The following is an 86,965-nucleotide window of genomic DNA, read 5'->3' as shown; positions in this document are numbered from 1 at the left end:
CAACTTGGATTACCTGAACTTGCTACGCTTACTATATTGATAGTTCCTGTTGCTGTTGGACTTACTACTATCGTAGCTGTTCCTGCTGCGTTTAATGTTATCGTTTGGTTGGTTCCACCATTGATATTGTAAGTTACCGTAGCATTTGGTGTTCCTGTAAAAGTTAATGTCGTTGTTCCGTTTTGACAAATCGTTGTTGGATTGGCCGTTACACTTGCTGTTGGTAAGGGTAAAACTGTGATTGGAATGCTACTCGTTTGTGGATTGATACAACTTGGTGTTCCTGAACTTGCTACACTTACTATATTGATTGTTCCTGTTGCCGTTGGACTTACTGATATTGTGGCTGTTCCTGCTGCGTTTAGTGTTATTGTTTGGTTGGTTCCACCATTGATGTTGTACGTTACTGTTGAATTTGGTGTTCCTGTAAAGGTTAATGTCGTTGTTCCGTTTTCACAAATAGTACTTGGATTGGCCGTTACACTTGCCGTTGGTAAGGGTAAAACTGTGATTGGAATACTACTCGTTTGTGGATTGATACAACTTGGTGTTCCTGAACTGGCTACACTTACTATATTGATTGTTCCTGTTGTGGTTGGACTTACTAATATTGTGGCTGTTCCTGATGCGTTTAGTGTTATCGTTTGGTTAGTTCCACCATTGATGTTGTACGTTACTGTTGCATTTGGTGTTCCTGTAAAGGTTAATGTCGTAGTTCCGTTTTGACAAATCGTTGTTGGATTGGCCGTTACACTTGCCGTTGGTAAGGGTAAAACTGTGATTGGAATACTACTCGTTTGTGGATTGATACAACTTGGTGTTCCTGAACTCGCTACGCTTACTATATTGATTGTTCCTGTTGTGGTTGGACTTACTGATATTGTGGCTGTTCCTGCTGCGTTTAGTGTTATTGTTTGGTTGGTTCCTCCATTGATGTTGTACGTTACTGTTGCATTTGGTGTTCCTGTAAACGTTAAAGTCGTAGTTCCGTTTTGACAAATCGTTGTTGGATTGGCCGTTACACTTGCCGTTGGTAAGGGTAAAACCGTGATTGGAATACTACTCGTTTGTGGATTTATACAACTTGGTGTTCCTGAACTAGCTACACTTACTATATTGATTGTTCCTGTTGCTGTTGGACTTACTGATATTGTGGCTGTTCCTGCTGCGTTTAGTGTTATTGTTTGGTTGGTTCCTCCATTGATGTTGTACGTTACCGTAGCATTTGGTGTTCCAGTAAAGGTTAAAGTCGTGGTTCCGTTTTGACAAATCGTTGTTGGATTGGCCGTTACACTTGCTGTTGGTAAGGGTAAAACTGTGATTGGAATGCTACTCGTTTGTGGATTAATACAACTTGGTGTTCCGGAACTGGCTACACTTACTATATTGATTGTTCCTGTTGCCGTTGGACTTACTACTATCGTAGCTGTTCCTGCTGCGTTTAAGGTTATTGTTTGGTTTGCTCCACCATTGATGTTGTACGTTACTGTTGCATTTGGTGTTCCTGTAAACGTTAAAGTCGTAGTTCCGTTTTGACAAATCGTTGTTGGATTGGCCGTTACACTTGCCGTTGGTAAGGGTAAAACCGTGATTGGAATACTACTCGTTTGTGGATTTATACAACTTGGTGTTCCTGAACTTGCTACACTTACTATACTGATAGTTCCTGTTGCTGTTGGACTTACTACTATCGTAGCTGTTCCTGCTGCGTTTAAGGTTATTGTTTGGTTTGCTTCACCATTGATGTTATACGTTACTGTAGCATTTGGTGTTCCTGTAAACGTTAAAGTCGTAGTTCCGTTTTCACAAATAGTACTTGGATTGGCCGTTACACTTGCCGTTGGTAATGGTAAAATTGTAATCGTTACAGTGGATGTATCTGTTACACACAAAGCTGATGAAACGGTATATGTAAAAATATATGGACTTCCAACTTCGGTCATTGAAGAAACATCTAAAGTACCTTGAAATCCGTTTGTAGTAACAATTGGACCAGACCAAACCCCTGTATTATCAGGTGTTCCTCCAAGCAAATCATATAAATTAAATAAAGGTGTTGTCGTTACTTGATTGGAACAAATACTCCTTGAACCGTCATTTCCTGCATCATTTGGTTCATATATATTTACCAAAACCTCCAATCTATCATCGCTTTCACATGGTGGATCGACCGTTGTTGCATAATAAAATTGACCGTTTACCAATGGCGTTGAAGGATCAAGTGGAATTCCAAAATCGGATGTTAAATACCAATTATTATTTCCAGACGCAACTAAATCTGCAATAGTTGGCGGATTTCCAGAATCATTACAAAATTCTTGAACAGCATCACCTGTTGGCACTGGAACCAATCCAACATTCACAAACACCGATAATCGTGAAGTTTCACAACCTGTATCAGGATTAGTTTGACTTATATAATAAATTGTATTATCGTTTAAAATTGTTGAATTTGAAATTGCAATTCCACCAAAAGGAACAGTGTACCATTTTAAACCAACACCAGTAATCGAAAATTGTGGATTTAGTATTGTTGCTTGAGTTAAACTCGTAACACAAACACCTTGAAAGTTAGCTCCAGTTGGCGCCGAATAAATAGTAACCGTTACACTTTGTCTAACACCACAAGTTCCTGTTGCATCATCAGCAAAGTAATCTTCACCATTAGCTAAAATTGTAGCATTAGAAAGTGCTGTTGTAGAATTCGCAGTTGCATACCATCGAATTCCTCCACCATTATCTGTAGCTTGTAAACTGGCAACAGTAGGCGATTGAACATCACAAAAGGATTGATTAGTATTGATAATCGTTGGACATTGAGCTACAACATGAGTTGAACTTCCTATAAGGAAAGCAAATAGAATGATAATTGAAAAAAAATGCTTTTTTATTGTAAAAATTCTCATGGGCTAAAAGTTAAACAACTCTTCATGATTGAAAACTTTTGCAAAAGCTCATTTAGAAATAATCAAAATGACACTAAATTATAGATTTCACCAAAGTAAAAATTGTCACAACTATATTACACAGAATTTTTCACGCAGAATTTGAGTTATTAAATTGTTATAAACAAAATAATCAACATTATTAACAACTATAAATTCCTCGAAATTGATTTCATTTAATTGATAAATAATTAGTTATAAAAAAAACAGTTTAAAAAAATCAGTTATTAATAATTTAACATACAGTCAAAAAATAAAAAATTGTTAACAAGTTATGACGTAAATCTCTCGCTAACAATTACAATTATTAATAAAATAACTTATAAATTCTGAATTTTACTTTTTGCTTCTTCAAATTCAATCATTACGCTCTTGATTATTTCTTCTACTGATTTTATTTCATGAATTAATCCGGCAATTTGTCCAATCTCTAGTTCACCTTCAACCAAATCTCCTTCAAACATTCCTCTTTTTGCACGTCTTTTTCCAAGTAAAGTTTCCAAATCTTCTTTTGACGGACATTTTGAATATAATTCTTGCACATCATTATAAAATTTATTCTTTATTAATCGAACTGGTGCCAATTCTTTCAATGTTAATTGCGTGTCACCTTCTTTAGTCTCGATAACGGTTTGCTTGAAATTATCATGCGCCGAACTTTCCACAGAAGCTACAAATCGTGAACCCATTTGAACTCCATCAGCACCAAGAACCATAGCTGCCAACATTCCTTTTCCTGTTGCAATTCCTCCCGCAGCTATTAATGGAATTGAAATTTGTTCTTTTACCATTGGAATTAAAGTAAAAGTGGTTGTTTCTTCTCTTCCATTGTGTCCGCCAGCTTCGAAACCTTCTGCAACAACAGCATCAACTCCTGCTTCTTCTGCTTTTGATGCAAACTTTGAACTACTAACCACATGAACAACCGTAATTCCGTGAGATTTTAAATGATCTGTCCAAATTTTTGGATTTCCAGCAGATGTAAACACAATTTTTACTCCTTCATCAATAATAATTTGGATGATTTCCTCAATATTTGGATACAACATTGGAACATTCACACCAAATGGTTTATCAGTAGCTTTTTTGCATTTTTGGATGTGTTCTCTCAAAACATCAGGATACATTGAACCTGCACCAATTAATCCTAAACCACCAGCATTACTTACTGCGCTAGCTAACTTGTAACCACTATTCCAAATCATTCCGCCTTGAATTATTGGATATTTTATATTGAAAAGTTGCGTAATCCTATTCATTAAATCTTAATTATTTTACCTGTTTGAATGGTGTTTTTATGTTCAATTCTATAGAAATAAATTCCATTTTGTAATTCGGATGTGGAAATTGAATTGTTGGTACTATTTATGAAAGTATCTATTACTTTTTGACTTAGCGTATTAAAAAGTTGAAACTTTATTTCCTCAGAATCGGTTGAAAGTAGAATATTTAACTGGTCTTCCATCGGATTTGGATACAACGAAAAATGACTTTGACTATTTTCTCCAATTGAAAGTTGTGCAATATCTAAAGCCAATTGAAAATCTGGAATTCCATAACCAAATTGTGGTGTTGGAGCTGAAAATCTATCTGCCGACTGACGAACAAAATCTACTATTTGCTGATTAGTTGCCCAAGGAATAGCTTGCCAAAAACTAGCAATCATTCCAGCCATTATTGGCGAAGAAAACGAAGTCCCGCTTGATGAATTAGTTACAACTCCTGCTGTATTTGAATAAAATGGATTTTGCCCTTGAGCCATAACATCCGGTTTTATTCTTCCATCAAATGTTGGTCCGATAGAACTAAATGAAGAATAACTTTCATCAAATTTTACAGAACCTATTGTAAATGAATTAGCAGCATCAGCTGGAACAGAAATATTTGGATTTGCACCATTTCCTGAATTTCCTGCACTAGTAACACAAATCATCCCACGACTAAAAGCTATATCAGTTCCTTTTGATATAAATGAAGTGTTTCCATTCATATCATTATAAGTATAACTATAATTCGGATTATCATAAGTGTAATAACCCAAAGACGTGTTAATAACATCAACTCCAAGACTGTCCGCAACCTCAGCAGCTTCTACCCAATAACTTTCTTCAACCGGATTTTCAGTAGCTACATCTTCGGTTATAAATAGGTAATAATTTGCGTTTGGCGCAGTTCCAACCAATTCATTTTCAACAAAACCTGCAATTAATGAAAATACCAAAGTTCCGTGTTGATTTCTTGTATAAAAATCATTATTTCTATCAACAAAATTATATCCACCAAGAATTTGATTGTTATCTCGCAACCTTTGAAACGATGAAGCCGTATTTACATTTGGAAAACCCGAATCCATAACAGCTATAATCTTACCTGTTCCGGTATAATCCTGTTGGTGAAGTAAATGTCCATTAAGCATTTCAATTTGATTCGATGAATTTCCGTAAACAAAATTCTCTTGCGCATCCAATTGTTTATTTACTGCTCTAACTTTTTTGGCATTTGATTTTCTATTGGATTGATTTAAACTTCTATCAGCAAATTGAATAGTGTCAACAAATACTAAATTCGCCAATGCTTCAATAGCGGAAATCGAACCACGAACATGAACTGCGTTAAACCATTTTGATCTAGCTTTTACTTCAATTCCTTCTGAAGCAGTTATTTCATCAACATAGTCTTGATGAATTGGAATATCTTTTATATCTAAATCAATATTTTGATTTGCTCTTCTGTCTAATGCTCTTTGCGAAAGCATTTCTAACGGATTGTCAAAATAGAATTGCGCATTGGGTTTATCAATAAAATAAACCCAAGCATCTTCTTGAGAAAACATGTTTTGTGATAAGAAAATCAGAAGAATTAAAACGATTTTTTTCATAGCTTTCGTTTTTGAAAGCACTAAATTACGAAATTACTCCTGAACCAACTAATTCGTCACCAATATTCCATGCCACAAACTGTCCTTCTGTAATAGCTGATTGCGGTTTTTCAAATGAAACATACAATCCACTTTCAAAATGATGCAATGTTGCTTTTTGCAATTCTTGTCGGTAACGAATTCGCGCCATTACTTCGAGAGTTTCTCCATTTTTGAGCGCTAAATCTTCTCTAATCCAATGAATTTCAGATGGTAAAACTTTTAATGTTTTTTTGAATAATCCAGGATGATTTGCTCCTTGTCCAGTATAAATAATATTCGATTTTACATCAGTTGCAATGATAAAAAGTGCTTCTTTTGTTCCGCCAACATTCAGTCCTTTTCGTTGTCCAATGGTAAAATAATGCGCACCTTGGTGTTTTCCTACTACTTTTCCGTTTTCTGGTAAATAAGAAATTCCATTTGCTTCGAAAGCCAATTTTTCTTCGAGTGAATTAAACAGCGGAACTTCTTGATTATAAATAGTATTGTCAGCATTTATTTCATAAATCAAACCTTCTTTAGGTTGCAATTGCTGTTGTAAAAACTCAGGTAAACGAACTTTTCCAATGAAACACAATCCTTGAGAATCGCGTTTTTCGGCAGTAATTAAATCTAATTTAGAAGCAATTTCACGAACTTGAGGTTTGGTCAATTCACCAATTGGAAACAAGGCTTTAGAAAGTTGTTCTTGCGATAATTGACATAAAAAATACGATTGATCTTTGTTTCCGTCAATTCCGGCTAGCAATTGATATACATCGTTTCCGTCTTTTTCGATTGTTCCTTTTCGGCAATAATGACCTGTTGCGACGAAATCTGCACCAAGACTTAAAGCGATTTTCATGAAAACATCAAATTTTATCTCGCGATTGCACAATACATCAGGATTTGGAGTTCTTCCTTTTTCATATTCGCTGAACATATAGTCCACGATCTTTTCTTTGTATTGCTCGCTTAAATCGACTGTTTGAAATGGAATACCTAATTTTTCGGCAACCAATAAAGCATCGTTACTGTCTTCGAGCCAAGGACATTCGTTAGAAATAGTTACCGAATCATCGTGCCAATTTTTCATAAAAAGACCTATGACTTCATAGCCTTGTTCTTTTAAAAGATAAGCAGCAACACTCGAATCAACACCTCCAGAAAGTCCAACAACAACTCGTTTCATTTTACACCAAAAAAATTAATTTCTTTCCCTTTGACCTACGATCAAAGGAGATGCAAAATTACGCTAATTTTGGGTTTTGTCTAAAGGTTTAACTCTTTTTTGGAATTTCTTGCCTTGTTTGTTCATGTTGACATCTTTCAGTTCTCCATTTTTATCAGCAACTTTCCAAATCCCAACTTTTTTACCATTTTTAAAAATCCCTTCAGAAACTACATTATTTGTTCCGTTTCTAAAAATAGCTTTGCCTTCATATTGCCCATTTTTATAGCTACTTTCTTCAAGAACAACTCCGTTTTCTGCATAACTTTTATATGAACCATTTTTTTCACCATTGACATAAGTAGTTTCTTCTGCAATTACTCCATTTCTATAATATACTTTTCTAACACCTTCTAGCTTACCATTTTTATAGAACTCTAACGTCATTATTTCAGGTGAGTTAAAATGATAGTATTTCCATTCGCCTTCAAATTTCTTATCAACTACCTTTCCTTCGCTTACTTTCATACTTTGCTGATTGTAGAAAATCACATAACACGAATTGTCTTTGGCATTAAACTCTCTTATAGCGATAACAGTTCCAGCTTTGGTATCATCAAAATATTTAAATACTCCAACTTCTTTACCGTGATTAAAAGTTCCTTCATATCTAGGTCTTTGCGATTCTTCGTGAACACCTTTCCAAAGACCATGTTTTTTTCCGTCGGAATCAAGTTTATTATATTCTTGTGAAAATAATGATGATGTCAATAAGAAGAAGACAAAAAAGTATTTCATAGTTTTAAATTTAAGAGTGACAAAAATAGTTCATTAATCATAACGCAAAAAACATGTAATTAGTATTTTAAACAAAATATAAAATTTAGTCTTTTTTTGTTTAAGCAAAATTCAAGCCCTAAAAAATCAAACACCAATAAATTCAAGTATAAAAAACATAAAGCACTGATATACAGTTAAACAAAAATGTTAAATTTTTAATAAATGTTTACTTTGTTTAAGATTAGGTGTTTTTTGTTAAACAAAATTTTATACTTTTGAAAAAACATTAAAACAAAAAAACTATGAAAAATTTAATCAAAAAAATGGCTATTGCGACTATCGCTTTAACAATGTTCTCATGTTCAGATGATGACAACAATTCAACTCCAGTCGACAATACTGTAACTGGCCTTGCATTAAGAACACCTGATTTATCTTTATTGGTTAAAGCCTTAACCAAAGCTGGATTAGCAGATGATTTACAAACAGCAGGACCATTTACTGTATTTGCTCCAACAAACCAAGCCTTCATCGATGCTGGTTATACTGCTGCTGCAATAGATGATTTAACTGATGCTGAAATTCCTGCTCTTAGAGAATTATTACTTAATCATGTTGTGAGTGGAGCAGTACAATCTTCAGGCCTAACCGATGACTCTTATATCAAAACTCTAGGAAAAGGTGCAGCTTCTGCAACAAATACATTAAGTATGTTTGTAGACACAACAGGCGGAGTTACTCTTAACGGTAGTTCAAGCGTAATTACAACCACAAACGGTACAACTTTTAATATCATTGCTTCTAATGGAGTAATTCATTTAGTAGATGAAGTTATTACATTACCAACAATTGTAGATCACGCTTTAGCAAATGATAATTTCACGGATTTAGTAGGTCTTTTATCAGCGCAAGGATTAGTACCAACTCTAGACGGTACTGTTAGTTCACCGTTTACTGTTTTTGCCCCTATAAACAGTGCATTTACACCAGCTGTTGAAGGTGTTTATGGTTCATTAACATCGGATAACAAAACTAATTTATTAAAGTACCATGTAGTTGGCGGCGTTAACGTGCTTTCAAATGCAATTCCAACTGGTCAAATTGGCACTCTATTTACTGGTAATTCATTTTCAATTACTGGAGTTTCAATTGATGATGCTTCCGCTACAAACAAGACAATTATTGTAAAAGATGTACAGTGTTCTAATGGAATAATACATGCAGTTGATGGTGTACTAATACCAGCTTTCAACTAATTAAAAATTGCTATGAAAAGCCTAAAGCGTAACTTGAAAGAGTTGCGCTTTTTTTATTTACCTAATTCAATAGCTCTATTGTTTGCCGCTTTTACTGCGTTTACAATGACATCTTGAAGCATTCCTTTTTCAAAAACTTGTAGAGCACTTTCGGTTGTTCCGCCTTTGGAAGCCACTTTTTTAATCCATTCTTCATTGGATAACGAATAACTATTTTGAATAGCTACTGAACCCATAAACGTTTGATTGACTAGTAGCTCGGCTTCCGATTCGTTGAAACCCAAATCAACAGCCGCTTTTATCATCGATTGCATAAAATAGAAAACATAAGCTGGTCCACTTCCTGAAATGGCTGTAGCAGCATCAATTAGTTTTTCATTTTCTACATAAACCGATTTTCCTGTCGTGTTTATTAAGTTTTGGATGATGAATAATTCTTTTCTATCCACATTTGCCGAAGCTGTAAAGACGGTCATTCCCATTCCGATTTGGGTTGGAATATTAGGCATAGAACGAACAATTTTTGAACAAGCTAATTGCTCTTCTAAACTATTCAAGGTTATTCCAGCCATTACGGAGAATAAAATTTGATTTTGTTTTAAAAATGGTTTTATCGTCTGTGCTAAAGCATCAAAATCTTGAGGTTTAACAGCTAGAATAACAATATCAAAATCACCAATTATTTCATAAAAGCTATTTGAAAAATTAGCTCTTGGAATTTGACTTTCAATAAAAAAATTGGTCTCACTTCGTAATAAAACAAAAATGTCTTCTGGTTTTATAAATCGTGAACTTATAAAACTATTAGCATAGGTTTTCCCCATGTTTCCGTAACCGATAATTAAAACTCTCATAACTATAATGTATAAAAAAACGCTGTTTAAAGATAATATTTTTAAACAGCGTTTTGTATTTAGAAAGTAATTTTATTTCTTTTTATTCAATTTCTTTTGCTCTTCAGCTTGTTCCATCATTTCTCTCATCTTCTTTTGGAATTTGCTTTCGGTTTTTGGTTTGGTTTTATTCTCTTGAATTTGAGCATGAATTTTATCGCTATTGATAAAATATTTTTTGATAACTAACATAATTCCGATGGTAATTAAGTTAGAAATAAAGTTATACAAACTCAATCCAGATCCATAACTGTTGAAAAATATCAACATCATTACAGGCGAAACATAAATCATAATTTTCATGATTTTTGCCATATCTGGCATTCCTTCTTGCGCTGGTTGTGCCATTACTTGATCGCCAGAAGTCATTTTCATATAAAAGAAAATAGCAATGGCAGCAAGAATTGGGAACAAACTAACATGATCACCATATAATGGAATATTGAATGGCAATTTTGCAACTTGGTCAAATGAAGATAAGTCGTCAGCCCAAAGGAAACCTTTTTGTCTTAATTCGATTGCCGAAGGGAAAAACTGAAAGGAAGCATACATAAAAGGCAACTGAATCAACGCAGGAATACAACCAGCCATAGGATTTACACCAGCTTTGTTATACAGCTTCATTGTTTCTTGTTGTTTCTTCATTGGATCTTTTGCGAATTTTTCTCCAAGTTCCATAATTTCAGGTCGCAATACTTTCATTTTTGCTTGTGACAAAAACGATTTGAATGTAATTGGTGACATGGCAATTTTTATAATAATCGTAAAGATTATAATGGCAATTCCTAATCCCATGAATGTACTTAGGAAACCAAATAATGGAATAAAAATTAATTTATTTATCCAACCAAAAACTCCCCAACCTAATGGAACAATGTCTTCGATATTTTTGTCATAAGTATTTAGAATTTTGTAATCCGTTGGACCGATATACCAATTCATTTTATAATCTAACTCACCATTTTTAAAAGCTAATGGCAATGTTGTTTTAAATTGCTTCGTAAAAACCGTATCAATTTTAGCATCGTTAACTAAATCAGTTGAGCTTACTTTTACGTTTTCAATTGGCGTTTGTGACAATAAAATTGAACTGAAAAAGTGTTGTTTGTATGCAATAAAAGTGGCTTTTTCTAACGTTTCATCTTCTTGTTTTCCTAATCCTGCATAGTCAACTTTTCCATCATTTTCATAATACAATTCAGCATAACGGTTTTCATAAGATATGCTTTTCTCGTTGCGATACGTTTTTAAATCCCACTGTAAATCGGCATTTTTCGATGTATTCAAAACTTTGCTCAAACCTTGTGAGCGAACATCAAAATCAAGCATGTAGTCTTTAGCTTTTAGAACATATTTGTATTCTAAAAATTCATTAGGACCAGCTTTTAACTTCATAGAAAGAATTTGATCTTCCCCATTTTTAGTTACGGTTGGCTCAAAGAATAAGTCTTTTGTATTTAGAACTCGATTGTCTTTTGTTTGAAGTTCAAGATTAAAATTAGCGTTATTGTTTTTAATCAACTCAACTAATTGTCCAGAATTTTTTTCGAATTTTTTATAATCTTTTAAAATTGCCTCAGAAATATATCCACCTTTGTTCGCAATAGTCAACTTTACAAGATTATTTTCTATAGTTGTAAAACTCTCTTTTGCCGAAGGTAATGTTGCAGAATAAGCAAAACTTCCCAAAGCACCAGCTAATTTTTGGAGTTTTACTGTATCGCTAACTGTAGTATCTGTAACTGCAGAAAGAACTTCTTTCGTTGCAACTTCTTTTTTCTTATTGGCTTTATCTATTTTCTCTTGCTTTGCTTTTTCTTGTTGCTCTTTTAGTTCTGATTCGCTGTTATTGTACATCATCCATAGGATAATTCCAAAAATTAAAGCAAAACCAATAACTGAATTTAAATCAAATTTCTTTTTTTCCATTAGTATCTATTTGAGCTATAAGCAATAAGCTTTAAGCAACATTATTTTTTATTTTTAACCATTGCGGCCACAAAGCTAACAAAAATTGGATGTGGATTTGCAACTGTACTTTTATATTCTGGATGGTATTGAACTCCGATAAAAAACGGATGATTTTCTAGCTCTATGATTTCTACCAAACCTGTTTCTGGGTTTACTCCAGAGGCTATTAATCCGGCATTTTCTAATTGTTCTCTATACTTATTATTGTATTCATAACGATGACGATGACGCTCTTCAATTTGTGTTTTACCATAAATTTTATTTGCCAAACTTCCGTCTTTTAGATCACATTTCCAAGAGCCAAGACGCATCGTTCCGCCTTTGTCTGTAATATTTTTTTGTTCTTCCATTATAGAAATTACAGGAAACGTTGTCTCTTCATTCATTTCGGTTGAATTGGCATCTTTGAGTTTTACAACATTTCTTGCGTATTCAATTACAGACATTTGCATCCCAAGACAAATTCCAAAAAATGGAATATTATTTTCACGAGCATAACGAACCGTATCAATTTTTCCTTCAATTCCACGACCTCCAAATCCGGGAGCAACTAATATGCCATCAAGATTTTTCAGTTGTTCTTCTGCCGAATTGGCATCTAAATATTCCGAGTGAATAGAAACTACATTGACTTTTGTCTGATTGGCTGCGCCAGCATGAATAAATGCTTCTAGAATAGATTTATATGAATCTTGTAGCTCAACGTATTTTCCAACCAAACCAACATTAACCGTTTGTTTTGGATGCTTTAATCGATGAAGAAAAGTATTCCAATTTTTTAAATCGGGAGCTGCTTTTTTTGGTAAGTTTAGTTTTTTTAATGCTACAATATCCAAACCTTCCTCTAGCATCAAGTTAGGCACTTCATAAATCGTAGAAGCATCAATGGATTGAATTACTGCTTCTCGTTTAACATTACAAAACAACGCCAATTTTTGACGTAAATCATCTGATAATTCATGTTCGGTTCTACAAACTAAAATATCAGCTTTGATTCCACTTTCCATTAATGTTTTTACGGAATGTTGTGTTGGTTTTGTTTTCAATTCGCCTGCCGCCGAAAGATATGGAACCAACGTCAAATGGATAACAATTCCATTATTTTCGCCTAATTCCCATACTAATTGACGAACCGATTCGATATAAGGCAACGATTCGATATCTCCAACCGTTCCACCAATTTCAGTAATTACAATGTCAAAATCGCCAGATTTTCCAAGCAATTGCATTCTTTCCTTAATTTCGTTAGTAATATGAGGAACAACTTGAACAGTCTTTCCAAGAAATTCGCCTCTTCGTTCTTTTTCAATAACCGAAAGATAAACTCTTCCTGTAGTTACGTTATTGGCTTGTGAAGTTGGCACATTTAAAAAACGCTCATAATGACCTAAATCCAAATCGGTTTCTGCACCATCATCGGTTACGAAACATTCGCCGTGTTCATAGGGATTTAAAGTTCCAGGATCAACATTGATGTAAGGATCAAATTTTTGAATGGTTGTCCTGTAACCGCGAGCTTGTAATAATTTTGCTAACGATGCTGCGATAATTCCTTTTCCTAAGGAAGAAGTCACACCACCAGTAACAAAAATGTATTTCGTTTGATTCATTTTGTTGTTTGTTGTAGTTGTGTTGTTGTAAAAATCGGTGCAAAAATAAGAATTTAAAATGGATTTTTAGACGAATAGATTGTTGGATTGTTATAAAAATCAGTAAATCTTTTAATCTGAAAATCTACTAATGTGACTTAGGATATTGCTTTTTAATATTGCGAATAAGATCTTCCAAACCATTTAGTTTAAGTTCATAAACGAGTTTGAGTTGTTCGCCGAGTTGCCCTTTTGGAAGTCGATTGTTGTGCAACCAAACCAAATAATATTCTGGTAAATCGATGAGATATTTGCCTTCATATTTGCCATAAGGCATTTTGGTATGCGCGAGTTTGATGAGTGATTTTTGTTGGTCGTCCATTTTTTTAAAGAGAAAAGAGCAGAGAGAAAAGAAAAAAGATTTCCTGTTACGATTCTCTATATTCTATTTTCTAAATCATTTCCAATTAATAGTAACTTCCTTTTCGATATCTGGATGCAAACTCAACAAAACAGGACAAGTCATTGCTGCTCTTTCAAGAATAGTTTTATTTTTATCTGAAGTAGCGATTGACATGTTTAAAACAACTACAATTTTTGCAATTTTTCTAGGTTCAGCTTGCATGATTTTAGTCACTTCAAGCGTTGAATCTTTTAGTTCTAAATCTAAGTCTCTTGTTTTTATCGCCATTATAGAAACCATACAACTTCCTAATGCTGTGGCAACTAAATCGGTTGGGGAAAATGCTTCTCCTTTTCCGTGATTATCTGTTGGTGCATCAGTTAGAATTTCAGTTCCCGATTGAAGGTGAATACAAGTTGTTCTGAGTTCTCCTTGATACGTTATTTTAGATGTTGCCATTATTTTGCTTCTGTAATTGATAAATCTTCTTCATACTGAAGAATGTAAACGCCTTTATTAGTATAACCCGAGTCTGAATTAGAAATGTAATCAAATTTATTTTCTATTTGTTCTGAAGCCGAACTTTGAATTGTTTCTTCAAATGATTTTTCTTGTGACAATCGCATTAAAGTATCAAAAGTCACATCAAAACCTCTTATGGCGAATTGGTTAGGCAAAACCTTATTTATTTTTTTATACTTCATATCGAATTGAACAGCTTCTGGTGTTTCGTTCGGTTTTGATAGCGAAGGATACATCATCTTTAATTTTGCTAATCGATTTAGTGGAATTTCTTCAAAATCTAATGTTTCATTTTCTTCAATAATGACCATTTGCACTTGATAATTTCGTTGAGCACTAATCATGGCGTTAGTCGCACCTAAAATCATTCCTGTTCGTTCAGATGATAAAATAATGTAATTCATTTTATCTTTATCCAATTTCACAAACAAGCTATCGGAAACCAATGTTCCTTTTTCAGTAAGTCCAACTAATTTCACATCTTTTTGTCTATCAATTAAATATTGCGAAATACTTGCTTTTTTAGAATCTACAATGGCAACAATATTTCCATTTTTAGTCCGCATAAAATCAAATATTGACGATTTTAATTGTTCTGAACTTGGCATTGCTTGATATAAATTTTTATAACTTTTACCAACTTGATTGGACATTGGAGAAATTACAGGCGTATTATAACCCTCTAAAAGCTCAGCCAATTTTTCTACATTACTTTGATAAAATGGACCAATAATTGCATCGGTTTTTTCCAATTTATTTTGCTGGATGATTGTTGCAACGCTTGAAGAATTTTTTGTCTCTTGTGAGTCATGAATTTGGATATCAAAATTCATTCCTAACGTTTTTGCAGAATCAATTGCCATCAATGCTCCAGAATAAAAATCTAAAGTCATGTTTAGAAATTTATCTTTTTTCAATCTTGCTTGAGTAGAATTTACAGTATCACTTTCAATTTTAGAAAGATTAAAGGGCAACAACATTACGAGTTGTTTCTTTTCATTGCTATTGAAATTTTTAGACAAACTAGTTATTTTCGGCAAGCTTTTAACTGACTTATCTTCTGATTTATTTGACATTGGAACACGAAGTATCATTCCTAGTTTTACTCCTTTCTTCAGTTCAGGATTCAAATTAATCAGTTCTTGTTCAGAGATTCCATTATCTTTAGAAATACTATAAATCGTTTCTTGGGAACGAACAACATACTCTTGGAGATATTTTTTTGTAGAAACCGTTTCTTTTATTGGTTCTGATTTTGAAACAATTGGTTTTTCAACTACTGTATTATTTCTTTTACCAGAAATTAGAAGTTTCGCTCCTATTGGCAAACCTGAAACAATTTGAGGATTTAATTTTTCTAATGCTTCAATGGTAATTCCATATTTTTTTGAAATTCCAAACTTAGTTTCTTTTGGTTCTACGGTGTGATAAATTGTATTTTCATCAGAGTTAGTTGGTTTTACAACTTCTTTTGGTTCCGATTTTACAGTAGATTTAGTTATTTCTATTGGTTTGGAAATTGGTTTTTCAACAGGTGGTTTTTCATATGTTTCTTGACTTAAAATGCCTGAAGCAGGAATAACTACATTTTGACCAATTTTCAAACCATCTTTTAACAATTCCACGTTAGCATTTTTGATAACATCAACAGGAACATTGTATTTTCTAGACAAACTAAATAATGTTTCTTTTGGCTGAACCAAATGCGTGGTTTGCTTAGAAACTGCTGGAGTAATTTTTGGAACTCCAGTTGATGAAACAACAGTTGATGGCGGAATTAACAAAACCGTATTCAGTTGTATACCGTTTTGAGAATCCGGATTTAACCTAAAAATATCATACGGTGTTACGTTATATTTTTGAGCTAAAATATTTACTGTATCGCCTTTTTCAACAGTGTGCTTTATATATTTTTCTTGTTTGGCTGCAGTAGTTACTGAAATACTCAACAAAGCAAAAAGCAGTGAAAAAAGAATTTTGTTTTTCATGAACTTACTTTTTAGAATTAACATTCTATTTTAATTTTGAGTTAAATTTAATTCATTTTTTTTGATGAACATAGATAATTGTCTTTTGTTATAAACAATTATGTTAACCAAAAGTAAGAATTTAAACTATAAATTTTAACAAAACTTACTAATTAATTCTTTAACAAAATTCATTCCAAAAACTATTCCCATTCGATGGTTGCAGGTGGTTTTGAGCTAATATCATAAACAACTCTATTAACACCTTTCACTTTATTAATTATTTCGTTTGAGATTTTCATCAAAAAATCATAAGGCAAATGAACCCAATCGGCTGTCATTCCATCAGTTGACTCTACAGCTCTTAATGCTACAACTTTTTCATAAGTTCGTTCATCGCCCATTACTCCTACGCTATTTACAGGTAAAAGAATTGCACCAGCTTGCCAAACTTTATCATATAATCCGTGTGATTTTAATCCTTCGATAAATACAAAATCTACTTCTTGTAGGATTCTAACTTTCTCTGGAGTAATTGCTCCAAGTATTCTTATAGACAATCCTGGACCTGGAAATGGATGTCTGCCTAGAAGTTCTGCGTCAATCCCTAATGTTTTTCCAACACGTCTTACTTCATCTTTGAAAAGCATTCGTAATGGCTCAACAATTTGTAGTTTCATATAATCTGGTAATCCTCCAACGTTGTGATGCGATTTAATCGTTGCGCTTGGTCCTTTTACTGAAATAGACTCAATAACATCAGGATAAATTGTTCCTTGTGCTAACCATTTTACATCTTCGATTTGGTGTGCTTCATCATCAAAAACTTCTATAAAAACACGTCCAATGGCTTTTCGTTTAGCTTCTGGTTCTTCAATACCATCAAGAGCAGAGAGAAAACGTTCAGAAGCATCAACTCCTTTTACATTTAAACCCATTCCCTTGTATTGGTTCAATACATTTTCAAATTCATTTTTGCGTAGTAAACCATTATTAACAAAGATACAATAGAGATTTTTTCCAATTGCTTTGTGCAATAAAACTGCCGCTACAGTGGAGTCTACTCCACCTGAAAGTCCGAGAACCACTTTGTCATCTTTTACTTTTGCACGCAAATCCCTTACGCAATCATCAACAAAAGCGTTGGGTGTAAATGTCTGTTCTACTTTGGCTATTTTTACCAAAAAATTTTCTAAAATTTGTTTTCCATCAACAGAATGATACACTTCGGGATGAAATTGAATGGCATAGGTAGTTTCACCTTCTATTTTATACGCAGCATTTTCTACATCTTTTGTGCTAGCTAGTCGAATTCCGTTGGTTGGTAATTTTTTAATTGTATCACTATGACTCATCCATACTTGGCTGTTCAAAGCGACTTCATCAAGAAAATCTTCATCATCTTTAATATAAGACAAATTAGCTCTTCCATATTCTCTAATGTTAGATGCTGCAACTTCTCCACCAGAAAAATGAGCTAAATATTGCGCGCCATAGCAAACAGCAAGCAATGGAATTTTACCCCTAATTTCAGATAAATCAATTTGCAAGGCATCTTCAGATCTAACCGAATAAGGACTTCCGCCGAGAATAACGGCTTTGTAAGACGACAAATCAGATGGATAGTTGTTAAAAGGGAAAATTTCGCAGAATATATTTAATTCGCGAACGCGACGAGCAATAAGTTGTGTGTATTGCGAGCCGAAATCTAAAATAAGTACGTTGTGTTGCATAGACAAAATAGTATTGATTTTGCAAAAAGTGTTGTTTGTTAGTTAGTTGTTTTTAATTTCAAGAAAATAAAATCATTTCAAAAAATTAAAGTGCAAATGTACAATTAAAAGAGCAAAATATGGCATTAAAACAAGTTATGCTATTGTAATTTCACCTTAAAAAAAGATTACTATACTATGATTTAGAAATATATGGACAATGAAAAAAAGCCAAAAATGATTTTTTTGATCCTCAATTTAAATTGAATAACACATAACTTATTATCATCAACAAAAAATGAATAATTTACATTCTAAAAAACTAGTTTACAATAAAATACCTACTTGTCTGTATAGTACAAGTATAGGCAAACTGAGTTTTTTAACGAACACTTTTATTGGAATGTATAGTTTATATAGCGCTCAATAATTAACGTTGCAGAGAAAAGAATTATAAATTTACATCAGAATTAAAACAATTGATTTTATTTAAAATACTGGTTGAAAAATGACAGTATCATCACTATCTGTTATTTTAAAACCATAAAAGGGTAAACAAATGTTTACCCTTTTTTTATTTATAAATATAAATTTATCTTTCCTTTTTACTACTTCTGTTTAAAAGCTTTTACTCCAGGAAAATAAGCTGTATTTCCTAATTCTTCTTCAATACGAAGTAATTGATTGTATTTTGCCATACGATCTGAACGCGATGCTGAACCAGTTTTTATTTGTCCACAATTCAATGCAACCGCTAAATCAGCAATTGTGTTATCTTCAGTTTCTCCTGAACGGTGTGACATTACAGATGTATAACCAGCATTATGTGCCATATTTACAGCAGCAATTGTTTCAGTCAGTGTTCCAATTTGATTTACTTTTACTAAAATAGAGTTAGCAATTCCTTTTTCAATTCCAGTTGCTAAACGTTGCACATTCGTTACAAACAAATCGTCACCAACTAATTGCGTTTTATTTCCAATTAATTCAGTCAAATATTTCCAACCTTCCCAATCGTCTTCATACATTCCGTCTTCGATAGAAATAATTGGATAATTGGCAGCTAAAGAAGCTAAGTATTCAGCTTGCTCTCTTGATGTTCTAACTTTTCCAGTTGCACCTTCAAATTTTGTGTAATCGTATTTTCCGTCTACATAAAATTCTGAAGCAGCGCAATCTAGAGCAATCATAATTTCGTCTCCAAATTTATAACCTGCGTTTTCAACCGCTTTTTTAATTGTATCTAAAGCATCTTCTGTTCCGCCAGCTAAGTTTGGTGCAAAACCACCTTCATCACCAACCGCTGTAGAAAGATGTCTGTCGTGTAAAACTTTTTTAAGATTATGAAAAATCTCCGTTCCCATTTGCATTGCGTGTGTAAAAGAAGTCGCTTTTACTGGCATAATCATAAACTCTTGAAACGCAATTGGCGCATCAGAATGCGAACCACCATTGATTATGTTCATCATTGGAACAGGCAAAGTATTAGCAGAAACTCCACCAATATAACGATATAAAGGCAATCCTAACTCATTAGCGGCTGCTTTTGCAACAGCTAGCGAAACTCCCAAAATTGCGTTTGCTCCAAGACTTGATTTATTTGGAGTAGCATCCAATTCAATCATTAATTGATCGATATGGTTTTGTTCAAAAACTGAAACTCCTAACAATTCAGGGGCAATTTTAGTATTTACATTTTCAACCGCTTTCAAAACGCCTTTTCCCATAAACGCTTTTCCGCCGTCGCGCAATTCAACTGCTTCGTGTTCGCCTGTTGAAGCTCCAGATGGAACAGCAGCACGACCAAGAACGCCGTTTTCAGTTACAACATCAACTTCTATGGTAGGATTTCCTCTTGAATCCAAAATTTGTCTTGCATGTACTTTGATAATAATGCTCATATTTTACGATATTAGATTTTTATGGTTTGTTTTAAGAATAATTACAAATATATTCTATCTTTTTTTATCAATTTCACAATTTTCGCTAATGTTATTAACGCAAACGTTTTAGTGTTTTTGAGTTTTTATGAAGTGAATGGCTTGGTTAGTTTCAGCAATCCATTTTCCCGCTTTTCGTTTCAATCTGTCATTGCGAGGAACGAGGCAATCTCATCAAAAATTAGAAACGCAATGACAGGATTTCCACTACAATCGGGGCTAAATGATAAACCTTAAACCGTTTGTAAACTTTTGGCTTTTTTGATATTGGTAACAAATTCATCAAAAAGATACGACGAATCGTGTGGTCCAGGACTTGCTTCAGGATGATATTGAACCGAGAAACACGACTTCGATTTCATTCGCATTCCAGCAACGGTATTGTCATTCAAATGATAATGTGTAATTTCTACATCAGCATGGTTTTCAAGTTCTTCTCTGTTTACGGCAAAACCGTGATTTTGAGATGTTATTTCACCTTTTCCACTCAATACATTCATAATTGGATGGTTAATTCCACGATGACCGTTGAACATTTTATAGGTAGAAATTCCATTTGCTAAACCAATAATTTGATGCCCAAGACAAATGCCAAAAACAGGTTTATCAGAATTAATGATTTGCTTTGCCACATTAATCACACCTTCTAAAGGCTCAGGATCGCCTGGACCATTTGACAAGAAATAACCATCTGGATTGAATGATTGCAACTCTTCAAAAGTTGCGTTGTATGGAAAAACTTTTATGTAACAGTCTCTTTTAGCTAGATTTCTTAGAATGTTTCTTTTGATACCTAAATCCAATGCTGAGATTTTATAAGTAGCATTTTCATCACCAAAAAAGTAAGGTTCAGTAACCGAAACTTTTGAAGCTAATTCCAAACCTTTCATATCTGGAACCTTAATCAATAATTCTTTTAATTCGTCGATTGGAGTTCCATCGGTGCAAATAACTGCGTTTTGCGCGCCATTATCGCGAATGTAACTCACTAAAGCTCTTGTATCAACATCAGAAATACAGATTAGATTTTGTTTTTCGAAATAGTCATATAGATTACTTTCTGAATTTGGACGAGAGTGATTGAAACTAAAATTTTTACAAACTAATCCAGAAATCATGATTTTTTCTGATTCTACTTCTTCGGCGTTTACTCCGTAATTTCCGATATGTGGATTGGTGGCAACCATTATTTGTCCAAAATAAGATGGATCGGTAAAGATTTCTTGATAGCCTGTCATTCCAGTATTGAAGCAAACTTCTCCAAAAGTTTTTCCTGAAATTCCAATAGATTTTCCGTAAAAAATGGTTCCGTCAGCTAGTAGTAGTAGTGCTTGTGGTCGTGTTGTGTATTTCATTTGTTGTAGTTATTGTTTTTTAACGGTCAAATGCGGTCGCTTCGCTCGTGTCATTTGTATTTAGTTGTTGTAGTTGCAAATTTAGAGTAATCATATTTAATTATATAGTCGATTTATTAAAGTTTATAAACATTCCATTTGTTTCTTCTTTAGCCCCGATTGTAGTGGAAATCCTTGCCTTTTTAAGGCAAGATTGTAACGGAAAGCGGGAAAATGGCTTGCTGGTATTTCCTAGACTTTCGCTCCAAAAAAAGTCCTCATTATTGGAGAGCTTTTGATTTTTTTTATCTGATTAGGCTGAAATGTCCTTTTTTAATTGTTTGTTTGCCTTGAAGATCGACCAATGTTAATGTGTACCAATAATCTGTAGCTGGTAGCTTTCGGTCATTTTTAACTCCTGACCAGCCAAATTGATTTTGTTGCATATCCATTTTGTGTAAAATTGTTCCATATCGATCAAAAATTAGTATTTCTGCACTTGAATAAAATTTTCTAGACAATCCTTTAATTTTCCAATGGTCGTTAATTCCATCTTCATTTGGGGAGAAAAATTTTGGTATGTTCATCAGATAAACTTCTGTAGTAATAATTTTTTCGCAATTATTGATGTCTTTTACATAAACCGTATGAATTCCCGCTCCAACACCAATAAAATTATATGAATTTCCTGAACCATAATAGTTTGATCCATCTAATGAAAATTCATAAACACTGTTTCCGCTTACAGTTAGAGAAACTTCTCCATCGTTTGCTTTTATATTGACAAACTCAGGTATCGTCACTTTTGTAACGCTAAATGGTTTTGATGCCGAACAAATTAATCCATTTTCTAGTTTAGTTACTGTTATTGAATAATCACCTTGCTGTATAGGTTGATAAAATCTTTGTGTTGAAAGGATATTTCCTCCTTGATTTCCCCATAACCAAGAGGTCATTCCGTTTCCTCCATCAAGAATTATTGGCGGTTGCATACTTGGATCACAGATAGTATAATTGCTATCTATATTCAGGTTAATGTTTGAATTAACAACAGCATTGAAAGGAATAACTCCAAAACAGTTGTTACTTTCATCTTCAATTCTTACCCAAATTATTGTTGTTGGTGATATAAAATATCTTTCTAATGGATTAATTTTTGTTTGAGCGTCAACTAAGTTTGCATAGAATGTTATCGTGAAATCGGCTGGAATTCCTAGCTCATCTCTAATATCTGTTTCTTTAAATCCTATATTGAATTGTCCCTGAGAATTATTTTCAATAGCATCAGAATTTTCACAAACATACATTGTTCGTATCGGTAATGTATTAGCTTGATAATTTTCAATAAAAAAATTGGTTATTGTTACACATCCGTTTGAACTAACAATTTTTACAAAAATTTCTTCAGGATTTGTTTGATTAGTATAGTGAAGATAATCTTGAATTTGATTAGTATCACTGTTGGCATCCGATAAATTATGATAAAACGTATATGTGTAATCTGAATCTATATCATCAGTAAAATCTTTTATATTTTCAAGATTAAAAACCGAAATATTATCACCATCAGTATCACATTGAGAAAGAGTTTGGTTTGGCGGTAAATCAGGTAACGGATAAGCTACAACATCTTTGTACAATGTAACCGCTTGATTATTATCCATAACAATCCTAGCTTTTACTTTATGTTTTCCTGGAGTACTAAAAAGGTGTGTTGGATTAAAATCAGATGATGTAGTTCCATCTCCAAAATCCCAAAGAACTGAAAGAATTACTCTGTAAGCATCTAATTCAAAACTGAAAGCTACATCAACACAATTGTCTTTTGAAGGAATAATTCTACTTCTTAAATAAGATGCAACAAATAAAGGCAATCCTTTAGTTGAGCTAGCGTTTTCAAACTGAATATGAGCTGGACTATAATTACATTCTGACCCTTTCATTTCTGGGTTATTAATTACTCCTATATGACTTGTTGGACTGACCATATCACCTTGAGCTACATATATTTTACCATTTCTAGCCAATTGAATTGAACCTGGGTTTGATATAGGAATTAGAAAATAATCAACAGGTTCCATTCCTCCCAATTCTCTATAAGCAAACTGTACAATATAATTTCCCCCAGTATAATAAAAAATCTTAGAGTCTTGAGAAAACTCAATACCGTAGGGATTTAAAAACACTCCAAAGGCTGGAATTGTCGGTAAAATATAATAAAGCTGAAAATTAATGGAGTCATTATCATACTCATAAAAATAAACTTTTTGATTAACACTATCAGCAAAAGCCAGGAAACTAGCATCAGGTGCAATTTTCATAGCACCAAGTTTTCCTAAACTTTCATTTATTACTCTCTTTACAGGTGTTAGATCTACACCACTTACTGTAACATTAAAAATCCTATATATAAATTCTCCTTCTTGAATAATGTATCCAAAAACTGGATCAGGTTTTGTTATACAAACTACTCGAATAGCATTACTCTCTGAGTGATGAATTGCGGCAATTCTAGAAGTAGATGCAACTTCTGCAATTCTAATATCCTTATTTTCGGTTAAGAAACCCAAAGGATTTTGTGTATTAAACTTAACTTCTGAATAATAAATTCCTGATAAAAAATAAATGGGACTTATCTGTACGTTTTCTCTTGTGTAAAAAATATAATATGTTGAATTATCATTAGGTTTTGGAACGATAATTGCCGATTGGATGCCATCAATTTCACCTGACAAACCTTCACCATTTGTCATTATTTGATGATTTTTGTTCCACACCGTTTGACCATTAGTGTAAAACATTAAGTTACCATCATCATCAGAAATACTTGAACAACCAGCAGGTGTAACCATGCTACTATCTTCTAAAACTTCAACTTCACCATTTCCAAAATCTATTCCACCATTTTTACCAAAATACCAATGATCAGTTTCATTTTGAGAGAAGCTGAGAAAAGATATAAAAAATATAATCATAAATAGATTATATCTTGAACGATAAATAAAAAAATTGATGAGCATGATAATTCATTTAATATAAAAATCATTCTAAATTTAAATTTATAAGCTAAAAATAGAATTATAAAGCAATTTATAAAATAAATACGAGAGAAAAAGGAGATTAAATTAATTTAACAACTTTAATAAGAATTAGTATAAACGTATATTGTAAATCAATAATACCATATCAAAACCATAATAAGTTAAAAAAACAATTAGTAAGTATAAAAAAAGGATAAACAAAAATTTGTTTATCCTTTATATTTATGATTGTGAATTCATTATTCCGCTTTATCAGTAGTTTCTTCAGGAGAAGTTTCTGGTGCTTCTGGTGCTGTAGTTGCATCGGCAACTGGTGCAGCAGTAGTTTCCTTTTTAGCTTTTCCACCACGACGGCTTTTGGCTTTTTTCTCTTCTTTTTTACCACCATTGTAAAGTTCGTTGAAATCAACTAGCTCAATCATTGCCATATCAGCGTTATCTCCAAGACGGTTTCCTAACTTGATGATACGAGTATAACCACCTGGACGATCGCCTACTTTTGCTGCTACTTCTCTGAATAATTCAGTTACTGCATATTTGTTACGTAGGTAAGCAAAAACAATACGACGGTTGTGTGTAGTGTCTTCTTTTGACTTTGTAACTAGCGGCTCAACGAATTGTTTAAGCGCTTTTGCTTTAGCAACAGTTGTATTAATACGTTTGTGCTCGATTAGAGAACAAGCCATATTAGCTAACATAGATTTTCTATGTCCAGTCTGTCTGCTTAAATGATTTACTTTTTTTCCGTGTCTCATGACGTTTTTTTTTAACCTTCATCTTGCTTCAATCCGCTATCGGAGCGCAAAATATGAAGTAATTTATTCTTTATCTAATTTGTATTTTCCTAAATCCATTCCGAATGTTAAGTTCTTATTGGCTACTAATTCGTCTAACTCTGTTAGCGATTTTTTACCAAAATTACGGAATTTCATAAGGTCATTTTTGTTGAAAGATACAAGATCTCCAAGTGTATCAACTTCGGCTGCTTTCAAACAGTTTAAAGCTCTTACTGATAAGTCCATGTCAACAAGTTTTGTTTTTAACAACTGACGCATGTGTAATGATTCTTCATCGTATGATTCTGTTTGAGCAATTTCATCAGCTTCTAAAGTAATTCTCTCATCTGAGAATAACATAAAGTGGTGAATTAAAACTTTGGCAGCTTCAGTCAAAGCATCTTTTGGATTGATTGAACCATCAGTTTTAATTTCGAAAACTAATTTTTCATAATCTGTTTTTTGCTCAACACGGAAATTTTCAATAGCATATTTTACGTTTTTTACTGGAGTAAAAATTGAGTCTGTAAATATAGTACCAATTGCTGCGTTTTGTTTTTTGTTTTCCTCAGCTGGAACATAACCACGACCTTTCTCGATAGTTAATTCCATATTCAAGTTAACTTTGCTGTCAAGATTACAAATTACAAGTTCTGGATTCAATACTTGAAAACCAGAGATGAATTTTTGAAAATCACCAGCTGTAATTTGGTCTTTTCCTGAGATTGAGATAGAAACTGTTTCATTATCTACATCTTCTATTTGACGTTTGAAACGTACTTGTTTAAGATTAAGGATAATTTCAGTAACATCTTCAACAACTCCTGAAATAGTAGAAAACTCATGCTCAACACCTTCGATACGAACCGAAGTGATAGCATAACCTTCTAACGCAGAAAGTAAAACTCTTCTAAGTGCATTACCAACGGTCAATCCGTATCCTGGTTCTAAAGGTCTGAATTCAAACTTACCTTCAAAATCGGTTGAATCGATCATGATAACTTTATCGGGCTTCTGAAAATTAAATATTGCCATAATTTAGACTGATGTCAATTATTATTTGTTGTACAACTCTACGATTAATTGTTCTTTAATGTTTTCTGGAATTTGAAGTCTTTGAGGAACAGAAACAAAAGTACCTTCTTTAGTATCGTTGTTCCAAGTGATCCACTCATAAACATGAGAAGAGTTAGCTAATGAACGTTCGATAGCTTCAACAGATTTAGATTTTTCACGAACAGCAACTTTGTCACCTGGTTTTAGGTGGTAAGATGGAATATTAACCAATTCTCCATTCACAGTGATGTGACGGTGAGAAACGATTTGTCTTGCAGCTCTTCTTGAAGGTGCAATTCCCATTCTATAAACAACGTTATCTAATCTAGCTTCACATAATTGTAAAAGGATTTCACCTGTTACTCCTTTAGAAGCTGCTGCTTTTTCAAAAAGGTTTCTGAATTGTTTTTCTAAAATACCGTAAGAGTATTTAGCTTTTTGCTTTTCCATCAATTGGACAGCGTATTCAGATTTTTTACCTCTTTTTTTTGCCATCCCGTGTTGTCCAGGAGGATAATTTCTTTTTTCGAAGGCTTTGTCTTCTCCGAATATTGCTTCGCCAAATTTACGAGCAATTCTTGTACTTGGACCAGTATATCTTGCCATTTTAAATTGTTTTAAGATAGAGATTATGAATTCAGGTCGAATCCTTCGATAATCATTGTTCTATCTTGATTATACTATAATTATACTCTACGTCTTTTAGGAGGACGACATCCATTGTGTGGCATTGGAGTAACGTCAATAATTTCAGTTACTTCAATTCCTGAGTTATGTATAGATCTGATAGCAGACTCACGTCCATTACCTGGTCCTTTTACATAAACTTTTACTTTTTTAAGTCCAGCTTCTAAAGCAACTTTTCCACAATCTTCTGCCGCCATTTGAGCTGCGTATGGAGTGTTCTTTTTAGAACCTCTAAAGCCCATTTTCCCAGCTGAAGACCAAGAGATAACTTCACCTTTTTTGTTTGTTAACGAAATGATGATGTTATTAAAGGTTGCATTAATATGTGCTTCACCCGTTGATTCTACGATAACTTTACGTTTTTTTGCAGTCGTTTTAGCCATACTATTTATTATTTAGTTGCTTTTTTCTTGTTAGCAACAGTTTTTCTTTTACCTTTTCTTGTTCTAGAGTTGTTCTTAGTTCTTTGTCCTCTTAATGGAAGACCTGATCTATGACGAATTCCTCTGTAACATCCAATGTCCATTAAACGTTTGATGTGTAGTGAAACTTCTGAACGAAGTTCACCTTCAATTTTGAAATAAGAAACTGCATCACGAATTCCTCCGATTTCGTCGTCATTCCAATCTTGAACTTTTTTATCTTGGCTTACTTGAGCTTTTTCTAAAATCTCAATTGCTCTACTTTTACCAATTCCGAAGATATAGGTTAAAGCGATAACTCCTCTTTTGTTTTTTGGGATATCTACCCCTGCTATTCTTGCCATAACTATCCTTGTCTTTGTTTAAATCTAGGATTCTTTTTGTTGATTACGTATAATCTGCCTTTTCTGCGTACAATAATACACTCGGCACTTCTTTTTTTTACTGATGCTCTTACTTTCATTGTAATACTTTTAATATCTATAAGTAATTCTTGCTTTTGACAAATCGTAAGGGCTCATTTCTAGTTTCACTTTGTCACCAGGTAACAATTTAATATAATGCATACGCATTTTACCAGAAATATGAGCAATTACAATATGTCCGTTTTCTAATTCTACACGGAACATTGCATTTGACAATGCTTCGATTATTGATCCGTCTTGTTCTATTGCTGATTGTTTTGCCATAAAAAATTAAGCTACTGCTTTTCTATTTTTACCACTCTTCATCAATCCGTCATAGTGTTTATTCAGTAAATAAGTATTTATTTGTTGAATAGTATCGATAGCAACACCAACCATAATGATTAGTGAAGTTCCACCGTAAAACATAGCCCATGATTGTTGAACATCAAGACTAACAACAATAGCTGGGAACACAGCAATTAGAGCAAGAAATAATGCGCCAGGGAATGTTATTAAAGACATGATTTTATCAAGAAAATCTCCTGTTTCAACACCTGGTTTAACACCTGGAATGAAACCGCCACTTCTTTTTAAATCATCAGCCATTTTATTTGTAGGTACTGTAATTGCAGTGTAAAAATACGTGAAAATCAATATCAATAATGCAAAAACAAAATTATACCAAAAACCAAACATATTACTAAATTCACCTGCAATAGATTGAGAAGTTTCAGAATTTGAAAGTCCAGCTAAAGCAGCAGGAATAAACATGATTGCTTGAGCAAAAATGATTGGCATCACTCCTGATGCATTTAATTTTAATGGAATCCATTGTCTGTTTCCACCCATAGCATCTTGTTCAAAATCACCAGCTGTTGTACGACGAGCATATTGAACTGGTATTTTTCTAACTGCCATTACTAAAAGTACACATGCAATAATCACTAATAACCATACGATAACTTCAAATACTAATAGCATTGGACCACCGTTATTATTGGTAACTTTAGAAGTGAATTCTTGTAATAATGCTTGTGGTAATCTTGCTAATATACCAACCATAATAAGTAATGAAATACCATTACCAATTCCTTTATCAGTGATTTTTTCTCCTAACCACATGGCAAATATTGTACCTGTAGTAAGTATTAATACTGAAGAGAATAAGAATGAGAAAGAATCAAATCCTAACAAGAAAGCATTACTTGGTAATGTTCTATACAAGTTGTAGATATAACCTGGACCTTGAACCAAAGTAATACCAATAGTCAACCAGCGTGTTATTTGATTTAATTTTTTTCTACCACTTTCACCATCTTTTTGTAGTTTTTGAAGGTATGGTATAGCAATACCCATTAATTGTACAACAATTGAAGCCGAAATATAAGGCATTATTCCTAAAGCAAATACTGATGCTTTTGAAAAAGCTCCACCAGTAAACATATCTAGTATTGAACCAATACCATTTTCTGTTTGACCAGCTAAACTGTTCAATTGCGTTGCATCAATACCTGGTAGAGTTACATGCGCTCCAAATCGGTAAACTAATAATAGAAGTAGTGTCATACCAATTCTATTTCTTAGTTCTTCTATTTTCCAAACATTATTTAATGATTCAAAAAACTTCTTCATTGTTATAATATTATAATGTTACAACTTCTCCACCAGCAGCTTCGATAGCGGCTTTTGCAGTAGCTGTAAATTTGTGAGCAGTTACTTTTAATTTTGCTTTTAGTTCACCTCTTCCTAAAATCTTAACCATTTCGTTTTTAGTTGCTAAACGATTTTCAACAAACACTGAGAAATCTACAGTATCTGTAACTGTTCCGTTATCAACTAATAATTGAAGAGAATCAAGATTAATTCCTTGGTATTCCTTACGATTGACGTTTGTGAAACCAAACTTAGGCACACGTCTTTGAAGTGGCATTTGTCCTCCTTCAAAACCAATTTTTTTAGAATAACCAGAACGAGATTTAGCTCCTTTGTGTCCTCTTGCAGCAGTGCCACCTTTTCCAGAACCTTCTCCTCTACCTAATCTTTTGTTTTGATTATGTGTAGAACCTTCAGCAGGTTGTAAGTTACTTAAATTCATAACTATAATTGTTATTTAACTTCCTCTACGGAAACTAAGTGTTTAACTTTATTTATCATTCCAAGGATAGCTGGATTTGAATCATGCTCCACAACTTGTCCCATTTTACGAAGACCTAAAGCCTCTAATCCTCTTTTTTGTGTAAGAGGACAATTGATTTTGCTTCTTACTTGTTTTACTAATAATTTAGCCATAATTTCCTTGAATTAACCTTTAAATACTTTTTCTAAAGAAATACCTCTTTGTTTTGCAACAGTAACAGCACTTCTCATTTGCAATAAAGCATCAAAAGTTGCTTTTACCACGTTGTGAGGATTTGATGAACCTTGTGATTTTGACAATACATCATGAATACCAACTGATTCAAGAACTGAACGAACAGCTCCACCAGCAATTACTCCAGTACCATGAGATGCAGGCATTAAAAAAACAGCTGCTCCACCAAATTTTCCTTTTTGTTCGTGAGGTACAGATTGTCCACTTAAAGGAATTCTAACTAAGTTTTTCTTTGCATCTTCTACTGCTTTAGCAATAGCTTCTGAAACGTCCTTAGATTTTCCTAAACCATGTCCAACAACACCGTTTTCATCACCAACAACAACAATTGCAGAAAAGCCAAAAGCTCTACCTCCTTTTGTTACTTTGGTAACACGATTAACACTTACCAAACGATCTTTTAACTCAAGACCACTAGGTTTTACTAACTCTACATTTTTGTATCCGTTATACATAATTTCTTAGAATTTAAGTCCAGCCGCTCTTGCGCCTTCCGCTAATGATTTAATACGACCGTGATATAAATAACCTCCTCTATCAAAAGTTACTGTGTCAATTCCGGCTTTTAACGCTTTTTCAGCTGCTAGTTTTCCAACTGCTGCAGCTACTTCAACGTTTGTACCTTTAATATTTACTCCTTTATCTTTAGATGAAGCAGCTAATAAAGTTACTCCATTCACATCATCAATTAGTTGTGCATAGATTTCTTTATTACTTCTGAATACAGATAGTCTTGGTTTAGCAGCAGTACCGCTAACAATCTTTCTGATTCTGAATTTAATTCTTTGTCTTCTTTCAGTTTTTGTTAATGACATAATACTACTTTTTACGCTGATTTACCTGCTTTTCTTCTTAATACTTCACCAACAAACTTAACACCTTTACCTTTGTAAGGTTCTGGCTTACGGAAACCTCTGATTTTAGCAGCGATTTGCCCGATTAATTGTTTGTCGAAAGATGTTAACTTCACGATTGGGTTTTTACCTTTCTCAGAAATTGTTTCAAGTTTTACTTCTGGAGCAACTTCTAAAACTATATTGTGAGAAAAACCCAATGCTAAGTCTAATTTTTGACCTTGGTTTGAAGCTCTGTAACCTACTCCAACCAATTCTAACTCTTTTGTAAAACCTTCAGATACACCCACAATCATATTATTGATTAATGATCTGTATAATCCGTGTTTTGCTCTATGATCTTTACTATCAGATGGTCTTTCTACAACTAGTTGACCTTCTTCAACTTTCACTGTTACATCTGCGTAATCCTGTGTTAGTTGACCTAATTTTCCTTTAACTGTAATTACTGTTTCACTAACTTCAACAGTAACACCAGCAGGAATTGAAATTGGATTTTTACCTATTCTTGACATTGTTTAACTGTTTTTATTAGTATACGTAGCAAATTACTTCTCCACCAACATTTAATTGCTTAGCTTGCTTCCCAGTCATTAAACCTTTTGAAGTTGAAACAATAGCAATTCCTAATCCATTAAGGATTCTAGGCAATTTTGATGCGCCAGCATATTTACGTAAACCTGGTTTACTAATTCTTTGGATATCTTTGATTACAGGCTCTTTAGTATCTTTATCATACTTTAAAGCGATTTTGATAGTGCCTTGAACTGTACTATCTTCAAATTTGTAGCTTAAGATATATCCTTGATCGAATAAAATCTTTGTGATTTCTTTTTTCAAATTAGAAGCCGGGATTTCAACCACTTTGTGGTTTGCCATCACTGCATTTCTAACTCTCGTAAGATAATCTGCAATTGGATCTGTATACATTTGTATAAATTTGCGGTTATGGTTTTCAAGAGGTACTCACCAAATGAACCTTTAACCAATTAAAATTATTTTTTGGTTTGCAAAAGTAATAACTTTTTACGAGATTACCAAGAAGCTTTTTTAACTCCTGGTATTAACCCTTGATTAGCCATTTCACGGAATGTAACACGTGAAATACCGAATTGACGCATATAACCTCTTGGTCTTCCGGTTAATTTGCAACGATTGTGCATACGAACTGGTGAAGCATTTTTTGGTAATTTTTGTAAACCTTCGTAATCTCCAGCTTCTAATAAAGCTTTTCTTTTCTCAGCATACTTTGCTACCGTGTTTGCTCTTTTAACCTCACGGGCTTTCATTGATTCTTTAGCCATGTCTTAATTCTTTTTAAAAGGTAAACCTAATTCCGCTAATAATGATTTTGCTTCTTTATCTGTGTTTGCAGATGTTACGAATGTAATATCTAAACCTGATATTTTGTTTACTTTATCAATATCAATTTCAGGGAAAATGATTTGCTCAGTAACACCAAGGTTATAATTACCTCTTCCGTCAAAACCAGTTGCTTTGATACCGCTAAAGTCTCTAACACGTGGTAAAGATGATGTAATAAGTCTATCTAAAAACTCATACATTCTTTCTCCTCTAAGAGTTACTTTCGCACCAATAGGCATACCTTTTCTCAATTTAAAAGACGCAACGTCTTTTTTAGAGATTGTAGGTACTGCTTTTTGTCCAGTAACTTTTGTTAACTCATCAACTGCATAGTCAACAAGCTTTTTATCAGATACTGCTGCTCCAACTCCACGGCTTAAAACGATTTTTTCCAATTTAGGAACTTGCATTACGTTTTTATAACCGAATTCTTCTTTAAGTGCAGAGATTACTCTGTCCTTATATTCTTGCTTAAGTCTAGGTGTATATGCCATAACTATAATACTTGATTAGATTTTTTTGAAAATCTTACTTTCTTATCTCCTTCTACTTTAGTTCCAACTTTAGTTGCTTTTTTTGACTTTGGATCAAGTAGAGCAATATTTGAAATATGTATTGGAGCTTCTTTCTTAACAATTCCTCCTTGAGGGTTTTTTGCACTTGGTTTTGTATGTTTTGAAACCATGTTTACACCTTCAACGATTGCTTTGTTTTTCTCACGGTCAACACGTAAAACTTTACCTTCTGAACCTTTGTGGTCGCCAGCAATAACTGTTACTGTGTCTCCTGATTTTATTTTTAGCTTTATCATTTTACAAACGAATTAAAGCACCTCAGGTGCTAATGATACAATTTTCATGAATTGTTTTTCACGAAGTTCTCTCGCAACTGGACCAAAAACACGAGTTCCTCTCATTTCTCCTGCAGCGTTCAATAAAACACATGCATTGTCATCGAAACGGATATAAGAACCATCAGCTCTTCTCACTTCTTTTTTGGTACGTACAACAACTGCAGTTGAAACAGCACCTTTTTTTACGTTTCCGTTTGGTGTTGCATCTTTAATTGATACTACAATTTTATCTCCAACAGAGGCATAACGACGTTTCGTTCCTCCTAAAACACGGATAGTCAAAACTTCTTTTGCTCCTGTGTTATCTGCTACTTTTAATCTTGATTCTTGTTGTACCATAATTACTTAGCTCTTTCAATGATTTCAACTAATCTCCAACATTTAGTTTTTGATAAAGGTCTTGTTTCCATGATCTTTACTGTATCACCAATGTTACAGTCGTTTGTTTCGTCGTGTGCATGATACTTTTTAGTTTTCAACACGAACTTACCGTATAATGGGTGTTTTACTCTTCTTTCTTCAGCAACTACAATAGACTTATCCATTTTATTGCTGGTAACAACACCAATTCTCTCTTTTCTTAAATTTCTTTTTTCCATCTTTTCAGCTAGCATACAATTATTGTAACTCTCTTTTAGTTAGCTCGGTTGCTACTCTAGCAACAGCTCTTCTAGCACTTCTAATTTGAAGTGGATTGGCAATTGGAGAAATAGCATGTGTAGATTTTAAATCCATATAAGCTTTTCTCAATTCAGTAAGTTTCACTTGTAACTCAGCTGCAGATAGATTGATAATTTCTGATTGTTTCATAATATTTTTTTGATTATGCTTCGAAATCTCTAGCAACTACAAATTTAGTTTTTACTGGAAGTTTTTGTGCAGCAAGACGCAAAGCTTCTTTCGCAACTGATAGAGGAACTCCACCAACTTCAAACATGATTTTTCCTGGTTTTACAACTGCAGCCCAATATTCGACTGCACCTTTACCTTTACCCATACGTACCTCAAGAGGTTTCTTTGTGATAGGTTTATCTGGAAATACATTAATCCATAATTGCCCTTCTCTCTTCATGTAACGAGTTGCAGCAATACGTGCAGCTTCAATTTGACGTGAAGTTAAAAATACACCATTTTCATGTACAGATTTAATTCCAAACATTCCACTTGAAAGCATGTGTCCTCTTTGAGAAACACCTTTCATTCTACCCTTTTGTACCTTACGGTATTTTGTTCTTTTAGGCTGTAACATTTTTCTTTAATTTAAAAAATTACTTTCTTTTACGTGCATCTGGTTTACCACCTTTGTTGAATGGTTTTCTGTCTCCTCTTGGAGCATCACCACCTTTGCCACCAGAAGCTTGTTTTTTATCCATTCCAACAAGTGGAGATAAATCACGTTTTCCGTAAACTTCACCTTTCATGATCCATACCTTGATACCCATTCTACCATAAGTAGTATGTGCTTCAGCCAAAGCATAATCAATATCGGCTCTGAAAGTTGATAGAGGAATTCTACCTTCTTTGAATTGTTCCGAACGTGCCATTTCCGCTCCGTTCAAACGACCAGAAATCAAAACTTTAATACCTTCTGCATTCATACGCATTGCTGCTGCGATAGCCATTTTAATAGCTCTTCTGTATGAAATGCGGCTTTCGATTTGACGTGCAATACTAGTTCCAACTAAGTAAGCATCTAATTCAGGTCTTTTAATTTCAAAGATGTTGATTTGAACCTCTTTGTCAGTAACTTTCTTAAGTTCTTCTTTCAACTTGTCTACCTCTTGACCACCTTTTCCGATAATAATACCAGGTCTAGCAGTAGTGATAGTAACGGTTACAAGTTTCAAAGTTCTCTCGATGATTACTTTTGATACACTAGCTTTTGATAAACGAGCATGGATATACTTTCTGATTTTATAATCTTCAGCGATTTTATCGCCGTAATCATTTCCACCATACCAGTTTGAATCCCATCCTCTGATGATACCAAGTCTGTTTCCAATTGGATTTGTCTTTTGTCCCATCTTAATTAATTGCTTTGTGTGTTATCTAATTGTCCTAATACGATTGTAACGTGATTAGAACGTTTTCTAATTCTGTGTGCTCTTCCCTGAGGAGCTGGACGAAGTCTTTTTAACATCATTCCACCATCTACAGTAATTGTTTTTACGAATAAGCCTGCTTCAGCAACATTACCATCACTATTTTTCTGCTCCCAATTGTTGATAGCAGATAACAATAGTTTTTCTAATTTTCTTGAAGCTTCTTTTGAGCTAAATCTTAAAATATTTAAAGCTCTTTCCACTTTCTGACCTCTTACCAAGTCCGCTACTAAGCGCATTTTTCTAGGTGAAGTAGGGCAGTTATTCAATTTCGCGAAAGCTATAGACTTATTAGCCTCTTTTCTCGCATCTGCTGTTTCTCTTTTACGAACTCCCATTGCTTCTTATTTTTTACCTTTATTTTTTGCTCCAGCGTGACCTCTAAATGATCTTGTTGGTGAAAACTCTCCTAATTTGTGTCCTACCATGTTCTCAGTTACATAAACCGGAACGAATTGGCGACCATTGTGAACTGCGATAGTTTGTCCAACGAAATCTGGAGTAATCATAGATGCTCTAGACCAAGTCTTAACCACACCTTTATTTCCACCAGCAATATTTTCCTGAACTTTCTTATCTAATTTATAGTGTACAAAAGGTCCTTTTTTTAATGAACGTGCCATGTCTTATTATTTCTTTCTGCGTTCTACAATATACTTGTTACTCGGGTTAACTTTAGAACGAGTTCTATAACCTTTAGCAGGAAGACCTTTTCTAGAACGTGGGTGACCTCCAGAAGAACGTCCTTCACCACCACCCATTGGGTGATCGACAGGGTTCATTGCTACCGGTCTTGTTCTTGGTCTTCTACCTAACCATCTGCTTCTACCTGCTTTACCAGATACAATTAATTGGTGGTCTGAGTTAGATACTGCTCCAATTGTAGCTGAACAAGTCAACAAGATTAATCTTGTTTCTCCTGACGGCATTTTAATTGTTGCGTATTTACCATCTCTTGCCATTAATTGAGCAAAAGTTCCAGCGCTTCTAGCAATAGTAGCTCCTTGTCCTGGGCGTAATTCAATACAAGAAATTACAGTTCCTAAAGGAATTTTACTCAAAGGCAAAGTATTTCCGATTTCAGGAGCTGCACCTTCACCAGATACAACAGTTTGTCCTACTTGTAATCCGTTTTGAGCAACGATATACGTTTTCTCTCCATCAACATACCACAATAATGCGATAAAAGCAGTTCTGTTTGGATCATACTCGATTGATTTCACTATAGCAGGAATTCCTACTTTAGTTCTTTTGAAATCAATGATACGATACCTTTGTTTGTGACCACCGCCTGTATAACGCATGGTCATTTTTCCTTGACTATTTCTACCACCTGAGTTTTTTATCGGTGCGATCAATGAACGCTCCGGCTTATCAGTCGTGATGGCGTCAAAACCATTCACAACTCTAAAACGCTGACCAGGGGTAATAGGTTTTAATTTTCTAACTGACATTTTCTATTAGATATTATTATAAAAATCTATTGTTTCTCCTTCTTTTACTTGTACAACTGCTTTTTTGAAAGCATTTGTTTTACCGCTAATCAAACCACTTTTTGTGTATTTAGTAGTTCTATCAGCTCTATAATTCATCGTGTTAACAGAAACTACAGAAATTCCATAAGCAGCTTCAACAGCTTTCTTAATCTGAACTTTGTTAGCTTTTTTATCAACAACAAAACCAAAACGGTTGAAAACCTCACCTTCTTTAGTGATTTTTTCTGTTATGATAGGCTTAATTATTATACTCATGATCTATTATTTGCTTAAATTTTCTTCAATTCCTTCTAAAGATCCTTCTAAAAGAACTAAATTATTTGCATTTAAAATCTCGTAAGTACTTAATTCTGAGTTAGTTACTACGCTAGATGCTTTTAAATTGCGTGACGACAAATATACATTTTTATTTGATTCACCCAACACAAATAAAGATTTTTTGTTTTCTAAACCTAAAGCTTTCAAAACATTAATAAAATTCTTAGTGTTTGGTGTTTCAAAATTAAAGTCTTCCACAACTACTAAATTTGATTCTTTTGCTTTTATCGAGAAAGCAGATTTTCTTGCTAATCTTTTTACCGTTTTGTTCAATTTGAAAGAATAGCTTCTTGGTCTTGGACCAAAAACAGTTCCTCCACCTTTGAATAATGGACTTTTCTTTGATCCTGCACGAGCAGTACCTGTACCTTTTTGTTTTTTAATCTTACGCGTAGAACCAGCAACTTCAGCTCTTTCTTTTGCTTTGTGCGTTCCTTGTCTTTGATTTGCTAAGTATTGCTTAACATCAAGATAAACTGCATGATTATTTGGTTCAATACCGAATACCGAGTCAGAAAGTTGAACTTTTCTACCAGTATCTTTTCCGTTGATATCTATAACTTTTACTTCCATTACTTCTGAATGATTACGTAAGAGTTTTTGCATCCAGGAATAGCTCCTTTAACAACAAGTAGATTCTTTTCAGCTACTACTTTTAAAACTCTAAGATTTTGTACTTTCACATTATCACCTCCCATTCTTCCTGCCATACGCATTCCTTTGAAAACACGTGATGGATAAGAAGATGCTCCTACAGAACCTGGTGCTCTCAAACGGTTGTGTTGTCCATGTGTAGCTTGACCAACACCACCAAAACCGTGACGTTTAACAACACCTTGAAAACCTTTTCCTTTTGATACACCTTGTACATCAACAAATTCTCCTTCGCTGAATACTTCCACGGTAATATTATCACCTAATTTGTAATTTTCTTCAAACCCTTGGAATTCAACGACTTTCTTTTTTGCAGAAGTTCCCGCTTTTTTAAAGTGACCTAAATCAGCTTTAGTTGCGTGTTTTTCTGTTTTGTCATCGAAACCAAGTTGAAGAGCTGCATACCCGTCAACCTCATTGGTTCTGACTTGGGTAACGACACAAGGTCCAGCCTCGATTACTGTACAAGGAATATTCTTCCCGTTTTCATCGAAAATGCTAGTCATGCCGATTTTTTTTCCAATTAACCCAGACATAATAAACTAATTATTAATTAATAAAATTTTGTTATTCATTCATAAAGAATTAAGTATTAGAACTATTTGAATAGTTCTAATACTTAAAACTTAATTTTTAAAAAGTAATTAAACTTTAATCTCTACTTCAACACCACTTGGTAACTCTAGTTTCATAAGAGCATCAATAGTTTTTGAAGATGAAGAATAAATATCTAATAATCTTTTATAAGAACTTACTTCAAACTGCTCTCTCGCTTTTTTATTAACGTGTGGAGAACGTAATACAGTAAATATTTTTTTGTGAGTTGGCAACGGAATAGGTCCAGTTACAACAGCACCAGTACTTTTTACAGTTTTTACAATCTTTTCAGCAGACTTATCTACCAACATGTGATCGTAAGATTTCAATTTTATTCTAATTTTTTGACTCATATTGATAAAAATTATGCGTTTCCTTTTGCTTTTTTAATAACTGCTTCAGATATATTTGAAGGTGTTTCTGCATAGTGAGAAAATTCCATAGTAGATGTCGCTCTACCAGATGAAAGCGTTCTTAATGTTGTTACATAACCGAACATTTCTGACAATGGAACATCAGCCTTAATAGTTTTAGCACCATTTCTGTCACCCATATCGTTTACTTGACCTCTACGACGGTTAATATCACCAACGATATCTCCCATGTTTTCTTCAGGTGTAATAACTTCCATTTTCATTATAGGCTCAAGAATTATAGCACCAGCCGCTTTTGCAACTTCTCTATAACCCATTCTAGCAGCTAACTCAAAAGAAAGCGCATCTGAATCGACTGGGTGGAAAGATCCGTCCAATAAAGTTACTTTCAAACTATCAACTTGATATCCTGCTAAAGGACCAGTTTTCATAGCTTCACGGAAACCTTTTTCAACAGATGGAATATATTCTTTAGGAACGTTACCACCTTTTACTTCGTTAACAAACTGTAATCCAACCGGAGTTTTACCGTCAACTTCATCTGCTGGCTCAAGTCTAAATACGATATCACCGAATTTACCACGACCTCCAGATTGTTTTTTGTACGTTTCTCTGTGTTGAGCAGATTTTGTAAAAGCTTCTTTGTATTCAACCTGAGGTTCACCTTGGTTTACTTCAACTTTGAATTCACGTTTCATTCTATCTACAAGGATATCTAAGTGTAACTCACCCATCCCTGAAATGATAGTTTGACCTGATGCTTCATCTGTTCTCACTGTAAATGTTGGATCTTCTTCAGCTAATTTAGCTAAAGCCATACCCATTTTATCAACATCTGCTTTAGTTTTTGGTTCAATAGCGATACCAATTACTGGTGCAGGGAATTTCATTGACTCAAGAATAATTGGGTGTTTTTCATCACACATTGTGTCTCCAGTCTTGATATCTTTAAATCCAACTGCTGCTCCAATATCTCCAGCTTCGATATAATCGATTGGATTTTGCTTGTTAGCGTGCATTTGGTAGATACGCGAAATTCTTTCTTTGTTTCCTGAACGAGTGTTCAAAATATATGAACCTGCATCTAAACGACCTGAATAAGCACGGAAAAAAGCTAAACGACCAACATAAGGGTCAGTAGCAATTTTAAATGCTAAAGCTGCGAACGGCTCTTTTACATCTGGACGACGTAAGATTTTCTTTTGATCTTCCTCTAATAATTCAGCATCATCAGGGTGAATTCCTTCAATACCTTCTTTATCTAATGGAGATGGTAAATACTTACAAACAGCATCTAACATGAATTGAACTCCTTTATTTTTAAAAGAAGAACCAGCAATCATAGGAATGATAGCCATATCGATTGTAGCTGCTCTTAAAGCCGTATTGATTTCATCCTCAGTGATAGAATCTGGATCTTCCATGTATTTATCAAGAAGATTTTCATCATAATCAGCAACTGCTTCAATAAGGATATCTCTGTATTCTTTAACTTCTGCAACCATATCAGCTGGAATTTCAACAATATCAAAAGTTGCCCCTTGAGTTGCATCATGCCAAACGATAGCTTGGTTTTTAACTAAATCAACTACTCCTTTGAAGTCATTTTCTTCACCAATTGGCAAAGTAATTGCAACAGCATTTGACTTTAACATATCTCTTACTTGTTGACAAACAGCTAAGAAGTTTGAACCTTGACGGTCCATTTTATTTACGAATCCCATGCGTGGAACTCTATACTGATCAGCAAGTCTCCAGTTAGTTTCAGATTGTGGCTCAACACCATCAACTGCAGAAAATAAGAAAACCAAACCATCAAGTACACGTAATGAACGGTTAACCTCTACGGTAAAGTCAACGTGTCCTGGAGTATCAATAATATTGAAGTGATAATCTTGTGAAGTTGGTAATGGCTTACCTTGTTCAGTTGGAAAACTCCATTCACAAGTTGTTGCAGCCGAAGTAATTGTAATACCTCTTTCTTGCTCTTGCGCCATCCAGTCCATTGTTGCAGCACCATCATGTACTTCACCAATTTTGTGTGATTTTCCAGTATAAAATAATATACGCTCAGTAGTGGTAGTTTTTCCAGCGTCAATGTGAGCTGCAATACCAATATTTCTAGTTAATTTTAAATCTCTAGCCATTTCTTATGAATTAAAATCTAAAATGTGAGAACGCTTTGTTTGCTTCAGCCATCTTGTGAGTATCCATTCTCTTTTTAACAGCAGCACCTTCTTCTTTAGCAGCAGCTAAAATTTCAGAAGCTAGTTTTTGAGCCATAGATTTCTCATTTCTTCTACGAGCATATAGAAGCATCCACTTCATAGCCATAGAAATTTTTCTGTCTGGACGAATTTGCATTGGAATTTGGAATGTTGCTCCACCAACTCTACGACTACGTACTTCTACGTGAGGCATAACATTTGTCAATGCATCTTTCCAAACTTCTAATGATGTTTTCTCATCATTATTCTTTTTCGCTTCTACGATGTCAATTGCATCATAAAATACTTTAAAAGCTGTAGATTTTTTACCATCCCACATTAAGTTGTTTACAAAACGTGTTACCAATTGATCATTAAACCTTGGATCTGGTAAAAGAGGTCTTTTCTTTGCTGCTCTTTTTCTCATGTCTTTTCTTTAAATAAAAGTTTTAAAAATTACTTTTTCGCCTCTTTTGGACGTTTTGCACCATACTTAGATCTACGTTGCGTTCTTCCTGCTACACCTGAGGTATCAAGCGCACCACGAACGATGTGGTATCTAACTCCTGGTAAATCTTTTACTCTTCCGCCTCGCACTAATACTATCGAGTGCTCTTGTAGATTGTGTCCTTCTCCTGGGATGTAAGCATTCACTTCATTTCCATTAGTCAAACGTACACGCGCTACTTTACGCATTGCAGAGTTTGGTTTTTTTGGAGTTGTAGTGTAAACACGCGTACAAACACCTCTTCTTTGAGGACAAGAATCTAAAGCAACCGATTTACTCTTCTTAGTGATCTGAGTTCTTCCTGTTCTTACTAATTGTTGAATAGTTGGCATAATTAAATACTAAAAATTACTTGTTTATAAATTTACCCTATTTTAAGGGGTTGCAAATGTAGTAATTATTTTTACCAAAACAAATCTTAATTCATTAATTTTCAAATAGATTATTTTTAAATAAATTTCTAATACTAAAGATTGATTTTTTACGTTAATTTGAAACTGAATAATCATTCCTCTTGAAAAGATTTTTTTTTATATTACTTTTTATTCTTTGTAACCAAATTATATTTGGTCAAAATTTCTATTTAAAAATAACTTCCGAAAAAGAAAACGAGTTAAAAACAATCGACTCTATCGGATACAAAACAAAACACTCGAGTGTGAAAAATATTCTTGATGAAAATGTCTTGTTTGCCAAAAAACTAACACAACTTGGTTTTTATGATTTTCAAGAATTGGAAAACAAAAAAGAAAATGACTCAGTTTTTAGATTTCATTACAGTATCGGCAAACAAACAAAATCGATACATATATATATAGATAAGGAAAATGAATTAAACGAATTGCTTCCTGACCAAAATCCAATTATAATCTCTGTAACCGAAAGCGAAACTTTTCTGAATGCGATTATAAAAAAACTCGAAACCAAAGGTTATTCCACGAGCAAAGTTTCGCTTGAAAATATCGAACGGGAAAATAATTTCATCAAAGCCGATCTAAAAATCTATACGGGAAAAAAAAGACAAGTCAACAACATCGTTATTAATGGTGTTGATAAATTTCCGGAAAGTCACAAAAAGAATTTAATTCGATTATACAAAAACAAAGTTTTCAATCAACAAACTCTGGAAAAACTTCACAACGATATCGAAAAATACCGTTTTGTAAAGCAAACCAAATATCCTGAAATTTTATTTACCCAAGACTCTACCAAAATATATGTTTATCTAGAAAAAGCCAAAGCAAATTCTTTTGACGGCTATATTGGCTTTACTAATGATGAGCAAGACAAAGTGGTTTTCAGCGGTTATGTCGACCTTATTTTAAACAACGTTTTAAATTCGGGCGAGAAACTTTCGCTATTTTGGAAAAGTGACGGTCAAGAACAACGAACCTTTAATCTTGGTGCCGAAATTCCATATATTTTCAAAAGTCCATTTGGAATAAAAGCCAATTTAAATATTTTCAAACAAGACAGTACATTTCAAAATACGCGAACTGCTTTGGATTTAGGTTACTATTTCAATTATACAACACGAGCTTATATTGGTTATCAGTCCAATGAATCGAGCGATATTCAAAACGTAAACACCTTTTCGTTAAGTGATTTTGAAAGCACATTTTACACTACAGGCTTTGAATACACCAACTTCAAAATTGATGATTTTCTTTTTCCCGAAAAAACCCATTTTGAAATCAAATTTGGAACTGGAAAACGAGAATCAAATATCGAAAACACCATCCAGTTTTTTGGAAATTTACTTTTTAGGCATAACCTCTATTTGAACGATAAAAACGTCATCAATATCAAATCGCAGAATTTTTATTTGCAAAGCAATACCTATCTAGTCAATGAACTTTTTAGATTTGGCGGCATCAATTCTATTCGTGGATTTAACGAAAATTCACTACAAGGAAATCTATTGACTTCCATTTTAACCGAATATCGCTATGTGCTTTCACCAAACCTTTATGCGCATTCCATTATTGATTATGGCTATTTTAAAGACAACACTTCGAATACTAGCAACACTTTATTAGGACTTGGTTTTGGCATTGGACTTCAAACCAAAAACGGATTATTCAACCTAATTTATGCCAACGGAAGTACCAAAGAGCAAACCGCAAAACTATCTAATTCGATTGTTCATATCAGCTTAAAAGCAAACTTTTAAACTCTTAAACACATAACCTTTTAAACTTCTTAAAAAAGTTTACCTTTGCCGCATGGAAAAAGAAAACCAAATCTTCGGAATTAGAGCAATAATTGAAGCCATTTCGGCTGGAAAAGAAATCGACAAAGTCTTTATTCAAAGCGATGCACAAGGCGAATTGATGCAAGAATTAATGAAAACGATGAAAAAAAACAGCATCAATTTCAGTTACGTTCCTGTTGAAAAACTAAACCGATTAACCCCAAATAATCACCAAGGTGCAGTGGCAACCATCGCTCCTATTTCGTTTGTAAAACTGGAAACTTTAGTTGACAGCGTTGTCGAGAGCGGAAAAATGCCATTGTTTTTAATCCTTGACCAGCTAAGCGATGCTCGAAATTTTGGTGCCATCATCAGAACAGCAGAATGTACAGGAGTTGACGGCATTATTGTTCAAAAAACTGGTTCTGCACCAGTAAATGGTGACACCGTAAAAACCTCGGCTGGAGCAGTTTTCAATGTACCAATTTGCAAAGTTGACCACATCAAAGACGCCATTTTTTACCTTCAAGGAAGCGGAATCAAAACCGTTGCTGCCACCGAAAAAACAGAAGATAGTATTTACGATATTTCATTAAACGAACCCGTTGCCATCATCATGGGAAGTGAAGATCGAGGCATCAATCCATCAGTTTTAAAAATTGTAGATGCGAAAGCCAAGTTACCAATGTTCGGCACAATCGGTTCGCTCAATGTTTCCGTAGCTTGCGGCGCGTTTTTGTATGAAACTGTGAGACAGAGAAGTTAAAATTTAAAGATAATTTGAAGCGAATCGCTCGGGATTTATCAGTAAACCGTTTTCCCGCTTTTCGTTACAATAAAAAATGCTTCCAAACCATGGAAGCATTTTTTATTTTCACTTCAATCGGGGCTAAAAAAACAACTATTCTGCTTTTTTGTTATCGTCTGTGGTTTGTTTAAAAACATAAATATAATTCACTTTTGGCGGAAAAACTTCTTCATCAACAACCTCAAGTTCTTCAGGTTTTGGAGGATTTACAAAGTTTCCATTTTCATCAAATCGTTTCATAAATGCATCTTCCATTGGATTGAAATCGGGTTTTTCCCATTCGTATTTTATGGATTCTTTATAATCGGGTGTTTTGAACAAAACCGCAAAAGCAAAACCAGTTAAAAACCCAGCCAAATGTCCTTCCCAAGAAATAGATTTTCCCAACGATAGTTCTTCGCTTGGAAAAACATACCAAACCATTCCGCCATAAATCATTACAACTGTCAACGACAAAGCCATCAATCGGAAATATTGCGTCATCATTCCTTTAAAGAAAATGAAGGAAACCAATACATAAATCAATCCGCTGGCACCAATATGATACGAACTTCTACCAATAATCCAAGTGATTAATCCCGAAAACAATATGCCATAAAAAAGCACTTTCAACGAAATATCGCGATAGAAATAAATCAAAGCTGCCGTTAAAATAAATAGAGGAAAACTGTTATTGCTAATATGTGATAAATCGCCATGCAAAAATGGACTGAACAAAACACCTTGTAATCCTGAGAACGTTCTCGGGAAAATGCCGTGTTGTACTAAATTGATATTAAATTTATGTTCGATAAAAAACACCAACCAAACGAGTAGCAACAAAAATGTTGGTACTATCCAAACAGAAGGTGTAAATTTAAAATGGTTGATTTCGTTGTTATGCATTATGTTAAAACACTTCGACTAGCTAGATGCGTTTATGGTTTATCAAAAATACAACCAAAAATTATTTAATGCTATTTTGTCAGTTGACTTTGATTTTTAACCATAAAGTTCACAAACTGTAAAAGAAGCCAAAAGTTTGAATTTTAGCCCCGATGGAAGTGGAAATCCTGTCATTGCGCAACCAAAAATTTGATGAGATTGCTTCGTTCCTCGCAATGACAGATTGAAACGAACAGCGGGAAAATGATTTAAAAAAGCCCGAATGTTTCGCTCCAAAAAAAATTAAAAACCTTATTTTTACGCCATGGAAGCACCACTTGCAGAACGTATCAGACCACAACGATTGGAAGATTATATCAGTCAGCTACATTTGGTTGGCGAAAATGGCTCGTTGACGCAACAGATTTCGAGAGGAATTATTCCGTCGATGATTTTTTGGGGTTCGCCCGGAACTGGAAAAACGACTTTGGCGCAAATTATTGCGAAGCAAAGTAATCGTCCGTTTTATGAATTAAGTGCGATAAATAGTGGTGTTAAAGACATTCGCGATGTGATTGAAAAAGCCAAACAAAGTGGTGGATTGTTTACGGCAAAAAATCCGATTTTGTTTATTGATGAGATTCATCGTTTTAGTAAATCACAGCAAGATTCACTTCTTGCAGCAGTGGAAAAAGGCTGGGTTACTTTGATTGGTGCCACGACCGAAAATCCGAGTTTTGAGGTTATTCCGGCGTTATTGTCACGTTGTCAGGTGTATGTTTTAAATCCGTTTTCTAAAGACGATTTGCTGGCTTTGTTGGACCGAGCTATGAAAATTGACACGGTTTTAGCCACCAAAAAAATAGAAATCGAAGAATCGGAAGCGTTGTTGCGACTTTCTGGCGGTGATGGACGCAAACTACTAAATATTTTTGAACTGATTGTAAACGCAAGCGCTGAAGAAGAAATTTTGATTACCAATCAAAAAGTTTTGGATTTGGTGCAGCAAAACACGGTTTTATATGACAAAACTGGTGAACAACATTATGATATTGTTTCGGCGTTTATCAAATCAATTCGCGGTAGTGATCCAAACGGTGCTGTTTATTGGTTAGCTCGAATGATTGAAGGTGGCGAAGATGTAAAATTCATTGCGAGACGAATGTTGATTTTGTCCAGCGAAGATGTTGGCAATGCCAATCCAACAGCTTTTATTATGGCAAATAATACGTTTCAAGCGGTTTCAACGATTGGAAATCCTGAGAGTAGAATTATTTTGAGCCAATGTGCTATATATTTGGCAACTTCACCAAAAAGCAATGCAAGTTATATGGCAATTGGCGAAGCACAAGCTATTGTTAAACAAACTGGAGATTTATCGGTTCCGATTCATCTAAGAAATGCGCCAACTAAATTGATGAAAGAATTGGGTTATGGCGAAGAATACCAATATTCGCATAATTATCCGAATAACTTTTCGGAGCAAGAATATTTACCCGACGAACTCAAACAAACGGCTTTTTACAAACCAGGAAACAATGCTCGCGAAAATGAGTTGCGAACTTTTTTGAAAAATCGTTGGAAGGATAAATATGGGTATTAGAAAAAGTTGCGGGTTTCGAGTTTAAAGTTTCAAGTTAAAACCTAATATTTATTGGTTCTGAAAGTAATTTTCCATCGACATAGTTTTCAAAAAACCATTTGCCGTTTTTAGTAATTACTATTCCTTTTTCGTCTCCTCTAATTGCAATAAAAACGCCTTTTTGTGAAGTATTAAACAATCGCATGATTACTCTTGGTTCGCTATTTACAATTTGAAAACCGTTGGTAATAGGTTGTGCAAAAAAGAAAATTTCTGAATTTTCTGGATTGGTTTCTAGGCTGTAGATTTTACTTTCCTCTTTTGGTTCTTGCTTTTCTTCCGTTGTAACAGCTATTTCGTTTCCGCCGTTATATTTATAATTCAAAGTCTCAAATGACTTTGCCGCATCACGAAAAGCAAGATTGTATGAAACTTTAAAATCTTTTTCTCTACTTTTTCCAACAGCCGTTTCATAAACAACTTTGTCTTTACAATCTTTTAGCACAATTTTTAGCTTAGAAATCATTAAAGCTTTTTCCTCAATAACGTCTGCAAATAGTGCCTTACATCTGCTATCAGCAATTTCAGTTGGCAATTCATCGTCAATCATAAAAACCTCAAAACCATATTTTTGTAATAACAGTTTGGTGTTTACATTTAAATTATACTTATTTGGTTCTTTAAAGGCATCAAACTTTGCTGGAACAATGACATATTTATAATCGTTAATGTTTTGTGCGACAGTTAAGTTGTAAACAAATAAAATAATCAACAATAGAAATCGTTTCATTTTATACTATTTTTTTTAATTCCAAAAGATGATTGATTTTTTCAACATCCTTAAAAGTATTATTGTTTTTTTCGTCAAATAAAATCGCTCTCATACCAAAATCAATTGCTCCTTTCACATCAGCTTCAATGCAATCGCCAATCATAATAGCGTTTTCTTTATTTGTATTAGCCAAAGATAAGGCAAATTCAAATATATTTGGATGTGGTTTTTTTACACCAGCTTTTTCAGAGTCAGTTATAGTCTTGAAATAACTTTCAATACCTGAATTTTTAAGTTTTCTGTTTTGAACTTCAGCAAAACCATTGGTAATAATATGCAAATTGTATTTTGGGAACAAATAGTCTAAAAGTTCTTTTGCTCCATCGAAAAGCAAATTATTATCCGGCAAAAACTCAATGTAATCAATTGAAATTTGGTCTATTTCGTCATCTGAAATTGAATAATTTAAAATATCAAATGTCTGCTTTAATCGTTGATAACGCAGTTCATCATGAGTAATTTTATCTACTTGATACAACTTCCAACAAGCTTGATTTATTGGTGCATAAATTTCTACAAATTGGTTGGTGTCAATCGTTGGATGATTTGCTTTGAAAATTTTATCAAATGCTAAAACAGAATTTTTATCAAAATCCCAAAGCGTATGATCGAGGTCAAAAAATATATCGGTAATCGTATTCATGTTTTAAAAAATTCCTTCGTCTTGAAAACTCAGATAGCTTTTTTCTGTGATAATCACATGGTCTAGCACTTTAATGTCAACTTGTTCTCCTGCAAATTTAAGCTTTTTAGTAATTTCTTTATCCGCATCGCTTGCAATTAATTTTCCAGAAGGATGATTGTGTGTCAAAATAATTGATGTTGCATTTTGCTCAAATGCAGTTTTAAAAATCAATCGAATATCTACAACAGTACCTGTTATTCCGCCTTTAGAAAGTTGTGATTTATAAATTACTTTGTTGGAATTATTCAAATAAAGTACCCAAAACTCTTCATGTGGTAGTTCGCCAATTATAGGTTGCATAATTTCAAAAACCGCTTTGCTTGAAGTTATTTTGCTAAGTTCAACTGTTTCTTCTGTTCTACGTCTTCTTCCTAATTCCATTGCTGCTACAATCGAAATGGCTTTTGCCTCGCCTATTCCTTTGAACTCCATCAATTGTTTTAATGATAGTTTGCCTAAAGCATTCAGATTATTATCAACGCTTGCTAGAATTCTTTTGCTCAGTGAAACCGCACTTTCATTTCGACTTCCTGAACCGATTAAAATAGCGACTAACTCAGCATCGCTTAAAGTTTGTTTCCCTTTCAGCATTAACTTTTCGCGAGGCTTATCGTCTTCTGCCCAGTTTTTTATTGAAAAATTTTGTTCCACTTTTCTATACTAAAATAGTAATATTTACGTTTTGTAAATAAAAGGCTAAATATATGAAACGATTTTATTTTATACTAATTATCTTAAGTTTTTTAACTTGTGGGCAAAAAAAAGAAAAAACCATTCTAAATCCTAAGCCAAATTCGTTTGAAGAAAAACTTTCTAATGCGGCTATTTCCATCATTGATGAAAGTATCGTTTACACGCCAGATTATGTTTCGATAAAATACCCCAATGGTGATGTTCCTCCAAAAACTGGAGTTTGTAGTGATGTTATCATTCGTGCTTATCGAAAACTTGATATTGATTTACAAAAAAAAGTCCACGAAGATATGAAAGCTAATTTTTCAAATTATCCAACCAAATGGGGTTTGAAAAAAACTGATACTAATATTGACCATAGAAGAGTTCCCAATCTTGAAGTTTTCTTTATTCGAAAAGGCAAAAAACTGGAAGTTTCAGATAATCCAAACGATTATAAAACTGGCGAAATTGTAACTTGGATGATCGGCGGAAAATTACCTCACATTGGAATTGTAACTCATAAAAAATCGAGCAACGGAAATCCAATGATAGTGCATAATATTGGCGGAGGACAAGTTTTAGAAGATTGCTTGTTTAGCTGGAAAATTGTTGGGCATTTTAATTATGGAAAGTAGTACTTTGTCATTTCGACGAAGCAGAAATCGTATAAAAAAATTACGAGTGTGATTTCTCCTTCGTCGAAATGAAAAAAAACATCTTACTTCACCAACTCCTTCACTTCATCAAAATTCAATCCACCGTAATTCCCAGAACTCATTAATAATAAAGCAGAATTATCAAAATTTTGACTAAATAAGAAATTCTTAAAATCGGCTGGATTGGTGTAAACAATTAAATCTTCTCTTTGAAATGATTGCGCAATTTGGTCGTAAGTTACTTCTTCTAATTGCTTAATTTTTACCGCATCTGGCGAATAGAAAACTACGGCAACATCGGCTGCGTCAAGTGCGTTTTGATATTCTTTTAGAAATTCGGCATTCAAACTACTGTAAGTGTGTAATTCTAAACAAGCAATTAATTTTCTATCAGGATATTGATTTTTAACCGCTTTGGTTGTTGCTGAAACTTTGCTTGGTGAATGGGCAAAATCTTTATAAGCCACTTTTCCTTTTCCCTCGGCGATTTTTTCTAGACGTTTGCTTGCGCCTTTAAAACTGGCAATGGCTTCATAGAAATCGGCTTCGTCAACGCCCATGTTTTGGCAAATCCATTTGGCACCAGCCAAGTTATTTAGATTGTGTGCTCCAAAAACTTCGATTGGCATTGGACCTTCTGGAGTTTCTAATAATGTTGTTCCGTCTTCTACAGAATAACTTGGTGTTGCATATGGTAAACGTCTTATAGTATTTGTAGTTTCTTCGGCTACTTTTTTTACAGTTTCATCTTCTTCGTTATAGACTAGAATTCCTCCTTTAGTAATTTGATTTACAAAAATTTCAAATTGTTCCACATAATTATCAAACGTTGGAAACACATTAATATGATCCCAAGCAATTCCAGAAAGTAATGCAATATTAGGTTGATACAAATGAAATTTTGGTCGTCTGTCAATTGGAGAAGACAAATATTCATCGCCTTCAAGCACAATAAAATCGTTGGTTTCTGTAAGATGAACCATGGTGTCAAAACCTTCCAATTGCGCGCCAACCATGTAATCTACTTCGATATTATGATAATGCATTACGTGCAAAATCATTGAAGTTATGGTAGTCTTTCCGTGTGAACCACCAATTACAACTCGGGTTTTATTTTTAGATTGTTCGTATAAAAATTCGGGATATGAGTAGATTTTCAAACCTAATTCTTTAGCTTTTAACAACTCTGGATTGTCTGCTTTGGCGTGCATTCCTAAAATGATTGCTTCAATGTCTTGCGTAATTTTTTCGGGAAACCAACCCATTTCAACTGGCAATAAACCTTTTTTTTCTAAACGTGATTTTGATGGTTCAAATATGGCGTCATCACTTCCTGTAACTTGGTATCCTTTATTGTGTAATGCTAGTGCTAGATTGTGCATGGCTGCTCCGCCGATTGCTATGAAATGTGTTCTCATTTGTAAAGTTTATGAGTTTATGAGTTTATGAGTTTATGAATTTTAGACACAATGCCTTGTAAACTTATAAACCCATAACCTTTTAACCTATTTTTCGAATTGTTCTTTTAACTTAGTTGCTTTCGCTTTGTCTTTTAATTTGTTCAAATATAAATTATAAAGTTTTTGAAAAGTGGTTTTTGAGTTACCAATTTCGTGGGCTTTTAAATAATTTACTTCTGCTTTTTTGTATCTACTGAAATACTCGTCAATGTAACCTTTGGAAAGATGTCCATCAACTTTGGAAAGATTCATTAATTCATCTGAATATTTTAATGCTTTTTTCTCGCTTCCGCCAATGATTCCTGGTAATTCGATGTAGAGCATGACCAAAGCCCAACGTGTTTCGATGTGTTTTTTATCTAATTCTGCGGCTTTTAGAAAAGAACCTTCGATGTCGTCTATCATTCCGAGAGCTTTGAATTTATTGACTGACTTGGCTTTCATTCCCATTGAACCGCCATATTTATACCAATAGTTTGCATTCTTTGGAAATTGATTTTTGAGTTTGGTGTAATAAGTTATTGAAGCATCCCATTGTTTTTGATGACCTGCTATGTCGCCAAGGTATTCGATGGCTTTGTAGTGGTTTGGGTTTTCTTTTATTACCGTTTCTAGCAATGGTTTTGCTTGCTCGTACTTCTCGGCTTTGTATAGCTTTTCAGCTTTGTCAAAATCAGTTTCAGCCATCATATTGAAGGTGATTAGAATGAAGAAAATGGTTAAGCTTTTCATGTTATACTAGTATTGGTCAAAAATAACAAATTGGAATTGGATTTTAATATAAGTGATGAAGAAGTTAACATAAATTCAATTCAAATCCCGTTTAGCCCCGATTGTAGTGGAAATCCTTTTTCGTGTTCTCGATACTTTGGTTAAATCCAAAACTCGAACTGACGAAAAAGATTGAAACGGAAAGCGGGAAAATGGATTGCTGATACATCCCGAATGATTCGCTCTAAAAAAAAGATGGGATTCCTACGGAATGACAAAATAATGTATAAAAAAAACTCCGAACTAATATAGTTCGGAGTTTATTATATAAACCTACAAGGCTATGAAAACCTTGCAGGATTGATTATTTCACCAATGTCATTTCGTCAACGATGTGTTTTGCACCCGAGAAGTTCTCGATTACCCACAATACGTAACGGATATCTACGTTTATGGTTCTTTGTAATTTTGCGTCGAAGATTACGTCGCCAGCCATTGCTTCGATGTTTCCGTCGAAAGCTAGACCGATTAATTCTCCTTTTCCGTTAAGTACTGGTGAACCTGAGTTTCCTCCTGTGATGTCATTGTCTGTTAAGAAGTTTACGTGTAGTGAACCGTCTTTGTCAGCATAACGACCGTAGTTTTTATCTTTTTGCATTTCAAGAACTTTTACTGGAAGGTCGAATTCTTGATCGCCTTTTTTGTATTTTTTAACTTGTCCTGCAAGCGTTGTGTAGTTGTTAATAGTTGCATCATTACGCTTGTCTGCAGGTAACGAACGTACTTTTCCATAAGTTAAACGCAAAGTTGAGTTAGCGTCTGGATATTTGATTGTACCGATTTTTGACTCTCTTAAACCTTCTACTAATAGACGGAATGAAGCACTATAATCGTTTTGTGCTTTGGTGATTTCGTCTGATTTTGTATTGAAGTGTGTAATCATATCGTTAGTCAACGTATAAAGCGGATCGCTTTCTAGCATTGCTTGGTTTGGAATAGCTAAGAACGCTTTAATTCTATCCATTGATGTGAAGATACTTAAATCAAATGCTGCGTTTACGTATTTAGTAAAATCGTTATTGTTTTCGTCACCGATTTTCTTTACAGCTGGCGCAATTGCATATCCTGTTGCTTTTGTAGCGTATAATTTCAATTGAGCTGCTAACAAATCTTTCTCTGCAGGAATATGAATTTCTTTGTACATTTCTGTAGCCATTTCTTCGATAGCTGGTGCAAGTTGAGCGCGTTTTGCAGCATCTGCTTTTACGTATGCATCCAATTGACGACCTAGTGTTCTTCCGATAGTTCCGAAAGAAGTCGTTCTGAATAATTGTTGCATGTAGTTGTCGTGTCTTGATTTTTCGTTAGTTAAACCATAGAATTTGTTGATGTTTTCAACTACGTTGCCATATTTTGCTTTGTTGGCTGGTTTGTTAGCCCAAGCGTTGAATTTCTTTTCTTGTGCTGCTTTTGTTTTTGCTGTACCAAATTTTGATAATGCATCAATCATTCCTTGACGGTTTTTCCAGTAGTTGGCCGTGCTAGCATATTTAGAAGCATATATTAAGTTCAAAGCATCACTTTGATCCATATATTTTTTCATGTTGTCCATACCTGTTTTTGCACCTTCAACCCATGCAGGATAAGCAAACTTAACGTTTTGCTCAATTCCACCTGCTGGCATCCAACGGTTGGTTCTTCCTGGATAACCTAAAATCATGGCATAGTCGTTCTCTTTCACTCCACCGATGTTTACTGGTAAGTAGTGTTTTGGTTTTAAAGGAACGTTGTTTTCTGAGTATTCTGCTGGCGAACCATCAGCGTTGGCATACACACGGAACATAGAGAAATCGGCAGTGTGACGTGGCCATTCCCAGTTGTCTGTATCGCCACCAAATTTTCCTAAGCTTTCTGGTGGAGTTCCAACTAGACGAACGTCTTTATAATCTTGATATACGAAGTAGTAGTATTCGTTTCCTTGAAAGAAAGGACGAACGGATACGGTATATTTTCCGCCTTCGTTGTTTTCTTTTTCGATAGCAGCAATTTCTTGATTGATTGCTTTTTCTCTATCAGCTTCGCTCATTGAAGGGTTTACTTTTGATAAAATTCTTTTAGAAACATCATCCATACGAACGAAGAAACGAACGAATAAACTAGATGGTTTTATTTCTGACTTTCTGTTTTCTGCCCAAAAACCATCTTTCAATAGGTTTTTCTCTGCAGTTGAAAGTTCAGCAATAGCATCATAACCACAGTGGTGATTGGTTAATACTAGACCGTCTTTAGAAACGATTTCAGCTGTACATCCACCGTTGAATTGCACGATTGCGTCTTTCAAACTGTGGTTGTTGATGCTGTAAATTTCTTCGGCTGTTAGTTGCAAGCCCATTTTTTGCATATCGCGGTGGTTTAAACGCTCAAGGAACATTAGGAACCACATTCCCTCGTCAGCTTTTACACTCATTGGCGTAAGCATAATCCCTGCAATTAAGGATAAAACAATTTTCTTCATTGTAAAAAAATATAATTAGTAATAGATTGAATACTAGTAGTCTGAGACTGTTTGAAAATGTTACACTTTCAAAAGTAACTAAAAGCGGTGCGAAGATACTTTTTTTTGATGAAATGGAATTAAAATTTTGTTAAAACGAAAACGATTTAGTTGGGAGTAAAAATTGTTATTTCAATATATAATTTATTGTTAGTTATTATTTCCGACACATCTTTTGTCATTTATGAGGAGATTTGATACTTTTAAATGAGATCTCTACGGCATGACAAGTTTGTTGATACCGTTTTGTAAAAATCAATTGTTTGTGGAAAACCGTAATTATCATGTCTGAGAATTTTGTAGATTTGAGAAGATAAAGATGAAATTATTAATTTAGTGCTGCTCAAAGCGACTAGATATATTTTAATTTTTATTAAAAAAAATCCCTAAAATTATATTGTCAATAACTAAAATAGAGTTGAACTCTTACTCAAAGTTAATCGAGTTTTTTAAATTCAATGGGCAAATTATTAATGAACTTAAAAAATCAGGATGTAAAGATTATAAAGTAACTGGGAATTGGAATTTAAAAGTTTGGTATACAATGACATTATGGGAGAGTGAAAATGAAATTAATACTTTTTATCGCAATGGAATACATGTAGAAGCAATGAAACAATCAAAAAAAATTTCATCTAAAATTCAATTCAAACGAATGAATCAAGTTGACTTAATTAGTTGGAAAAACGGAAAAAAACTATTTGAGAATAATTAATCAAAAAAGCAACGAACCAATAACCCTATTGTAAAACATTATTCGTGTGCTAAAAAAAAACAGAAATGGATAAATATTTAGAAACATTTGAAACTTGGGATAAAGTAGCAAAACTATACGAAGATAAGTTCATGGATTTGGATTTGTATAACGATACTTATGACGTGTTTTGCGATTTATTGTCGAAAAAAAAATCTACGGTATTGGAAATTGGTTGTGGTCCAGGTAACATAACAAGATATTTTTTGGCAAAAAGACCCGATTTAGAAATTCTAGGAACTGACATTTCACCTAACATGATTGAATTGGCAAAAAGAAATTGCCCGACTGCAAAATTTGAATTGGTTGACAGTAGAAAGATTGAAACTATTACGTCTAGGTTTGATGGAATTGTTTGTGGTTTTTGTTTGCCTTATTTATCTGAATTGGATGTTGAAAAGTTTGTAGTCAATTGTAAAAACTTGCTAAACAAAAATGGGGTAATATACTTAAGTTTTGTTGAAGGTGAAAAAGAAAAATCTGGTTATCAGCAAGGTAGTAGCGGTGATAGAACTTACTTTTATTATCATAATTTAGAGCACTTAACTAATCTGTTAGACCGTAATCATTTTGGAAATCAAAATTTGATACGAAAACGTTATGAGAAAAATGATAAAACAGAAGAAGTACATACGATCATAATTGCTGAAAATAAACGATAGTATGGATTTAAGCTTTGAGTTCCTTTATGGAAAGTCTAGTAACTTAAATAATACCTTTTAAAAAGAAAAAATAAACTAACTAAAAATGAAACGACTGACATTACTTTTGATTATTTCTATTTTCTTTTCTTGTAAAAAAACGGAAGACACGACGGTACAAAAGGTTGAGACTAACAAAACCGAGTTTGATTGGCTCGTGGGGAATTGGATTAGAAAAAATGACCAGGATGGGAAGCAAACTTTTGAACGTTGGGAAAAGAAAAGCAACACGGAATTTATTGGAATAGGTTACACTTTGCTTGAGAAAGACACTGTTTGGAAAGAGAATGTTAGGTTAAGTAAGACAGATACTCTTTGGGAGTTTGCCGTTACTGGGAAAGAAGACACGCAACCAACTGTATTCAAACTGTCTAAAGTTGATGAGCGTTCGTTTGTTTTTGAAAACAACCTCAACGAGTTTCCAAAACGTATTGAATATACCAATAAAGGTAATGCGTTTAGCGCAGTGGTTTCTGGAGATGGGATGACGATACCTTTCGAATTTGAAAAAGAAAATTGATGTTCAAATAATTAGTTGTAAAATGCATTAAAAACAATGTGTGAATTGGTTTTTCATTTGCCGAAAATTAATTTATATATTTACAATTCAGTAGAGATTTATCGTTACTTCGTTTAGTCTAACGTTCATTCGCAAACATTTTTAACAATCTAAAAAATACTTCATATCACTATGAAAAAATCACTGTTAATTTTAGTTACCATTTTATCCTTGAGCTGCAACGAAGATGAAAACAACAATCTAGGCAAAACTGCACTAAATTTAGTAACTGGAATTAATTTTAGAGAGACTTCAGACGATACACCGTTGCAACTTGGGAATCCAAATGTTTTAGTAAATAATTCGTTTGTGGTTTATCCCAACCCCGCAAATCAAGTTATTTCCATTTCTTCACAAGAAAATATAACCGACATTTGGTTTGTGAAATCGAATCCCCAAAAAATACATCAAAACGTGGACTTCAGTAGTATTTTAAATTCAAGTTTGTATGCTGAACAATTAATTGTATCGAATTCAAATTTTTCTATCAACGGACAATCTTCAAATGGTATTAGCTTGAATATAGGTGATTTAGAGAAAGGATATTATAAAGTTTTTGTAAAAATCGGAGGTGTACTATATTGGGATAATTTATACAAATATGAAAATCAAGGAAATAATGAAGAACAATTTAATGCTATAATTAATTTTTGGGATTAAAAACATCAAAAGTTTAAGTAAAGAGATTACAAACATCACTTCATAAAACATTTTCTAAACTATTCTTTCAATAGAAAGTTTTAAGTAAATTAAAAAATCCCAGCAATGCTGGGATTTTGTTTTATATTCCGTGGCTGTTTTCAGGCTCTTCGGTATCGATGTTGAGCATTTGCCAGAGTTTGTCTTTCAGTTCCGTTAGACCTTGGTTGGCTACTGAGGAAATGAACAGATAAGGAATTCCTTTGAAGGTTTTGTCGAGTTCTTTTTTCATTTCGGCTTTTAGTTCGTCGTCTAGCATATCGCTTTTAGAAACCACTATCAGTCTATCTTTGTCGAGCATTTCAGGATTGTATCGACGGAGTTCGTCAAGGAGAATATCGTATTCTTTTTTGATATCATCGGCATCCGCTGGAACGAGAAACAACAAAGTGGAGTTGCGCTCAATGTGACGTAAGAAATAATGCCCTAGACCTTTTCCTTCGGCTGCGCCTTCTATAATTCCGGGAATATCTGCAATTACGAACGATTGAAAATCGCGGTAAGCTACAATTCCTAAATTGGGTTTTAAAGTAGTAAACGGATAATCAGCAATCTTAGGTTTTGCGGAAGTTAACACTGACAATAGGGTTGATTTTCCTGCATTAGGAAAACCTACTAAACCAACATCTGCAAGTACTTTAAGTTCTAGAACTACGTCTAGTTCTTCGGCAGGCATACCAGGTTGTGCATAGCGCGGTGTTTGGTTTGTGGAACTTCTAAAGTGCCAGTTTCCAAGTCCACCTTTTCCTCCTTTGATTAGAATGCGCTCTTCGCCGTGTTCGGTGATTTCAAAAAGGATTTCGTCGGTTTCTTTATCGCGAACTACCGTTCCTAATGGCACTTCGATGATTTTATCTTCGCCATCGTGACCTGTGCTTCTAGAACTTCCACCATCGCCACCGTGTCCGGCTTTTACGTGACGGGCAAATTTTAAGTGAAATAATGTCCAAAGACCTTTATTTCCTTTCAGAATGATATGTCCACCACGACCACCATCGCCGCCATCTGGTCCGCCTTTTTCGATGAATTTTTCACGGTGAAGGTGTGATGAGCCTTTTCCTCCTTTTCCAGAAGAAACGTATATTTTTACGTAGTCTACGAAATTGCCCTCAGTCATTTTTTTTGATTTTAAATTGTTAGATTTCTGTATTGAAAAATTATCTAACTGACTTTTATTTTATTTTTATGGCTAGCTGTTTAGCCCTGATTGTAGTGGAAATCCTTTTTTGAAAAAAAAGATTGTAACGAAAAGCAGGATTATGGTTTACTCATTGCCCGAACCATTCGCTCCTAATTTTTTTATTCAGTTATTGATTTTACTAGTACTTTGTCTATCTTAACGCCATCCATATCGATGATTTCAAGTTCTAGTTTGTTCCAAATAAGTTTTTCACCTTGTGTTGGGATTTTGCCCATTTCGGTCATGATTAATCCGCTTACTGTGGTTACGTCATAATCGTTTGTAATTTCATCCATATCGAAGTACGTGAGGAAATCGTGTAGTGAATACAATCCGTCAACGAGCCAAGTTCCATCTTCGCGAGATAGCAATTGGTATTCGTCTTCATCAAAATCAGCAGCATCGCCAACGAGTGCTTCTAATATATCGTTTAGCGTAATTATTCCTTGAAAAATGCCATATTCATCGGTAACGAAGGCATAATGTACTTTTGATTTTTTGAAATTTTCGAGTGCTTTGTATGCCGAAGTGTGTTCGATTAAATAAACGGGTTCTTTGGTGATTTTTGTTAGATCGAAGTTTCCTTTTTCAAAGTTTGAAAAGAGGTCTTTCAACAAAACGACACCTTGTACTTCGTCAAGATTTTCGTTACACACAGGATAAACCGAGTGAAGTTCACCAAGTACTTTTTCCTTTAATTCTTCGATGGTGTCATCTGTAGAAAGGTACACTATCCACTGGCGGTGTGTCATTAAGGAGTTTACTTTTCTATCGCCGATATGGAAGACGCGTTCCACGATGTCTTGTTCAATTTCTTGCACTTCACCACTTTCGGCACTTTCTTTTATGATGGCTTTGATTTCTTCTTCGGTTACTTTTCCGTCGGCAGTTGGTTTTATTTTAAAAACGTTCAAAACAAAATCGGTAGAAACGGTCAACAACCAAATGAACGGTGCTGTGACAATTGAAACCATTTTCATAGGAACGGCTACAGCTTTTGCAATGGCTTCGGGATAATTTAATCCAATTCGTTTTGGTAATAGTTCGCCTAAAACTAAAGAGAAAAATGTTAAAACGACTACCACTACTCCAACGGCTATACTTTGAGAATATGGTTGTAACGACACAAAACCATCAAAAAATAGTTTGACATCGTCGGTGATTTTATCGCCTGAATAAAGACCAGTTAAAATTCCGATTAGGGTGATTCCGATTTGAACTGTGGAGAGAAATTTATTTGGAGAATTAGCTAAATCTAATGCTACTTTTGCGTTGGTGTTTCCTTTTTTTGCTGCACTTTCGAGACGACTTTTCCTTGCGGAAATCAGCGCAATCTCTGACATTGAGAAAACTCCATTCAATAAAATAAGGAGAAAAATTATAAAAATTTCCAATTGAAATATATTTGGTTAACCTAAAAAGTTTTTACTAAATTACAAATTATCTATTACTTTACTCAATCTTTTTGTAACTTCTTCGATGGAACCAATTCCATTGACAGCATGAAACTTTTCCTGCGCTTTATAATAATCCATCAAAGGTGCGGTTTTTTCGTTGTATTCTTGGTATCTATTTCGGATTTTTTCTTCGTCTTGATCGTCAGGTCTTCCTGAAGTTTTTCCACGCTCTAATAATCTGGCTACCAATATTTCATCATCAGCTTCTAATGCTACAGTTGCTGTAATGGATTGGTCTTTTGTTTCTAAAAATTTATCTAAAGCAGCAGCTTGTGCCAATGTTCTTGGGAAACCGTCAAATAAAAATCCAGCCGATTGTGGGTTTTTATCTACTTCGCTTTGAAGCATTTGGATGGTTACTTCATCTGGAACTAAATCGCCTTTGTCCATGAAGGTTTTGGCTAGTTGTCCTAAATCAGTATTGTTTTTTATGTTGTATCTAAAAATATCTCCTGTAGATAAGTGAGTTAGATTGTATTTTTCTTTTAAAAATTCAGCTTGTGTGCCTTTTCCTGCACCTGGTTTTCCGAAAAGAACGATGTTAATCATTTTTGTTTAGATTGTTAGATTTCTAGATTTCTAGAGTGTTAGATTATTAAAATTGTAAAATTATTGTGCTAATTGGTAAACGTCTGGTAGGTTTCTTCCAAGACCATCGTAGTCCAAACCATAACCAACGATAAATTTATTTGGAATTCGAATACCAACATAATCAAGTTTGATGTCTTTTTTGTATGCTTCTGGCTTGAAGAAAAGCGTAGCAATTTTTAAGTGTTTCACGTTTTTCTCTTTGAAAATGGCTTTTAATTCTTCAACGGTGTTTCCAGTATCTACAATATCTTCTACGATTACAACGGTTCTTCCTGTTAAATCTTGATTTAAACCTATCAATTGCTTTACTTCGTTGGTTGTTTGTGTACCTTCATAGGAAGCCATTTTTACAAAACTAACTTCACACATGCCACGGTATTTTTTCATCAAATCTCCCATTACCATAAAAGCACCGTTTAAAACACCAACAAAAACAGGCACATCGTCAAAGAAATCATCATCCATTTGTTTTGCCATATTAGCAATTGCAAAATCTATTTCACCGGAAGAAATAAATGGCTCAAAGGTTTTATCGTGAAGGTGTATCATTTTTTTTGAATTAAAATAAGTTGCAAATTTAAGGAAGTAGTAAAGATTAAGTACTAAGTTATTACGACTTTTTTGCAAAATAGATATATTTACAAAATGAATGTGGACTACTATAAAAATATTTCCAACTGCACTTGCTATCGCAAAGACAGAGAGCAAAATAGGAATTTGGCTTTGCGCAATACTGAATTTCTTGAAAAAGTTATTGAAGTTGCTTTCAATCCAAACGATAAAGCGCATCACAACGCCTGTGGGATTTTAGAATTAATCTGCGAACGGAAACTAAAACTTATCGTTCCTTACTTAGACGGTTTTTGTGACGTATTACCAAAACTAAAAAACGATTCTGCCATCCGACCAATGTCAAAAATTTGTTTGTTTATTGCCAAAAGTAATCATCGTTCCAACGGCATTAAACTAACCCAAATGCAGGAAACTCAACTACTCGAAACGTGTTTGGACTGGTTAATTGGTGATGAAAAAGTAGCTACAAAAGCCACTACAATTAAAACATTATTTGTTTTGGGAAAAAAATACGATTGGGTTCATGACGAGTTAAAAACCATACTGCAACAAGGTTATTCTGAACATAGCGCAGCTTACAAAGCAGTAACAAGAAACATTTTAAAAAAAATAGACCGATAAAATTATCCCTTAATCAATTGTTCTTTTTTCAATTGAATACTATCTTTGCGCAAACACAACTACAACATAATGAATTATTTCTCATCTGATTTTAAATTAGGAATTCTCGGTGGCGGACAGTTAGGCAAAATGCTATTGACGGAAACCCGAAAATTTGATATCCAAACGTATATTCTCGATCCAAGCGATGAAGCTCCAAGTCAATTTGGCGCAACAAAATTCTTTCACGGAAGTTTAATGGATTTTGACACCGTTTACAAATTTGGTAAAATGGTCAATCTGCTAACTATCGAAATTGAAAACGTAAATCTTGATGCTTTAGATAAACTAGAGGAAGAAGGTTTACCTGTTTATCCTTCGCCAAAAACCTTGCGATTAATTCAGAACAAAGGTCGCCAGAAGGATTTTTATGTTCAAAACAACATCCCAACTTCACCTCATCAGCGTTTTATTGATTTAAATGATTTGAGAAAATCGCTAGAAAAAGACGAATTAGAATTTCCTTTTGTGTGGAAATCTGCTCAATTTGGATATGATGGAAATGGTGTAAAAATCGTTCGTTCTGCAATAGATTTAATGAAACTACCTGACGTAGAATGCATTGCAGAACAAATGGTTCCGTTTAAAAATGAATTGGCTGTGATTATTGTACGTTCGGTTTCTGGCGATGTAAAAACCTATCCTGTAGTGGAAATGGAATTTCATCCCGAAGCCAATCAAGTAGAATATGTAATTTGTCCTGCTCGTATTGACGAAAAAGTAGCTCAAAAAGCAACCGAGATTGCCTTAAAAGTTTCAGGAGCTTTCAATCATGTTGGATTATTAGCCGTTGAAATGTTTCAAACCAAAAATGACGAAATTTTGGTTAACGAAGTTGCGCCAAGACCACACAATTCGGGACATTATAGTATTGAAGCGAGTTATACTTCGCAATTTGAAAATCATATACGTGCCATTTTAGATTTACCTTTAGGAAATACAAATAGTAAAGTTGCCGGAATTATGGTAAATTTGGTTGGTGAAGAAGGTTTTTCGGGACAAGTAGTTTACGAAAACATCTCCAACATCATGGCAATTGATGGTGTAACGCCACACATTTACGGCAAAAGAGAAACAAGACCTTTCCGAAAAATGGGACATGTTACGATTGTAAATGAAAATATGGATGAAGCCAGAAAAATTGCTGAGGAAGTGAAGAATAGTATTAGAGTGATTAGTATTTAGTGGTCAGTTTTCAGTCGCAGTTGGCAGTTTATTTTACCGCAAACTTGTCATTCTGACGAAGGAAGAATCTCATAACTTAGTGTAAATGATTAGAAAAATTGTAAATATCTGTTTTTATTCAATAATCACATTTTGTGTTTTATCATTTCTATCATTGATTATTTCAGTAATTACTAATAAAACCAATCATACATTTCCAAATTTTGAAATAGGGTTTCCGTATACATACTATTATCAGTTTCAAGTAAAAAATGAAAGTTGTATAGAATTACAACATGGAACATATAAAACAGGTATAATTTATAATTATTTACTTGGTTTGATTTTATTCATAGTCTTAAAATTTAAACAATTAAAAAAATGAGCAAAGTAGCCATAATAATGGGTTCCATTTCAGATATGCCTGTAATGCAAGAAGCCATCGACATCTTAAAAGGATTTGACATAGAAACCGAAGTAGATATCGTTTCGGCACACAGAACGCCCGAAAAATTATTTGATTTTAGTAAAAATGCACATACTCGTGGCGTTTCAGTAATTATTGCTGGTGCTGGCGGTGCAGCTCATTTACCAGGAATGGTCGCTTCGATGTCACCATTACCTGTAATTGGTGTTCCTGTAAAATCGAGTAATTCTATTGATGGTTGGGATTCGGTTTTGTCGATATTGCAAATGCCTGGTGGAGTTCCAGTGGCAACTGTTGCGCTAAACGGAGCAAAAAACGCTGGAATTCTTGCCGCACAAATCATCGGAAGTCATGATAAATGTGTACTAGACAAAATTATTTTCTACAAAGAAAGTCTGAAAGAAGCGGTAAATAAAGCTGCATCTGAATTGAAAAATATATAATTGCACAAAGTCACACGAAGTTAAACACAGAGTTACACAAAAATCTCTGTGAAGCTTTGTGAAAAAACTTTGTGAAACTCTGTGATACAAAAATGAAAATACTAACACAAAAATTCAATACAAAATACGATACTGCTCCATTTTCTCAAATTAAAATTGAAGATTACAAACCTGCTTTCATCGAAAACATTGCGAAAGCAAAAGCAGAAATCGATGCTATTATCAACAATCCAGAAACTCCAACATTCGAAAACACGATTGAAGCATTGGATTTTTCTGGTGATGCATTAGACCGATTATCATCGATTTTCTTCAATTTGAATTCGGCGGAAACTTGTGACGAAATGCAAAAAATCGCTCAAGAAGTAACGCCATTATTAACCGAATTCAGTAACGACATCACTTTGAATGAAGATTTATTCAAAAGAATAAAATCGGTTTACGAGCAAAAAAATACTTTAAATCTTACAACAGAACAAGCGACTTTACTAGACAAAAAATTCAAAAGTTTTTCTAGAAACGGTGCTTTATTATCGGAAGAAAAGAAAGCTAAACTTCGCGAAATCGATACTGAATTGGCTAAACTAAAACTGACTTTCAGCGAAAATGTTTTGGCAGAAACTAATAATTATCAACTTCATATTACTAATGAAAACGATTTAAAAGGTTTGCCAGAAGGAACAATTGAAGCCGCAAAATCGTTAGCAAAAAGCAAAAATCTAGATGGATGGATTTTTACCTTAGATCATCCAAGTTATTTACCATTTGTAACTTATGCCGAAAATCGTGAGTTGCGAAAAGAAATTGCTATAGCAGCTGGAAAAAAAGCATTTCAAAACAACGAATTTGACAATCAAGAAATTACATTAAAGATTGCAAAATTACGTTTTGAACGAGCCAATTTATTAGGATATGAAACCCATTCTCACTTTGTTTTAGAAGAACGAATGGCGCAAAATCCTGAAAAAGTTAAATCGTTTTTAAATGATTTATTGGTTAAAGCAAAACCTGCAGCCGAACGTGAATTTGCTGAATTAACTGCTTTCGCTAAAGCATTAGACGGAATTGAAAAATTAGAAAAATGGGATGGCGCATACTATTCTGAAAAATTGAAACAGAAACTATTCAATTTGGATGATGAAAAACTGAAACCTTATTTTAAGTTGGAAAATGTCTTGAATGGCGCGTTTACCATTGCAAATAAATTATTCGGATTAACCTTTACCGAAGTTTTTGACATCGACAAATACCACGAAGAAGTTACCACTTACGAAGTAAAAGACGAATTCGGAGCATTAGTAGCCATTTTTTACGCTGACTTTTTTCCACGACCAGGAAAACGAAATGGCGCTTGGATGACGAGTTTCAAATCACAATACATAAAAGACGGAAAAAACGAACGACCACATATTTCCAACGTTTGTAATTTTACAAAACCAACCGAAACAAAACCATCTTTACTTACTTTTAACGAAGTAACGACATTATTCCACGAATTTGGTCACGGATTACACGGAATGTTAGCCAACACAGTATATCCAAGTTTATCTGGAACGTCTGTATATTGGGATTTTGTGGAATTGCCAAGCCAAGTGATGGAAAACTGGTGTTACGAACCCGAAGCGTTGTCATTGTTTGCCAAACATTATGAAACCGGAGAAATTATTCCGCAGGAATATGTAGAAAAAATCAAGGAAAGTGCGAGTTTTCAAGAAGGCATGGCAACATTGCGTCAATTGAGTTTCGGGCTTTTAGACATGGCTTTTCACAGCAATAATCCAACCGAAATTACTGATGTAAAAGCGTTTGAGAAAGCGGCATTTGAAGGTACAGCATTATATCCTGATGTTGCTGAAAATTGTATGAGCGTTTCGTTTTCGCATATTTTTGCTGGTGGTTATTCGTCTGGATATTACAGTTATAAATGGGCAGAAGTTTTGGATGCTGATGCGTTTGCGTATTTCCAAGAACAAGGTATTTTCAATAAGGAAGTAGCAACGAAATTTAAAGATAACGTACTTTCAAAAGGCGGAACCGAATTGCCTATGGAATTGTACAAACGTTTTCGTGGTCAAGAACCGAAAGCGGATGCTTTGTTGAAACGAGCTGGGTTGATTTAATTAATATTTATGAAAAAATGAAAATAAAAAAATGATTATAGTTAATAATTCTTTAAAAATAGAAAACAAAGAAGAAAAAGGAAAAGATTTATTAAGACAATCTTTCGATTTTATGCTTCAAAACAAATTTGAAATAGGCTATGAATATTTAAAAGATAGTATAAGACACACTACTTGTTATTGTTTTTTAGAAATTTGGATTAGAAAAAATAATCATATGATTGAAATTTTTAAAAATCAATCTACAAATAATCATGAATATCTATTTTGTAAATCTTTCGTTTTAAGTCAAAATATTGACACACTTGAAGAATCATTAGATTCAATAAAAAAGTATCTTGAAATAATTAATGATGAATTTGGAAATTACTTAATATCTCAAATTTTATTCAAGCAAAACAAAAATAATGAAAGTCTGAAGCATTTGGAATTATCTAATGATCAATTGGAGCTTAGTTGTGTGAAATACTCATTAGGAAAGCTGAATAAAGAAAAAAGAATTGAAATGTTTTACTCATCTTTTATGATAAATCCATTTAGTTTGTGTTGTTTAGAAGATTTTCACAGGATTTATAAAGAAAGTGATTTAAAACTAGCTAGCCCTATATTTCCTGAAAAAAATTCATTAATTGATATTTTTTGCAGAGAAAATATTTCACAAGAATTCAAATTAAAATATAAATTAGTACTAAAAAGTATTTACAAAAAAGACGGACTTTTCAATATTAAATCAATAAAAAATTTAAATAATTTTATTTTATTTTTAAAGGAAAATTTACAATTTTTCAATCCTACTTTGCATGAATATTTAAAATCATCACATGATTTTTATATAGAAAATCGCATAGATGAAGATTATTGCTTGAGGAATAATGTAGAGGAAGACTATTATGATGAAAATCTTGATTTCGACCAACAAGATCCAGAATTTTGGGATAATCAATAAATAATATTATAAAAATAGTAATCCTTGGTTGGGGTTCATTAATTTGGCAACCCAAAGAATTAGAGTTTGACAAAGTATTTGGATGGCAAAAAGATGGTCCGACTTTACCAATTGAATTTTCAAGAATCTCAAAAGATGGAAGACTAACTTTAGTTATTACGGAAAACGGTGCAAAAGTTCCTGTTTTATATGCTTTATCAAATCATCAAAGTGTAGAAGAAGCTGTTTTAAATTTAGCTGTAAGAGAAGGTTCAGGAAGAAGTAGTATTGGAAGTTATGATAAAACAAAAGATAAATTTTCGCATGATGTTATTTTCAAACAAAATATATTAGATTGGATAAAACATAAAGATATTGATGCTGTAATTTGGACAAATTTGGGTGAAAATTGGGAAGTAAAAAATGAAAAAGGCAAAATTATTCGTGTAATTCAACCTAATAATAGAATTGAATATCTAAAAGAATTAAAAGGCAACACAAGTGCTTTAGCAGAAGAATATATTCGTAGAACTCCACCTCAAATACAAACCCATTTTAGAAAATTGATTGAAGAAAAATTAAACTGGACACCAATTCAAAATGAATAAATTTGAGGACACCTATCAACATCCACTTATAGTTTGTAAGCACGAACTAGATTTGTCAGATATTGAAAATTTGGGTCAGTTTCTATCAAAACAAATGAAATTGTCAATTGAAATAGATGATAAAGTGTTTTTCAAGAAGAGAATTTATAATGCAATTGGAACTGGAGAAGCAAGATTAGTATCAGTAAAATCAACTTTGATTCCTGAAAAGAGATTTCATCTACAATTGGATGAAATAGTACTCTTTATCCACACAGATTTTATTGAAATAAAGTTTGATATCCCACTTGATTATTTTCATTTATCAGAATTAAAAAGTCGAAATGAACTTTTAGAAATAGATTTATTAAAAAATTTCTTTGGTCAACTAAAATCTATAGGAATTGATGAAGTTCATTTTGGAATTTTTAGTGAATTTGAAAAAGATGAAGGTTTTACTTATTGCTGGAAAAACATCTATAGAATAATGTCAAAGTATGACAACTATTTTGAACTAGAAATTTAATAATTTAAAACCACCAAAAATAACCACCAAAAAATCGGAATACTTTCTACCCAAAAAGAAGCATAATATCGTGACCTATTTTCATTTGAAAACAACAAAAACAAAATCGTAGTTAGTGCCAAAGCCAATTTCAAAGCAAAAAAATCCATTCTAAAATCAGTCGATAAAAATTCTAACAACACAAACAAAACCATCAATACAACTCCTACTCGTTTGGTTTTGGTTACACCAATTTGTTGCGGAACGGTTTTTAAATGTGGATCATCCAATCTTAAATCGATAATTTCGAAAATTAAAATCAGTACAAAAATTAAGATAAATCGTTGTGCTGCTACCAAAAAAACATAATGGGTAAAAGGTAAATTAGAATTGATTATCGGCAAAAAAAGTGTCACGCCAACCCAACATAAAGCCACAATGTAAATTTTTATTCCAGCCCAATTTCGGGCATTTTTTCGATTTGGGAAAAAAGGTAATGTGTACAACAAGGTGATACCCAAAAACACTGATGCAATGAATTGTGTATTCCGTTCGAGCCAAAAAAAACAATACACTGCCATCAATAAAGAGAAGAAACTCAAAACAGCAATCGCTTTCAATTCCAAGCGCATTTCGAGTTTTTGACTTCGAGCTAAAGCATCATATTTGACAAAATTATATCCTACGATTGTTCCAAAAAAGGCAAACGAAGAAACGTTTTCTATTAATTCAATTTCAAACAAACAACCTGTTAATCGTGTTAACGCATAAACAGATAACGCGACATGAATGCTGCTATTAATATAAAAATCAACTATTTTTTTAAATGTTTTCAATCAATATAATAGGTAAAAAAACAACACTCAAAGGAATAGACAAAATTAGTTTTAATTTTCATCTATTCCTTTGAGTGTTGACTAAAGAATAACTTTTATCTAATTAAAAATTACTTTTTTATAAATTTCTTAACTTCTGACTTTCCATCAGTTGTAAACTGAACCATATAAATACCTGGTTGCAATCCATTCACATTAATTTCAGGATTTATTAATAAACCTGCTTGTATCAACTTTCCGTCAATAGAAAATAATTTATAATCTACTGAATCATATTGATGAACAATATTTAAAATATCTGCCACTGGATTTGGGAAAACTTTGAAATTAAGTTTTGTGTTTTCATTTACACTTAAGTTTAATGAAACTCCTTTAACACTTATATTATTAAATGTAACTCTGTTTCCTAAATCTTCTGTCATGTTTGCACCTGTAAAACGTAGTCTTACTTTGAAATCAGCATTATTTACAGCTTCAACGATAGTAGACAAATCAACATTGAATAATTGGTAAGCCGCAGTTAACGGATAGGATGTTTGTGCTAAACCAGCCGATGTCCAACTTGGTGTTCCTGATACTGTTGAATATTCAACGGTGATAGCATCGGCAGCCAATTCATTTTTAGCTGCAAAAGCAAACTTAATATCTTTGTAACCAGCAGTTGAAACATTAAAAATCATAGCGTTTTCATTTGTTCCATTTTGGAAAGGTTGTTTGATTTGTAAACCTCTCATATTTGATGTTGCAAAAGGAATATTGCTATTCGCTTCTGGGATATAGTTGATATCCGTTGGGCTATTTCTTCTTTCCATAGATGCTTTTCTCCAATTTGGACTAGTAGCATCAAAAGGATAACCAATCAAACACGACTCATACTGTAAAACACCTTCGGCTGGAACTTCAAATCTTGAATTTAATGTTGTTAATGGTGTATCATTTGTTACCGTACTATCAAAAATCCAGAAATAAATTGGCACTTCTACCTCAACTAGAGTATCTGGAACAAAGTTAGCCGTTACACTAAAATTTGAAGTTGTAGTGATAGTGATTTCTGCTTCTGTACTGTTAGAATCGCCACTCCAATGACTGAATACAAATCCAGGTAGCGCAACTGCTTTTAAAGTAACTGGAATGTTTTGGAAATAAATTCCTGTCCAAGGATATGGATTGGCTGCTACACCTGGAGTTGATGAATTGATTTCGACAGTATTGATTTTTACAAAACCATGAGTAGCATCGCTTACATTTAAAGTAGCGTTGATGTCGCCACTAATACCAAATTTTGTTCTTATGTGTTCTCTTTGAATATTTGGTCTGACAGTTGCAAAATTTTCTATTACGTCTTGACTTTGTTGCCACCAAGTGTAACTTGAAGGTGCTGACCAACGGTTGATTTGTTCTTGAATTTCGGGTTCAATTACAGACGCAAATTGATTGGAAAGACCTATAACACGTTCTGGCAGAAAAAAAGTATTCATCATATCTGCAAAACGGTTTATAAAACTAAGTTTAAACTCGTTATTTTCTAATAATCGTCTTAATATTAAAGTTGACCATTCAGGATTTGGCCACTCTGTTCCGCCAACAGCCGTTGCAAACTCTAAGGTATTGTGATCGTTGATATCAAGCATTAAACTAAATCCAGCATCAGTATCTTTTATAGCTGTTCTCCATCTTCCGTCATTTCCGTAGGGTGCTTGAGGATTAAATGTTGTGTTCTTTCTCCAAAAAAGTGTGTTCCATCCTGGCCAATCTGTATTTTGAATAAAAATATTTGTGATAAAATAATCTCTAAAATTATCGGCATCTAGTTGTGTTTTTATGTAATCATAATTCGAAGCATTTACCAGAGAATTATTTTCTAAATAAGAATACATCGCTTGAAAATGAGTGTCACTTCCTTCATCCACTTGATATGCATCTGTAAGAATTTCTATATCTTGTTCGACAATCCCATATTTTCTCTCAAAGTAATGCCTATCTAGTCTTTCTCTTATGTTTAACATTCCCCAATATTCGCCATTTAACAATACAACCGATGGCTGATATGCCTGATTATCTAGACCTGTTTTCTCAATTAATTCATGAGTAAATGCATCTTTATAATAGGTATTAAAAAAATCATTCCCAGAATTTCTCAACACTAATCGTTTATAACTATTATAGTTTTCACCCGAAAAAATTGGATAATTAAATGTAGCCGCACCCAGTTCAGGTCTTGCATATAATCGTAATGACTTATTTTGCCACGCACGAGAACCACCGCCGTTTATTCTGATTCCTACTTGTTGATTTAAAACTTCGTTTCCGTTTACAAAATAATTAAAATGTCCCACTTGCTCTGTAGCATCGCCTGAGCGGTCATAGTTTGACTCTGAATAATACAAGGCACCAATGTCTGGATTAGCTACTCTCCAATTATCAAAATCAACACCTGCTACATAAATTCCATCGTTGTAGTCAAAAAATTTATTTTCATCCACACTGATTGATACTACCGGAATACTAAATTTCTGGTTTCCTTCTGGAGAAACGATGTAAGTTTGCGTTACAATTTTACTTTCTAATGCACCCGCTTTAAATACTCTAGCACGAACAACTGTAGCCTTAAAGATTGAATAATCAGGAATGTAGTAAGAAGGATCAAAATCAAAAGTAGATGATATAGTAGAAATATCATTGGGTTGACTCGTTCTATCTTCTATGGTCAATGGTGCTGTATATTGAAAGGATTTAAAACTATTAGTAGAAAACTCATCAATAGGTAGTTCTCCAAGACCAATTGGATATTGATTTTTATATTGATAGGTTGTTCCATTAAGGTTATCAATACTTGGATCTGAACCATCAGTAGTATAAACAATTGTAACAGTTGGATCAGGATGACTAATTGTTAGAGTAAAACTTTCTGAAAAAAATCCACCAGAAACAGAAAAAGTTGGCGCCGATAACACTTCTGAAAATCCTTCAGTAGTATTGCTTTCGCCAGGAGTTGGTTCTGGAAAAATGACAAAGGTTGGCGAACCATCCGTTTGTCTTCCATAAGTGTAATTTTGTGGAATAATCACTGCTGGATAACTATCAACAATAACACCATTACTATCCGTTAAAGTAATTGATTCTCCACCCGAACTGATTTTAAAATTAGTGTGTAATGGAAAATTAATATCGGTTCTGTTCTTGTCTGAACACCAAATTAATAAATGCTCTCCAGGTTCCATCCAATATTCTGGAAAAACCCATAGGTAAGGATTTGAAGCTAAATCGGTCAATCCATAACCCGCCAAATTTATTGGGCTAGCTGATGTATTATACAATTCTACCCAATCTTCATAACTTCCATCATCATCAGTAATTACTGCGGCATTAGAAGTTATTATTTCGTTTATAACTATGCCTTGTGCACTCACTTGGAACCCAAAAAACAATAGTAAAAACAATAAAGTAATTTTTTTCATCTTTGACTTAATATTAAATTCAAACCGAAATTATATAACTTTTTAGTAACCTTTTGATAAAACGGCTTAAAATCGTTGTATCGCTTTTTATCTCGATAAATAACCTAATGGAACAAATTTTATCGATAAAAGAATGAAAGAATTTTATGTTTTTTGTTGATAAACAACCTCTTTAGTTGATAAATAATAGCAAAATATTAGACTTTGTTTAGCCAATAATTAGAACTTTAATAATTACTTTTGTTGGCGTAAAAAACAATACCGTTCAACAACGGAACAAGCACAACTAAACCCACTTTTAGAACATCCATTTTAATGAAAACAGACGCTTTTGCATTACGCCACATAGGTCCACGTGAGAACGACCTAGAACAAATGTTTAAAACCATCGGAGTAGAAAGTTTTGACCAGTTAATTTATGAAACGGTGCCAGACAACATCCGTCTAAAAAAAGACCTAGACTTAGACGCTCCAATGACGGAATATGAATACCTAACTCACATTCAAGAATTAGGAAACAAGAATAAAGTATTCAAATCGTATATCGGTTTGGGCTATCATCCAGCCATAGTTCCTGCGGTTATTCAACGAAATATTTTTGAAAACCCAGGTTGGTACACTGCTTATACACCTTATCAAGCCGAGATTGCACAAGGTCGTTTAGAAGCTATTCTAAATTATCAAACAACGGTTATCGAATTATCTGGAATGGAAATCGCAAATGCTTCACTTCTTGATGAAGGAACAGCTGCTGCCGAAGCCATGGCGTTATTATTCGACGTTAGAACACGCGACCAAAAGAAAAACAACGTAAACAAATTTTTCGTTTCCGAAGAAATATTACCACAAACACTTTCTGTATTGCAAACACGCTCTACGCCAATTGGTGTAGAATTAGTAGTTGGCAACCACGAGAGTTTTGATTTTTCTGCCGACTTTTTTGGAGCCATTCTTCAGTATCCAGGCAAGTATGGTCAAGTACATGATTATGCTGGTTTCATCGCTAAAGCAAAAGCAGCAGAAATTAAAGTTGCCGTTGCCGCAGATATTTTATCGTTAGTGAAGTTAACACCTCCAGGCGAAATGGGTGCCGATGTAGTCGTTGGAACTTCACAACGTTTTGGAATTCCGATGGGATATGGCGGACCACACGCTGCTTTTTTTGCAACTAAAGAAGAATACAAAAGAAGTATGCCAGGAAGAATCATTGGCGTTACTATTGATACCAACGGAAACCGTGCATTACGCATGGCGCTTCAAACTCGTGAGCAACACATCAAACGTGAAAAAGCTACATCAAACATCTGTACGGCACAAGTTTTACTGGCGGTTATGGCAGGAATGTATGCTGTATATCACGGTCCAAAAGGATTAAAATACATTGCTAATAAAGTACACGCTTCAGCTGTAACTCTTGCTGATGCACTTAATAAATTAGGTGTATATAATGTAAACACTGCATTTTTCGATACCATTTCGGTGAAAGCTTATGCTGCTAATGTGAAAAATATTGCAGAGAAAAACGGTGTGAATTTCTTCTATCCTGATGCAGAAACTATTTCTATTTCGCTGAACGAAACCACATCTTTGACTGATTTAAATCAAATCATTGCCATTTTTGCGGAAGCAACAGGAAAAGAAAGTTTCCAAGTAACGGAACTATCCTCAACAAACAATATCCCAACTTCACTAGAAAGAACCTCATCGTTCTTAACCCATGAAGTGTTTAACAACCATCACTCGGAAAGCCAGTTGATGCGTTATATCAAAAAATTAGAGCGCAAAGATTTATCGTTGAACCACTCGATGATTTCGTTGGGTTCTTGTACGATGAAATTGAATGCAGCAGCCGAAATGCTTCCGTTGTCAATGGCAAACTGGAACAGCATTCACCCGTTTGCTCCTATCGATCAAGCGGAAGGCTATCAAATTATGCTTAAAAAGTTAGAACATCAATTGAACGTTGTTACTGGTTTTGCAGGCACTACTTTGCAACCTAATTCGGGTGCGCAAGGCGAATATGCTGGTTTGATGGCTATTCGTGCTTATCACCTTTCGCGTGGCGACAACCACCGTAATGTATGTTTAATTCCAGCTTCGGCACACGGAACAAATCCAGCTTCGGCAGCGATGGCAGGTATGGAAATTATCGTGACCAAAACGATGGAAAACGGTAATATTGATGTAGAAGATTTAAGAGCAAAAGCTATTGAACACTCTGCTAATTTATCTGCTTTGATGGTTACCTATCCATCAACGCATGGTGTATTTGAAAGCGCTATTTGCGAAATTACCCAAATCATCCACGACAATGGTGGTTTGGTTTATATGGATGGTGCCAACATGAATGCGCAAGTAGGATTAACCAATCCTGCTACTATTGGTGCAGATGTTTGTCACTTGAACCTACACAAAACCTTTGCTATTCCTCACGGTGGTGGTGGACCAGGCGTTGGACCTATTTGTGTAAACGAAAAATTAGTACCGTTTTTACCAACCAATCCAATTATCCCAACAGGTGGCGAGCAAGCCATCACGGCGATATCGGCGGCACCTTATGGTTCGGCATTGGTTTGTTTGATTTCTTATGGTTATATCACTATGCTTGGTGCCGAAGGTTTAAAAAGCGCTACCCAACACGCTATCCTGAACGCTAACTATATGAAAGTTCGTTTGGAAGAGCACTACCCGATTTTATATTCAGGAGAAATGGGACGTGCAGCCCACGAAATGATTTTAGATTGTCGCGCCTTTGAAGACAACGGTATTAAAGTAACCGATATTGCAAAACGATTGATGGACTATGGTTTCCATGCGCCAACGGTATCGTTTCCAGTGGCAGGTACTTTGATGATTGAACCAACTGAAAGCGAAGATTTAGCCGAGCTCGACCGTTTTTGTGATGCAATGATTGCCATCAGAAAAGAAATTGCCGAGTCAACCAAAGACGACGTAAACAACATCTTAAAAAATGCACCACATACACTAGCCATGATTACTGCAGACGAATGGGTTTATCCTTATTCTCGTGAGAAAGCGGCTTTTGCGCTTGATTATATTGCGGAAAATAAATTCTGGCCAACAGTGCGTCGTGTGGACGAAGCGTATGGCGATAGAAATTTAGTTTGCAGCTGTGCGCCAATTGAGGCATACATGTAATAATGATTAATGATTAATGATTAATGATTAATGGTTAATGATTTATCATTAGTAATTAATCATTGATAATTAATCACTAAAAAAAAGGGTTTCAAGTTTTTTACTTGAAACCTTTTTTTTTGTGTTTTATGACTTGAAATAAAAATAATATCACTTATCAAGATGTGACGGCAATTTTAGGGATTTGCGTTATAAAAAAACGATTTACTTTTTACCCATTAAAAAATAAATAATTATTATATGTCAAATTTATCTAACAATCGTATGAACATTACAGCAACAACAACGCAAATCACTGCCGTTAAAACCGCACTTCAAACCATCAACACCAACCTGCCATTCCTTACAGGGCTAACCATTGAGGAGCGCATCGCGTTACCTGCTATTGATGTTAACAACAAAGCTTTTACCGAAGACGCCATCCATGCTGGAGTAAACAATGTGCAACTCATTCCGTCGTATGTATCGGTTCCGAGTATTCAAAACGACATGACCTTGTTTACCCAGCTCGACGAAATCATTATTCTAGTAAAACAATTATTAGAAAAGCTGGAAGACACCCAACTACTGGCTGGAAGCGAGGCCTATACCTCTGCCCTAGCACTGTACAAACTATTTAGTTCTGCCGCAGATGCTGGTGTTCCAGGTGCTGATGCAATTCACAATCAGTTAAAACAACGCTTTGCGGGACAAGGCGGACCGGGCAAACCAGCAACCGATCCAAACAGCTAAAAAACAACAAACTATTAAGTAAAGCGCTTCGAAAGAGGCGCTTTTTTTATGCCTAAAATTTTAGTTTTAAATAATTGATTTTCAATGTTTAAAAATAAAAACTATGGCATAAGAACCAAGTAACTTATGTATAAAAACCAATATAGTTAGTTATAACAACCAACTAGCTTAGTTATAAGCACTAATTTTATTACGTATAACAACCAATATAATTAGTTATAATAACCAACTATACTGGTTATAGCAACTAATATAGTTAGTTAAAACAACCAACTAATTTGGTTATAATAACCAACTTAGTTAGGTATAAAAACCAACAAATAAGTAAAAAAGAGTTTTATTTATGGATTATTTTATTATTTTTGTTCCAACAATAGCACTAAAAGTATGATTGACAATAGCAAACGATATCAAAAAACAAGAAAAGGCGATCCAAAACATTTGGGTAACTACGTTCAATTTCATGTAGAAAAGAATAAAATAAAGAAATCGTACGTTTCTACTTTTTTAGGTATTTTACCTACTACATTCAACCAATATTTTAAGCAACCATCCTTTCAGTTTAATATCCTTTGGCGGATTAGCCTTGCAGTGAAGCACAATTTTTTGATGGAACTAGGCGAACAACTCAACATACCCTATGAAACCAAAGCCGAAAAAGCACTGAAAGTCCAACTGCTAGAAAAGGAAGAATACATAAAATCATTAGAAACCCAATTGAAGGTTTATAAAGGGATTCATAAAGTAACGGATTAGTTGTTGGGATTTTTTTTATATTTACAACAAATGCTTACAAACGACACTAAGCATTTGTAAACATTTACAAACGGAACATTCGCTTATATGCGAGTTATGTGCAATTTTAAAATGACCAACGAAAAAAGATTTAATTCAGATTTTTTTAAAATACCAAAGGTTAGAATTGGTGATGACTTTCTTTTGCATCAAAAGGAAATAATTGAAAAATTCCTATCTGAAGTAGAATCATTCGATGGTAGACTGAAGGAAAAGTTGCAAACAATTCAACCCAACATTGAACAACTTTCAAAAGCAATTCTTAATGCCATCAAGACGTTTTTAAATGGAGATACAATAGGTGCATACAAAATATTTGAAGAGGGGCTTGAGCAAATAAAGAAATATCTTTTAATTAAGGAAGGCGTGACTAACATTTCAAGTATAAAAGAACCTGAACAATTTTATAGGGCAAGAATAGGTTCTGATGTTCTTTTTAAAAGAGAAGAAATGTTTCACATTCCTTTTGAAAAAAGACATTTAGTCAGTTCTCAAAGGTATAGTTTACCAGGGATTCCGTGTCTTTATTTAGCAAATTCAACTTATCTATGTTGGGAGGAACTGGGCAAGCCTGATTTTGATAAAGTTCAGTTTTCTCGCTATGACTTAAAAGATTGTAAGCTTAAATTTTTAAATCTTAATCATACTAGTCAAGCATTATCGTTTATTGGTTTTGATAAAGATGGAGATATTGATGAAATGTCAGCATTTCTAATAATCCAATTTATTGCAACTTGGCCATTACAAGCAGCAGTATCAAATGTAGTATTTCATAGGGAAGCACCCTTCAAACCTGAATATATAATCCCGCAATTATTATTGCAATGGATTGTAAATCATAAAGAACTTGATGGAGTAAGATTTTTCTCTACTAAATACAATGGTAAAATTCCTGTACTTCATTTTGGAAATTTTTCAAACCTTGTCATACCGATAAAGAAAAGCAGGGATAAAGGATTTTGTGATGAACTAAAGGCGAATATCAAATTAACAAATCCTATTTCATATATGTATTCGTCATTAGTATTGCCACAAATGACAAGTGAAAAAATACCAGTAGAAGAAATGGAGATATCAATGCGACCAATTACAGTTGAAGTAAATGAAGACTTAAAAGCACCATATCAGAATACTAAATTTGGACAAATTGAAAGAATATTGGAATCAATTCAACCCAAATCAATTGAATAAAAAAGCGTATAACAGCACCTACAAGAAATTGGCGGTTCAGTGGTTCAATGAAGTTTTGTGCTTCGTATCATGTTCAGTGGTGGCAGACAGTTTACGTCTCCGAAATCGCCAACTTCTTGTAGCTGCAAAACGTTAGCTGCTAGTATTTGCCAAAAATTCGCAAAAAAATAAACTATGATAGTGAATGCAATAATTATAATTTCTTCGTTAATTTTTCTATTATTTTTCGTTGCTTTTGTATATGCATTTAATAAGCAAAAAAATGAAAATGCCGATATGGATAACCTTAGCTTTAAATTGAAAAAAATTAATGAGCTCATTACTGAGATTGGAGTAATTGAGCATTCAAATATAAAAGTTGAAAGACAAATAGAAGATGAGCATATAAATCTGGAAGAATTAACAAGGCTGTTTAAATATTCCAATAGTGAAGAATATTGGATTGAATTTATTATAAAAAATATTTCTACAGAAAAATTGACATTTTCACTAAATGAAATTTTAATTGTAAAAAATGACCAAAAAACTAAATGTAATTTAAATTTGCTATTTGAAAAAGTTCCTGAATATGTTGATCCACCATACGGACACAGATACTTTGACACACTTTCATATAATAATTATACACTAGGATCGAGTGGGTTTAAGTATTTTACTTTTTTTAGTAGATTCAAAATTGAGAGTACAGATTTAACAAATTTCAAAGAAAAAGATTTTATATCAATAAAAATAGATATAAATAAGTTTAATGAAAATTTAAATATTTACGAGGTAATTAAAAAAGTTGAATTCATAGAAAATTTTAAAAATATGAAATTCAAAAATATACAACAAAACGATGAAAAAATTGGAATTATAAAATGGCATAGTTAAAATAAAAAGAAATTATACCCGATAGCGCGGATTTGCAATCCGTGCCCACAAACAAAGACAATTTTCTAAAGAATGATATAAATCATTTTTATCAATTGCTAATTCGAGTAACTTTGTCTTTTATTTAGTTGCAATGAACGACATTCAAACCCAAGACGATTTATACTTATTAGTTGAAGCATTTTACAAAAAGCTACTGGCAGACGAATCCATCAGTTATATTTTTACGGAAGTAGTTAAGATAAAACTCGAGGAACATTTGCCTATATTGGTTACGTTTTGGTCGCAGGCCATTTTGGGTACTGGCGGTTATACCAACAATTTAACGCAAATTCACTTGGATGTGAATGCTAAGGAACACCTGTCGCCTGAGCTGTTTACCATTTGGCTTGACCATTTTTATACCACCGTTGATGAAAACTTTAAAGGAAGCAAAGCGGAACAAATAAAAACCCAAGCTCTCAATATTGCTACAGTAATGCAAATAAAAATTGCCAATCAATAATAAAAAAAACGGAACTAAATTCCGTTTTTTTTACTTTTTAATAGTTACTTTTTGATTATTCGCTTGGTACTAACCCCACCATTTTGGTTGACAATTTTTACTAAATAAATACCTATTGATAAATTAGAAATATCAATCCTATTTTTATCTGTTTTGGCTACAATTTTTCCAATACTATCATATATTTCTACCTTTGATAAAATACCATCATATTGAATATCGATAAAATCAGTAGCTGGATTTGGATATATTTTGAATTGATTTAAAGCATTCTCTTCTATAGATAGTGTTGGATTTTGAACACAAATATTGAAAGAAGTTGTTAATAATACTGCTTCGGTGTGATATACTCTTATGAAATAGGTTTCGCCAACCGTGAAATTATTATTCAAGTAAAACTCACTCGAAGTACTAGTCGAACTGTTATCACATACAAAACTACTTCCAGCACATGAACCTGACAGGATTTCCATTCCTAAATTTACTCCTACACCATTGGTTAATTGTACACTCATCGTTGGATCGGTAGCAATAAAACTATACCAAACATCTTGTAATGATGTTGGCGAACATGCTGTGGTTGTTCCTGTATTACTCGAACCACTAAATGTTCCAGTTGTTGTAACACAATTAGTATTTGGAGTTAAAGAAATTGAGTTTGCACATATATCATTTTGTGAATAGGATAAAACAAAAGAAAGTAAACAAAAAAGTAAGTAATTTTTTTTCATATTTATTTTTTTTACAAAAATATTATAATACTTATTAAAAAAACAAGTATTACTATTGAATAATTATCAATATTTTGTAAAAAAAATGATAATACAATAATTATATGCGCGCATAGTAATTAATTTAACTCTAATTCATATTTAATTAGTAATTTTACATATTGTCATTCATTAACTTTAGAAAATGAACATAAAAATAACAGGTTCAGGAAGCTATATTCCAACAGAGATTGTTACTAATAATGATTTTACCAAACATATTTTTCTTAATGACGACGGAAGTCCTTTTCTGTTGCCGAATGAAGTCATTACCGAAAAATTTTATGATATTACAGGTATTGAAGAACGCCGTTATGCTTCGGACGATTTAACTACTTCTGACATTGCTACTATAGCGGCACGAAGAGCTATTGAAGCTGCTAATATTGATGCTGAAACGTTAGATTATATCATTTTTGCACACAATTTTGGCGATGTAAAAAAAGGAGCTATTCAAGCCGATTTGCTGCCTACTCTAGCTACTAGAGTAAAATATAATTTGCGAATTAAAAACCCAAGTTGCGTTTGCTATGACATGCTTTTTGGTTGCCCTGGTTGGGTTGAAGGCGTGATACAAGCCCAAGCGTTTATCAAAGCCGGAATGGCAAAAAAATGTTTGGTTATTGGTGCCGAAACGCTTTCGCGCGTGGTTGATATGCACGACCGCGATAGCATGATTTACTCCGATGGTGCTGGTGCTACAGTGATAGAAGCAACAGAAGAAGAAGGCGGTATTTTAGCACACGAAACGGCTACGTTTACTTATGACGAAGCTTACTATCTTTTCTTTGGCAACTCGTTCAACAAAGACCATGATCCTGATGTTCGCTACATAAAAATGCACGGTAGAAAAATTTATGAATTTGCATTGAGCAATGTGCCAAAAGCCATGAAATCGTGTTTAGATAAAAGCGGCATTGGTATTGACCAAGTGAAAAAAATACTTATTCACCAAGCCAATGAAAAAATGGACGAGGCGATTATCAACCGTTTTTACAAACTATTTGGGCAAGCAACTCCCGAAGGCATTATGCCGATGAGTATTCATAAATTGGGTAACTCAAGTGTTGCCACCGTTCCTACACTTTATGATTTATTAGTAAAAGGCGAACTAGAAAATCACTCACTTAATAAAGGTGATGTTATTATTTTTGCCTCAGTTGGCGCAGGTATGAATGTGAATGCGATTGTGTATAAAATATAAAACCAAGCATAAATACTTGGTTTTAACAATCAAAAAACAACCTACTTGTTATACAAATAACATAAAAGCTATAACCATAATTATACTATAAATCAGAAATATTGTCACTTCTAATCTGTATTTAATAAAATATTTCATAAAAAATTTATTAACTTATTTTTAAAAAAACGTAACTAGTTATTAGTTACGCTTTTTTAATTATAACTTATTTGATGACTAATTTTTTGGTATTTGACAAGCCATCAACATCTTCTACCCTAATCATATAAATTCCATTAGAAAGATTTGAAACATTAACTTGTTTTTCGGTTGTTGAAATCACTTTTTGTCCCTGTAAAGAATAGATTTCAACTGATTTTAGTTCGGTTTCTAAATTTATGTTTACAATAGAATTTGCAGGATTTGGATACAAACTGAAGTTCAAATTATTAGAAAAATCATTATTTGATAATGAATTGGTTAAAACTGCCACTTCTGTTGCACTCAGCGTATCATTATAAATTCGTAAATCATCTACTCTACCATTAAAAAATCCTCCTAAACCAGTAGTTGTTCTACCCAATCTAAATAGTGTCCCAACGGTATTTGGTGTGTTTGAACTGATATCAACCTGAATACCATCTTTATAAATTCTTGTGTCAAGTCCGTCATAAACAAACACCATAGTATAGTACGTTCCAAAATTAACTGGATTGGAAAAAATGTTGTCATTTGACCAATAATAGTGATTTGCTTGAGAAGCTGTTTCTTGATCATAACCAAATGACTGGCTGGCTGTTGCTGTTCCATAACTAAAAACATTATTAGTTTGCGATAAAGCACCTGACTCGAAAAACACTCTAATTGCAACAGTTCTTGGTTTAAACCCTTGAGGCAAAAAGGGTAGATTTAATGCTTGTACATTATTGTTTAAACGAATGGCTGTGTTGTTATTTACAAACCCTGAGTTTGGATTACCAAATGCTAATGAAGCATCTCTTTTTTCCTGAGTGTTTCCATTAAATTCAAAATGATAGATTGGAGTTTTATTAAAATTAGCGTCATTTGTACAAAACATTTCTATTGGCGATTGCACAAGACTTACTGCGCTATTACTTGCCTCAACTCTGTAAGTATAGCAAGAAGCAGGATTTAATCCAGTTATGTTATAACTTAATTGTTGGGTTGTACTTCCAGAAGCTGTTGGTCCGTTGAAAACCGATCCAATTCCTCCATCTAATGGTGTTACAACAATAGAAGTTGTAGTCGTAGTTCCGCCAGGATTTAAGCTAAAATTTACAAAAGCGCTATTGGAAGTAGGTGACGAATTAGAAACGTTGGAAATTACTGGCGGATTTCCAGAAGCATTTGGGTTATACAAACTTAATACTTGAGCTGTTGTTAGAGCAGTATCATAAATTTTTAAATCATCTATTTGAGTTGCAGTTGCATTACCAACAGAACCATTTACTAATCTATTTAATGAAAGTGTTGCACCTGTTGTATTAAGAGTTCGTTGATAGTTACCAGCATCAACACCATTAAAAAATATCGATAAAGTAGTTCCTGTGTAAGTTATTGCAATATGTACCCAACCATTGTTATTAGCTTGTATTTGTGCATTAGTTTGAGGCACATTATAGTCATTTCCTGAACCCCAAGTATAGTAAGAGTTTTGTATTCCGGTTCTCCAAAATCCAAAAGCTTGATTTGGGTTTCCAGTTCCCCAACCTGTTACTGGGAAGTTTTTATTATCAGTATCGCCAATAAATTTGACCCAAAATGATATTGACCTAGCAGCATTACTTTGCGGAAGTAAAGGTGCATTAGCAGTAAAAGATGAAGTTGCTGGAATATTTATAGCCGAGTTGGCTTGTCCATTTCTGTCAACAACATAACTAACAGAGTTTAATCCACCTAAATTAACCTCTGACCAAGGAGAGATTGAACCGCTTCCAAAAGAGTTTGCCATAGTGTTATCAAAATTAAACTCATAAATAGGTGTTTGTGCATTGGTCGTTCCAATCGCACATACAAATAACATAAAGTGTAGAATTTTTTTCATTTTTTTAGATTTAGAATTTTGTGCGAAATTAGATTCTATTCATTCGTTTTGAATGTGTAACTACACAAGCTGTAGATTTGACTTCATAAATGGAAATTTAAATTGTTTTATTGTTTTAAAAACTCTTTTTAGTTCTCTGTTTTCACAAACGGTCGTTTTGAATTCATAAACGGTACTTTTTTGACTAATTTTTTTCATGAAAAACATTTACTTTTGAAAATAGAAACTACTACCTACATGAAAGCCCTAATTGTTGACGACGAACCTAAAGCACGTTCTATACTAAAAAACATTATTACTGATTATTGCAAAGGCATTGAAGTAATTGATGAAGCAACCAGTGTAAACGAAGCGGTAAAAATTATCAACAAACAAAAACCCGATATTGTTTTTTTGGATATTGAAATGCCCAATGAAAACGGTTTTGCGCTTTTTGACTACTTTGACATTCCGCCGTTTGAAACTATTTTTTGTACTGCCTATTCTGAATATGCTTTGCAAGCTTTTGAAGTTTCGGCTATTGATTATATTTTAAAACCTATTAGTATAAGTAAAGTGCAAGCCGCGGCTGAAAAAGCCATCAAAACTAGAGGTCAAAACAAAATCATTGAGCAAGTTTCGGTTTTAAAAGAAAACCTCTCGGTACAACAATTGCAAAAAATTGGTTTACCGCTTTCCGATGGATTGCAGTTTATAAAAATAGAGGACTTACTCTATTTCGAAGCCGATGGTTCTTATACTCACGTTATCACTACCAAAGGAAATTATCTTGTCAGTAAAAAAATTAAAGAGTTTGACGAATTACTTCAAAACGATAATCGCTTTTATAGAGTGCATCGCTCTTTTTTAGTAAATGTTTTAAAAATTACTAAATACAGCAAAAAAGATGGTGCAACGCTCGTTTTTGAAAACAACAAAATTATCCCAGTTGCTAGGGAAAAGAAAAATGATTTCGACGAATTTATTGGTGGTATCAGTGTATGAAAGAACGTTTTTTATTTCAGTGTTGCTTACTTTTTCTTTTTCAAATGGTGCTTTCTCAATCTAAAAATGAGACTACACTTTTAGTAAAAGACAGTTTGCTTTGCTATGATTTGAATAAAAAAATTGAAGAAGAAAACAACCATTTACTTTGGATAAAAGACAATAACCAACTCAAAACCATTGCTTCCAAAAACTTAAAATCCAACAATTATACTTTTCAAAAAACGTTTTACAAATACTATTCAATTGCATTGCTCAATGAAGGTGCATTTTACAATTATACTGACCAATACCAGAAAGCCATCAATTGTTATAAAAAATCATTTTTAGTCGCCAAAAAAATCAAATTTGATGAACAGTGCGCTTCCAATTTGCAAAATATTGGAACCGCTTTTGACTATCTTGGCAAAGTAGATAGCAGTTTGATTTATTTTAAAAAAGCGTTGCGCTATGCTAATCAATCTAAAAATAAAACGACGATTGCCTATGTTTTAACAGACATTGGATATGTATATAATCTAAAAGGAAATACTACTCAAGCCATTGAAAACAACTTAAAAGCTCTTAAAATTTTTGAAGAAGTTAACGATATCGAAGGCATTGAGCGAACTTATTTAGCACTTGGAAGAGTATTTGACAACCAAAAAGAATATCAAAAAGCTATTGTTTATTATCAAAAAGGGTTTAAAATTGCTACTGATAATCAACTGGAAAACAGACAATCCATCCTTTTAAACAGTTTGGCTAATTCAAATTTTCAACTAAATAAATATAGCGAAGCCAAAAAATTTGCTCGAAAAAGTTTAACCATTTCCAACAAAAATAATTTTGAAACTGCAAAAGCCATGTCGCTCAAGCATCTTGGTGAAATTGCTTTGGAAGAAACAAACTTTAACCAAGCCGAAAACTATTTGAAACAATCGGCAGCATTGTTTAACAAATTAAATGTCAAGAACAACTTAGCGCGAGTTCAAATCAACCTAGGTAAAATCTATCTCCTCAAAAAAAATTATAAACAAGCACTAATTGAAGCAGAAAAAGGGTTCAAAATTGCCAAAATCTCCAATTATCCTGCTGAGAAAAAAGATGCTGCCGAGTTATTGAGCACTATTCATCAACATTTTACTAACTACAAAGCTGCTTTTGACTATCAAACTTTAGCAAAAAATATTGGCGACAGCATTTTTTATGACGAAAATAAAAACATCGCTTTAAAATCGGAGTTTAAATATGAAACCGAAAAAAAAGAAAGTCAAATTAAAGCATTATCCCAACAAAAAAAGATTGCTGAACTAGAAAACCAACGCCAAAAATCAATCAATCTTTTCATAATTATCTTTTTAGTTTCATTGGTCGTTATCAGTTTTTTATTGTTCAAACGCTATAAAACTAACAAAGAAAATGAACTCTTAAAAATATCATTGGAAGAAACAGAGAAAACGCTTTTGGCTGAAAAAAAAGCAACCGAAAGCGAACTAAAAGCACTAAAAAGTCAAATGAACCCACATTTTATTTTTAATGCACTCAACTCCATTCAAGAACAATTCATGTATGGCGACAAAGTAATTGCCAATGAGCAAATGGGCAATTTTACCTATTTAACCAGACAAATTCTTGCCGTTTCAGGTAAAAAGAAAATCCCTTTATCGACCGAAGTTGATATACTTACTAAATATCTTGAACTAGAAAAAATGAGGTTTGAAACTGATTTTACATATATAATTCAAATCGATAATTCCATTGACGACGAATATACCGAGTTACCGCCAATGCTTATTCAACCATTTGTAGAAAACAGCATCAAACATGGTTTACTCCACAAAAAAGGCGAAAAGAATGTCAAAATCAACTTTAACTTTGATCAAAAAGAAGAATTCCTGATTTGCACTATTGAAGATAACGGAATTGGTAGAAAAAAATCGCAAGGCATTAAATCTAATAAGTCGCATAACTCTTTTTCAACCAATTCTGTAGCTCAACGTCTTCAACTTATAAATGAAAGAAAAACAGGCGAAGTACTAATGTACATTGATTTAGAAGATGAAAAGGGAAATGCTATCGGTACAAGAGTAATACTAAAAATTTATTTGTAATTTCGTCCAAGAAATTAGAGTTAACAATGTACGAGAAAACATATCCAAGCAAACGCTTCAACATCACGTTAGATTTTCTAAAAAAACACATCAAAACTTCGGAAACCATTTTTGATTTGGGCGTTCCAAATCCGTTTTCCAAAATCATGGAAGATAATGGTTATAAAGTCATTAACACCAAAGGTGAAGATTTAGACAATAACCAAACCGCTTTGCAAAACGCATCTTATGAAGTATTTACTGGTTTTGAAATTTTTGAACATTTACTCAATCCTTATACGGTTTTAGAAAATGTAAAATGTGACAAAGTGCTTATTTCCATTCCGTTGCGATTGTGGTTTTCTCCAGCTTACAGAAGCAAAACCGATAAATGGGACAGACATTACCACGAATTTGAAGACTGGCAATTGGATTGGTTATTAGAAAAAACCGGTTTCAAAATCATCGATAGCGTAAAGTTTACACATCCGGTTAAGAAATTTGGC

88 protein-coding genes (1 of these 88 running past the window's edge) are annotated in these 86,965 nt (G+C 33.6%); 26 read left to right on the top strand and 62 right to left on the bottom strand.

The window, feature by feature from the left end:
• The 5 genes from BC748_RS12910 to BC748_RS12890 all read right to left on the bottom strand — a co-directional run.
• Positions 1 to 2,906, bottom strand: a 2,906-nt coding sequence (locus tag BC748_RS12910; RefSeq protein ID WP_211338562.1) for a beta strand repeat-containing protein, incomplete at its 3' end; no start/stop codon positions are given.
• A gap of 359 nt (positions 2,907 to 3,265) precedes the next feature.
• Positions 3,266 to 4,204, bottom strand: a complete 939-nt coding sequence (locus tag BC748_RS12905) for an NAD(P)H-dependent flavin oxidoreductase (protein WP_133533908.1) — start codon at positions 4,202 to 4,204, stop codon at positions 3,266 to 3,268.
• Positions 4,204 to 5,823 (bottom strand): S8 family serine peptidase, encoded by a 1,620-nt coding sequence (locus tag BC748_RS12900; RefSeq protein ID WP_133533907.1) that lies wholly within the window; start codon positions 5,821 to 5,823, stop codon positions 4,204 to 4,206. The genes BC748_RS12905 and BC748_RS12900 overlap by 1 nt, the downstream gene beginning before the upstream one ends.
• Before the next feature lie 25 nt (positions 5,824 to 5,848).
• The gene (mnmA, locus tag BC748_RS12895) at positions 5,849 to 7,036 is read right to left on the bottom strand and encodes a tRNA 2-thiouridine(34) synthase MnmA (protein ID WP_133533906.1); all 1,188 of its coding nucleotides are present in this window, start codon (positions 7,034 to 7,036) and stop codon (positions 5,849 to 5,851) included.
• Between the two features lie 63 nt (positions 7,037 to 7,099).
• The gene (locus BC748_RS12890) at positions 7,100 to 7,813 is read right to left on the bottom strand and encodes a toxin-antitoxin system YwqK family antitoxin (protein ID WP_133533905.1); all 714 of its coding nucleotides are present in this window, start codon (positions 7,811 to 7,813) and stop codon (positions 7,100 to 7,102) included.
• 284 nt (positions 7,814 to 8,097) lie between these two features.
• Between BC748_RS12890 and BC748_RS12885 the strand changes: the two genes are divergently transcribed.
• Positions 8,098 to 9,051: a fasciclin domain-containing protein gene (locus BC748_RS12885; RefSeq protein WP_133533904.1), complete on the top strand. Its 954-nt coding sequence runs from the start codon at positions 8,098 to 8,100 to the stop codon at positions 9,049 to 9,051.
• A gap of 53 nt (positions 9,052 to 9,104) precedes the next feature.
• Here the strand turns inward: BC748_RS12885 and proC are convergent, their stop codons facing one another.
• From proC to rpsL, 42 genes are all read right to left on the bottom strand, one after another.
• Positions 9,105 to 9,905 (bottom strand): pyrroline-5-carboxylate reductase, encoded by an 801-nt coding sequence (gene proC / locus BC748_RS12880; protein ID WP_133533903.1) that lies wholly within the window; start codon positions 9,903 to 9,905, stop codon positions 9,105 to 9,107.
• 72 nt (positions 9,906 to 9,977) lie between these two features.
• Complete coding sequence (gene yidC, locus BC748_RS12875) at positions 9,978 to 11,873, bottom strand: membrane protein insertase YidC (protein WP_133533902.1); 1,896 nt, start codon at positions 11,871 to 11,873, stop codon at positions 9,978 to 9,980.
• Between the two features lie 41 nt (positions 11,874 to 11,914).
• Positions 11,915 to 13,525: a CTP synthase gene (locus BC748_RS12870; RefSeq protein ID WP_133533901.1), complete on the bottom strand. Its 1,611-nt coding sequence runs from the start codon at positions 13,523 to 13,525 to the stop codon at positions 11,915 to 11,917.
• A gap of 127 nt (positions 13,526 to 13,652) precedes the next feature.
• Positions 13,653 to 13,886: a DUF3820 family protein gene (locus BC748_RS12865; protein ID WP_133533900.1), complete on the bottom strand. Its 234-nt coding sequence runs from the start codon at positions 13,884 to 13,886 to the stop codon at positions 13,653 to 13,655.
• 75 nt (positions 13,887 to 13,961) lie between these two features.
• The gene (locus BC748_RS12860) at positions 13,962 to 14,366 is read right to left on the bottom strand and encodes an OsmC family protein (RefSeq protein WP_133533899.1); all 405 of its coding nucleotides are present in this window, start codon (positions 14,364 to 14,366) and stop codon (positions 13,962 to 13,964) included.
• A complete protein-coding gene (locus tag BC748_RS12855) occupies positions 14,366 to 16,417 on the bottom strand; it encodes a LysM peptidoglycan-binding domain-containing protein (RefSeq protein ID WP_133533898.1) in 2,052 nt (683 codons plus the stop codon). The genes BC748_RS12860 and BC748_RS12855 overlap by 1 nt, the downstream gene beginning before the upstream one ends.
• 182 nt (positions 16,418 to 16,599) lie before the next feature.
• Positions 16,600 to 18,129, bottom strand: coding sequence for a glutamine-hydrolyzing GMP synthase (guaA, locus tag BC748_RS12850; protein WP_133533897.1), 1,530 nt, complete (start codon positions 18,127 to 18,129; stop codon positions 16,600 to 16,602).
• 587 nt (positions 18,130 to 18,716) lie between these two features.
• Complete coding sequence (gene eno, locus BC748_RS12845; protein WP_133533896.1) at positions 18,717 to 20,009, bottom strand: phosphopyruvate hydratase; 1,293 nt, start codon at positions 20,007 to 20,009, stop codon at positions 18,717 to 18,719.
• Positions 20,010 to 20,281: 272 nt separating this feature from the next.
• Positions 20,282 to 21,403: a glutamine-hydrolyzing carbamoyl-phosphate synthase small subunit gene (gene carA, locus BC748_RS12840; protein ID WP_133533895.1), complete on the bottom strand. Its 1,122-nt coding sequence runs from the start codon at positions 21,401 to 21,403 to the stop codon at positions 20,282 to 20,284.
• 284 nt (positions 21,404 to 21,687) lie between these two features.
• On the bottom strand, positions 21,688 to 24,402 hold the full coding sequence (locus tag BC748_RS12835; RefSeq protein WP_133533894.1) for a T9SS type B sorting domain-containing protein: 2,715 nt from the start codon (positions 24,400 to 24,402) through the stop codon (positions 21,688 to 21,690).
• A 260-nt stretch (positions 24,403 to 24,662) separates the two neighbouring features.
• Positions 24,663 to 25,178, bottom strand: coding sequence for a 50S ribosomal protein L17 (gene rplQ / locus BC748_RS12830; protein WP_133533893.1), 516 nt, complete (start codon positions 25,176 to 25,178; stop codon positions 24,663 to 24,665).
• Between the two features lie 63 nt (positions 25,179 to 25,241).
• On the bottom strand, positions 25,242 to 26,234 hold the full coding sequence (locus tag BC748_RS12825; protein ID WP_121312871.1) for a DNA-directed RNA polymerase subunit alpha: 993 nt from the start codon (positions 26,232 to 26,234) through the stop codon (positions 25,242 to 25,244).
• Positions 26,235 to 26,255: 21 nt separating this feature from the next.
• Positions 26,256 to 26,861: a 30S ribosomal protein S4 gene (rpsD, locus tag BC748_RS12820; protein WP_133533892.1), complete on the bottom strand. Its 606-nt coding sequence runs from the start codon at positions 26,859 to 26,861 to the stop codon at positions 26,256 to 26,258.
• An 80-nt stretch (positions 26,862 to 26,941) separates the two neighbouring features.
• Positions 26,942 to 27,325, bottom strand: a complete 384-nt coding sequence (gene rpsK / locus BC748_RS12815) for a 30S ribosomal protein S11 (RefSeq protein WP_133533891.1) — start codon at positions 27,323 to 27,325, stop codon at positions 26,942 to 26,944.
• Between the two features lie 8 nt (positions 27,326 to 27,333).
• Positions 27,334 to 27,708 carry a 30S ribosomal protein S13 gene (gene rpsM / locus BC748_RS12810; protein ID WP_133533890.1) on the bottom strand — a complete coding sequence of 125 codons (375 nt, stop codon included), beginning with the start codon at positions 27,706 to 27,708 and terminating at the stop codon, positions 27,334 to 27,336.
• Positions 27,709 to 27,710: 2 nt separating this feature from the next.
• Positions 27,711 to 27,827: a type B 50S ribosomal protein L36 gene (gene ykgO, locus BC748_RS12805; RefSeq protein WP_002987490.1), complete on the bottom strand. Its 117-nt coding sequence runs from the start codon at positions 27,825 to 27,827 to the stop codon at positions 27,711 to 27,713.
• Between the two features lie 10 nt (positions 27,828 to 27,837).
• The gene (infA, locus tag BC748_RS12800) at positions 27,838 to 28,053 is read right to left on the bottom strand and encodes a translation initiation factor IF-1 (RefSeq protein ID WP_007136545.1); all 216 of its coding nucleotides are present in this window, start codon (positions 28,051 to 28,053) and stop codon (positions 27,838 to 27,840) included.
• 6 nt (positions 28,054 to 28,059) lie between these two features.
• Positions 28,060 to 29,403 carry a preprotein translocase subunit SecY gene (gene secY / locus BC748_RS12795; protein ID WP_133533889.1) on the bottom strand — a complete coding sequence of 448 codons (1,344 nt, stop codon included), beginning with the start codon at positions 29,401 to 29,403 and terminating at the stop codon, positions 28,060 to 28,062.
• Between the two features lie 10 nt (positions 29,404 to 29,413).
• Positions 29,414 to 29,866: a 50S ribosomal protein L15 gene (rplO, locus tag BC748_RS12790; RefSeq protein ID WP_133533888.1), complete on the bottom strand. Its 453-nt coding sequence runs from the start codon at positions 29,864 to 29,866 to the stop codon at positions 29,414 to 29,416.
• A gap of 11 nt (positions 29,867 to 29,877) precedes the next feature.
• Positions 29,878 to 30,060, bottom strand: coding sequence for a 50S ribosomal protein L30 (gene rpmD, locus BC748_RS12785; protein ID WP_121312865.1), 183 nt, complete (start codon positions 30,058 to 30,060; stop codon positions 29,878 to 29,880).
• Between the two features lie 12 nt (positions 30,061 to 30,072).
• On the bottom strand, positions 30,073 to 30,597 hold the full coding sequence (gene rpsE / locus BC748_RS12780; protein ID WP_133533887.1) for a 30S ribosomal protein S5: 525 nt from the start codon (positions 30,595 to 30,597) through the stop codon (positions 30,073 to 30,075).
• 6 nt (positions 30,598 to 30,603) lie between these two features.
• Positions 30,604 to 30,957, bottom strand: coding sequence for a 50S ribosomal protein L18 (rplR, locus tag BC748_RS12775; protein ID WP_133533886.1), 354 nt, complete (start codon positions 30,955 to 30,957; stop codon positions 30,604 to 30,606).
• Positions 30,958 to 30,968: 11 nt separating this feature from the next.
• Positions 30,969 to 31,511 carry a 50S ribosomal protein L6 gene (rplF, locus tag BC748_RS12770; protein ID WP_133533885.1) on the bottom strand — a complete coding sequence of 181 codons (543 nt, stop codon included), beginning with the start codon at positions 31,509 to 31,511 and terminating at the stop codon, positions 30,969 to 30,971.
• Positions 31,512 to 31,527: 16 nt separating this feature from the next.
• Positions 31,528 to 31,926: a 30S ribosomal protein S8 gene (rpsH, locus tag BC748_RS12765; RefSeq protein ID WP_133533884.1), complete on the bottom strand. Its 399-nt coding sequence runs from the start codon at positions 31,924 to 31,926 to the stop codon at positions 31,528 to 31,530.
• 104 nt (positions 31,927 to 32,030) lie between these two features.
• Positions 32,031 to 32,300: a 30S ribosomal protein S14 gene (gene rpsN / locus BC748_RS12760; RefSeq protein WP_131476287.1), complete on the bottom strand. Its 270-nt coding sequence runs from the start codon at positions 32,298 to 32,300 to the stop codon at positions 32,031 to 32,033.
• A 3-nt stretch (positions 32,301 to 32,303) separates the two neighbouring features.
• A complete protein-coding gene (gene rplE, locus BC748_RS12755; RefSeq protein ID WP_133533883.1) occupies positions 32,304 to 32,855 on the bottom strand; it encodes a 50S ribosomal protein L5 in 552 nt (183 codons plus the stop codon).
• Positions 32,856 to 32,857: 2 nt separating this feature from the next.
• Positions 32,858 to 33,172: a 50S ribosomal protein L24 gene (gene rplX, locus BC748_RS12750; protein ID WP_133533882.1), complete on the bottom strand. Its 315-nt coding sequence runs from the start codon at positions 33,170 to 33,172 to the stop codon at positions 32,858 to 32,860.
• Positions 33,173 to 33,184: 12 nt separating this feature from the next.
• A complete protein-coding gene (rplN, locus tag BC748_RS12745; RefSeq protein WP_007803649.1) occupies positions 33,185 to 33,553 on the bottom strand; it encodes a 50S ribosomal protein L14 in 369 nt (122 codons plus the stop codon).
• Between the two features lie 2 nt (positions 33,554 to 33,555).
• The gene (gene rpsQ, locus BC748_RS12740; RefSeq protein WP_133533911.1) at positions 33,556 to 33,813 is read right to left on the bottom strand and encodes a 30S ribosomal protein S17; all 258 of its coding nucleotides are present in this window, start codon (positions 33,811 to 33,813) and stop codon (positions 33,556 to 33,558) included.
• Between the two features lie 19 nt (positions 33,814 to 33,832).
• Positions 33,833 to 34,024, bottom strand: coding sequence for a 50S ribosomal protein L29 (gene rpmC, locus BC748_RS12735; RefSeq protein WP_133533881.1), 192 nt, complete (start codon positions 34,022 to 34,024; stop codon positions 33,833 to 33,835).
• 13 nt (positions 34,025 to 34,037) lie between these two features.
• Positions 34,038 to 34,463 (bottom strand): 50S ribosomal protein L16, encoded by a 426-nt coding sequence (gene rplP, locus BC748_RS12730; protein WP_133533880.1) that lies wholly within the window; start codon positions 34,461 to 34,463, stop codon positions 34,038 to 34,040.
• 19 nt (positions 34,464 to 34,482) lie between these two features.
• Positions 34,483 to 35,238, bottom strand: a complete 756-nt coding sequence (gene rpsC / locus BC748_RS12725) for a 30S ribosomal protein S3 (RefSeq protein ID WP_133533879.1) — start codon at positions 35,236 to 35,238, stop codon at positions 34,483 to 34,485.
• 5 nt (positions 35,239 to 35,243) lie between these two features.
• The gene (gene rplV, locus BC748_RS12720; protein ID WP_133533878.1) at positions 35,244 to 35,654 is read right to left on the bottom strand and encodes a 50S ribosomal protein L22; all 411 of its coding nucleotides are present in this window, start codon (positions 35,652 to 35,654) and stop codon (positions 35,244 to 35,246) included.
• A gap of 6 nt (positions 35,655 to 35,660) precedes the next feature.
• Positions 35,661 to 35,939 carry a 30S ribosomal protein S19 gene (rpsS, locus tag BC748_RS12715; RefSeq protein ID WP_007136562.1) on the bottom strand — a complete coding sequence of 93 codons (279 nt, stop codon included), beginning with the start codon at positions 35,937 to 35,939 and terminating at the stop codon, positions 35,661 to 35,663.
• 6 nt (positions 35,940 to 35,945) lie between these two features.
• On the bottom strand, positions 35,946 to 36,770 hold the full coding sequence (gene rplB, locus BC748_RS12710; protein ID WP_133533877.1) for a 50S ribosomal protein L2: 825 nt from the start codon (positions 36,768 to 36,770) through the stop codon (positions 35,946 to 35,948).
• Between the two features lie 6 nt (positions 36,771 to 36,776).
• A complete protein-coding gene (rplW, locus tag BC748_RS12705; RefSeq protein ID WP_133533876.1) occupies positions 36,777 to 37,067 on the bottom strand; it encodes a 50S ribosomal protein L23 in 291 nt (96 codons plus the stop codon).
• 6 nt (positions 37,068 to 37,073) lie between these two features.
• On the bottom strand, positions 37,074 to 37,703 hold the full coding sequence (gene rplD / locus BC748_RS12700; RefSeq protein WP_133533910.1) for a 50S ribosomal protein L4: 630 nt from the start codon (positions 37,701 to 37,703) through the stop codon (positions 37,074 to 37,076).
• On the bottom strand, positions 37,703 to 38,320 hold the full coding sequence (gene rplC / locus BC748_RS12695; protein WP_133533875.1) for a 50S ribosomal protein L3: 618 nt from the start codon (positions 38,318 to 38,320) through the stop codon (positions 37,703 to 37,705). Before rplC ends, rplD begins: the two co-directional genes overlap by 1 nt.
• 108 nt (positions 38,321 to 38,428) lie before the next feature.
• Positions 38,429 to 38,734, bottom strand: a complete 306-nt coding sequence (gene rpsJ / locus BC748_RS12690; RefSeq protein WP_026710316.1) for a 30S ribosomal protein S10 — start codon at positions 38,732 to 38,734, stop codon at positions 38,429 to 38,431.
• An 11-nt stretch (positions 38,735 to 38,745) separates the two neighbouring features.
• The gene (gene fusA, locus BC748_RS12685; protein ID WP_133533874.1) at positions 38,746 to 40,902 is read right to left on the bottom strand and encodes an elongation factor G; all 2,157 of its coding nucleotides are present in this window, start codon (positions 40,900 to 40,902) and stop codon (positions 38,746 to 38,748) included.
• A gap of 10 nt (positions 40,903 to 40,912) precedes the next feature.
• Entirely contained in the window at positions 40,913 to 41,389 is a 477-nt protein-coding gene (gene rpsG / locus BC748_RS12680) for a 30S ribosomal protein S7 (protein WP_133533873.1), read from the bottom strand.
• A 29-nt stretch (positions 41,390 to 41,418) separates the two neighbouring features.
• The gene (gene rpsL / locus BC748_RS12675) at positions 41,419 to 41,802 is read right to left on the bottom strand and encodes a 30S ribosomal protein S12 (protein ID WP_007136570.1); all 384 of its coding nucleotides are present in this window, start codon (positions 41,800 to 41,802) and stop codon (positions 41,419 to 41,421) included.
• Positions 41,803 to 42,128: 326 nt separating this feature from the next.
• Between rpsL and BC748_RS12670 the strand changes: the two genes are divergently transcribed.
• Positions 42,129 to 43,643, top strand: coding sequence for a BamA/TamA family outer membrane protein (locus tag BC748_RS12670; protein WP_246014043.1), 1,515 nt, complete (start codon positions 42,129 to 42,131; stop codon positions 43,641 to 43,643).
• A gap of 52 nt (positions 43,644 to 43,695) precedes the next feature.
• Positions 43,696 to 44,430: a 23S rRNA (guanosine(2251)-2'-O)-methyltransferase RlmB gene (gene rlmB / locus BC748_RS12665; RefSeq protein ID WP_133533872.1), complete on the top strand. Its 735-nt coding sequence runs from the start codon at positions 43,696 to 43,698 to the stop codon at positions 44,428 to 44,430.
• Between the two features lie 135 nt (positions 44,431 to 44,565).
• On the opposite strand, the gene BC748_RS12660 is transcribed toward rlmB, so the two are convergent.
• A complete protein-coding gene (locus tag BC748_RS12660; RefSeq protein WP_133533871.1) occupies positions 44,566 to 45,357 on the bottom strand; it encodes a rhomboid family intramembrane serine protease in 792 nt (263 codons plus the stop codon).
• A gap of 304 nt (positions 45,358 to 45,661) precedes the next feature.
• On the opposite strand from BC748_RS12660, the gene BC748_RS12655 reads away from it, so the two are divergent.
• The gene (locus BC748_RS12655) at positions 45,662 to 46,939 is read left to right on the top strand and encodes a replication-associated recombination protein A (protein WP_133533870.1); all 1,278 of its coding nucleotides are present in this window, start codon (positions 45,662 to 45,664) and stop codon (positions 46,937 to 46,939) included.
• Positions 46,940 to 46,973: 34 nt separating this feature from the next.
• On the opposite strand, the gene BC748_RS12650 is transcribed toward BC748_RS12655, so the two are convergent.
• From BC748_RS12650 to radC, 3 genes are read right to left on the bottom strand one after another with little or no spacing between them, the layout of a single operon-like run.
• Complete coding sequence (locus tag BC748_RS12650) at positions 46,974 to 47,708, bottom strand: hypothetical protein (protein WP_133533869.1); 735 nt, start codon at positions 47,706 to 47,708, stop codon at positions 46,974 to 46,976.
• 1 nt (position 47,709) lies between these two features.
• Positions 47,710 to 48,393 (bottom strand): YjjG family noncanonical pyrimidine nucleotidase, encoded by a 684-nt coding sequence (locus BC748_RS12645; RefSeq protein ID WP_133533868.1) that lies wholly within the window; start codon positions 48,391 to 48,393, stop codon positions 47,710 to 47,712.
• A 3-nt stretch (positions 48,394 to 48,396) separates the two neighbouring features.
• Positions 48,397 to 49,086 carry a RadC family protein gene (gene radC, locus BC748_RS12640; RefSeq protein WP_133533867.1) on the bottom strand — a complete coding sequence of 230 codons (690 nt, stop codon included), beginning with the start codon at positions 49,084 to 49,086 and terminating at the stop codon, positions 48,397 to 48,399.
• 53 nt (positions 49,087 to 49,139) lie between these two features.
• Between radC and BC748_RS12635 the strand changes: the two genes are divergently transcribed.
• On the top strand, positions 49,140 to 49,745 hold the full coding sequence (locus BC748_RS12635) for a DUF1287 domain-containing protein (RefSeq protein ID WP_133533866.1): 606 nt from the start codon (positions 49,140 to 49,142) through the stop codon (positions 49,743 to 49,745).
• A gap of 83 nt (positions 49,746 to 49,828) precedes the next feature.
• Here the strand turns inward: BC748_RS12635 and BC748_RS12630 are convergent, their stop codons facing one another.
• The 3 genes from BC748_RS12630 to BC748_RS12620 all read right to left on the bottom strand — a co-directional run bounded on the left by BC748_RS12630 (position 49,829) and on the right by BC748_RS12620 (position 54,452).
• Positions 49,829 to 51,184, bottom strand: a complete 1,356-nt coding sequence (locus BC748_RS12630) for a UDP-N-acetylmuramate--L-alanine ligase (protein ID WP_133533865.1) — start codon at positions 51,182 to 51,184, stop codon at positions 49,829 to 49,831.
• A gap of 87 nt (positions 51,185 to 51,271) precedes the next feature.
• Positions 51,272 to 51,958, bottom strand: coding sequence for a tetratricopeptide repeat protein (locus tag BC748_RS12625; protein ID WP_133533864.1), 687 nt, complete (start codon positions 51,956 to 51,958; stop codon positions 51,272 to 51,274).
• Between the two features lie 343 nt (positions 51,959 to 52,301).
• Entirely contained in the window at positions 52,302 to 54,452 is a 2,151-nt protein-coding gene (locus BC748_RS12620) for a S46 family peptidase (protein ID WP_133533863.1), read from the bottom strand.
• A gap of 436 nt (positions 54,453 to 54,888) precedes the next feature.
• Between BC748_RS12620 and BC748_RS12615 the strand changes: the two genes are divergently transcribed.
• From BC748_RS12615 to BC748_RS12600, 4 genes are all read left to right on the top strand, one after another.
• Positions 54,889 to 55,206, top strand: coding sequence for a hypothetical protein (locus tag BC748_RS12615; RefSeq protein WP_133533862.1), 318 nt, complete (start codon positions 54,889 to 54,891; stop codon positions 55,204 to 55,206).
• Positions 55,207 to 55,271: 65 nt separating this feature from the next.
• On the top strand, positions 55,272 to 55,907 hold the full coding sequence (locus tag BC748_RS12610) for a class I SAM-dependent DNA methyltransferase (protein ID WP_133533861.1): 636 nt from the start codon (positions 55,272 to 55,274) through the stop codon (positions 55,905 to 55,907).
• A gap of 85 nt (positions 55,908 to 55,992) precedes the next feature.
• A complete protein-coding gene (locus tag BC748_RS12605) occupies positions 55,993 to 56,466 on the top strand; it encodes a DUF6265 family protein (RefSeq protein ID WP_133533860.1) in 474 nt (157 codons plus the stop codon).
• Between the two features lie 171 nt (positions 56,467 to 56,637).
• On the top strand, positions 56,638 to 57,165 hold the full coding sequence (locus tag BC748_RS12600) for a hypothetical protein (RefSeq protein WP_133533859.1): 528 nt from the start codon (positions 56,638 to 56,640) through the stop codon (positions 57,163 to 57,165).
• A gap of 121 nt (positions 57,166 to 57,286) precedes the next feature.
• Here BC748_RS12600 and obgE read toward each other — a convergent pair whose 3' ends face one another.
• From obgE to hpt, 4 genes are all read right to left on the bottom strand, one after another.
• Entirely contained in the window at positions 57,287 to 58,321 is a 1,035-nt protein-coding gene (obgE, locus tag BC748_RS12595) for a GTPase ObgE (RefSeq protein ID WP_133533858.1), read from the bottom strand.
• Positions 58,322 to 58,503: 182 nt separating this feature from the next.
• Positions 58,504 to 59,727, bottom strand: a complete 1,224-nt coding sequence (locus BC748_RS12590) for a hemolysin family protein (protein WP_246014042.1) — start codon at positions 59,725 to 59,727, stop codon at positions 58,504 to 58,506.
• Positions 59,728 to 59,817: 90 nt separating this feature from the next.
• Positions 59,818 to 60,390 carry an adenylate kinase gene (locus BC748_RS12585; RefSeq protein WP_133533856.1) on the bottom strand — a complete coding sequence of 191 codons (573 nt, stop codon included), beginning with the start codon at positions 60,388 to 60,390 and terminating at the stop codon, positions 59,818 to 59,820.
• Between the two features lie 60 nt (positions 60,391 to 60,450).
• Positions 60,451 to 60,981: a hypoxanthine phosphoribosyltransferase gene (hpt, locus tag BC748_RS12580; RefSeq protein ID WP_133533855.1), complete on the bottom strand. Its 531-nt coding sequence runs from the start codon at positions 60,979 to 60,981 to the stop codon at positions 60,451 to 60,453.
• Positions 60,982 to 61,077: 96 nt separating this feature from the next.
• Between hpt and BC748_RS12575 the strand changes: the two genes are divergently transcribed.
• The 7 genes from BC748_RS12575 to BC748_RS12545 all read left to right on the top strand — a co-directional run bounded on the left by BC748_RS12575 (position 61,078) and on the right by BC748_RS12545 (position 67,857).
• Positions 61,078 to 61,626 carry a hypothetical protein gene (locus BC748_RS12575; RefSeq protein WP_133533854.1) on the top strand — a complete coding sequence of 183 codons (549 nt, stop codon included), beginning with the start codon at positions 61,078 to 61,080 and terminating at the stop codon, positions 61,624 to 61,626.
• A 69-nt stretch (positions 61,627 to 61,695) separates the two neighbouring features.
• Positions 61,696 to 62,850 carry a 5-(carboxyamino)imidazole ribonucleotide synthase gene (locus tag BC748_RS12570; RefSeq protein WP_133533853.1) on the top strand — a complete coding sequence of 385 codons (1,155 nt, stop codon included), beginning with the start codon at positions 61,696 to 61,698 and terminating at the stop codon, positions 62,848 to 62,850.
• Between the two features lie 360 nt (positions 62,851 to 63,210).
• Positions 63,211 to 63,699, top strand: coding sequence for a 5-(carboxyamino)imidazole ribonucleotide mutase (gene purE, locus BC748_RS12565; RefSeq protein ID WP_133533852.1), 489 nt, complete (start codon positions 63,211 to 63,213; stop codon positions 63,697 to 63,699).
• Between the two features lie 92 nt (positions 63,700 to 63,791).
• The gene (locus tag BC748_RS12560; protein ID WP_133533851.1) at positions 63,792 to 65,819 is read left to right on the top strand and encodes a M3 family metallopeptidase; all 2,028 of its coding nucleotides are present in this window, start codon (positions 63,792 to 63,794) and stop codon (positions 65,817 to 65,819) included.
• Positions 65,820 to 65,850: 31 nt separating this feature from the next.
• Positions 65,851 to 66,765, top strand: coding sequence for a hypothetical protein (locus BC748_RS12555; RefSeq protein ID WP_133533850.1), 915 nt, complete (start codon positions 65,851 to 65,853; stop codon positions 66,763 to 66,765).
• Between the two features lie 377 nt (positions 66,766 to 67,142).
• Positions 67,143 to 67,352 carry a hypothetical protein gene (locus BC748_RS14230; protein WP_162846472.1) on the top strand — a complete coding sequence of 70 codons (210 nt, stop codon included), beginning with the start codon at positions 67,143 to 67,145 and terminating at the stop codon, positions 67,350 to 67,352.
• Positions 67,353 to 67,446: 94 nt separating this feature from the next.
• Positions 67,447 to 67,857: a hypothetical protein gene (locus BC748_RS12545; protein ID WP_162846471.1), complete on the top strand. Its 411-nt coding sequence runs from the start codon at positions 67,447 to 67,449 to the stop codon at positions 67,855 to 67,857.
• Here the strand turns inward: BC748_RS12545 and BC748_RS12540 are convergent.
• Positions 67,854 to 68,672 carry a hypothetical protein gene (locus BC748_RS12540; RefSeq protein WP_133533847.1) on the bottom strand — a complete coding sequence of 273 codons (819 nt, stop codon included), beginning with the start codon at positions 68,670 to 68,672 and terminating at the stop codon, positions 67,854 to 67,856. The genes BC748_RS12545 and BC748_RS12540 overlap by 4 nt on opposite strands.
• Positions 68,673 to 68,782: 110 nt before the next feature.
• A complete protein-coding gene (locus tag BC748_RS12535; RefSeq protein ID WP_133533846.1) occupies positions 68,783 to 72,130 on the bottom strand; it encodes a CotH kinase family protein in 3,348 nt (1,115 codons plus the stop codon).
• A 315-nt stretch (positions 72,131 to 72,445) separates the two neighbouring features.
• Between BC748_RS12535 and gcvP the strand changes: the two genes are divergently transcribed.
• From gcvP to BC748_RS12500, 6 genes are all read left to right on the top strand, one after another.
• On the top strand, positions 72,446 to 75,289 hold the full coding sequence (gcvP, locus tag BC748_RS12530) for an aminomethyl-transferring glycine dehydrogenase (RefSeq protein WP_133533845.1): 2,844 nt from the start codon (positions 72,446 to 72,448) through the stop codon (positions 75,287 to 75,289).
• Positions 75,290 to 75,553: 264 nt separating this feature from the next.
• The gene (locus BC748_RS12525) at positions 75,554 to 76,021 is read left to right on the top strand and encodes a hypothetical protein (protein WP_162846470.1); all 468 of its coding nucleotides are present in this window, start codon (positions 75,554 to 75,556) and stop codon (positions 76,019 to 76,021) included.
• A gap of 387 nt (positions 76,022 to 76,408) precedes the next feature.
• Positions 76,409 to 76,777 carry a transcriptional regulator gene (locus tag BC748_RS12520; RefSeq protein ID WP_133533843.1) on the top strand — a complete coding sequence of 123 codons (369 nt, stop codon included), beginning with the start codon at positions 76,409 to 76,411 and terminating at the stop codon, positions 76,775 to 76,777.
• Between the two features lie 111 nt (positions 76,778 to 76,888).
• Positions 76,889 to 78,007, top strand: coding sequence for a hypothetical protein (locus BC748_RS12515; RefSeq protein WP_133533842.1), 1,119 nt, complete (start codon positions 76,889 to 76,891; stop codon positions 78,005 to 78,007).
• A 174-nt stretch (positions 78,008 to 78,181) separates the two neighbouring features.
• Positions 78,182 to 78,880, top strand: coding sequence for a hypothetical protein (locus BC748_RS12505; RefSeq protein WP_133533840.1), 699 nt, complete (start codon positions 78,182 to 78,184; stop codon positions 78,878 to 78,880).
• A gap of 133 nt (positions 78,881 to 79,013) precedes the next feature.
• Positions 79,014 to 79,385, top strand: a complete 372-nt coding sequence (locus tag BC748_RS12500) for a group III truncated hemoglobin (protein ID WP_133533839.1) — start codon at positions 79,014 to 79,016, stop codon at positions 79,383 to 79,385.
• A gap of 44 nt (positions 79,386 to 79,429) precedes the next feature.
• Here BC748_RS12500 and BC748_RS12495 read toward each other — a convergent pair whose 3' ends face one another.
• Positions 79,430 to 80,116: a T9SS type A sorting domain-containing protein gene (locus BC748_RS12495; RefSeq protein WP_133533838.1), complete on the bottom strand. Its 687-nt coding sequence runs from the start codon at positions 80,114 to 80,116 to the stop codon at positions 79,430 to 79,432.
• Positions 80,117 to 80,300: 184 nt separating this feature from the next.
• On the opposite strand from BC748_RS12495, the gene BC748_RS12490 reads away from it, so the two are divergent.
• On the top strand, positions 80,301 to 81,359 hold the full coding sequence (locus BC748_RS12490) for a 3-oxoacyl-ACP synthase III family protein (protein WP_133533837.1): 1,059 nt from the start codon (positions 80,301 to 80,303) through the stop codon (positions 81,357 to 81,359).
• Between the two features lie 205 nt (positions 81,360 to 81,564).
• On the opposite strand, the gene BC748_RS12485 is transcribed toward BC748_RS12490, so the two are convergent.
• Positions 81,565 to 83,403 carry a LamG-like jellyroll fold domain-containing protein gene (locus tag BC748_RS12485; protein ID WP_133533836.1) on the bottom strand — a complete coding sequence of 613 codons (1,839 nt, stop codon included), beginning with the start codon at positions 83,401 to 83,403 and terminating at the stop codon, positions 81,565 to 81,567.
• Positions 83,404 to 83,640: 237 nt separating this feature from the next.
• Here BC748_RS12485 and BC748_RS12480 point away from each other — a divergent pair, with 237 nt between their 5' ends.
• The 3 genes in view from BC748_RS12480 to BC748_RS12470 are tightly spaced (at most 44 nt apart) and all read left to right on the top strand, a layout consistent with a single transcriptional unit that may run on beyond the window.
• Positions 83,641 to 84,387, top strand: coding sequence for a LytR/AlgR family response regulator transcription factor (locus BC748_RS12480; protein ID WP_133533835.1), 747 nt, complete (start codon positions 83,641 to 83,643; stop codon positions 84,385 to 84,387).
• A gap of 44 nt (positions 84,388 to 84,431) precedes the next feature.
• The gene (locus BC748_RS12475) at positions 84,432 to 86,480 is read left to right on the top strand and encodes a tetratricopeptide repeat-containing sensor histidine kinase (RefSeq protein WP_162846469.1); all 2,049 of its coding nucleotides are present in this window, start codon (positions 84,432 to 84,434) and stop codon (positions 86,478 to 86,480) included.
• Between the two features lie 26 nt (positions 86,481 to 86,506).
• On the top strand, positions 86,507 to 86,965 hold the 5' portion of the coding sequence (locus BC748_RS12470) for a methyltransferase (protein WP_133533833.1). The gene runs 63 nt beyond the window's last position; only the first 459 of its 522 coding nucleotides appear in the window; it begins with the start codon at positions 86,507 to 86,509; the stop codon falls past the right edge of the window.

The organism is Flavobacterium dankookense (assembly GCF_004362665.1).
GTDB lineage: Bacteria > Bacteroidota > Bacteroidia > Flavobacteriales > Flavobacteriaceae > Flavobacterium > Flavobacterium dankookense.
Note: the sequence above shows the minus strand (reverse complement) of the source record. Positions and strands in the feature narration are given on the sequence as shown.

What these genes read in the sequence shown, in the direction of transcription:
- BC748_RS12905 (WP_133533908.1), bottom strand. Translation starts at nt 4,204, where the DNA reads ATGAATAGGATTACGCAACTTTTCAATATAAAATATCCAATAATTCAA.
- BC748_RS12900 (WP_133533907.1), bottom strand. Translation starts at nt 5,823, where the DNA reads ATGAAAAAAATCGTTTTAATTCTTCTGATTTTCTTATCACAAAACATG.
- mnmA (WP_133533906.1), bottom strand. Translation starts at nt 7,036, where the DNA reads ATGAAACGAGTTGTTGTTGGACTTTCTGGAGGTGTTGATTCGAGTGTT.
- BC748_RS12890 (WP_133533905.1), bottom strand. Translation starts at nt 7,813, where the DNA reads ATGAAATACTTTTTTGTCTTCTTCTTATTGACATCATCATTATTTTCA.
- BC748_RS12885 (WP_133533904.1), top strand. Translation starts at nt 8,098, where the DNA reads ATGAAAAATTTAATCAAAAAAATGGCTATTGCGACTATCGCTTTAACA.
- proC (WP_133533903.1), bottom strand. Translation starts at nt 9,905, where the DNA reads ATGAGAGTTTTAATTATCGGTTACGGAAACATGGGGAAAACCTATGCT.
- yidC (WP_133533902.1), bottom strand. Translation starts at nt 11,873, where the DNA reads ATGGAAAAAAAGAAATTTGATTTAAATTCAGTTATTGGTTTTGCTTTA.
- BC748_RS12870 (WP_133533901.1), bottom strand. Translation starts at nt 13,525, where the DNA reads ATGAATCAAACGAAATACATTTTTGTTACTGGTGGTGTGACTTCTTCC.
- BC748_RS12865 (WP_133533900.1), bottom strand. Translation starts at nt 13,886, where the DNA reads ATGGACGACCAACAAAAATCACTCATCAAACTCGCGCATACCAAAATG.
- BC748_RS12860 (WP_133533899.1), bottom strand. Translation starts at nt 14,366, where the DNA reads ATGGCAACATCTAAAATAACGTATCAAGGAGAACTCAGAACAACTTGT.
- BC748_RS12855 (WP_133533898.1), bottom strand. Translation starts at nt 16,417, where the DNA reads ATGAAAAACAAAATTCTTTTTTCACTGCTTTTTGCTTTGTTGAGTATT.
- guaA (WP_133533897.1), bottom strand. Translation starts at nt 18,129, where the DNA reads ATGCAACACAACGTACTTATTTTAGATTTCGGCTCGCAATACACACAA.
- eno (WP_133533896.1), bottom strand. Translation starts at nt 20,009, where the DNA reads ATGAGCATTATTATCAAAGTACATGCAAGACAAATTTTGGATTCAAGA.
- carA (WP_133533895.1), bottom strand. Translation starts at nt 21,403, where the DNA reads ATGAAATACACAACACGACCACAAGCACTACTACTACTAGCTGACGGA.
- BC748_RS12835 (WP_133533894.1), bottom strand. Translation starts at nt 24,402, where the DNA reads ATGCTCATCAATTTTTTTATTTATCGTTCAAGATATAATCTATTTATG.
- rplQ (WP_133533893.1), bottom strand. Translation starts at nt 25,178, where the DNA reads ATGAGACACGGAAAAAAAGTAAATCATTTAAGCAGACAGACTGGACAT.
- BC748_RS12825 (WP_121312871.1), bottom strand. Translation starts at nt 26,234, where the DNA reads ATGGCAATATTTAATTTTCAGAAGCCCGATAAAGTTATCATGATCGAT.
- rpsD (WP_133533892.1), bottom strand. Translation starts at nt 26,861, where the DNA reads ATGGCAAGATATACTGGTCCAAGTACAAGAATTGCTCGTAAATTTGGC.
- rpsK (WP_133533891.1), bottom strand. Translation starts at nt 27,325, where the DNA reads ATGGCTAAAACGACTGCAAAAAAACGTAAAGTTATCGTAGAATCAACG.
- rpsM (WP_133533890.1), bottom strand. Translation starts at nt 27,708, where the DNA reads ATGGCAAGAATAGCAGGGGTAGATATCCCAAAAAACAAAAGAGGAGTT.
- ykgO (WP_002987490.1), bottom strand. Translation starts at nt 27,827, where the DNA reads ATGAAAGTAAGAGCATCAGTAAAAAAAAGAAGTGCCGAGTGTATTATT.
- infA (WP_007136545.1), bottom strand. Translation starts at nt 28,053, where the DNA reads ATGGCAAAACAATCAGCAATAGAACAAGACGGATCAATAATCGAAGCA.
- secY (WP_133533889.1), bottom strand. Translation starts at nt 29,403, where the DNA reads ATGAAGAAGTTTTTTGAATCATTAAATAATGTTTGGAAAATAGAAGAA.
- rplO (WP_133533888.1), bottom strand. Translation starts at nt 29,866, where the DNA reads ATGAATTTAAGTAACTTACAACCTGCTGAAGGTTCTACACATAATCAA.
- rpmD (WP_121312865.1), bottom strand. Translation starts at nt 30,060, where the DNA reads ATGGCTAAATTATTAGTAAAACAAGTAAGAAGCAAAATCAATTGTCCT.
- rpsE (WP_133533887.1), bottom strand. Translation starts at nt 30,597, where the DNA reads ATGTATAACGGATACAAAAATGTAGAGTTAGTAAAACCTAGTGGTCTT.
- rplR (WP_133533886.1), bottom strand. Translation starts at nt 30,957, where the DNA reads ATGTCATTAACAAAAACTGAAAGAAGACAAAGAATTAAATTCAGAATC.
- rplF (WP_133533885.1), bottom strand. Translation starts at nt 31,511, where the DNA reads ATGTCAAGAATAGGTAAAAATCCAATTTCAATTCCTGCTGGTGTTACT.
- rpsH (WP_133533884.1), bottom strand. Translation starts at nt 31,926, where the DNA reads ATGTATACAGATCCAATTGCAGATTATCTTACGAGAGTTAGAAATGCA.
- rpsN (WP_131476287.1), bottom strand. Translation starts at nt 32,300, where the DNA reads ATGGCTAAAGAATCAATGAAAGCCCGTGAGGTTAAAAGAGCAAACACG.
- rplE (WP_133533883.1), bottom strand. Translation starts at nt 32,855, where the DNA reads ATGGCATATACACCTAGACTTAAGCAAGAATATAAGGACAGAGTAATC.
- rplX (WP_133533882.1), bottom strand. Translation starts at nt 33,172, where the DNA reads ATGATAAAGCTAAAAATAAAATCAGGAGACACAGTAACAGTTATTGCT.
- rplN (WP_007803649.1), bottom strand. Translation starts at nt 33,553, where the DNA reads ATGGTACAACAAGAATCAAGATTAAAAGTAGCAGATAACACAGGAGCA.
- rpsQ (WP_133533911.1), bottom strand. Translation starts at nt 33,813, where the DNA reads ATGGAAAAAAGAAATTTAAGAAAAGAGAGAATTGGTGTTGTTACCAGC.
- rpmC (WP_133533881.1), bottom strand. Translation starts at nt 34,024, where the DNA reads ATGAAACAATCAGAAATTATCAATCTATCTGCAGCTGAGTTACAAGTG.
- rplP (WP_133533880.1), bottom strand. Translation starts at nt 34,463, where the DNA reads ATGTTACAGCCTAAAAGAACAAAATACCGTAAGGTACAAAAGGGTAGA.
- rpsC (WP_133533879.1), bottom strand. Translation starts at nt 35,238, where the DNA reads ATGGGACAAAAGACAAATCCAATTGGAAACAGACTTGGTATCATCAGA.
- rplV (WP_133533878.1), bottom strand. Translation starts at nt 35,654, where the DNA reads ATGGGAGTTCGTAAAAGAGAAACAGCAGATGCGAGAAAAGAGGCTAAT.
- rpsS (WP_007136562.1), bottom strand. Translation starts at nt 35,939, where the DNA reads ATGGCACGTTCATTAAAAAAAGGACCTTTTGTACACTATAAATTAGAT.
- rplB (WP_133533877.1), bottom strand. Translation starts at nt 36,770, where the DNA reads ATGTCAGTTAGAAAATTAAAACCTATTACCCCTGGTCAGCGTTTTAGA.
- rplW (WP_133533876.1), bottom strand. Translation starts at nt 37,067, where the DNA reads ATGAGTATAATAATTAAGCCTATCATAACAGAAAAAATCACTAAAGAA.
- rplD (WP_133533910.1), bottom strand. Translation starts at nt 37,703, where the DNA reads ATGGAAGTAAAAGTTATAGATATCAACGGAAAAGATACTGGTAGAAAA.
- rplC (WP_133533875.1), bottom strand. Translation starts at nt 38,320, where the DNA reads ATGTCTGGGTTAATTGGAAAAAAAATCGGCATGACTAGCATTTTCGAT.
- rpsJ (WP_026710316.1), bottom strand. Translation starts at nt 38,734, where the DNA reads ATGAGTCAAAAAATTAGAATAAAATTGAAATCTTACGATCACATGTTG.
- fusA (WP_133533874.1), bottom strand. Translation starts at nt 40,902, where the DNA reads ATGGCTAGAGATTTAAAATTAACTAGAAATATTGGTATTGCAGCTCAC.
- rpsG (WP_133533873.1), bottom strand. Translation starts at nt 41,389, where the DNA reads ATGAGAAAAAGAGCAGCAAAGAAAAGACCTCTTTTACCAGATCCAAGG.
- rpsL (WP_007136570.1), bottom strand. Translation starts at nt 41,802, where the DNA reads ATGCCAACTATTCAACAATTAGTAAGAACAGGAAGAACTCAGATCACT.
- rlmB (WP_133533872.1), top strand. Translation starts at nt 43,696, where the DNA reads ATGGAAAAAGAAAACCAAATCTTCGGAATTAGAGCAATAATTGAAGCC.
- BC748_RS12660 (WP_133533871.1), bottom strand. Translation starts at nt 45,357, where the DNA reads ATGCATAACAACGAAATCAACCATTTTAAATTTACACCTTCTGTTTGG.
- BC748_RS12655 (WP_133533870.1), top strand. Translation starts at nt 45,662, where the DNA reads ATGGAAGCACCACTTGCAGAACGTATCAGACCACAACGATTGGAAGAT.
- BC748_RS12650 (WP_133533869.1), bottom strand. Translation starts at nt 47,708, where the DNA reads ATGAAACGATTTCTATTGTTGATTATTTTATTTGTTTACAACTTAACT.
- BC748_RS12645 (WP_133533868.1), bottom strand. Translation starts at nt 48,393, where the DNA reads ATGAATACGATTACCGATATATTTTTTGACCTCGATCATACGCTTTGG.
- BC748_RS12635 (WP_133533866.1), top strand. Translation starts at nt 49,140, where the DNA reads ATGAAACGATTTTATTTTATACTAATTATCTTAAGTTTTTTAACTTGT.
- BC748_RS12630 (WP_133533865.1), bottom strand. Translation starts at nt 51,184, where the DNA reads ATGAGAACACATTTCATAGCAATCGGCGGAGCAGCCATGCACAATCTA.
- BC748_RS12625 (WP_133533864.1), bottom strand. Translation starts at nt 51,958, where the DNA reads ATGAAAAGCTTAACCATTTTCTTCATTCTAATCACCTTCAATATGATG.
- BC748_RS12620 (WP_133533863.1), bottom strand. Translation starts at nt 54,452, where the DNA reads ATGAAGAAAATTGTTTTATCCTTAATTGCAGGGATTATGCTTACGCCA.
- BC748_RS12610 (WP_133533861.1), top strand. Translation starts at nt 55,272, where the DNA reads ATGGATAAATATTTAGAAACATTTGAAACTTGGGATAAAGTAGCAAAA.
- BC748_RS12605 (WP_133533860.1), top strand. Translation starts at nt 55,993, where the DNA reads ATGAAACGACTGACATTACTTTTGATTATTTCTATTTTCTTTTCTTGT.
- BC748_RS12600 (WP_133533859.1), top strand. Translation starts at nt 56,638, where the DNA reads ATGAAAAAATCACTGTTAATTTTAGTTACCATTTTATCCTTGAGCTGC.
- obgE (WP_133533858.1), bottom strand. Translation starts at nt 58,321, where the DNA reads ATGACTGAGGGCAATTTCGTAGACTACGTAAAAATATACGTTTCTTCT.
- BC748_RS12590 (WP_246014042.1), bottom strand. Translation starts at nt 59,727, where the DNA reads ATGTCAGAGATTGCGCTGATTTCCGCAAGGAAAAGTCGTCTCGAAAGT.
- BC748_RS12585 (WP_133533856.1), bottom strand. Translation starts at nt 60,390, where the DNA reads ATGATTAACATCGTTCTTTTCGGAAAACCAGGTGCAGGAAAAGGCACA.
- hpt (WP_133533855.1), bottom strand. Translation starts at nt 60,981, where the DNA reads ATGATACACCTTCACGATAAAACCTTTGAGCCATTTATTTCTTCCGGT.
- BC748_RS12575 (WP_133533854.1), top strand. Translation starts at nt 61,078, where the DNA reads ATGAATGTGGACTACTATAAAAATATTTCCAACTGCACTTGCTATCGC.
- BC748_RS12570 (WP_133533853.1), top strand. Translation starts at nt 61,696, where the DNA reads ATGAATTATTTCTCATCTGATTTTAAATTAGGAATTCTCGGTGGCGGA.
- purE (WP_133533852.1), top strand. Translation starts at nt 63,211, where the DNA reads ATGAGCAAAGTAGCCATAATAATGGGTTCCATTTCAGATATGCCTGTA.
- BC748_RS12560 (WP_133533851.1), top strand. Translation starts at nt 63,792, where the DNA reads ATGAAAATACTAACACAAAAATTCAATACAAAATACGATACTGCTCCA.
- BC748_RS12555 (WP_133533850.1), top strand. Translation starts at nt 65,851, where the DNA reads ATGATTATAGTTAATAATTCTTTAAAAATAGAAAACAAAGAAGAAAAA.
- BC748_RS12545 (WP_162846471.1), top strand. Translation starts at nt 67,447, where the DNA reads ATGAAATTGTCAATTGAAATAGATGATAAAGTGTTTTTCAAGAAGAGA.
- BC748_RS12535 (WP_133533846.1), bottom strand. Translation starts at nt 72,130, where the DNA reads ATGAAAAAAATTACTTTATTGTTTTTACTATTGTTTTTTGGGTTCCAA.
- gcvP (WP_133533845.1), top strand. Translation starts at nt 72,446, where the DNA reads ATGAAAACAGACGCTTTTGCATTACGCCACATAGGTCCACGTGAGAAC.
- BC748_RS12525 (WP_162846470.1), top strand. Translation starts at nt 75,554, where the DNA reads ATGAACATTACAGCAACAACAACGCAAATCACTGCCGTTAAAACCGCA.
- BC748_RS12520 (WP_133533843.1), top strand. Translation starts at nt 76,409, where the DNA reads ATGATTGACAATAGCAAACGATATCAAAAAACAAGAAAAGGCGATCCA.
- BC748_RS12515 (WP_133533842.1), top strand. Translation starts at nt 76,889, where the DNA reads ATGACCAACGAAAAAAGATTTAATTCAGATTTTTTTAAAATACCAAAG.
- BC748_RS12505 (WP_133533840.1), top strand. Translation starts at nt 78,182, where the DNA reads ATGATAGTGAATGCAATAATTATAATTTCTTCGTTAATTTTTCTATTA.
- BC748_RS12500 (WP_133533839.1), top strand. Translation starts at nt 79,014, where the DNA reads ATGAACGACATTCAAACCCAAGACGATTTATACTTATTAGTTGAAGCA.
- BC748_RS12495 (WP_133533838.1), bottom strand. Translation starts at nt 80,116, where the DNA reads ATGAAAAAAAATTACTTACTTTTTTGTTTACTTTCTTTTGTTTTATCC.
- BC748_RS12490 (WP_133533837.1), top strand. Translation starts at nt 80,301, where the DNA reads ATGAACATAAAAATAACAGGTTCAGGAAGCTATATTCCAACAGAGATT.
- BC748_RS12485 (WP_133533836.1), bottom strand. Translation starts at nt 83,403, where the DNA reads ATGAAAAAAATTCTACACTTTATGTTATTTGTATGTGCGATTGGAACG.
- BC748_RS12480 (WP_133533835.1), top strand. Translation starts at nt 83,641, where the DNA reads ATGAAAGCCCTAATTGTTGACGACGAACCTAAAGCACGTTCTATACTA.
- BC748_RS12475 (WP_162846469.1), top strand. Translation starts at nt 84,432, where the DNA reads ATGGTGCTTTCTCAATCTAAAAATGAGACTACACTTTTAGTAAAAGAC.